Source organism: Mesobacillus sp. MER 48 (assembly GCF_023714225.1).
Taxonomy (GTDB): domain Bacteria; phylum Bacillota; class Bacilli; order Bacillales; family Cytobacillaceae; genus Mesobacillus; species Mesobacillus oceanisediminis_A.
In genome coordinates this window covers 1-115,343 of record NZ_JAMAUR010000001.1, presented here as the reverse complement: position 1 = coordinate 115,343, position 115,343 = coordinate 1, and the positions used below count along the sequence as shown (strand labels likewise).

At 42.9% G+C, this 115,343-nt stretch carries 115 protein-coding genes and 1 riboswitch (1 of these 116 running past the window's edge); of the genes, 33 read left to right on the top strand and 82 right to left on the bottom strand.

Annotated features, from left to right (window positions below):
* On the bottom strand, nucleotides 1–753 hold the 5' portion of the coding sequence (locus M3593_RS00565) for a nucleoside hydrolase (RefSeq protein WP_251540174.1). Its footprint begins 207 nt before the window's first position; the window shows 753 of its 960 coding nt (coding positions 1–753); it begins with the start codon at nucleotides 751–753; its stop codon lies off the left edge, out of view.
* 221 nt (nucleotides 754–974) lie between these two features.
* Between M3593_RS00565 and M3593_RS00560 the strand changes: the two genes are divergently transcribed.
* Nucleotides 975–2,201 carry an MFS transporter gene (locus M3593_RS00560; protein WP_251540172.1) on the top strand — a complete coding sequence of 409 codons (1,227 nt, stop codon included), beginning with the start codon at nucleotides 975–977 and terminating at the stop codon, nucleotides 2,199–2,201.
* A gap of 67 nt (nucleotides 2,202–2,268) precedes the next feature.
* On the opposite strand, the gene M3593_RS00555 is transcribed toward M3593_RS00560, so the two are convergent.
* Nucleotides 2,269–2,832, bottom strand: a complete 564-nt coding sequence (locus tag M3593_RS00555; protein ID WP_144481102.1) for a class I SAM-dependent methyltransferase — start codon at nucleotides 2,830–2,832, stop codon at nucleotides 2,269–2,271.
* A 213-nt stretch (nucleotides 2,833–3,045) separates the two neighbouring features.
* Here M3593_RS00555 and M3593_RS00550 point away from each other — a divergent pair, with 213 nt between their 5' ends.
* The gene (locus M3593_RS00550) at nucleotides 3,046–4,287 is read left to right on the top strand and encodes a dicarboxylate/amino acid:cation symporter (protein ID WP_251540169.1); all 1,242 of its coding nucleotides are present in this window, start codon (nucleotides 3,046–3,048) and stop codon (nucleotides 4,285–4,287) included.
* 84 nt (nucleotides 4,288–4,371) lie between these two features.
* Here the strand turns inward: M3593_RS00550 and M3593_RS00545 are convergent, their stop codons facing one another.
* Nucleotides 4,372–4,563: a YbxH family protein gene (locus tag M3593_RS00545; protein WP_144481098.1), complete on the bottom strand. Its 192-nt coding sequence runs from the start codon at nucleotides 4,561–4,563 to the stop codon at nucleotides 4,372–4,374.
* 239 nt (nucleotides 4,564–4,802) lie between these two features.
* Between M3593_RS00545 and M3593_RS00540 the strand changes: the two genes are divergently transcribed.
* The gene (locus tag M3593_RS00540) at nucleotides 4,803–5,447 is read left to right on the top strand and encodes an SDR family oxidoreductase (RefSeq protein ID WP_251540167.1); all 645 of its coding nucleotides are present in this window, start codon (nucleotides 4,803–4,805) and stop codon (nucleotides 5,445–5,447) included.
* A 111-nt stretch (nucleotides 5,448–5,558) separates the two neighbouring features.
* Here the strand turns inward: M3593_RS00540 and M3593_RS00535 are convergent, their stop codons facing one another.
* On the bottom strand, nucleotides 5,559–6,608 hold the full coding sequence (locus M3593_RS00535) for a mechanosensitive ion channel family protein (protein WP_251540166.1): 1,050 nt from the start codon (nucleotides 6,606–6,608) through the stop codon (nucleotides 5,559–5,561).
* 181 nt (nucleotides 6,609–6,789) lie between these two features.
* On the opposite strand from M3593_RS00535, the gene M3593_RS00530 reads away from it, so the two are divergent.
* Nucleotides 6,790–7,116, top strand: a complete 327-nt coding sequence (locus M3593_RS00530) for an Mpo1-like protein (protein WP_251541213.1) — start codon at nucleotides 6,790–6,792, stop codon at nucleotides 7,114–7,116.
* Between the two features lie 48 nt (nucleotides 7,117–7,164).
* On the opposite strand, the gene M3593_RS00525 is transcribed toward M3593_RS00530, so the two are convergent.
* The 4 genes from M3593_RS00525 to M3593_RS00510 form a co-directional block, all read right to left on the bottom strand.
* Complete coding sequence (locus M3593_RS00525; RefSeq protein ID WP_144481093.1) at nucleotides 7,165–7,881, bottom strand: YebC/PmpR family DNA-binding transcriptional regulator; 717 nt, start codon at nucleotides 7,879–7,881, stop codon at nucleotides 7,165–7,167.
* A 242-nt stretch (nucleotides 7,882–8,123) separates the two neighbouring features.
* Nucleotides 8,124–9,119 (bottom strand): LLM class flavin-dependent oxidoreductase, encoded by a 996-nt coding sequence (locus M3593_RS00520; RefSeq protein ID WP_251540165.1) that lies wholly within the window; start codon nucleotides 9,117–9,119, stop codon nucleotides 8,124–8,126.
* Nucleotides 9,120–9,122: 3 nt separating this feature from the next.
* A complete protein-coding gene (locus M3593_RS00515) occupies nucleotides 9,123–9,404 on the bottom strand; it encodes a DUF3219 family protein (protein WP_251540163.1) in 282 nt (93 codons plus the stop codon).
* A 79-nt stretch (nucleotides 9,405–9,483) separates the two neighbouring features.
* Nucleotides 9,484–10,275: an alpha/beta fold hydrolase gene (locus M3593_RS00510; RefSeq protein ID WP_251540162.1), complete on the bottom strand. Its 792-nt coding sequence runs from the start codon at nucleotides 10,273–10,275 to the stop codon at nucleotides 9,484–9,486.
* A 161-nt stretch (nucleotides 10,276–10,436) separates the two neighbouring features.
* On the opposite strand from M3593_RS00510, the gene M3593_RS00505 reads away from it, so the two are divergent.
* Nucleotides 10,437–11,582 (top strand): glycosyl hydrolase family 18 protein, encoded by a 1,146-nt coding sequence (locus M3593_RS00505; protein ID WP_251540160.1) that lies wholly within the window; start codon nucleotides 10,437–10,439, stop codon nucleotides 11,580–11,582.
* Nucleotides 11,583–11,681: 99 nt separating this feature from the next.
* Nucleotides 11,682–13,742: a metallophosphoesterase family protein gene (locus tag M3593_RS00500; RefSeq protein WP_251540158.1), complete on the top strand. Its 2,061-nt coding sequence runs from the start codon at nucleotides 11,682–11,684 to the stop codon at nucleotides 13,740–13,742.
* A gap of 19 nt (nucleotides 13,743–13,761) precedes the next feature.
* On the opposite strand, the gene M3593_RS00495 is transcribed toward M3593_RS00500, so the two are convergent.
* From M3593_RS00495 to M3593_RS00475, 5 genes are all read right to left on the bottom strand, one after another.
* The gene (locus tag M3593_RS00495; protein ID WP_144481082.1) at nucleotides 13,762–14,031 is read right to left on the bottom strand and encodes a hypothetical protein; all 270 of its coding nucleotides are present in this window, start codon (nucleotides 14,029–14,031) and stop codon (nucleotides 13,762–13,764) included.
* Nucleotides 14,032–14,162: 131 nt separating this feature from the next.
* On the bottom strand, nucleotides 14,163–14,432 hold the full coding sequence (locus M3593_RS00490; RefSeq protein ID WP_144481080.1) for a DUF1292 domain-containing protein: 270 nt from the start codon (nucleotides 14,430–14,432) through the stop codon (nucleotides 14,163–14,165).
* Between the two features lie 71 nt (nucleotides 14,433–14,503).
* The gene (locus tag M3593_RS00485; protein ID WP_251540156.1) at nucleotides 14,504–15,418 is read right to left on the bottom strand and encodes a CBASS cGAMP-activated phospholipase; all 915 of its coding nucleotides are present in this window, start codon (nucleotides 15,416–15,418) and stop codon (nucleotides 14,504–14,506) included.
* Nucleotides 15,419–15,540: 122 nt separating this feature from the next.
* Nucleotides 15,541–17,001: an alanine/glycine:cation symporter family protein gene (locus M3593_RS00480; protein WP_251540154.1), complete on the bottom strand. Its 1,461-nt coding sequence runs from the start codon at nucleotides 16,999–17,001 to the stop codon at nucleotides 15,541–15,543.
* Nucleotides 17,002–18,002: 1,001 nt separating this feature from the next.
* A complete protein-coding gene (locus M3593_RS00475) occupies nucleotides 18,003–18,869 on the bottom strand; it encodes a dimethylarginine dimethylaminohydrolase family protein (RefSeq protein WP_144481075.1) in 867 nt (288 codons plus the stop codon).
* Between the two features lie 168 nt (nucleotides 18,870–19,037).
* Here M3593_RS00475 and M3593_RS00470 point away from each other — a divergent pair, with 168 nt between their 5' ends.
* From M3593_RS00470 to M3593_RS00450, 5 genes are all read left to right on the top strand, one after another.
* Nucleotides 19,038–19,181 (top strand): hypothetical protein, encoded by a 144-nt coding sequence (locus M3593_RS00470; RefSeq protein ID WP_251540152.1) that lies wholly within the window; start codon nucleotides 19,038–19,040, stop codon nucleotides 19,179–19,181.
* A gap of 12 nt (nucleotides 19,182–19,193) precedes the next feature.
* On the top strand, nucleotides 19,194–19,340 hold the full coding sequence (locus tag M3593_RS00465; protein WP_251540150.1) for a Fur-regulated basic protein FbpA: 147 nt from the start codon (nucleotides 19,194–19,196) through the stop codon (nucleotides 19,338–19,340).
* Nucleotides 19,341–19,418: 78 nt separating this feature from the next.
* A complete protein-coding gene (locus M3593_RS00460) occupies nucleotides 19,419–19,742 on the top strand; it encodes a MerR family transcriptional regulator (protein ID WP_251541211.1) in 324 nt (107 codons plus the stop codon).
* Nucleotides 19,743–19,872: 130 nt separating this feature from the next.
* The gene (locus tag M3593_RS00455; protein ID WP_251540148.1) at nucleotides 19,873–21,192 is read left to right on the top strand and encodes an ammonium transporter; all 1,320 of its coding nucleotides are present in this window, start codon (nucleotides 19,873–19,875) and stop codon (nucleotides 21,190–21,192) included.
* Between the two features lie 139 nt (nucleotides 21,193–21,331).
* Nucleotides 21,332–22,354, top strand: a complete 1,023-nt coding sequence (locus M3593_RS00450) for an LLM class flavin-dependent oxidoreductase (protein ID WP_251540147.1) — start codon at nucleotides 21,332–21,334, stop codon at nucleotides 22,352–22,354.
* 47 nt (nucleotides 22,355–22,401) lie between these two features.
* Here M3593_RS00450 and coaW read toward each other — a convergent pair whose 3' ends face one another.
* From coaW to M3593_RS00355, 19 genes are all read right to left on the bottom strand, one after another.
* Complete coding sequence (coaW, locus tag M3593_RS00445; protein ID WP_251540145.1) at nucleotides 22,402–23,205, bottom strand: type II pantothenate kinase; 804 nt, start codon at nucleotides 23,203–23,205, stop codon at nucleotides 22,402–22,404.
* A gap of 240 nt (nucleotides 23,206–23,445) precedes the next feature.
* Complete coding sequence (locus M3593_RS00440; RefSeq protein ID WP_251540143.1) at nucleotides 23,446–24,645, bottom strand: ABC transporter substrate-binding protein; 1,200 nt, start codon at nucleotides 24,643–24,645, stop codon at nucleotides 23,446–23,448.
* Between the two features lie 90 nt (nucleotides 24,646–24,735).
* Nucleotides 24,736–25,443: an ABC transporter ATP-binding protein gene (locus M3593_RS00435; protein ID WP_251540141.1), complete on the bottom strand. Its 708-nt coding sequence runs from the start codon at nucleotides 25,441–25,443 to the stop codon at nucleotides 24,736–24,738.
* On the bottom strand, nucleotides 25,436–26,200 hold the full coding sequence (locus M3593_RS00430) for an ABC transporter ATP-binding protein (RefSeq protein ID WP_251540139.1): 765 nt from the start codon (nucleotides 26,198–26,200) through the stop codon (nucleotides 25,436–25,438). The genes M3593_RS00435 and M3593_RS00430 overlap by 8 nt, the downstream gene beginning before the upstream one ends.
* A gap of 2 nt (nucleotides 26,201–26,202) precedes the next feature.
* On the bottom strand, nucleotides 26,203–27,228 hold the full coding sequence (locus M3593_RS00425) for a branched-chain amino acid ABC transporter permease (protein WP_251540137.1): 1,026 nt from the start codon (nucleotides 27,226–27,228) through the stop codon (nucleotides 26,203–26,205).
* Entirely contained in the window at nucleotides 27,228–28,091 is an 864-nt protein-coding gene (locus tag M3593_RS00420) for a branched-chain amino acid ABC transporter permease (RefSeq protein WP_251540135.1), read from the bottom strand. Before M3593_RS00420 ends, M3593_RS00425 begins: the two co-directional genes overlap by 1 nt.
* Before the next feature lie 44 nt (nucleotides 28,092–28,135).
* Nucleotides 28,136–29,812 (bottom strand): long-chain fatty acid--CoA ligase, encoded by a 1,677-nt coding sequence (locus tag M3593_RS00415; protein ID WP_251540134.1) that lies wholly within the window; start codon nucleotides 29,810–29,812, stop codon nucleotides 28,136–28,138.
* A gap of 23 nt (nucleotides 29,813–29,835) precedes the next feature.
* Entirely contained in the window at nucleotides 29,836–31,554 is a 1,719-nt protein-coding gene (locus M3593_RS00410; protein ID WP_251540132.1) for an alpha/beta hydrolase fold domain-containing protein, read from the bottom strand.
* A gap of 5 nt (nucleotides 31,555–31,559) precedes the next feature.
* Entirely contained in the window at nucleotides 31,560–32,618 is a 1,059-nt protein-coding gene (locus M3593_RS00405; protein WP_251540130.1) for a phosphotransferase family protein, read from the bottom strand.
* Between the two features lie 25 nt (nucleotides 32,619–32,643).
* Nucleotides 32,644–33,813 carry a thiolase family protein gene (locus tag M3593_RS00400; protein WP_251540128.1) on the bottom strand — a complete coding sequence of 390 codons (1,170 nt, stop codon included), beginning with the start codon at nucleotides 33,811–33,813 and terminating at the stop codon, nucleotides 32,644–32,646.
* A gap of 15 nt (nucleotides 33,814–33,828) precedes the next feature.
* Nucleotides 33,829–34,602 carry an SDR family oxidoreductase gene (locus M3593_RS00395; RefSeq protein WP_251540127.1) on the bottom strand — a complete coding sequence of 258 codons (774 nt, stop codon included), beginning with the start codon at nucleotides 34,600–34,602 and terminating at the stop codon, nucleotides 33,829–33,831.
* A 12-nt stretch (nucleotides 34,603–34,614) separates the two neighbouring features.
* Nucleotides 34,615–35,820: an acyl-CoA dehydrogenase gene (locus M3593_RS00390; RefSeq protein WP_251540125.1), complete on the bottom strand. Its 1,206-nt coding sequence runs from the start codon at nucleotides 35,818–35,820 to the stop codon at nucleotides 34,615–34,617.
* A gap of 57 nt (nucleotides 35,821–35,877) precedes the next feature.
* Entirely contained in the window at nucleotides 35,878–37,023 is a 1,146-nt protein-coding gene (locus M3593_RS00385) for an acyl-CoA dehydrogenase family protein (RefSeq protein WP_251540123.1), read from the bottom strand.
* 245 nt (nucleotides 37,024–37,268) lie between these two features.
* Entirely contained in the window at nucleotides 37,269–37,676 is a 408-nt protein-coding gene (locus tag M3593_RS00380) for a MaoC/PaaZ C-terminal domain-containing protein (RefSeq protein WP_144481043.1), read from the bottom strand.
* Nucleotides 37,673–38,122 (bottom strand): MaoC family dehydratase N-terminal domain-containing protein, encoded by a 450-nt coding sequence (locus M3593_RS00375; RefSeq protein WP_251540121.1) that lies wholly within the window; start codon nucleotides 38,120–38,122, stop codon nucleotides 37,673–37,675. Before M3593_RS00375 ends, M3593_RS00380 begins: the two co-directional genes overlap by 4 nt.
* Before the next feature lie 17 nt (nucleotides 38,123–38,139).
* Complete coding sequence (locus M3593_RS00370; protein WP_285847866.1) at nucleotides 38,140–38,901, bottom strand: beta-ketoacyl-ACP reductase; 762 nt, start codon at nucleotides 38,899–38,901, stop codon at nucleotides 38,140–38,142.
* 49 nt (nucleotides 38,902–38,950) lie between these two features.
* Entirely contained in the window at nucleotides 38,951–40,126 is a 1,176-nt protein-coding gene (locus M3593_RS00365; RefSeq protein WP_251540120.1) for an acyl-CoA dehydrogenase family protein, read from the bottom strand.
* A 173-nt stretch (nucleotides 40,127–40,299) separates the two neighbouring features.
* The gene (locus M3593_RS00360) at nucleotides 40,300–40,611 is read right to left on the bottom strand and encodes a DUF3892 domain-containing protein (protein ID WP_251540118.1); all 312 of its coding nucleotides are present in this window, start codon (nucleotides 40,609–40,611) and stop codon (nucleotides 40,300–40,302) included.
* Between the two features lie 81 nt (nucleotides 40,612–40,692).
* Entirely contained in the window at nucleotides 40,693–41,586 is an 894-nt protein-coding gene (locus M3593_RS00355) for a superoxide dismutase (RefSeq protein WP_251540110.1), read from the bottom strand.
* A gap of 151 nt (nucleotides 41,587–41,737) precedes the next feature.
* Here M3593_RS00355 and M3593_RS00350 point away from each other — a divergent pair, with 151 nt between their 5' ends.
* A complete protein-coding gene (locus M3593_RS00350) occupies nucleotides 41,738–42,787 on the top strand; it encodes a M42 family metallopeptidase (protein ID WP_251540108.1) in 1,050 nt (349 codons plus the stop codon).
* Between the two features lie 266 nt (nucleotides 42,788–43,053).
* Here the strand turns inward: M3593_RS00350 and M3593_RS00345 are convergent, their stop codons facing one another.
* The 19 genes from M3593_RS00345 to M3593_RS00255 form a co-directional block, all read right to left on the bottom strand.
* Nucleotides 43,054–44,268: an acyl-CoA dehydrogenase family protein gene (locus tag M3593_RS00345; RefSeq protein ID WP_251541207.1), complete on the bottom strand. Its 1,215-nt coding sequence runs from the start codon at nucleotides 44,266–44,268 to the stop codon at nucleotides 43,054–43,056.
* A 195-nt stretch (nucleotides 44,269–44,463) separates the two neighbouring features.
* Entirely contained in the window at nucleotides 44,464–45,678 is a 1,215-nt protein-coding gene (locus M3593_RS00340) for an iron-containing alcohol dehydrogenase (protein WP_251540106.1), read from the bottom strand.
* A gap of 24 nt (nucleotides 45,679–45,702) precedes the next feature.
* A complete protein-coding gene (locus M3593_RS00335) occupies nucleotides 45,703–47,232 on the bottom strand; it encodes an aldehyde dehydrogenase family protein (protein ID WP_251540104.1) in 1,530 nt (509 codons plus the stop codon).
* 374 nt (nucleotides 47,233–47,606) lie between these two features.
* Nucleotides 47,607–48,500: a R2-like ligand-binding oxidase gene (locus M3593_RS00330; RefSeq protein WP_251540101.1), complete on the bottom strand. Its 894-nt coding sequence runs from the start codon at nucleotides 48,498–48,500 to the stop codon at nucleotides 47,607–47,609.
* 25 nt (nucleotides 48,501–48,525) lie between these two features.
* Nucleotides 48,526–50,043: a class I adenylate-forming enzyme family protein gene (locus tag M3593_RS00325; protein WP_251540100.1), complete on the bottom strand. Its 1,518-nt coding sequence runs from the start codon at nucleotides 50,041–50,043 to the stop codon at nucleotides 48,526–48,528.
* Between the two features lie 42 nt (nucleotides 50,044–50,085).
* The gene (locus tag M3593_RS00320) at nucleotides 50,086–50,982 is read right to left on the bottom strand and encodes an MBL fold metallo-hydrolase (protein ID WP_353056074.1); all 897 of its coding nucleotides are present in this window, start codon (nucleotides 50,980–50,982) and stop codon (nucleotides 50,086–50,088) included.
* 88 nt (nucleotides 50,983–51,070) lie between these two features.
* On the bottom strand, nucleotides 51,071–52,063 hold the full coding sequence (locus tag M3593_RS00315; RefSeq protein ID WP_251541203.1) for a phosphotriesterase family protein: 993 nt from the start codon (nucleotides 52,061–52,063) through the stop codon (nucleotides 51,071–51,073).
* Between the two features lie 22 nt (nucleotides 52,064–52,085).
* A complete protein-coding gene (locus tag M3593_RS00310; protein WP_251541201.1) occupies nucleotides 52,086–53,060 on the bottom strand; it encodes a quinone oxidoreductase family protein in 975 nt (324 codons plus the stop codon).
* An 11-nt stretch (nucleotides 53,061–53,071) separates the two neighbouring features.
* Nucleotides 53,072–53,860 (bottom strand): enoyl-CoA hydratase/isomerase family protein, encoded by a 789-nt coding sequence (locus tag M3593_RS00305; protein WP_144481018.1) that lies wholly within the window; start codon nucleotides 53,858–53,860, stop codon nucleotides 53,072–53,074.
* Between the two features lie 23 nt (nucleotides 53,861–53,883).
* Entirely contained in the window at nucleotides 53,884–54,663 is a 780-nt protein-coding gene (locus M3593_RS00300; protein ID WP_144481016.1) for an SDR family NAD(P)-dependent oxidoreductase, read from the bottom strand.
* A gap of 46 nt (nucleotides 54,664–54,709) precedes the next feature.
* Nucleotides 54,710–55,111: an acyl-CoA thioesterase gene (locus tag M3593_RS00295; protein WP_144481014.1), complete on the bottom strand. Its 402-nt coding sequence runs from the start codon at nucleotides 55,109–55,111 to the stop codon at nucleotides 54,710–54,712.
* Between the two features lie 88 nt (nucleotides 55,112–55,199).
* Entirely contained in the window at nucleotides 55,200–55,763 is a 564-nt protein-coding gene (locus tag M3593_RS00290) for a TetR/AcrR family transcriptional regulator (RefSeq protein WP_251540097.1), read from the bottom strand.
* An 84-nt stretch (nucleotides 55,764–55,847) separates the two neighbouring features.
* Nucleotides 55,848–57,461 carry a long-chain-fatty-acid--CoA ligase gene (locus tag M3593_RS00285; RefSeq protein WP_251540095.1) on the bottom strand — a complete coding sequence of 538 codons (1,614 nt, stop codon included), beginning with the start codon at nucleotides 57,459–57,461 and terminating at the stop codon, nucleotides 55,848–55,850.
* A 28-nt stretch (nucleotides 57,462–57,489) separates the two neighbouring features.
* Entirely contained in the window at nucleotides 57,490–58,242 is a 753-nt protein-coding gene (locus M3593_RS00280; protein WP_251540093.1) for an SDR family NAD(P)-dependent oxidoreductase, read from the bottom strand.
* A 148-nt stretch (nucleotides 58,243–58,390) separates the two neighbouring features.
* The gene (locus tag M3593_RS00275) at nucleotides 58,391–59,170 is read right to left on the bottom strand and encodes a class I SAM-dependent methyltransferase (RefSeq protein ID WP_251540091.1); all 780 of its coding nucleotides are present in this window, start codon (nucleotides 59,168–59,170) and stop codon (nucleotides 58,391–58,393) included.
* 19 nt (nucleotides 59,171–59,189) lie between these two features.
* Nucleotides 59,190–59,684, bottom strand: a complete 495-nt coding sequence (locus M3593_RS00270) for an NUDIX hydrolase (protein WP_251540089.1) — start codon at nucleotides 59,682–59,684, stop codon at nucleotides 59,190–59,192.
* A 129-nt stretch (nucleotides 59,685–59,813) separates the two neighbouring features.
* Nucleotides 59,814–60,875: a DUF3900 domain-containing protein gene (locus tag M3593_RS00265; protein WP_251540087.1), complete on the bottom strand. Its 1,062-nt coding sequence runs from the start codon at nucleotides 60,873–60,875 to the stop codon at nucleotides 59,814–59,816.
* A gap of 126 nt (nucleotides 60,876–61,001) precedes the next feature.
* Entirely contained in the window at nucleotides 61,002–64,139 is a 3,138-nt protein-coding gene (locus tag M3593_RS00260; RefSeq protein ID WP_251540085.1) for an AAA family ATPase, read from the bottom strand.
* Entirely contained in the window at nucleotides 64,136–65,281 is a 1,146-nt protein-coding gene (locus M3593_RS00255) for an exonuclease SbcCD subunit D (protein WP_144480997.1), read from the bottom strand. Before M3593_RS00255 ends, M3593_RS00260 begins: the two co-directional genes overlap by 4 nt.
* Nucleotides 65,282–65,535: 254 nt before the next feature.
* On the opposite strand from M3593_RS00255, the gene M3593_RS23930 reads away from it, so the two are divergent.
* Nucleotides 65,536–66,378: an STAS domain-containing protein gene (locus M3593_RS23930; protein ID WP_285847862.1), complete on the top strand. Its 843-nt coding sequence runs from the start codon at nucleotides 65,536–65,538 to the stop codon at nucleotides 66,376–66,378.
* 79 nt (nucleotides 66,379–66,457) lie between these two features.
* Here M3593_RS23930 and M3593_RS00245 read toward each other — a convergent pair whose 3' ends face one another.
* Nucleotides 66,458–67,711: an ATP-binding protein gene (locus M3593_RS00245; protein WP_251540083.1), complete on the bottom strand. Its 1,254-nt coding sequence runs from the start codon at nucleotides 67,709–67,711 to the stop codon at nucleotides 66,458–66,460.
* A 130-nt stretch (nucleotides 67,712–67,841) separates the two neighbouring features.
* Between M3593_RS00245 and M3593_RS00240 the strand changes: the two genes are divergently transcribed.
* Nucleotides 67,842–68,003, top strand: coding sequence for a hypothetical protein (locus M3593_RS00240; RefSeq protein ID WP_186326881.1), 162 nt, complete (start codon nucleotides 67,842–67,844; stop codon nucleotides 68,001–68,003).
* A gap of 207 nt (nucleotides 68,004–68,210) precedes the next feature.
* Here M3593_RS00240 and M3593_RS00235 read toward each other — a convergent pair whose 3' ends face one another.
* The 5 genes from M3593_RS00235 to M3593_RS00215 all read right to left on the bottom strand — a co-directional run bounded on the left by M3593_RS00235 (nucleotide 68,211) and on the right by M3593_RS00215 (nucleotide 73,190).
* Nucleotides 68,211–69,284 carry a thermonuclease family protein gene (locus tag M3593_RS00235; RefSeq protein ID WP_251540081.1) on the bottom strand — a complete coding sequence of 358 codons (1,074 nt, stop codon included), beginning with the start codon at nucleotides 69,282–69,284 and terminating at the stop codon, nucleotides 68,211–68,213.
* A gap of 91 nt (nucleotides 69,285–69,375) precedes the next feature.
* Nucleotides 69,376–70,053 (bottom strand): hypothetical protein, encoded by a 678-nt coding sequence (locus tag M3593_RS00230; RefSeq protein WP_251540079.1) that lies wholly within the window; start codon nucleotides 70,051–70,053, stop codon nucleotides 69,376–69,378.
* 97 nt (nucleotides 70,054–70,150) lie between these two features.
* Complete coding sequence (locus M3593_RS00225; RefSeq protein ID WP_251540077.1) at nucleotides 70,151–71,116, bottom strand: ArsA family ATPase; 966 nt, start codon at nucleotides 71,114–71,116, stop codon at nucleotides 70,151–70,153.
* An 11-nt stretch (nucleotides 71,117–71,127) separates the two neighbouring features.
* Nucleotides 71,128–71,391 (bottom strand): cory-CC-star protein, encoded by a 264-nt coding sequence (locus tag M3593_RS00220; RefSeq protein ID WP_251540069.1) that lies wholly within the window; start codon nucleotides 71,389–71,391, stop codon nucleotides 71,128–71,130.
* A 56-nt stretch (nucleotides 71,392–71,447) separates the two neighbouring features.
* The gene (locus tag M3593_RS00215; RefSeq protein WP_251540067.1) at nucleotides 71,448–73,190 is read right to left on the bottom strand and encodes a carbon starvation CstA family protein; all 1,743 of its coding nucleotides are present in this window, start codon (nucleotides 73,188–73,190) and stop codon (nucleotides 71,448–71,450) included.
* Nucleotides 73,191–73,698: 508 nt separating this feature from the next.
* On the opposite strand from M3593_RS00215, the gene M3593_RS00210 reads away from it, so the two are divergent.
* The 6 genes from M3593_RS00210 to M3593_RS00185 all read left to right on the top strand — a co-directional run bounded on the left by M3593_RS00210 (nucleotide 73,699) and on the right by M3593_RS00185 (nucleotide 83,932).
* Entirely contained in the window at nucleotides 73,699–75,330 is a 1,632-nt protein-coding gene (locus M3593_RS00210) for a M4 family metallopeptidase (RefSeq protein ID WP_251540065.1), read from the top strand.
* 396 nt (nucleotides 75,331–75,726) lie between these two features.
* Nucleotides 75,727–75,836, top strand: a riboswitch (SAM riboswitch).
* A gap of 155 nt (nucleotides 75,837–75,991) precedes the next feature.
* The gene (locus M3593_RS00205) at nucleotides 75,992–77,107 is read left to right on the top strand and encodes a methionine biosynthesis PLP-dependent protein (protein WP_144480983.1); all 1,116 of its coding nucleotides are present in this window, start codon (nucleotides 75,992–75,994) and stop codon (nucleotides 77,105–77,107) included.
* Nucleotides 77,104–78,288, top strand: a complete 1,185-nt coding sequence (gene metC / locus M3593_RS00200) for a cystathionine beta-lyase (protein ID WP_251540063.1) — start codon at nucleotides 77,104–77,106, stop codon at nucleotides 78,286–78,288. Before M3593_RS00205 ends, metC begins: the two co-directional genes overlap by 4 nt.
* Entirely contained in the window at nucleotides 78,285–80,147 is a 1,863-nt protein-coding gene (locus M3593_RS00195; RefSeq protein ID WP_251540062.1) for a bifunctional homocysteine S-methyltransferase/methylenetetrahydrofolate reductase, read from the top strand. Before metC ends, M3593_RS00195 begins: the two co-directional genes overlap by 4 nt.
* The gene (metH, locus tag M3593_RS00190) at nucleotides 80,128–83,580 is read left to right on the top strand and encodes a methionine synthase (protein ID WP_251540060.1); all 3,453 of its coding nucleotides are present in this window, start codon (nucleotides 80,128–80,130) and stop codon (nucleotides 83,578–83,580) included. The genes M3593_RS00195 and metH overlap by 20 nt, the downstream gene beginning before the upstream one ends.
* Nucleotides 83,581–83,713: 133 nt before the next feature.
* A complete protein-coding gene (locus M3593_RS00185; protein ID WP_144480975.1) occupies nucleotides 83,714–83,932 on the top strand; it encodes a hypothetical protein in 219 nt (72 codons plus the stop codon).
* Nucleotides 83,933–83,970: 38 nt separating this feature from the next.
* Here M3593_RS00185 and M3593_RS00180 read toward each other — a convergent pair whose 3' ends face one another.
* The 3 genes from M3593_RS00180 to M3593_RS00170 form a co-directional block, all read right to left on the bottom strand.
* Nucleotides 83,971–84,321 carry a hypothetical protein gene (locus M3593_RS00180; RefSeq protein WP_144480973.1) on the bottom strand — a complete coding sequence of 117 codons (351 nt, stop codon included), beginning with the start codon at nucleotides 84,319–84,321 and terminating at the stop codon, nucleotides 83,971–83,973.
* Between the two features lie 41 nt (nucleotides 84,322–84,362).
* Entirely contained in the window at nucleotides 84,363–84,512 is a 150-nt protein-coding gene (locus M3593_RS00175) for a hypothetical protein (protein WP_186326880.1), read from the bottom strand.
* A gap of 108 nt (nucleotides 84,513–84,620) precedes the next feature.
* The gene (locus M3593_RS00170; RefSeq protein ID WP_251540058.1) at nucleotides 84,621–85,643 is read right to left on the bottom strand and encodes a VanW family protein; all 1,023 of its coding nucleotides are present in this window, start codon (nucleotides 85,641–85,643) and stop codon (nucleotides 84,621–84,623) included.
* Between the two features lie 170 nt (nucleotides 85,644–85,813).
* On the opposite strand from M3593_RS00170, the gene M3593_RS00165 reads away from it, so the two are divergent.
* Nucleotides 85,814–86,242, top strand: coding sequence for a DUF4395 domain-containing protein (locus tag M3593_RS00165; RefSeq protein WP_251540056.1), 429 nt, complete (start codon nucleotides 85,814–85,816; stop codon nucleotides 86,240–86,242).
* A 26-nt stretch (nucleotides 86,243–86,268) separates the two neighbouring features.
* On the opposite strand, the gene M3593_RS00160 is transcribed toward M3593_RS00165, so the two are convergent.
* Nucleotides 86,269–86,790: a DUF1572 family protein gene (locus tag M3593_RS00160; protein WP_251540054.1), complete on the bottom strand. Its 522-nt coding sequence runs from the start codon at nucleotides 86,788–86,790 to the stop codon at nucleotides 86,269–86,271.
* 101 nt (nucleotides 86,791–86,891) lie between these two features.
* Nucleotides 86,892–88,259 carry an MATE family efflux transporter gene (locus M3593_RS00155; protein WP_251540053.1) on the bottom strand — a complete coding sequence of 456 codons (1,368 nt, stop codon included), beginning with the start codon at nucleotides 88,257–88,259 and terminating at the stop codon, nucleotides 86,892–86,894.
* A gap of 235 nt (nucleotides 88,260–88,494) precedes the next feature.
* Here M3593_RS00155 and M3593_RS00150 point away from each other — a divergent pair, with 235 nt between their 5' ends.
* Entirely contained in the window at nucleotides 88,495–89,331 is an 837-nt protein-coding gene (locus M3593_RS00150; protein WP_251540044.1) for a GDSL-type esterase/lipase family protein, read from the top strand.
* Between the two features lie 24 nt (nucleotides 89,332–89,355).
* On the opposite strand, the gene M3593_RS00145 is transcribed toward M3593_RS00150, so the two are convergent.
* From M3593_RS00145 to M3593_RS00135, 3 genes are all read right to left on the bottom strand, one after another.
* Complete coding sequence (locus M3593_RS00145; RefSeq protein ID WP_186326879.1) at nucleotides 89,356–89,514, bottom strand: hypothetical protein; 159 nt, start codon at nucleotides 89,512–89,514, stop codon at nucleotides 89,356–89,358.
* Between the two features lie 235 nt (nucleotides 89,515–89,749).
* Nucleotides 89,750–90,088, bottom strand: coding sequence for a nuclear transport factor 2 family protein (locus tag M3593_RS00140; protein WP_251540042.1), 339 nt, complete (start codon nucleotides 90,086–90,088; stop codon nucleotides 89,750–89,752).
* A 72-nt stretch (nucleotides 90,089–90,160) separates the two neighbouring features.
* The gene (locus tag M3593_RS00135; protein WP_251540040.1) at nucleotides 90,161–91,699 is read right to left on the bottom strand and encodes a DHA2 family efflux MFS transporter permease subunit; all 1,539 of its coding nucleotides are present in this window, start codon (nucleotides 91,697–91,699) and stop codon (nucleotides 90,161–90,163) included.
* Nucleotides 91,700–91,884: 185 nt separating this feature from the next.
* On the opposite strand from M3593_RS00135, the gene M3593_RS00130 reads away from it, so the two are divergent.
* A complete protein-coding gene (locus tag M3593_RS00130; RefSeq protein ID WP_144480958.1) occupies nucleotides 91,885–92,751 on the top strand; it encodes a TetR/AcrR family transcriptional regulator in 867 nt (288 codons plus the stop codon).
* A gap of 468 nt (nucleotides 92,752–93,219) precedes the next feature.
* Here the strand turns inward: M3593_RS00130 and M3593_RS00125 are convergent, their stop codons facing one another.
* Complete coding sequence (locus M3593_RS00125; protein ID WP_144480955.1) at nucleotides 93,220–93,933, bottom strand: DUF2161 domain-containing phosphodiesterase; 714 nt, start codon at nucleotides 93,931–93,933, stop codon at nucleotides 93,220–93,222.
* A 120-nt stretch (nucleotides 93,934–94,053) separates the two neighbouring features.
* Here M3593_RS00125 and M3593_RS00120 point away from each other — a divergent pair, with 120 nt between their 5' ends.
* Complete coding sequence (locus M3593_RS00120) at nucleotides 94,054–94,356, top strand: S1-like domain-containing RNA-binding protein (protein WP_251540038.1); 303 nt, start codon at nucleotides 94,054–94,056, stop codon at nucleotides 94,354–94,356.
* Nucleotides 94,357–94,394: 38 nt separating this feature from the next.
* Here M3593_RS00120 and M3593_RS00115 read toward each other — a convergent pair whose 3' ends face one another.
* Nucleotides 94,395–94,844 (bottom strand): SRPBCC family protein, encoded by a 450-nt coding sequence (locus tag M3593_RS00115; RefSeq protein ID WP_144480951.1) that lies wholly within the window; start codon nucleotides 94,842–94,844, stop codon nucleotides 94,395–94,397.
* A 135-nt stretch (nucleotides 94,845–94,979) separates the two neighbouring features.
* Entirely contained in the window at nucleotides 94,980–95,963 is a 984-nt protein-coding gene (locus tag M3593_RS00110) for an alpha/beta hydrolase (protein WP_186326878.1), read from the bottom strand.
* 147 nt (nucleotides 95,964–96,110) lie between these two features.
* Here M3593_RS00110 and M3593_RS00105 point away from each other — a divergent pair, with 147 nt between their 5' ends.
* Nucleotides 96,111–96,419, top strand: a complete 309-nt coding sequence (locus M3593_RS00105; protein WP_144480948.1) for a hypothetical protein — start codon at nucleotides 96,111–96,113, stop codon at nucleotides 96,417–96,419.
* Between the two features lie 31 nt (nucleotides 96,420–96,450).
* On the opposite strand, the gene M3593_RS00100 is transcribed toward M3593_RS00105, so the two are convergent.
* Complete coding sequence (locus M3593_RS00100; RefSeq protein ID WP_251540036.1) at nucleotides 96,451–97,218, bottom strand: NAD-dependent protein deacylase; 768 nt, start codon at nucleotides 97,216–97,218, stop codon at nucleotides 96,451–96,453.
* Between the two features lie 181 nt (nucleotides 97,219–97,399).
* Between M3593_RS00100 and M3593_RS00095 the strand changes: the two genes are divergently transcribed.
* Both M3593_RS00095 and bioB read left to right on the top strand, forming a co-directional pair.
* Nucleotides 97,400–97,990, top strand: coding sequence for a biotin transporter BioY (locus M3593_RS00095; protein WP_144480944.1), 591 nt, complete (start codon nucleotides 97,400–97,402; stop codon nucleotides 97,988–97,990).
* Between the two features lie 23 nt (nucleotides 97,991–98,013).
* The gene (bioB, locus tag M3593_RS00090; RefSeq protein ID WP_144480942.1) at nucleotides 98,014–99,012 is read left to right on the top strand and encodes a biotin synthase BioB; all 999 of its coding nucleotides are present in this window, start codon (nucleotides 98,014–98,016) and stop codon (nucleotides 99,010–99,012) included.
* 87 nt (nucleotides 99,013–99,099) lie between these two features.
* On the opposite strand, the gene M3593_RS23925 is transcribed toward bioB, so the two are convergent.
* Both M3593_RS23925 and M3593_RS00085 read right to left on the bottom strand, forming a co-directional pair.
* The gene (locus M3593_RS23925) at nucleotides 99,100–99,222 is read right to left on the bottom strand and encodes a hypothetical protein (protein ID WP_260983676.1); all 123 of its coding nucleotides are present in this window, start codon (nucleotides 99,220–99,222) and stop codon (nucleotides 99,100–99,102) included.
* Between the two features lie 23 nt (nucleotides 99,223–99,245).
* Nucleotides 99,246–99,428 (bottom strand): hypothetical protein, encoded by a 183-nt coding sequence (locus M3593_RS00085; protein ID WP_251540034.1) that lies wholly within the window; start codon nucleotides 99,426–99,428, stop codon nucleotides 99,246–99,248.
* A 336-nt stretch (nucleotides 99,429–99,764) separates the two neighbouring features.
* On the opposite strand from M3593_RS00085, the gene M3593_RS00080 reads away from it, so the two are divergent.
* The gene (locus tag M3593_RS00080; RefSeq protein WP_044392209.1) at nucleotides 99,765–99,965 is read left to right on the top strand and encodes a cold-shock protein; all 201 of its coding nucleotides are present in this window, start codon (nucleotides 99,765–99,767) and stop codon (nucleotides 99,963–99,965) included.
* A gap of 238 nt (nucleotides 99,966–100,203) precedes the next feature.
* Here M3593_RS00080 and M3593_RS00075 read toward each other — a convergent pair whose 3' ends face one another.
* From M3593_RS00075 to M3593_RS00060, 4 genes are all read right to left on the bottom strand, one after another.
* Nucleotides 100,204–101,607: a M28 family peptidase gene (locus tag M3593_RS00075; protein WP_144480938.1), complete on the bottom strand. Its 1,404-nt coding sequence runs from the start codon at nucleotides 101,605–101,607 to the stop codon at nucleotides 100,204–100,206.
* A 177-nt stretch (nucleotides 101,608–101,784) separates the two neighbouring features.
* Nucleotides 101,785–104,388 carry a bifunctional acetaldehyde-CoA/alcohol dehydrogenase gene (gene adhE / locus M3593_RS00070; RefSeq protein WP_285847860.1) on the bottom strand — a complete coding sequence of 868 codons (2,604 nt, stop codon included), beginning with the start codon at nucleotides 104,386–104,388 and terminating at the stop codon, nucleotides 101,785–101,787.
* 127 nt (nucleotides 104,389–104,515) lie between these two features.
* Nucleotides 104,516–104,743 (bottom strand): hypothetical protein, encoded by a 228-nt coding sequence (locus M3593_RS00065; RefSeq protein WP_251540032.1) that lies wholly within the window; start codon nucleotides 104,741–104,743, stop codon nucleotides 104,516–104,518.
* A gap of 186 nt (nucleotides 104,744–104,929) precedes the next feature.
* On the bottom strand, nucleotides 104,930–105,823 hold the full coding sequence (locus M3593_RS00060; protein WP_251540030.1) for an oxidoreductase: 894 nt from the start codon (nucleotides 105,821–105,823) through the stop codon (nucleotides 104,930–104,932).
* Nucleotides 105,824–105,956: 133 nt separating this feature from the next.
* Here M3593_RS00060 and M3593_RS00055 point away from each other — a divergent pair, with 133 nt between their 5' ends.
* The 5 genes from M3593_RS00055 to qoxD all read left to right on the top strand — a co-directional run bounded on the left by M3593_RS00055 (nucleotide 105,957) and on the right by qoxD (nucleotide 110,296).
* Complete coding sequence (locus M3593_RS00055; protein ID WP_251541290.1) at nucleotides 105,957–106,121, top strand: hypothetical protein; 165 nt, start codon at nucleotides 105,957–105,959, stop codon at nucleotides 106,119–106,121.
* A 305-nt stretch (nucleotides 106,122–106,426) separates the two neighbouring features.
* The gene (gene qoxA / locus M3593_RS00050) at nucleotides 106,427–107,431 is read left to right on the top strand and encodes a cytochrome aa3 quinol oxidase subunit II (protein WP_251540028.1); all 1,005 of its coding nucleotides are present in this window, start codon (nucleotides 106,427–106,429) and stop codon (nucleotides 107,429–107,431) included.
* Complete coding sequence (qoxB, locus tag M3593_RS00045) at nucleotides 107,421–109,400, top strand: cytochrome aa3 quinol oxidase subunit I (RefSeq protein WP_251540026.1); 1,980 nt, start codon at nucleotides 107,421–107,423, stop codon at nucleotides 109,398–109,400. The genes qoxA and qoxB overlap by 11 nt, the downstream gene beginning before the upstream one ends.
* Nucleotides 109,390–109,995 (top strand): cytochrome aa3 quinol oxidase subunit III, encoded by a 606-nt coding sequence (qoxC, locus tag M3593_RS00040; RefSeq protein WP_251540025.1) that lies wholly within the window; start codon nucleotides 109,390–109,392, stop codon nucleotides 109,993–109,995. The genes qoxB and qoxC overlap by 11 nt, the downstream gene beginning before the upstream one ends.
* A 1-nt stretch (nucleotide 109,996) precedes the next feature.
* On the top strand, nucleotides 109,997–110,296 hold the full coding sequence (qoxD, locus tag M3593_RS00035) for a cytochrome aa3 quinol oxidase subunit IV (RefSeq protein ID WP_251540023.1): 300 nt from the start codon (nucleotides 109,997–109,999) through the stop codon (nucleotides 110,294–110,296).
* Nucleotides 110,297–110,598: 302 nt separating this feature from the next.
* Here qoxD and M3593_RS00030 read toward each other — a convergent pair whose 3' ends face one another.
* The 7 genes from M3593_RS00030 to M3593_RS00005 form a co-directional block, all read right to left on the bottom strand.
* Nucleotides 110,599–111,513 carry a DUF4367 domain-containing protein gene (locus M3593_RS00030; RefSeq protein WP_251540022.1) on the bottom strand — a complete coding sequence of 305 codons (915 nt, stop codon included), beginning with the start codon at nucleotides 111,511–111,513 and terminating at the stop codon, nucleotides 110,599–110,601.
* Entirely contained in the window at nucleotides 111,473–112,003 is a 531-nt protein-coding gene (locus M3593_RS00025; RefSeq protein WP_251540020.1) for a sigma-70 family RNA polymerase sigma factor, read from the bottom strand. Before M3593_RS00025 ends, M3593_RS00030 begins: the two co-directional genes overlap by 41 nt.
* Nucleotides 112,004–112,291: 288 nt before the next feature.
* Nucleotides 112,292–113,137, bottom strand: a complete 846-nt coding sequence (locus tag M3593_RS00020; RefSeq protein WP_251540017.1) for a permease prefix domain 1-containing protein — start codon at nucleotides 113,135–113,137, stop codon at nucleotides 112,292–112,294.
* Nucleotides 113,124–113,474 (bottom strand): PadR family transcriptional regulator, encoded by a 351-nt coding sequence (locus M3593_RS00015; RefSeq protein WP_251540015.1) that lies wholly within the window; start codon nucleotides 113,472–113,474, stop codon nucleotides 113,124–113,126. Before M3593_RS00015 ends, M3593_RS00020 begins: the two co-directional genes overlap by 14 nt.
* Before the next feature lie 169 nt (nucleotides 113,475–113,643).
* Nucleotides 113,644–113,766, bottom strand: a complete 123-nt coding sequence (locus M3593_RS23920; RefSeq protein ID WP_260983539.1) for a hypothetical protein — start codon at nucleotides 113,764–113,766, stop codon at nucleotides 113,644–113,646.
* Nucleotides 113,767–114,064: 298 nt separating this feature from the next.
* Nucleotides 114,065–114,382, bottom strand: a complete 318-nt coding sequence (locus M3593_RS00010; RefSeq protein ID WP_251540013.1) for a hypothetical protein — start codon at nucleotides 114,380–114,382, stop codon at nucleotides 114,065–114,067.
* 165 nt (nucleotides 114,383–114,547) lie between these two features.
* Entirely contained in the window at nucleotides 114,548–115,144 is a 597-nt protein-coding gene (locus tag M3593_RS00005) for a protein kinase (protein ID WP_251540011.1), read from the bottom strand.
* Nucleotides 115,145–115,343: the final 199 nt, after the last annotated feature.

The window sequence follows — 115,343 nt, the reverse complement described above, 5'->3', positions numbered from 1 at the left end:
CACGAGAGCACTTAAAGTGATCACATCATGCAGTGGTGCTCCCAGTATGCCAGGTACGTTCTCTTTATATGCTTCAAAGTAATAATCGTATACAGGTTTGATGAGCTTTTTGAAAGGGGAATGGCTGTTTTCAGCAAGGTAGTCGATTACTGCAGGCGGGATAATTGCTTTGTTGGTAATGTTCAAAGGATGCAGGAATACATTTCTTGCCTTTTCCAGCACCTGATTGGCCGCAATCGGGTCTGCATAAAAATTTGCCTCGGCTTCTGCTGTGACATTTCCGGGAACAAGGAATGCTCCCCCCATGATGTAAAAAGCATTTACGGTTTTGAAAGCATCCTTTCCATATAGGATGAATGGGATAGCCAGTTCCGTTTGCCTTCCGACACCGACAATCACTAAATTATCTGGGTATTCATTCACAATATCCAGGATTTTATCAATATCAAATACCTCTACCTCTCCCAAATCCTCTGGCGGCCTGATTGGGCCAAGACCTTCTGGGCCATGGATTTCTGGATAAAAGGTTGCCAGTTCACCGGATAATGGTCCTGAAGCGCCTGCGATGATTGGTATTTCCTCTCTTCCGCCAAGCTGCAATAAATAGGCAGTATTATTAATTGCCTGTTCCTTTGTGATGTTTCCATAACCGGTTACAACACCTACGACATTGAGCTGAGGATGCAGCAACGCATACATCAGTGCCAAAGAATCATCCACCCCGGAATCCGTGAACAAAAGGATATTAAACATGGCTCACCTCCCTCTTTCTCATTGACCATATTTTATTATATTCTATCCCTTCATTGTTTCATTCTCTTTTTGAATTATGCTTATATTTCTTTATGTAAAGAGGTTTTGTTCTTTATTGAGAAGGTATGCTGAATGTACTGTTTTTACTTGCTTCTATTGCCTAATGAGAAGCAAAATCGTACAATCCATCTCGTGTGAATTTTTTGAGAGGGGAAAAAAGATTGAAATTTAATGGAAATGAGAAGTGGAGCATCTATAACGGACTTGCTTCCACCGCAGCTACTAATATGGTCAACGGGTATATTCCTTTATTCGCCATCAGTGTTCTTGGAGCCACAAACCAGCAGATAGGTCTGATTGTCTCCCTTCCTTCAATTATAGGAATGCTTGCATTGATTCCGGGGGCCATTTGGCTGAACCGCGTACAAAGCAAAAAGAACTTTGCGGTCATTTCAACGTTCGTTACCCGCCTACTATTCAGCTTGATTCTTTTCGTTCCATTTCTCGGGAATCCGTATGCAGCATGGGCGCTGGTGATCCTTATCGCTTTGCTTAACTTCCCTGGTGCGTTATCTGGACTGTCATGGCAATCCATGATCGGTGACCTGGTACCCGAAAAGCGGAGAGGAGAATTTTTCAGCTCACGAAATAGATATAACACGATTGCCGCAATGGCTGTAACATTCGGTACCGGAGTTTTCTTGCAACAGTTTGATAAAGATAATGCTTTTCCTTACCAACTTTTATTTATTGCTGCCTTTCTGTTTGCGGCAGCAGAAGTTTTTTTTCTTATTAAACACAAAGAACCTGAAAGAATAAAAAATGAAGAGAGACTAGAAGAAAAAAGAAAGAAGCTGTCACTTGACCTATATAAGCACAAACCGTTTTTAGCGTTCATCATATCTGCTTTGTTGTTCAATTTTACTGCCCAGATGGCATGGTCTCTCTTCAGTATCTATCAAATTAAAGAGGCAAACGCGACGGCACTATGGTTAAGCCTTTTTTCCGTTACTAACCAGCTGGCACAAATCATCAGTATAAAATGGTGGGCAAATGCCGCAGACCGGCGTGGAAACAGCTTCGTATTATTCATCGCCGCAGCAGGTATGGCAACAGCACCTGCTTTAACTATACTTTCAAGTAATCTTGTTTATTTAACTTTGATCAACCTGTGGATTGGCTTGTTTGTATCTGGAACCAACCTGCTGTTATTCAACCAGCTCCTTAAGGCATCACCGGAAAAAGGCCGCACGAATTATATTGCCAATTATAACTTCCTGCTTTCAATCGTCGGATTCATTGCCCCGCAGGTGGGAGTCATGTTTCTTAATGGACTTGGCATGGCTGCGGCCATGAATCTCATCTCGCTATTCAGGATGGCTGCCGCGTTCTCTTTCTTGTTTGTTGCCTTAAAACTGGAACGGAGAATCATAGCAGAATCTATTTAACTTTATATCCTTGAAAAAGCAGAAACAGGTATTTAACTGATTTCTGCTTTTTGATTTTTAGCCATTGTTATATTGCTGGTTTCTGGCAAAAAATTGTCTGACGTCCTTCATGCTCGTTTTCCTCAAAATAAAGAACTCTCCAGTCACTGAATTCTCTCAGCAATTCATTTGATTCCAGTTTGTATCGATTCGCAATATTCGGGTTTCCTGAAGAGCCATTTTGAAAAAAGGTTTCTATGAACAAATAACCATCTGCTTGGATCAATTCCTTCATCAGTGGAAACAAAGAACGGTCCAAATAATAGGTCAACACCACAATATTATATTTCATTCCCGATAAAACCGATTTTTCTTTCGTGAGATCGGCAGTTTTAACCGTAATATGCAGCTTTTTGCCAGCTGCCCGCTCTTGAACAAAGTCAACAGCAACGTCCGAGATATCAAATGCTGTCACTTCATAACCCATTTCTGCAAGGAAAATGCTGTTGCCTCCAAGGCCACAAGCAATGTCGAGCGCTTCCCCTTCGCTTAAATACCCTGACATCATTAGTAATCTGTTATTTGGTTCAGGTGGTGCATTATCAGTCAATCGATTCGTGTATTTTGAATTCCATTTTTCTTGTGAATCCATTAGTTATCCCTGCGTTCAAAAATTCGAGTTAACTCGAATTATACTATATAAAATCTTCTGCTGTTTTCACATTCCATTAATAAAATAGTCTTATAATATAGCGGAAAATATACAAAGATTAGGCATACTTTGAATATAACTAAATATTTATAATTATCAGTTATTTTAGTAAGCGCTTTCATTTTTTATTACATTTTATTAGGAGGAGATGGAATGTCACTCACTCGTAAAATCCTTTATGGTATGGGGCTTGGTATCATTGTTGGCCTCATTTTTAACCTTGCCTTGCCAGGTGTCTTCGAAAGCGTAAATAGTTATTTATTTGTGCCTCTGGGAAAGATTTTTGTCAATTTAATTAAGATGCTTGTTGTTCCGATTGTCATTGTTTCACTAATACTAGGGACAGCGGGAATCAGTGATCCAAAAAAGCTTGGCAGAATCGGCGGCAAAACGATTGCTTTCTTTTTAATCACTACTGGAATTGCTTTGGTTTTGGCGATTGGCATGTCTCTGCTTGTGCAACCTGGTTCAGGCAGCTTCCAATTGGATGGCGCCAACTTTGAAGCTGCTCAGGCTCCACCGGTGATTGAAACTTTGTTAAATATTATCCCGGCCAATCCTCTTGGTGCAATGGTAGAAGGCTCTATGCTTCAGGTTATTGCTTTCTCGATTATCATTGGTTTTGGAATATCAAGAGTTGGCGAAAAAGCTGCCGGGTTGACCAAGCTTGTTGAACAGGCAAACGAGGTCATGATGTATTTGGTTCAGGCAGTCATGAAATTTGCGCCATATGGAGCTTTTGGTTTGATTGCTACAGCAATCGGCAGCCAGGGACTGGATGCCATTGCAGCCATGGGTAAATACATGTTTGTGGTACTGTTTGTATTGTTGCTTCACATGGTCATCGTCTATGGATCGGCTGTATCTATGCTTGGAAAATTGAATCCTCTTAAATTCTTTAAAGAGTTCTCCCCTGCTATGATTGTTGCCTTCAGCACTTCAAGCAGTGCGGCTACCCTGCCGATTTCGATGAAAACCTTGCAAAACAACCTAAAGGTTTCTAAAAGTGTCAGTGGGTTCGTTCAGCCGCTAGGTGCGACCATCAATATGGATGGAACTGCCATCATGCAAGGGGTTGCGACCATCTTTATTGCCCAGGTCTATGGTGCGGAATTAGGATTTGGCCAGCTATTGACGGTCATTTTGACTGCAACACTGGCAAGCATTGGGACAGCTGGAGTCCCTGGAGTAGGATTGATCATGCTGTCTATGGTATTAACATCAGTCGGTTTGCCGGTTGAAGCCATCGCTTTAGTCCTTGGGGTGGACCGTCTCCTTGATATGTGCAGGACAGCAGTTAATATTACCGGGGATGCTGCCTGTGCTGTGTATGTCGCACGCTCTGAAGGGGAAACCTTAGGAGAGGTTGAAATCGAGGAAAATGTAACAGCATAATTTATGAACTTTAATGAAACAGCTGCTCTTTAATTCCGGGCAGCTGTTTTTATATTGAATATCTTCCATACCTTGATGTTTCCCTCATAGTTCATGTTTTTCACAATAATCATCAACTAACTTCTCAATCTTATCTGGTTCCGGTTTTTCACCTTCAAAAGAAAATGTAATTTCCTCGATAAACGCCCCTTTATAATAAACATGAATAGCTCCATCCTGGCTGATCACACTATATTCAGGTTCGAATACATAGCCGCTTCGTTCTATTGCACCCATCTTATCTCCCTCCTGCTTCGTTTCCTTCTTTGTATTCCCCATTGAATAGTGATAATACCCCTTATTTAACCTTTATCATCAAAAAGTGCCCATTCCTTTTACATTCCTGATTAAAGGGTAGATTATATACATGTGGACTAATACAGTCCGTAATGTCATCAATAAAGCATAGTACGCCGACGCTTTTACCAGGCAAAAGTTTTATTAAAACGAATTCTGCTATTCAAGGAGGTAACTTGATGAAAGTACTTGTCGTAGGTGCAAATGGACAGATTGGCAAACAGCTTGTCGGTCTGCTTAATGAAAGTAAAGAATATGAAGTTAGAGCAATGCTTAGAAAACCAGAACAAACTAAGGAGTTTGAACAAAAAGGTGTAGAAACAGCAATCGCCAGTCTGGAAGGTACTGTTGAGGATATCGCGTCTGCATTAAAAGGATGTGATGCGGTCGTGTTCGCAGCAGGATCGGGAGGCCATACAGGATTGGATAAAACCCTTTTAGTTGACCTGGATGGTGCCGTTAAGACGGTAGAAGCTGCAGAACAGGCCGGAATCGAAAGGTTTATCATGGTCAGTGCCCTGCAAGCCCACAAACGGGAAAACTGGTCTGAAGCCATCAAACCTTATTATGTTGCAAAACACTATGCAGACCGGGCATTGCTGCAGAGCAGCTTGAATTATACCATCATCAGGCCGGGCGGATTGCTGAATGAAGCAGGAACTGGAAAAATAAAGGTTGCTGAGAACCTGGAAAGAGGTACAATCCCTAGAACTGATGTAGCAAGAACCATCCTGTCATGCTTGAATGAGGAAAACACATTCAGAAAATCCTTCGATTTAATATCAGGTGATACAGATGTTGCAGAAGCACTAAAAACTCTATAAACAGAAAATGAAAAAGAGTTTACCAGCCTGGTAAACTCTTTTTTGCGGACAATATTTTATTCTCCTTACATCATTTGTTATTTGCGTCTGAGGTCTCTTTTAATTTAAAGATCAGTTACTTTCAATTACCTGAAACGTCATACTCGGCAGCTGGATCTCATTTTCCATGAAAATTGCTGCGATCATATGCCTTAATTTACTTTCGATTTGTTCTTTAATCTCAAAATTCACAACCGGAATTTCAATCAGAAATTCCAGAGCCTTACTGCGAAAATCAATAAAACGAATATCAGGTTCAGGCTGATCCAGAATCCCCTTCTCCCCATCCTTGATTTCCCTTACGGCCTCTTCGAGAAGAGCCTGTACTTTATGGGTATCTGTCCCATACGCCACGCTGACCTGAACCTGGGCCATCATCCTGGCACTTGTGCGGTTCTTGATGATTTGTTCGATGAAATACTGATTGGGCACAATCAATGTGCCTTCCTTGGCTGTACGGATTACTGTTGACCTTAAGCGGATTTTTTCAACACGCCCTATTTTATCATTGATTTGAATGACTTCCCCCACTTCAATTGGTCTTTCAAAAAGAATAATAATACCTGATACAAAGTTGCCGGCAACATTCCTCATCCCAAACCCAATCCCTATGCCAAGAACACCAAATACAGCACCGATGGCAGTCAGGTTGATGCCCACACTTGTAAGACTTATAGCCAGTGCTGCAAACATGACGATATAATAGATGATTTGATTAAATGTATAGCCAAGGCCCCTGTCCACTCCGTAATAGTCATAAACGGATGACAGAATATATTTATTGAATAACTTAACGAGTCGGTGCGCAAGCGACACAATCAAGAAGGCGATGACAATCAGCAGGATTGTGACATCGATTTTACCATTAGTGTATAGCGTATAAAAAAGCCAATCAGTTTTAGGTATGGTCAGCAATAACAAAATAATGATGCCATAAAAGGTGATCCAGTCTGCCATGGAATCGATGATCGGCAATGCTTGTTGAAAAAAGCGTGATTTTTTTGCCGCAGAAAACTGGACTGCTTTTTTGATAACCCAATTGAATATAATGATGATCACCAGAATAACGGCAAGTCTGATGATTTCTTCACGTGAGATGTCCCTGATAAAAGTATCTATCATGTATACCACCTGTCATTTCAATATATCTGTCTATTCCTGAAAATCAGGGGGATTAAACTTACAGGGATTTAAGTGTTGACTATCAATTACATACTCAATCATAGAAATCAGGACAATAAATTTAGAGGAATTTTCATTCGGAAATAGAAATATATTAGTAATTATTTTTTGGAGGTTTATGATGGAGTTTAAAAATTATGAAGAGTTCTGGCCATTTTACTTATCACAGCACAGTAAAGCTTCAACAAGAACATGGCACTTTGTTGGAACTACTTTCGTTTTTGTTTTTGTCTTAGCAGCTCTTTTTACCAGGAATTTGTGGCTGATTTTGCTGGCGCCTGTAACTGCCTATGCTTTCGCGTGGTTCAGCCATTTTTTTATTGAAGGGAACAAGCCAGCTACTTTTGGCCACCCTGTCTGGTCTTTGCGTGCTGATTTTCGCATGTACCGGTTAACTTTATTTGGGAAACTGGCTGAGGAACTTGTTAAACATAAGAAGGCAGGATGAACTTTACACAAAAACAACCCATTCCATCAGCGGAATGGGTTGTTTATATTAATCAAGATCTACGTTATGATAAACCTGCTGAACATCCTCTAAATCTTCCAAAGCATCAACAAGCTTCTCGAACTGGGCTAGTGAGTCCGAATCAAGGGTGACATCATTTTGTGGAAGCATCGTCAATTCGGCAACAGTGAAATCTGTAATGCCGGCATTCCTGAAAGCTTCCTGGATAGCATGGAATTGTTCAGGCTCGCCATAGATAATGACTGAATCTTCTTCCTCAAGGATATCACGTGCATCCACATCAGCTTCCATTAAAATTTCCAATGCTTCATCGGCTGACTTTCCTTCAAAACCGATTACCGCTGTTTTATCGAACATGTAGGAAACCGATCCGGCTACTCCCATATTGCCGCCGTTCTTGCCAAAAGCAGCGCGTACATTGGAAGCAGTACGGTTTACGTTGTTTGTGAGTGCATCAACAATGATCATTGAGCCGTTAGGACCAAAGCCTTCATAACGAAGCTCATCATAGCTTTCTTCTCCTCCGCCCTTGGCTTTATCAATTGCACGGTCAATAATGACTCTTGGTACATTATATGTTTTCGCTCTCTCAAGAACGAATTTCAGAGCCTGGTTCGATTCTGGATTCGGCTCACCTTGCCTGGCTGCAACATATATTTCCAATGCAAATTTAGAATAAACCCTGCTGGTATTAGCATCCTTGGACGCTTTCTTTTCTTTGATGTTGTTCCATTTACGACCCATAATCCCACTCTCTTTCAAGTTATATCAGTTAACTGCATGCTAAAGGTACTAGATTACAAGCCATGCAGCGTTTCACAAATAATATTATACCTTAAAAAGGGAATTTGTTAATAGGGAACTATCTCTCTGCTTCACGAGGAATTTTAGTGTAGATGATCTCGCGAGCCCCGTTCACCCAAGATGAATCAGTTCATTACACTTTTATCCAGTTGATTGCAGGAGAAAAACTCTATAAAAGTTAATTACTCTAATAACTCTTCTGCAATTAATTGATAAGAATTCAGACGATCCTGTGGAGAATATGTAATGGTGATAATCATGATTTCATCTGTTTTCGTTTGTTTCTGCAAGTCAAGCAGTCGATTTTTTACATCTGCAGGATTTCCAATGATCATCTTTTCTCGCATCGCTCTTAGCTCTTCCTTTTCTGTGGCTGAGAGAATAAAATCTTTTGCCTCAGCAATTGATGGCACCCCAGTTAATCCCTCCCCATTTTTCCTCTGGACACTCCAGCACAGGGAACTTAAAGCAATCTCTTCCGCTTGTTCGTTCGTCTCAGCACAGATCGCCGAAACAGCTAAGATTGTCTTTGGTGATTGTATGCTTCCTGGCTGAAAAGAATCTTTGTAAAGATTGACAATTTCCACGGCATCCTTGTCGCTCATAAACATCCCAAATACATATGCCATTCCATGCTCTGCAGCCAGCAGTGCACTTTTCTTGCTTGTCCCCAAAAGCCATGGTTCCGGAGAGATTTCAGGAAGAGGCGCAGCCTTGATTTTAGCGAGTTCGCTTCCACCAGGGTGATCATTATGGATAAAATGAAGTAAATCCTTCAATGTTTCAGGCATATTCCATACATTCTGGAGGAAATGATCAGATAATGCATTTGTTACTTCCGCAGAGCCGCCTGGTGCACGGCCAATCCCGATATCCACCCGGTCTGGGAATAGGGTTGCCAGCATATTGTAGATTTCCGCCACTTTATACGGTTTATAATGTGGCAGCAGAACAGCGCCGGACCCAATACGGATCCTGCTTGTGCTGGCACCTATATAAGGGAGCATTACTTCAGGAGCCGGACAGGCCAACCCCGTCATATCATGATGCTCAGCAATCCAGTAGCGAGTATATCCATACCTCTCTGCTGTCTGTGCAAGCAGGACGGATTGCTCCAATGCTTCTCTGGCTGTCTGGTTACTTGAGACTGGTGCCTGGTCAAGAATGCTTAATTTCATGGTTTAGTTTTTCACCTCCATCAATGCTAATTTAAATTGACCCACCTGCCCGCTTGCGTACAGATTTGTAACCGAAGTAGAGTACTCCACAACTTTTCCGCGAAAGGAAGGGTAACCTGAAATATTTATATCAAATTCGCCCTTATATAATAAGGTAGTCACATCATGGTACCTTTCACTAGTCACCGGAAATTCTACTGAGACTATGCGAAGTCCGTGCTCACGTGAATGTTCAAATTTACGGATCTCGATTGGAAAGCCATCTAAGACGATTTCTTTTACCAATACCAACACTCCCTGCTATTCAACTCTTATGTGTTTACAAAAGATAAAGCCTGTCCTAAACGGGCAGGCTGATAGGCATTTATAGTTTGGCAAGGAATACGTTCATTGCCCTCACCAGATCCTGGGGCTGTTCATACATGCTCATATGTCCGCTGTTTCTGATAATGTTTTTTTGGATATTTTGTCTATCAACCGTAAATGTTTTCTCTGGTGGAACGATTTGGTCGAGTTCACCAGCAACCAACAGCACCGGAAGCCCGGTCTCTTCCAGCACATAATTCCGGTCCGGTCTATTTTTCATCGCAGTCAGTGCACTCACAAGCCCCTTTACAGAAGTCTTAAGGCCGATATTGACTGTCTCTGCAATTTCATCCATATTCAAATCAAGGTTATCAGGCGAAAAGAGCTTTTTGGATAGTCCATCGATAAATGAACCCGGACCCTCCTCCAGTATTTTTTTCGAATTTGTGTCCCTGCCTTTTTTAGCTTCGTCAGTGTCAGGATTTCCTGTGGAATGGATCAGTGAAAAACCGTTTAAGTATTGAGGATAAAGCTCGGCAAAAGCAAGAGTAATATATCCGCCAAGTGAATGTCCAAACATTGTTACTTTCTTAAGCCCTAAATGATCAAGAAAGTCTTTTATCACATCTGCCATATCCTCAATGGAATAACTTTCCTTCCCCATGCCGGATCCTCCATGTCCAGGGAGGTCCAAAGCAATCAACCTGTTCTCTTTGGCCAAATCAGGAAGGACTTTGTCCCAATACTCTTTCCCGCCGGCAAAACCATGAATAAGGACAATCGGTTTTCCATTTCCCTCATCATAAAAACTGATTTCTGTGTCTGCTGCCTTTATTTTTTGTGTATTCATTCCAATCTCTCCTATCTTTTATACTAATTAGTTTATTCCCTGAAACACATTTACTAATCTATACGTTTGATATTTATGTATTTAGCCTGATATTACCACAGCATCAATGACGCTTTCTCTGTTACAATTTTAAAGTTGACAAAACCCAGGAGGATTCCTAAATGAGAAAACGTTCCCTGTCCATATTGATTATCATGATAACCTTCATAGGAGGGTTTTTATCAGGCGCAATATTTGCCAATAAACAACAAAACAACGAGAAAGCGTCCAGTTCTCCTGTCACATTGTCGTCCAAAACAGCCGCTGTGAAAAAAACACCTGAGAAAAGACAGGACGCAAAGGTATTGATCGGATATGTTCAGGACTTCCGTAATCCTGCTGAAATCGATTACCAAAGCCTGACCCATGTCATATTTTCGTTTGCTCACCCAACTGCTGATGGCAGGATTTTATTAAATGGAGATCAGGCAATCAAAAATTTGAGGGCAATCGTGGACAATGCAAGTAAGCACGAGACAAAAGTCATCCTGGCCATTGGTGGCTGGTACCATATCAATGGCGGAGAATCTTACGATTATTTTAAGGCGGCCATTTCAACTCCTGCTTCAAGAGAAAAACTAATACATGAGCTTGTTAGTATTGCAGAAAGAGAGAATCTCGATGGAATTGACATCGACTTTGAGCATCCCAGATCAGCAAATGATGCCCAATATCTTGCTGAGTTCTCTAAAGATTTGAGTGCACAGCTAAAACCGATGGGCAAAGAACTTTCAATCGCTGTAAACGCCAAAGTGCACAGCGTTACAGGGACTGAAATTCACTCTGTTGTCTTTGAGCCCGAGATGTTCGGATACTTTGACCATGTCAATTTGATGGCATATGATGGTCAGTGGGATGGAGAGTACAACGCAGCGAATCTATCACCTTTCACCTATTCCGCAAATATAGTAAACTATTGGACCGCTTTATTTGATTCACATGGCTTTTCCAGAGAGAAACTTGTCCTTGGAGTCCCTCTTTATGCACAGCCTGAAGACCCTTCGGCAAAGCAAATCTCATATGAAGCACTAATTGATCATGCCCTTGAGAATGCGGGCAAGGATCAGGTCAATTTAAATGGAACCACATACCATTATAATGGGCATTCCACTTTGAAAAAGAAGACAGAACTCGCGCTTTCTGAGCAGTTGGGCGGTATGATGCTCTGGGAAGCAGGACTTGATGCCCCCGGAAATCAAAGTGCAGCCAAACTGATTGCTAATGAATTATTGGAGCATCAAGACGCTCGTTATTATACAAGAAAGTGAAAAAGCCTTAAAAGGGCTTTTTTTGCTTTAGGCTGTTGGACACCGTTCTGAACCTGCTTGAATAAGGTAGCAGTAAAGAACTGAACGGTGGTGCAAGCGATGAAGTTACCATTTATTTTGTCTGGCCCAATCCTAAGGAGGGTTGAACCAACATCCCTTTACATTTGGATTGCTTTGAGCCGCCAAATCAAGATGGACGCTCAATTATTTCAAATCAATCAGGATACCTATATCCCTTTGGATATCAATACCGAGACAAAAACTTTCAAAGCTGGCGAGCAGTTATATATTTACCTGATTAAGATTTCACCGAGAAGGACTCCTTTCCCTTCCTGCACTCTCCTTGGCTATAACTTATTTTTTAAAAAAGACGCGATGGTCCGTGATCTGGGAAACTATGGCCTTCTTACCAAGGAACATAGCCGATCAATTGTATACGGGAATCTGAAGTATCCAGCATTTTATATCGATCATGAAAGCCTGCCGACAAATTTGCTTTATGGCTCCTGCCGAAAGCCCCATGGCGTTGGCGAAGATGCTTTGATTTCAGCAGACTTCCTTGTGGAGGAAAAACATCTGGATCATTCACAACGGCCCAATGGATTATTTTTCATGGGTGACCAGATTTATGCCGATGATGTTGCGGACCCGCTATTCCCGATTCTATCGGTACTTTCATCCGAATTAGTCGGTCATCGTGATTTTAGTAAATTATCCGATTTGATTCCTCATGTTTTGCATTCCCGGCTTTCTAAGGTAAATGCACGGCAATTCCTGATTGAACATCTGTCAAACTTTTCAACCGGAAAAGGTGATAACCATTTAATCACATTCGGAGAATATGCAGCAATGTATTTAATCAGCTGGAGCCCGGAAATCTGGGAATTCATCCAGGAAAACGATCTAATCCAATCCTTCAGGCAAATTATTGATAATAAAAAGCTTTACTTGAAATTCGAGGGTGAACCGAAAAAGCGGGAAAAGGAGCTTTCCAGGCTGGAAGCCAGATATGAGGAACAAATGGAACAGATCAGGGAATTCATTGTATCTATATCAGCGACCAGAAGATTGATGGCGAACATACCAACCTACATGATCTTTGATGACCATGATGTAACGGATGATTGGAATATATCCGAAAAGTGGACGGCGACGGCCAGGAATTCACCGCTGGGCAAATATATCATTGGCAACGGATTGGCGGCTTATTGGCTGTTCCAGGGCTGGGGCAACGACCCTAAAAGCTTTGACACAACTTTCCGTAATAAAATCGAAAAGTATCTCGGGTCTGGAAACATGGAATCACAGGATTATAAAGTAGGACTGGATTTTTTATGGGACTATCACTCCTGGCACTTCATTGCTCCAACTGTTCCTAAAACTGTTTTCCTTGATACGCGTACACAGCGTGGTTTCGATCCAAGACCCAGAGCGGTTAAGCTTGGAAGTTTGATGGAGGAGACAACCAGGACACCTTTGCTGATTTCTGAAAAAGGCTGGCAAAGCACGACCGAAAAACTCCTTATTAGCGGGTGGAATAAGCGTACTCCTTTGAATATTGTCTCCCCAACTCCTGTTTATGGAATGGGACTGATTGAATCCTTCCTCCATAAATATGTATATCCTTTCAAAGTTTTAGGATTCCCAGTACAGACGTCATTTGATTTTGATGGATGGAAGTATAACGGCAAAGGATTTCATTCATTCCTTTCACAAGTTTCCAGCTGGAACCCAAGTTGCGTCATTTTACTGTCTGGGGATGTCCACTTCTCTTCATCGGTAAAATCAGAAGTCAAGCTTAACGATGGTAAAATACATTCTTTCTATCAGTTTACGAGCAGCCCCGTCCATAATGAAAGTTTTACTGGGATATGGGGTATTTTAATGAAGTCGGTACTGTGGCTCAACGCTCAAAAACGAAAGGAACAATCGCTGTACCGCAGCTGCAGCGAGACCTACAGCATGAGCCTTACCAAAGATAAAACAGAAATCCCGAAGCAAAATCTATGGGAAGAAACGATTAACTACTACTCATTCCAAGACGGCAGCATTGCCGAAACAAAAAACTCAATCGGCTATCTTCATTTTGATAAAGCGTTACCTGAGAATACCTTGCTTATGGCTGCGGAACCGATATCGAATGATGAAAATTTATTGTAAAACCGATTGTATTAGCGTGCTATGAACCTATTTCTTCAAACTCTTTTATCTTCTCTAGCCGCTCTACCAGCACCATGCATTTTTTATCCCCAATTTCATATATATACATTTTGTGGCCGTGCTCTTTTAGGAGCTTCTTGAATTGAATTTCGCCCGATAAATCATATCCCTTGGCCAAATCAGTGATCTTTTTGAGGATTTGCTCTCTGCTTGGTTCATTTGTAGATGCTATTTTGATAGGAATCGGTATTCCCTTGATTTTAAAGGTTACGAGGATGACGCTATCCAATTGTATCAACTCCTTTAAAAATCAATTCGACAGACGCGAATGATTTCCTTCTATTTACAACTTTTTTACGAACGTACTTCCTATGTATATATACCAAAAAAGGAGAGGAGCTTAACCTCCCCTCCTCCCCGTTATTCTTCTTCATTCATCATTTCATCAAAAGCTGCAGAAACCTTTTCGAATTCCTCATCAGATTCGATGGCAGCAAAATCTCCATCTTCGTCGAGCTTAAGAAAAAAGATATCAATGTCTTCGTCAGATTCCGTTTGCAGGTCGTCAACAAAGCTTACAGCTGCATAATCAGATCCGTCTATGTTCAACGTACCGATTACTTCGACCTCCTGCTCGATATCGCTTTCGTCGCTAATTGTAAAAACTTCACCAACTTCAATTTTTTCCATTATGGTTCCTCCTCTAAATTGTAAAAATAGTATACCCAATGAAGGGTGGCTCATTCTGTAAAACAAATGGTCTAATTCTCAGAAAGAAAGGCTGTGATTTGCCCTTTGTTTGACTCAAATACCTGCTTTCCCAGTTCCTTTAACTTCTCGGTATAAGTAAAATCATCAAAAGGCACTTCCTCCGACAACTCTGTATTTAAGCGGAGATAATGGTCACGCAGCAAAAGCCTGCAGTGATAGGAAACGGATTCAGAGGATAAGTCCATTGCCAGATCCAAGAGCTTAGGTGTTACCTTAAAGGATGGAAACTGGAATGGCAGCCACTGACGGATTCCCCAGTATTTATTCTCCTCCATCGTAAAGTCGATGTTCTGCTGGCCTGTCCCGATCGAGAGGATATGTATTTCCTCCAGATCGATTTTAAAATGATGTAATGCCTCAGTCACACAAACCAATGATGGATTATTTGCCCACAATCCCCCATCAATCGATAAGTATTGATTGTTTACATTGTTTGGAGGAAAATAGATAGGCGCCGAACAAGATGAAAGAACAGCATCCCATAGCTTGATTGAAAGTTCATTTTCCGATGAATAACCAAAGTCTGTTCGATGGACATAGGGTTTTCCATGGGTGATATCAACAGCAGGAATCAACAAAGGCTTTTGGATTTCTCCAAGGGTAAGGTCTTTGAAGGCATGCTTCAACAGCCTCCTTAAATAACGGTCACTGTATACACTTTTAAAAAGGCCTACCTTTGATTTTTTGACGAAAATCTTTTCCCCATAAATCTCGTACCTTTCCATCAACTCTCCCATTGATGTATTCAAAGCAACTGAAGCGGCAATGATGGCCCCTGTGCTGGTGCCCGAGATCACATCAAACAGCTGGCCAACAGGCTTGCCGAATTCTTCTTCAATAGCCTTCAGGATGGCAATCGGGAATACACCTCTAATACCGCCACCGTCAATGCATAACAATTTCATGATAGTCACCCGCTACATCCTTGATACTATCATCCTTCCCATTCCACCAAAACAATATGAATAAACCGGATAGACTGAAAGAAGAGCTGCCATTGATCAGGCAGCTCTTCACAAAATCAGTCTTATGATACTTTTTCTTTTTCATGGTTGAAGGAATATTCTTCTTCCCAATACTCTGCATTCTTGATACCGAGCTTTTTGGAATTGAAGACCGGATCAAGCCCTTGCTTTTTCTGTTCCTCATAGTCCTTCAAAGCAATCAGTGCCGGCTTCGCAAGCAGGACGATGGCAATCAGGTTGAGCCATACCATCAATCCGAGACCAGCATCTCCAAGCGCCCATGCAAGTGACGCTTCTTTAACGGCACCGTAGAAAGTTGCTCCAAGGATGACGACTTTAAGGACAAACATCGGAACCTTGCCATTTCTTCCTCTGAGAAGATAAGCGATGTTTGTTTCAGCCATATAATAATAGGCCATGATTGTTGTGAAAGCGAAGAAGAATAGCGCTACAGCAACAAATTCTGCACCGAATCCAGGTAGAACAGCATCAACAGCAGCCTGTGTATATCCTGGCCCTGCCTCTACACCTTTCAAGTTTTCGACGATGAATGAACCGTCAGCGCCAACAGTGTTGAACATTCCTGTGAACAGGATCATAAAGGCTGTAGCTGAACAAACAAATAAGGTATCGATGTAAACTGAAAATGCCTGGACAAGACCCTGTTTTGCCGGGTGGGAAACCTCAGCTGCAGCAGCTGCGTGAGGACCTGTACCCTGTCCAGCTTCATTGGAATAAATACCCCGTTTTACACCCCAGGCAATCGCGCTGCCCAAAATACCGCCAAAAATGGAGTCAGCACCGAAAGCACTCTTGAAAATCAAAGCGAAAACAGCAGGAACTTCAGTTATATTCATTCCAATAATGACAAGAGCTACAAGAATGTACCCGATCGCCATAAATGGAACAGTATATTGGGCCACCGTAGCGATCCTTTTAACGCCGCCAAAAATGATAAAACCCAAAAGAGCGATGATAACTAAACCAGAAACTGATTTGCTGACACCAAAAGCATTCTCAAGTCCAAGAGCAATCGAGTTTGACTGAATTCCTGGCATTAAAAGAGCCATTGCAAGCAAGGCCGCAACAGAAAACACAATCGCAAACCATTTGATGCCAAGACCTTTCTCGATGTAATAAGCAGGACCGCCTCGATAAAGACCATCTTGCTTAACCTTATAAATCTGGGCTAATGTAGATTCAACAAAAGCGCTGCTCGCCCCGATAAACGCAATTGTCCACATCCAGAAAACCGCACCAGGTCCACCCATTGCAATTGCAGTAGCAGTACCAGCGATGTTACCAGTTCCTACACGGCCGGATAAAGCGATAGATAAGGCCTGAAAAGATGAAACGCCCGCATCGGAACTTCTCCCTTTGAACATAAGTGTAACCATGTCCTTCAAGAGTCTTACTTGTAAAAAACGTGTCAGGATGGAGAACACCAGGCCAATTCCCAAAATGATATAAATGACCGGGTTGCTCCACAAAATCCCATTGAGCCAAGAAACAAAAGCTTCCAAATGAATCCCCCTTTACTTGTTTGATTTCTTTCTATTTTGAATTATAAGATAATTGGCCACAAAGGACAATCAAAAACTGATGTTTAACAGCAAACTATTTTTTGGTCTGTTATAAATACAGTATTTGACAGCGTTTGCAGTAGTTATCACAAAAACAAAAATATGGAGCAAGTTGGGTTGGACAGTTGTTCGATTTAGTCAACTTTTTATCTGCGGGTATAATAGTTATCTTAAGTTACCTTTAGTTCGGACAACTTTTCATCTTCGTGCATGAAAGCTGGCCGAAGTAGCCCCGAGTTCGGACAGCTTTTCCCCGGCGACGACGAAAGCTGTCCGAAGTAGTTCCCGGTTCGGACAGCTTTTGGTTTGCGAGCACCAAAGTTGTCCGAAGTAGCCCCGGGTTCCGCCAGCTTTTCACCTGGGAGCACCAAAGCTGTCCGAAGTAGCCCCGAGTTCGGCCAGCTTTTTACCCTGTGACAACGAAAGCTGTCCGAAGTAGCTCCGAGTTCGGCCAGCTTTTCACCTGCGACCACAAAAGTTGTCCGAAGTAGTCCGGAGTTTGGACAGCTTTTCACCTGTGACCACGAAAGCTGTTCAAAGTAGCCTCGGGTTCGGCCAGCTTTTCCCCTGCGACGACGAAAGCTGTCCGAAGTAGCTTCAGGTTCGGACAGCTTTTCACCTGCGACCACAAAAGTTGTCCGAAGTAGCCCGGAGTTTGGACAGCTTTTCACCTGTGACCACGAAAGCTGTCCAAAGTAGCCTCGAGTTCGGCTAGCTTTTCCCCTGCGACGACGAAAGCTGTCCGAAGTAGCTTCAGGTTCGGACAGCTTTTCACCTGCGACCACAAAAGTTGTCCGAAGTAGTCTGAGTTCGAACAACTTTCGCATGCAATCCCCAAAGCTGTCCGAAGTTACCTTTTTTAAATGAAAAAAGCAAATGACGATTGTCACTTGCTTCAGAGTGATATTCTCATAACATAACAATAACTTAGAGGATTAACACTAATGTACATTCCTCTCACGTAAAATGGGCAATGAGCAGCAGCGAAATGAGCCTCCGGATTTAATAATCTCAGTAATATCGACTTCGATTATTTCGAATCCTTTACCCCTGAGTTGCTCATTCACGCCTTTATTCACAGGCAGACTGAGGATCCGTTTGTTTCCAATGCTCAGGACATTGGTCCCAAGTGTAAATTGTTCCTCTTCGCTGACATCAATCAGGTCATAACGGGAGCTGAATAGTTCAATGTCTTCGTCTGTCAATGCTGGGCGATAAATCAATGCTACTTCAGGTGAGACGACGTTGAAAACACAATCAAGATGAAGGTACTCAGCTTTGAAGGAAATAGCTCGCACGTTTAAGTTCGGGAGCAATCCCTTAAGGTGATCCGCCGCCTGCTGGTTGGTCCGATTGCTCAAGCCCACATATACGGTGTCCTGGTCAATGACTACATCGCCACCTTCGATCTGATCACCCAGGAGATTATAATAGGAGATCTCTTCATCCTCTAGCCACTGTTTCAAGACATCCTCCTCACCCTTTCGGACGTCGCTGGCCATATCTGCTACAAAAATAGTTTCACCAAGTGTAAATCCGATGTCCCTTGTGAAGACTTGCTCCGGGAATTTTTTATGGTACGGGAGCAGGATGACCTCTACGCCGTAATTCTTTAATGTATTCACAAATTCATGATGCTGCTCCAAGGCAACTTCGATATGTATGCCTTCATCCTTAAAATGTTTTTGGGTTTCATTTATGACATCGCGGATGGTCATATATTGTGGCTGGCAAAGAATGACTTTCTTAAGTACATCATATTCATTAATGATATACCCTCTATTATTTGGCTGCGTATTCTGTTCCATCACTACTCCTCCTTATGGACAAATCATCATTATAGGTTTTCCGGTTCGCACGCAATTCATTACTTATGCCGTTAAAATCCCTGTCAGATATCCTTCCGAACTTAATGACTGCACAAAAGTTATTCGTTAAGATGAATCAAATTAATTAAAAGAAATGAGGAGATTTCTATGGACGGACAGAAGGAAATGGGTTTGGCGCAATTGATTGTCATGGTTGATCTTTTTCGCGATGAACTGTATGAGCAGCTTTTAGAAAAAGAAGGCATGCGTGATTTAGAAATCCTGCGTGAAGTTCAAAATGACTATTTTTAAGGGGGCTTCTCTGTGTCATTACATTTACGGACAGCTGTTGATAAACTCAAAGACCATTATATCCAGCATTTGATTAAAACAGGGCTTTCGAAAGAAACAGAAAACGAATTAAGGAAATTAACCCTGACAGAATTGAAAAACTTAACAACTGGGCGTTAGTTCTTTCAGTTTTTATTTACAAAATGTCACATCATGTGAGAAAATATAACATAAAAATAATGAAGTGTGGTGATCCTCCTGGCTGCCGATTCCTCCTATAAAGATAAAAAAGTCATTACAATCGGGATTGTTAGTGAACTAACTGGACTTTCAAAACGTCAAATACGTTATTATGAAGAAAGAAAATTAGTTTTTCCTGATCGAACTCCAGGCGGGAGCAGAAGATATTCATTTTCAGATGTAGAATTATTAGTAGAGATAGCCAATAAAATTGAAGACGGCGTACAGACCTATGAAATCAGGCAGGAAATGGTGAAGCAAAAGAAACGAAATGAAGCAGAAGAACATAAGAAAATGATCCAGGGACAAATAAATGCCCGATTTGGTATACGAAAAAAATGAGTGACCTTCGTAAAAGAAGGTTTTTTCTTTTGTCTTAAAAATCGTGTGAGGTTACCTGACATAATTGTGGTTTCATTCTAAATTAAATGACAAAATACATAAAACATCAATAATTAAGGGAGTTGAGCAAATGGATACTGTTTTTTTATTGAATAGTTTATGGGTCATGATTTCGGCAGTATTGGTTATTTTGATGATTGGGGGTTTCATTTTACTTGAAACAGGTTCAACAAGGATGAAAAATGCTGGACATATCGCCGGTAAAACGATTCTAACATTCGGTATTTCCTCCATTGTTTTCTGGGCTGTGGGATATGGATTGATCTTCGGTGAAGGTAATTCGATTTTAGGATTCTCGGATTTCTTTTATTCAGGCTATGATGTTGAAGGGCTTGGCCTTTCAGGATCCGTCTTCTTCCTTTTTCAACTGGCTTTCGCAGGAATTTCGATCACGATTGCTTTTGGGGGGTTTGCTGAAAGGGCGAAATTATCTGTATATGTTGTTTTCGCACTTTTATTCTCCGTACTGGTTTATCCGTTTATTGCTCACTGGATTTGGGGCGGCGGCTGGCTTGCAGAGCATGGGAAACAGGATTTTGCCGGTTCGACTGTCGTTCACCTTACAGGTGCTATGGCCGCACTGGCAGCTACACTCCTGTTGAAACCTCGTTTAGGCAAATATAATCAAGATGGCTCGGCCAATAAAATTGAAGGCCATAACCTCGTATTCACCGCCTTGAGTGTACTCTTCCTTTGGGTGGGCTGGTTTGGTTTCAATGCAGGCAGCACGGTTTCGGTAGATGGTGCATTTTTCGGATTCGTGGCACTGAACACAAATCTTGCAGCCGCGGCTGGTACCATTGCTGCACTTGCTATTTCGTGGATCGTAATGGGAAAGGCTGATATCCCAATGATGCTGAATGGAACACTTGCCGGCCTTGTCGCAATCACCGCTTCCTGTGCCTTTGTTGATACCTGGGCAGCAGTTGTGATTGGATTGGTTGCCGGAATTCTCGTCTTCTACAGCATCAGGTTTTTTGAAAGCAAAAAGATCGATGACCCTATATTTGCTTTATCAGTTCACGGGGCTGCAGGAGTTTGGGGTACCTTATCGACTGGGTTCTTCGCAACTCCAGAATTGGCGACCATCGGAAAACCCGGTTTATTTTATGGCGGAGGGTTTGACCAGCTGGGTGTGCAGGCTCTGGGAGTTTTGGTTTCAGGTGCTTTTGCTTTCATTGTTTCCTATCTCATTTTATTGGGAATGAAAACAGCGATGAATGGCTTGCGAGTTACAGAAGAGGAAGAAAATATTGGGCTGGACATCAGTGAACATGGTAATTACGGATACCCGGAGTTTGTCAATATCGAAGCAAGCATTAGAGAATCCAGCAGCGCTCACAGGAGTGAAAATCCTTCCCTTGTAACGCAGCGGCCTTCCATTAATTAACTGCCAGGCTAACTGTCGATTCAAACCATTTTATTTTGATTACCGAAAGATAATTGTTACTATTGAATTGTATAATCGCTGGGGATGGTTAAAAGCTATTCCTGGCTGTTAATATCATTCAATAAAGGAAGATGCAATTATGACGGACGGCAAACGTTTAAACGATATTAAATTTTCTGTGCTTGATCTTGCTCCAATCATTCAAGGAGGCACAGCTTCAGATTCACTTCAAAATACGCTTGATCTTGCCAGGCATGCGGAACAGTGGGGATATCGCCGCTACTGGCTGGCAGAACATCATAATATGCCTGGAATTGCCAGTTCTGCGACTTCGGTGGTCATCGGACATGTGGCAGCAGGAACATCCACGATCAGGGTTGGCTCCGGCGGTATCATGCTGCCAAACCATGCTCCGCTAGTAATTGCTGAACAATTCGGGACCCTTGAATCTCTCTTCCCGGGCCGGATTGACCTCGGACTCGGACGCGCGCCTGGAACCGACCAGGTGACAGCCTATGCTTTAAGGCGCGAACGACGCAGTGATGGCCAGGACTTTCCTGAGCAATTGGATGAACTTCGAGCATACTTCAACCCGGAACTTGATTCACAATTTCGAAGTGTCCGTGCCATTCCAGGTGAGGGATTGAACATTCCAATCTGGCTGTTGGGATCAAGTGGCTATAGCGCGCAGCTTGCAGGACAACTCGGCTTGCCTTTTTCATTCGCAAGCCACTTCTCTCCCGAAAATACTTTAGGAGCTCTCAAGCTATACCGGAGGAATTTTCAGCCATCTGAAGTATTAGACCAGCCATACGCAATGGTTGGCGTAAATGTGATTGCGGCCGAAACGGATGAGGAAGCAGAGTTTTTGGCCACATCCATGCAGCAGCAATTCCTGAATCTTTTCAGGAATAACCCTAGTCCCCTGCTGCCGCCTGTAAAAGATTTTAATAACCAGGTAAGCGAATATGAAAAAATGCTGCTGGACAGCCGGATCGGTTCCTCGATTGTTGGCGGCCCGCAGACGATTAAAACAAAGCTTCAGGAATTCCTTGATGATACACAGGCAGATGAAATGATCATCAACGCACAAATTTTTGATCACAAAGCCAGATTGAAATCCTTTGAAATTGTCTCTGAAGTATTTAAAGGAAACAGATAAAATTCAACAAAAGAGGAGGAGCCAAAGTGGCTTCTCCTCTTTTGTCACTATGTGAGCATTGCCCCGATCGCCCCGCTGAACTCACCATGTTCCAGAAAAACCGGATCAATTCCAGACATTTTACAATACGTCTCCAGATTTTCCCGGAGGAGTTGATTTCCTGCAAGAGTACTTCCGATAAAGACAGCCTGCTTTATGTTGTGAAGACTAGCAGCCTGGACAGTGAGAAGAATTAACGTTTCAGCGATCATATTGTTAAGGGAAGCCATTTTGTCGGCTGGAGAGCTTGAAGATATCTCTTGTGACTTTGCGAAATTGCTCGCTGTTAATTCACCATGAATCGGGGGTTTTTCCGGATAATAGATATCCTTCACGAGCAGGTCAACATTCCCCTTGTCCCCCTCAGCAGCCAAACTTACCAGTTCGGAAAAGTCATCAGCTTCAGTGAAAATTTTTCCCAGTCCCATAAAAGTACCGCCGCCTATTCCACTGCCGAGAAGCCGTTCATACTGTTCCCCTTTGATTGTAAACCAGGAAGTGCCTGTCCCTATGTTGACAAGTATGTAAGGTTCGCTAGCAGTAATCGCTTCCTTCATTTTCAAATGCTTGCAGCCTTCGCATACAGCAGAAAATTCATCGACCACCTTTGCCTCGGGAAAATATTTGGCTTGAATGGTTCCTGCCTTTCCGCCTGTCAGATAAATTGGCTTATTTGAGGCAGTGATTTTCAGCCACTGCAATGCCTCATCCAGTTCTGAATTGGGCTGTTTTCGGAAATGCATTCTCCCATTTTCTTCAAATGCAATTTTGATTAGTGATCCTCCTGCATCAATTCCAATCCTATTATTCATGCTAACCGCTCCTTTCAGGAACCGTACTGGCGATTTCTTATTTCTTATTGTATGTCTTCGGAAAACATGAAAGCAACGAAAAAGCGGCAGTTCATCTGAACTGCCGCTTCGATCTTTATTTGCCTCGCTTCAATAATTTTCAATTATACTTTTTAGAAACAAAAACTGCCTCACAACAAACCTTTGTTTTTACTCTAACCCGGCTACTCAAAAAAAGTATCTGCTTTTTCTTAAAGCAAATTAATCTGCTTTGATTGGAACGATTTTTCCATCCTCAATTGCCGCAACAATCAATTCACCTTCAAATCCGCCATTTGGGTCGATTTTTGGAATGACATAAACTTTTTTGTCCTCTGGCAGATTATCCAGCCCATCCTGCATATGGGCCATGATTTTTTCGGGGTCATCCACAGACCCTGCTGCTTTTATGGCTTCAGCGAAAACATGCATGGCAATGTAATTCAAGCCAGCTTCAGAGCCGGGATCCTCTTTGTATTTTGCATTGTAGTTCTTTACAAACTCGGGAATGCCGGGACTTTCGGAATTGACTAGCGGCATGACACCGATTGCGCCGTTCAGGACGTCATACGTACCTGTCACCTTCTTCATTTCATCGAACTTTGCCTGGTCCATCACGATAAAACCACCCTTGAAGCCAAGTTCCCTGGCCTGCTTGGCGACTTTTGCAGTTGGTTCAGACGGTCCGCCGATAAAAAGTACATCTGGTTTTTCCTTTAGTGCATTTGTGATGATGGTAAAGAAATCTGTATCCTTGGCAAAGTCGATTGATGAATTGTACACCACTTCACCACCAGATTTTTCCCAGTGAGGCTGCAGCTTTTCAGCCCAATCCTTTCCATACTGAGATGAAGTTGGCAGGAATGCGATTTTTTTGCCGAACTTCTCCATCGTATAATTCGTGAATGGCTCAAGATAGCCATCATAACGAGGAGGGATCCTCACCGTTAATTTATTCCCGACTTCCGTTACCTTTGGTTCACTTGTGTATGCGCCAATAATGAATTTATCCTGCTGGTTGAACACCTGCAAAGCAGCCACGCCGCCGCTGTGCGGGGTAAAAATGATGGGTGTCTTATTTTCCTGCATGAGTCTTTTAGCATTCGCACCGGCTTCATTAGGCAAATACTTGTCGTCCAGGGAGACAACATTGAATTTATACTTCTTGCCATTCACTTCAATTCCGCCGGCATTGTTGATTTCCTCAGTTGCCATCTGGACACCGTTCAATGTCCTTTCTCCATAAAACGCGGCAGGTCCGCTCAGCGGTCCAGTATATCCAATATTGATTGTCCCTTCACCAGATGCTGCTTCAGAACCCTTTCCTCCTGTATCTGTTTTTTCTGAGCTGTTGCAAGCGGCTAGACTGAAAATTAAGGCAAACATCACACTTAAGACCAACACCAATTTGGACTTCTTCATTGGTTTTCCCCCTTGAGTTTGAATTTTCAATATTCAGAAATTTATATTTGTACTGCTAGCCAACCACCTCCCCAAAAGAAAGAAGCAGTTCTAGGCACCGATATATGCCTTTTTTATTTCATCATTAGCAAACAATTCATCAGAAGTCCCTTCCAGTACTACAGATCCGTTTTCGAATACATAGCCTTTATCTGCAATTTTCAAGGCAGCATTCGCATTTTGTTCGGCCAGAAGGATTGTCGTTCCCTCCCGATTGATGGTCTGGATCACGTCAAACATTTGCTCAACAATAAGTGGTGCAAGTCCGATAGACGGCTCATCAAGAAGCAGCAATTTTGGCTTTGCCATCAACGCCCTCCCAATTGCAAGCATCTGCTGCTGCCCCCCGCTGAGTGAACCTGCCATATCATGCTGTTTTTCTTCCAGGATCGGAAACAGTTCAAACACATGATTCATCGATTCCTTTATTCCTTTTTTATGCTTTCTATGGACATAAGCGCCCATTCTCAAATTCTCCTGAATGGTCATTGATGGAAACAGCTTTCGGCCTTCCGCGCATTGGGCAATTCCTGATTGGACGATTCTATCCGGTGTGGTTTTGTTCAGGGATTTTCCCTCAAACAGAATGTCTCCTGAAGAAACTTTATTCAATCCGCTGATTGTCTTGAAAATTGTACTTTTCCCGGCACCATTGGCACCCAGAAGGACAACGATTTCCCCTTTAGAGACATCGAGGTTCACCTTGTCTACCGCTGTGTAGCTCCCATAATTCACTTTAACATCTCGCAGTTTAAGCACTGGCGCTCCCTCCCAGGTAGGCCTTGATTACAGTAGGATTATTCCTGATTTCTTCTGCATTTCCCTCGGCGATTTTTTCTCCGTAATTGAGGACCATTATTTTATCTGCAAGCTTCATGATCATTTGCATTTTGTGCTCAATCAAACAGACAGTAATCCCTTTATCAGCCATTTTTTTCATCAAAAGAGCCAATCCCTCTGTCTCATCAGGATTCACACCAGCTGCAGGCTCATCAAGGAACACAATTTCAGGATCTGTTGCTAATGCCAGCGCAAATGCCGTCCGTTTCTTTTCTTCCTGCGTGAGGCTTCCAACAAGTTTGTCAGCCACTTTTTCCAATCCTGCAAATTCGATTACTTCAAACGCCTTTTCGCGGCATTTCTCTTCTTCCCGCTTTAATCTTTTCGATCTGAACACTGCATCGAGCAAATTGGAGTTTGTCCTCAATCGATGTCCTACGATCACATTGTCAAGGACAGTGGATTGTTCAAACAGATTGGTAGTTTGAAAGGTACGTGCTATACCCAGTTCTGCAATTTTATTTGATGGCAGATTTGTAATATCCCTGCCTTTAAAAATAATATGGCCTGATGTAGGAGGGTGAAAGCCGCTGATGAGATTGAAAAAAGTGGACTTGCCAGCTCCATTCGGACCTATGATCGCATTGATTTTTCCTTTTTCAATCGAAAAATCAACATCGTTAACAGCTGTCAAACCGCCAAATTTCTTCGTTAAATTCTTCGTTTCCAGGAACATCCTTACCCCTCCTTCACCTGTTTGTCTGTACTGATCGTATTTTGTGAATATCCCTCTTTTATCTCAGCTTTATGCAGCTTCTTTTCGGCGCGCTTTAAGCTCCAGCCGCCAATTGCCCCTGCGATTCCCCGAGGGTAAAATATGACCAGGAGTGTCAGCACAGGTCCGAAAATGAGCATCCGGTAATCCTGAAGGAACTGCAGCTGCTGGGAAATCCATACAACCAAAACGGTGCCGACAATAGGTCCGGATAACGTGCCGATCCCGCCAATCAGGAGGTATGTCAGCAAATCAAATGTGATAACGATATTTCCGATATCTGGCCCGATGAAACGGATGAATGACGCATATAGAGCTCCTGACAGTCCGGCGAAAAAAGTGGAAAGCACGAAAACTTCCAATTTATTTTTCATTGTTGAGATTCCGATAGTCTGCGCAAGGTCTTCACTATTGCGAATCGCAATATACGTCCTTCCGGTCAGGGAATGCACGATTCGATAAACAAACAGGATCACGAGAAGCAATATGGCCAAAACAAGATAATATTGTGACAGGGATGACTCGAATGAGATCGGTCCAATATTTGCCGGCGCGGGGATACCGATCAAACCGCGGACGCCTTCTGTCAAACTGTCCCATTTATCAATGACAAGGTAGATGATATACCCGACACATAGGGTATAGATGGCGAAGAAATGTTCCTTGGTCCTTAGGGCAATGACACCGACTAAAAATCCAATAATTGAGGTGATAAGAAGCGACAGAACAAAAGCAAGCCAGAAATTTATCTGGGCCTTTACCGTCAGGAGGCCCAATGAATACGCACCGATCGCAAAGAACCCAGCATGCGCCAGCGAGAGATAGCCTGTATAGCCCGCCAATAGGTTAAGCCCATAGACACCGATCATCCAGATGAACGACAGAGTCATTACATGGATGAAATAATCATTTTGGGTAACGAATGGAAAGGCAATCGCAAATAACAAAAGTGCAAGTATAATAGTACGTTTATTGATTACCTTCGCCATCAATGTCCCCCCTTGGCAAACAGGCCGGTTGGTTTTACTGTTAAAATGATGACCAGCAGGATGAACGCTATGATGTCTTTGTAATCATTAGAAATGTACGTGGCGCCGAGACTTTCACTGAAACCTAAAATATAGCCTCCAATAATCGCTCCGGGAATGCTGCCCATCCCTCCCAGAATGATGATGACAAAAGCCTTTAAGATTACCAGCTGGCCCATTCCAGGAAAAACGAGATTTATAGGCGCTGCAAGAGAGCTGGCTATTGCTGCAAGCCCTCCGGATATCAGGAATGTTAGCATTGCCACGCGGTTAGTATTGATTCCTACAAGATTCGCTCCATCCCGTTCCTGGGACATCGCAATGATCGTCGCACCCGTGAACGTCTTTTTCAGGAACAGGTAAAGCATTACCATCACTCCAATTGCTGCAATGATGATCAGCAGTCTTTGCATCGTGAAGGTCAGGCCGAACACCTGGACGACCTGGCCGTAAGGTGTCGGCATCATTTGGTAATCCGCGCCCCAGATGAATTGCGCGAAGGCTTCCAAAAATAACAGAATTCCAATTGCTGCGATTTTGTCATGAATCGGCGGGGCATGTCTTAAGGGATGGAAGACCAGTCGCTCCATCAGAACGCCGATTAATCCTACCGCGATGACAGAAACAAGAATGGCCAGCCAGTAATGAAGGCCGTATTGCACCATCATCATCAAGGTGATATATCCACCCATCATGTATAAAGCGCCATGGGCAAAGTTCGGGATATGAAGGATACCGTAAACAAGAGTGAGTCCAAGAGCGACAAGAGCATAAACACTGCCAATGGTAAGGCCATTGAACAGCTGCTGAACCAAAATCTCCATCAAGATCCTCCTTATAATTTAATAGCTGACGTGACGGAGCCTTTTTACCTCACCTGATTTTCAGCTTTTTCCCTCTCTTCCTCCTGAAGCTTCCGCCACAGGATCTTGCCGCTGCTGGTCATTGGGAATTGCGTCCTGAATTCTACCTCGCGAGGGTATTTATAAGCCGCCATATGCTGTTTGGACCATTCAATGATTTCTTCTTCGCTGATTTTGCCTTCATATCCATCATTTAAAATGACAAATGCTTTTACCGATTCGCCCCTTCTTGGGTCAGGTATTCCTACTACAACTGCTTGCTGGATGGCCGGATGCTTGTAAAGGTAAGATTCAACCTCTGTAGGCCAAACCTTATATCCAGATGCGTTGATCATCCTTTTAACACGGTCGACCATGAAATAGTAGCCTTCTTCATCATACCGGCCAATATCGCCTGTCCGGAAAAACTTCTTGCCATCAATCTCAATGAAGGAATTCCTGTTTTCGTCCTCCCTGTTGTAGTAGCCGACCATCACCTGTAGGCCATTTACGACAATTTCTCCTGCTTCACCAGGACCAAGTTCTTTTCCCGTAGCCGGTTCAATAACCCTCGCGTCTACGTCGAAGGATGGAATCCCAAGGCACTGCATTTTAGGACGATCTGGCGGATTGAAGTGTGTTTGGGCGATTGTTTCGGAAAGTCCATATCCTTCTACAAATCGCAGGCCAGTAAGTTTGTAAAGCTTTTCCCCCACTGCTTCTGGAAGAGCTGCACCCCCGCCTGATATCGATGTCAACGTGGCAATATCTTTTGGGTCCAGTTTTGGATTTGCCAGGAAATCGACAATCATCGTAGCGATCGCTACCCAGTTCGTGCATCCCTGGGATTTAATCAGTTCCACGGCTGCCTCCCGGTTCCATCTCGTCATCAGGACCATCGTGCTTCCGGAAAAAATCGGCATATGCATGCTGTGTACCATCCCGGTCACATGGAATAATGGCAGTGTCATAAGGTGAACGGCACTTGTTGTGGAGCTGGACCAGTGATAGGCACCGATGGTATTCGCCTGGACGGTCCGATTGGTATGCATGCAGCCTTTTGGAAGCCCGGTTGTCCCGGATGTATACGGAAGCACTACAATATCATCCGCTTTTGACGTATGGGTCCCTGGCTCATATTGTGCTGCAATGGCTTCTTTCCAATGGAAGTGCACTGGCTGTTCGTAAACTACCCTGGCTGCCTCGACCTCTGGAGGCACGACACCGTTAAAATCCCCTCCTTTGTAATCAGAATAGGCAGCAACCACGACATTCTGTAATGGGGTAGAACCAATCAGCGGCTCAACTTTGTCATAAAGCTCCTGCCCAACCAACGCCGAAGTAATCTCACAATCTTTAATGTAAAAGCTCAATTCATCTGCAGTCAGCATTGGATTGATGGGCACGACGACTGCATCAGCTCGTGAAATTGCATAGAATCCAATGACGAACTGGGGAGAATTTTGCATGAATAATAAAACTCTGTCTCCCTTTGCAACCCCAAGTTTCTGCTGGAGGAATCCAGCAAGCGAATTAACTTCTTCGTTAAGCTCACTGTATGAGATGGCGTTTCCATAGTAATAGATTGCGCTTTGGTCCGGATATCTCTCCGCACTGACTTTAAGATTTTCATAGAGTGAGGTTTCGGGCAATGTCAGTGATTTAGAGATTTTCGGCCAGTGATCAAAGTGTAGATTAGGCATCGTCTAGTCCTCCTCAAAGATTATTATTCAACCGGTTTAAGAGCACTTCTTTTTTTAATGGCTTCCGCAGCAGCCTTGATTGCTTCCTTTCCATCGGGCAAATATTCAGTCATCCCAAGGAAACCATGGAGCATCCCCGGAGCGCAGACATACTCGGTTTCTACGCCTGCATTCTTTAATTTCGCAGCAAAATGCTCTCCGCCATCACATAGTGGATCAAGCTCCGCAGTCAGGATATAAGCCGGCGGCAGCAGCGGGGTAATCTCATCTGGGATCAACAACGGCGCGGCCAGTGGATTTTGCGTATCTTCAGGTGAGTTTAAGTATTGTTCGCGGAACCAGGTCATTGTAGACTTGGTCAAATAATAGCCTTCACCGTATTTTTCATAGGATGGAGTATATTCAAAGCCTGTAGACGGGTAAAACAACATTTGATAAGCAGTCGACGGTGTCTGTCTCTGGACAGCAAGGTAACTTACCACTGCTGCCAGGTTTCCTCCCGCGCTATCTCCTGCGACAGCGATAAAGTTTTCATCGATGTTCATTTCATCAGCGTTTTCAAACACCCATTTGGCAGCTAGATATGAATCCTCGACTGCAACCGGGAACTTGCTTTCAGGTGCAAGACTATAATCCACGGAAACTACGATACATCCAGCTTCATTGGATAAAGTGTGGCAAAGGGCATCATGTGTTTCGATATTGCCGATCACCCAGCCGCCTCCATGGTAGTAGACAATCGCGGGAAGCTTGGTTCCATCTGTTCCGTCTGGTGAATAAAGTCTTATCTTAATCTCATCCTTGTATCCCTGGATTTTGAAATCCTTTGTGTTTGCAAGTTTCTCAGCCTTGCTCATAAGTTTTGCAGACTGTTCAAACCCCTTTCTTGCTTCTGCAAGCGGAAGCTGCTCCAAGGGCGGCACTGGATTTTGAGCATAGGCTTCAAGCAACGCTTTTACTTCCGGCTTCAATGACATACTTTCCTCTCCTTTTTTGTAAACGCTATCATTTGCCGCGTCAATAATCCTCTTTCTGTCTATCAGTATTGGAACCGTGGCAAAAACATTTTGCTGTGAAACAAATTCAATTTCCTGGTCAAAGCCATGTTTACTTAGCATCCGGCCGACTCTGGAGTCTTTTAGAATATCATCACTGTTTTGATTGTGGGCATGGTAGAAACAGCGCGCGGCATAAGCAGAATCCGTCAGGAAAAATTCCTTGTCATATTCCTTTATAAGGCAGTCAATGAAGCATCCGGCTCCATGGAAATCCTCTACATTGAACTCGTTCGAAGAACCAGAACAGACGACGACAATCGTCTCTCCCTGGTAATCTTTTAAAATATGATTGGCTACTGCCTTGCAGTTCATCAGCGACACTGCATAAACAGCCTTTGCTTCTGATGAATTTTTAAGCGCAACGGTTCCATTGGTGGTCGACAGGATGACGGACTTACCCTCGATTTTTTCTCTCAATTCCAGAGGATTTGGTGACAGAAACCCATCGATTGTTTTCCCCTGATACTCGCCGACGAGTAAGAAACGTTCTTTTTCCCTGTCTTCAGCTTCTTTTTCCGCTTCCTTTCCATCAAGGACCGGAATCACTTCTTTGGCACCGAACTCCAGAGCAGAGGTGATCGTGGAAGTTGCCAGAAGAACATCAAAGACGACAGCGATTTTGTTATCGGCCATTTTTTGCGTGTCGATGTCTTCTTTTTTTAGCAAAAGGTGAATCTTCATCATGTCCTTCACCCTTTCTTTGTTGCGGTATATAACGCATATTGAATCAGGCTGCTGACAAATGTATCAAGATGCGCAAACCGGCTATCCTTTGTCTGGCCCTTTTTCCACCTGTAATAAATTTGCTGGCAGATCACCGCAAGCTTGAAATAAGCAAATGTTTGGTAAAAATTCATGTTCGCAAGGTCCGTGCCGCTTTTCCTCGCATACCGCTCCATGAAGTCATTACGGGTCATAAACCCGGGTATCACTGTGACCGGAGGTTTTCCCATCCCTCTTTTTAACAAATCGGAATCGTCCGGTTGAATCCAGTAGCTCATCGCCACACTCAGATCGGCCAACGGGTCACCTACCGTCGTCATCTCCCAGTCGAAAAGACCGACCATCTTCGTTAAATCCTCATTGAACATGGAATTATTCAGTTTATAATCGTAATGAATGATCGCTGGCGTTTTGGATTCCGAAACATTCTTCAGCATCCATTGCTTTAAGTGCTCCACGCCCTCGACAATATCTGTTTCCGCCCGCTCATAACGGCGAATCCAACCGATGACCTGCCGTTCCATGAAGCCTTCAGGTTTTGTCATTTCGGTAAGCCTGGTCTTCGTATAATCGATGCTGTGCAGCTCAACAAGGTGGTCGACCATCGTTTCCGAAAGGGATCTGCACATTTCATCAGTCGGCATGATGCCTTCAGGAAAGTCCGTATCAAGGACTATGCCGCGCTTTCTTTCCATCACGAAAAACGGACTGCCGATGACATTTTCATCAGCAAATAAATAGGGCCTAGGAGCAGCCGCAAAGTGAGGGCTGATCTCTTTAAGGATCTTGTACTCCCTTTCCATATCATGCGCTTTTGGCGCAACAGGACCGAGAGGCGGACGCCTTAAAACCGCCTCCCATTCTCCGATTTTCAGCTGGTAGGTGAGATTTGATTTACCGAAACTGAACTGGTCGATTGTTAGAATGCCTTCTGGAAGATCAGGCAATTGCTCCCTCAGGTACTTTTCGATAACACTTGTATCTAGCTCTTCTCCTTGCCTGATCGGTATCGTATCAGAAGCCATAAGTGCCATTCCTCCTTTTGAAAATTTATTCACGTTCAATAATAGCCGCGATTCCCTGGCCACCGCCGATGCAGGCCGTAATCATTGCGTAACGCCCGCCTCTTCTTTCAAGCTCATAGACGGCTTTTGTCATCAGGATCGCTCCAGTAGCACCCAGTGGATGGCCATGGGCAATCGCACCGCCATTCACGTTGACCTTTTCCATATCCATATTGAGCTCCCGGTCGCAGGCAATCACCTGGGCTGCGAAAGCTTCGTTAATTTCAATCAGATCCATGTCGTCAAGATTAAGACCTGATCTTTCAAGAACTTTTCTAACGGCTGGTACAGGACCGATGCCCATGATGTTCGGGTCGACCCCTGCTATTGCCTGTTCCCTGATCACGGCCATCGGTTTCACACCTAATTCCTGAGCTTTCTCTCTTGACATTATGACTAGTGCGGCTGCAGCATCATTCAAGCCGGAACTGCTGCCGGCTGTAACCGTTCCTCCCTGTAAAAAGGCTGGCGGCAACTTGGAAAGTGCTTCAATTGTCGTTTGCGGCCTTGGGTGTTCATCCTTTTTAAAAACGATTGGCTCCCCTTTTCGGACCGGAATCGTGATTGGAACAATTTGCTTGTCAAAACGTCCATCAGCCATCGCGGCAGCCATTTTATGCTGGCTTGCCAGGGCGAATTCATCCTGTTCTTCTCTTGAGATCGAGTACTTTTCTGCAAGGTTTTCTGCTGTGATGCCCATTGGCGGATTGCCGATTTCCTCCGGTGACAGCCGGGACTTCCGGAAGCTTGGGGGAACGGGGCTGTATGGTTTGTCGGGTTTATCCATCAAGTATGGTGCACGGCTCATGCTTTCAATCCCGCCTGCAATATAGATATCCCCATCACCTGCCCTGATCGCCTGGGCCGCGAGAGTAACTGCGTTGATTCCCGATCCGCACTGCCGGTCAATCGTCAGGCCGGGCAATTCGAGTGATAGTCCTGTTTGCAGGGCGGTCAGCCGGGCAATATTGCCTCCACCGCTGATGACATTCCCCATGATTATATCTTCGATCATTTCAGGCTGGACACTCGCCCTCCTGATAGCTTCCTTTATGACTTCTGCTCCAAAGACATGGGCAGGTACCGTGGCAAGCGCTCCGCCCTGCCTGCCGATGGCTGACCTGACGGCCGAAACGATTACAGCTTCTCTTTTCAAAGCAGTATCCCCCTTCTAAAGAACATGTGTCCCGCCATCCACTACGACTATGTCTCCCGTGATGTGGTCTGAAGCCGGTGCCGCCAGGAATACAGCGACTCCCTTAAGGTCAGTATCAGAGCCGAATTTCCTTAGTGGCGTTCCTTCGAGAATCGCCTGGCCGCCTTTTTCCAGCAGCCCTTTTGACATCTTTGTCGGAAAAAATCCAGGTGCTATTGCATTGACGTAGATGCCACGCGGTCCCCATTTTACTGCCAGGTCTTTTGTAAAAGTAATGACGGCTCCCTTGCTGGCGTTATAGCCGATCGCATCCATCACCTTTGGGTTTGAACCTTTTAATCCCGCCACTGATGCAATATTGATGATTTTGCCTGAACCTTGCTCTAGCATGACTTTACCTGCTGTCTGTGACATTAGGAATGTTCCAGTCACATTGACATTCATTACCTTTTGCCAGGCCTCCAGCGGCATCTCTTCCGCCGGCGCCCCCCATGATGCTCCGCTGTTATTGACGAGAATATCGATCCGGCCGAATTTCTCAACAGTTTGGTCTACGACATTTTTCACGTCTTCCGGGTTCGTGATGTCACATTTCAAAGCAAGAGATTCAACACCGATTTCCTTTAGTTTTTGGCTTACTTCCTCACATGCTTCGACTCGTCGCGAACAGACGACAACATTGGCTCCTGCTTCAGCAAAACCCACAGCGATCTGTTCGCCGAGACCGCGTCCGCCCCCAGTGACAATGGCGACTTTTCCTTTTAGTGAAAATAATTCTGATACATGCATTGCTGCTCCCCCTTACATATATTTTTTCAGTTCGTACCTTGCGATTGCGCGTTTGTGCACTTCATCCGGCCCATCCGCCAGCCTCAATGTCCTGATATTCGCCCAGGAAGCAGCTAGTGTGGTATCATCACTTACCCCGGCTGCGCCAAAAGCCTGAATCGCCCTGTCGATGATTTTCAACGCCATATTTGGCGCAACGACCTTGATCATCGCAATTTCTGCTTTCGCTTCTTTGTTTCCGACCGTATCCATCATGTAGGCAGCTTTCAATGTCAGGAGTCTGGACTGCTCAATATCGATTCGTGCTTCCGCGATCCATTCCTGGATGACCCCCTGCTCGGCAAGTTTTTTTCCAAAAGCGGTTCTCTCCAGGACCCGTTTGCTCATTTCTTCAAGCGCTCTTTCAGCCGCTCCAATTGTCCTCATGCAGTGGTGGATCCTGCCAGGACCAAGACGCCCCTGGGCAATCGCAAAGCCTTTCCCTTCATCCCAAAGCATATTGGAAGCAGGCACTCTGACATTCTTGTATTCTATTTCGGCATGGCCATGCGGAGCATGATCATAACCAAAGACTGGCAGAATTCTCTTAATTGTCACTCCCGGACTATCCAGCGGAACGAGAATCATAGATTGCTGCTCATGCTTTGGAGCATTTGGGTCATTTTTGCCCATTACGATCGCAATCTTGCAGCGCGGATCGCCGGCACCAGATGACCACCATTTTGTCCCGTTAATGACATACTCGTCACCATCGCGAAGGATGCTTGCCTGGATATTCGTTGCATCAGATGAAGCGACATCCGGCTCCGTCATGGAGAAGCAGGAACGAATCTCGCCGTCCAAAAGCGGTTTCAGCCATTGTTCTTTATGCTCTTCAGTTCCGTAACGGACCAGCACTTCCATATTCCCCGTATCCGGTGCAGCACAATTGAATACCTCTGGCGCGATGCTGGACCTTCCCATGATTTCGCAGAGGGGAGCGTATTCGAGATTTGTCAGTCCTTCACCATATTCGCTCTCTGGCAAAAACAGATTCCAAAGACCTTTTTCTTTTGCCTTTGCCTTCAGTTCTTCCATGATCGGAGGAACTCTTGAAAAAGGGTCATTCTTGTCAATTTGTTCTTTATACACCTGTTCATTCGGGTAGATGTATTCATCCATGAACTCCGTCAGCCTGGCCTGGTATCCCTTGACCTTTTCTGTATAATCAAAATTCATTTAGTCCACCTCTTTCTTTTTGTCTCTTGCATACTAACTAGTAGGTATGTTCCTTGTTTAATATTCTTTTTCAAGCTGTGCTGCTATGATGTTTTTCTGGATTTCGGATGTTCCCTCATAAATCCTTGTAATCCTGGCATCGCGGAAAAACCTTTCGACAGGATAGTCCGAAATATAGCCTAGCCCTCCGTGGACTTGAACAGCTTTATCAGCCACCCGGTTATACACTTCCGAACCATATAGCTTCAGCATGGCCGCTTCCTTGATGACCTTCTTGCCCGAATCCACCATCCAGGCGACTCGGTATGTAAGTGATCGAAGCGCTTCGATTTCAACCGCCATTTCCGCCAGCATATGGCTTACTGCCTGTTGCTTGATGATCGGTTTGCCGAACTGGATCCTTTCCTTTGCATAGGCAACCGACATGTCGAGAAGCTTCTGGCAGGACCCGAGATTGCGCGATGCAAGGCCCGCCCTTCCGTTTGCAAGTATTTTCAAGGCATTCACATAACCCTGTCCTTCTTCTCCAAGCATATTTTCAACAGGGACCTCGCAATCCTCGAAAACCAATTCAGCTGAATGAGAACCTTTGAGTCCCATCTTTTTTTCGACTTTGCCAAGCTTGAACCCCGGGAAGTCCTTCTCAACAATGAAGGAAGTGATGCCTTTCGCCCCTTTTTCAGGGTCTGTTACCGCCATCACTGTAAAAACACTTGCCTCTACAGCATTTGTAATATAATGCTTCAAACCGTTAAGCACGTATTTATCACCTTTTCTTACCGCAGTCGTCTTAAGGTTCGCCGCATTGGAACCAGCATCAGGCTCGGTGAGGGCGAAAGCGCCGATCTTTTCACCCCTTGCCATCGCCGGCAAGTATTTGTGTTTTTGCTGCTCATTACCCATTTCGACGATGCCAACCGTGCCTATGCCGGTATGGGCGCCTATTAAAGTGGTGTACCCGTTGTGTGTCTGGCCAATTTCCTCATAAAGTGCACATTTTTGAACCATGCCGATACCGAGTCCATGGTATTCTTCTGGGATGCTGAGTCCAAAAAGTCCCATTTCCTTGGAAAGCTGGATGATCCGCTCTGGGATTTTGTCATCTTCTTCAATTTGCATCGCAACAGGCTCGACTTCACCCTGGATGAAATCGCGGACATTGCGTTTTAATGCTAATAAATCCTCATCAAAGTCAAAATTCACCTGTATTTGTCACCTCATTTCTGGTAAAAACAAAAGTTTTTATCAAAAGTAGATCTTGCTGAATCAATTGGCAGCAGATATTCCGGAATTTTTGATTTTATTCCTTAAAATTGATCATTTATTCCTGACTTTTTCTTTTTATTCCTTAAAAATGAACTTATTTTCCTTAAAATCGATTTATATTCCTAAATGCTGCACCACCTATAGCAATAAACCCAGCAATGCTATGCCGGGTTTAATTTGTATTAAGACGCATACAGATGGTACGAAACATCTCCCTTAATGACCTCATTGCCATTTTGGTTGATTGCACGGACGAGGAATCGGAGATTGTTTTCATTTTCCTCTGCCAGTTCTGCCTGGAGAGTGACAACGTCATTCAGGAACACCATTCCTTTGAAGCGGATTGTATAGTCCTGAATGAAACCTTCCTCGTAAAAATCAGTAAACAGTTTGGCCAGATTGCCCATCGTCCACATTCCGTGTGCGATAATCCCCGGCAGTCCTGCCTTCTTTGCTTCTTCGTCGATTGTATGAATCGGATTATAATCTCCGGACGCGCCAGCGTATTTAATCAAAGTGATTCGATCCACTGGATCCAGCAGGATTTCCTTTAGAGATTCACCAATCTTCAATTCTGCTAATCTACTCATCCAATCAGCACCTTCCTTACTGCTTCAGTAATAATGACTGTTTGTGTAGAGGTGAAAACAACCTGCCCCATCTCGTCCTCACCAAAGCTTTCTAATACAAGGAAGCCCATTTCTCCCTGGGTGCCTTTTTTTTCAAAGTAATTTTTCACTACCGAGTAGCAGGTGATTTCTTCGCCTACCAATAAGGGACGCTCATAATGGTAGGTTTGTTCACCATGGATCAGGCCTTTATTTGGAAGGTTCAATCCGTCGATTGTTCCATAGTCAAATACCCTCGGAAACGTTGGCGGCGCGATGTTTTTGCTGTATCTGGAGTTTTTGCCCGTTTCCTCATCCACGAAAATGGGATGAGGATCCCCGATTGCTTCCGCGAACTTTTTGACAGCGCCGCGCTCGACCATGTTTTTCACTTTATTCGATTGCTTGCCAATATGCTCTTTGAACATTGATCCTTCACCTCGCGTTAATTTTTAGGTCCGCCTGCTACATAGATGACCTGCCCATTTACAAAGGATGATTTTTCATCTGCAAAGAATGCGACAGCATTGGCAATATCCTCTGGTTTTCCGCTTCTGCCAACCGGAATGCCCGCCACACTGTGTTTAATCAAATCTTCAAAAGAGATGCCAATTCGGGCCGCAGTTTCTTTTGTCATTTCTGTTTCGATGAACCCTGGTGCGACCGAGTTCGCTGTTATACCGTAACGCCCCAGCTCAATGGCCAGGGTTTTGGTGAACCCTTGAAGACCTGCCTTGGCTGCTGCATAATTTGCCTGTCCTCTGTTTCCAAGTGCGGAAGTGGAGGAAATATTGATGATTCTGCCATATTTCTGTTCGACCATGTACTTCTGAGCAGCTCTGGCTGCATTAAAGGATCCCTTCAAATGGACATCCATGACCGTTTGCCAGTCAGAATCAGTCATTTTGAAAAGAAGGTTGTCACGAATGACACCAGCATTGTTTACCAGGATATCAACAGAACCAAAAGTATCGTTAACCTCCTTAAATGCTTGTTCAACTTGTTCTGAGTCAGTAACATTCGCTACCTTTGAGTAGACTTCATATCCCTTTTCATTAAGTTCATTCGTTGTATCTGCAAGAGCTTCCTCATTCAAATCAATAAAAGCAACTTTAGCTCCTTCTTGCGCGAAAAGCTGGACGATTCCTTTTCCGATTCCCCGGCTTCCTCCTGTTACAAAAGCCACTCGGCCATCAAATCTTCCCATAATAATTCCTCCCTATCGAGTCAACTGTTAACGCTTACAAATTCACTTATTAAACAAACTGCCCAATTTTTACATGTCCTTTTAACAGGTCCCTGGCGATGATCATGCGCTGGATTTCATCTGTTCCATCGTAAATTCTCCAAAGCCTGGCTTCACGGTACCAGCGCTCGATTGGCAATTCCCTTGTGTATCCCATACCGCCATGTATTTGCATGACGCGGTCCACTACCCTGTTCCCCATATTCGAGCCATACAATTTAGCCATCGAGGCCATATGCCTGTTATCTTCACCTGCATCCAGCGTATAGGCGGCGTTCAATACCAGCCACCTTGCTGCTTCGATTTCAACCGCCGAATCAGCAATCATCCACTGGATGGCTTGTCTTTCAGCAATCGGTTTGCCAAAGGTGATGCGTTCTTTTGAATAGTCAATCGCCATTTGCAGTAGACGTTCTGCAGATCCGATTGCCCTTGCACCAACAACCCACCTTGCAAAGCCAATCCATTCAAGTCCTAATTTGTAACCGCCATCTACTTCACCAAGAATGTTTTCTTCTGGAACGCGGACATTATCAAACACAAGACCGGCAGGACCCCACTCACCCATCGTATGTATATACTCCGACTTCCAGCCCATATCCCGGTCGACGATAAAGCAGGTCACTCCATCACGGCCGGTTGCCCGATGCTTCTCCTTATCGGTAATGGCAATGACCATGACAAAGTCCGCTTCATTTCCACCCGTTATAAACGTCTTTTCGCCATTCAAAACCCACTCATTGCCATCTTTGACTGCGGTCATTTTAATATTTCTTGTATCCGATCCCGCGCCTGGCTCTGTCATTGCGAAGCAGGACTTTTTCTCGCCGTTGATGGTTGGGATCAAATATTTCTGCTTCTGTTCTTCGTTTCCGTAGTAAAGAATATTGTCTGCTGACCCACCGAATTGGAAAGGAACGAAGGTCTTGGAAATTTCCATCAATACGATGGCCATCATCATTTGACCAAGATCGGCACCGCCATATTGTTCAGGTGTATTGATTCCCCAGAAGCCTGCTTCCTTTGCCTTTAATTGCAGCTCCTGTAATTTACCTGGCGGAAGGCTTGGGCGTCCTTCTCTTTCATTCCTGAGAACCTCATTTTCCAGAGGCACCAGCTCTTTTTCAACGAACCTGCGGATGGTCTTCTGGACCATTTTTTGTTCTTCTGTAAGGCGTAAATGCATTCAAGTCACTCCCCTAACTTTTTCTTATAAATCTGCATCTCTATTAAAATTGTATGTTACAATCCTTTTTCACATACCTACCGGTTGGTATGTTAGTGTTAATTTTAGATTGAAATTTCTGAAAAATCAAGTTTTATATTAATGAAAACAAAAATAGCAGGGAAGATTCCCTGCTAAAAATCAGGCAGCTGATCAAGATTGTTTTCTTTGATTCCATCCGGCTCACTTCTGAGAATATCCCGTCCGTATTTATGGAATACATCCACATGGGCCAGTCTGCCAGCCTTTGCTTCATTAAGGGCAGTGACATAATCCAACTCCCTGCCATTATCTGTCTTAAATGCGATCAGATCCCCGTCGTCATTTTTCCGGACAGCCACAATTTGCTCTTTCCCGGGCTGGTCTGTGTTTGCTTCAATTTCAGCCTGTGCACTGCTTTGCTCCTTGTATTCCTTGTAGATCTGGTTGAAATCTTTATTATCCAAAATACCACCTCCCGAACATATGTTTAGTCTTTGCCAAAGAGAAGCATTTATACAAAAAAAGAGTGACGATCCGTCACTCTTCTAAAATGGCTGCCAAGCTAATGTCCTGGCTTTATTGAACCGCTGCTCGACTTCCTTCCAGTTGACGACATTCCACCAGTTTTCAACATATTTAGCTCGTTCATTTTTATATTGCAGATAGTAGGCGTGTTCCCAAACATCCAGAACGAGAAGTGGAACAACATCCCACTGTGTCAGGTTTTGATGCTTTTCAGCCTGGAGAATTTCGAGACGGTGGGAACGCGGAGACCAGACAAGGATGGCCCACCCTACAGCTTCGACACTTTTAGCGGCTTCTGTAAAATGTTTTTTAAAGCCTTCAAAGCTGCCGAATGTATCATTGATTGCTTTGCTAAGCTGTCCTTTTGGAGCTCCCCCGCCATTCGGGACCATAATGTTCCAAAAAATCGTATGGAGGTAATGTCCTGATCCGTGGAAAGCTGCTTCCCTTTCCCAGTGTTTGATCAAAGAGAAATCACCGGTTTGCCTGGCTTTCTGCATTTCTTTTTCAGCTTTGTTCAAACCATCAACATAGGTTTGGTGATGCTTTAAGTGGTGAAGTCTCATGATTTCTCTATCGATCACAGGCTCGAGCGCATTATAGGCATAAGGCATTGGCGGCAATTTGTGGCCTCCTATTGGCACAGGCTGTAGTCTCTGCGCTTGCTGGCGCCCAGTCTCTGGGTCATTCACATAATCTGTAAGTTCGTCAAATAATTTTCTCGCTTCTGCATATACCTGTTCCTCATCCAAGTTGCTTTCTGCTTTCTTTTTTAAGGTGAAGAAGTTTTCTTCCCATTTCTCTAATGAGTCTTGATCTCCCGATTCTCTAAGCTGAGCCCTCACGGAATCCCATTTCTCTTCCATTTCCCTCCACCATTCCTGCAATGAATACCTAAACCAATACCCGTTCATCTAATCGCCTCCCCAAAACTACATCCATAATCAAAATATGAGCAGACTGGTTTAGGGATTACAGGAATTAAAGATAAATGGTACTTTGCTTCGGGAAAAAAGCTTATAATATTAATTATGTGAGAATTTATTTTAGGGAGGAATTTCATTTATGGCATACCCAAATACGGATGAGACGGTGAATCTGTTAAAGGAACTGGTCAGCATCCCGAGTCCTTCAGGAAATACCAATGAAGTGATTACATATGTAGAGAATTATTTAAAGGAATTGCAGGTAGAAACAAAAAGAAACCGCAAGGGCGGGTTGATTGCTAGCTTGCCAGGTAAAGATGAGCAAAATCATAGGATGCTGACTGCCCACGTCGATACTCTTGGAGCCATCGTAAAAGAAATTAAGCCAAGCGGACGCCTTAAGCTTGATTTAATCGGCGGCTTTAAGTACAACTCCATCGAGGGCGAATATTGCGAGATTGAAACTTCAAGAGGCAAAAAGTTCACGGGAACAATTTTGATGCACCAAACCTCCGTACATGTCTATAAGGATGCCGGGAAAGCTGAGCGCAATCAGGATAATATGGAAGTGCGCGTCGATGAAAAAGTACATAACGCTGATGATGTGAGAGCACTTGGCATCGAGGTTGGAGATTTTGTTTCTTTTGATCCTCGTGTACAGCTAACACCGTCCGGATATATTAAATCGCGTCATCTGGATGATAAAGCAAGCGTAGCGATCCTGCTTCAGCTAATCAAACAAATGAAAAGCGAAAATATCGAATTGCCATATACGACTCATTTCCTGATTTCAAATAATGAAGAAATCGGTTATGGAGGCAACTCGAACATCACTTCGGAAACAGTTGAGTACCTGGCGGTGGATATGGGGGCAATGGGCGATGGCCAATCTACCGATGAATACACGGTTTCCATTTGTGTGAAGGATGCGAGCGGCCCTTATCATTATGAACTTAGAAAAAGGCTGACACAACTGGCTATTGACAATGGAATCGGCTACAAACTCGATATCTATCCGTTTTACGGATCGGACGCTTCAGCCGCGATCCGTTCTGGACATGATATCATCCACGGTTTGATTGGGCCCGGAATCGATTCCTCACATGCATTTGAAAGAACACATAAAGATTCTATTGAAAATACAGCTAAGCTGCTTTATCACTATGTGCAATCTGAAATGGTCTTATAATTGTAAGGCTCTTTTCTCAAACTTTGTTGCTATTGACTACTAAATTGGATTGAATGACCTAGTTTTCTTTATAAAATTCAAGCTTATTATGAGAAAAGAGCTTGCCCACTTAAAAACGAACTGCAAAATTGCTTATAGCCCGTTAAAATCGGCTTTAAGATTTTAACAACAATCTTTACGAAAACAGCCAATTGTAAAAAGGAGATGCGCTTCAGTATTGAAGCACATCTCCCTTTTTTTTCTTAGCTTGGTGGTGTCACTTTATTTTATTTCATGATTTCTTCTGATACCGACTCAAAAGGCCATGCCGGGAGCATATTCGAAAGTGGTTTATCAACTCGATAGCCTAGCGCATATTCCGCTTGCATAACCGTATGGATTTCCCGTGTTCCTTCATAGATCACCGGCGCTTTTGCGTTCCGCAAATATCGTTCGACAGGATATTCGTTTGAGAAACCGTAGGCCCCATGGATTTGTACGGCATCATTTGCTGCTTCATAAGCATAGTCGCATGCCTGCCATTTGGCCAGTGAGGTTTCACGGGTATTCCGTTTGCCCTGATTTTTAAGCCAGCCTGCCCGGTACACGAGCAAGCGTGATTGTATCAGCCCCGCTTCCATCTTCGCGATCATCTGCTGGACGAGCTGATGCCTGCCAATTTCCTTGCCGAATGTACTTCTTTCATGACAATACTTCAAGCTTGCTTCAAGACTTGCCATAATCGTTCCGCACGCACCTGCGGCCACGGTGAAACGGCCATTATCCAGGGCGGACATCGCGATTTTAAAGCCGTCACCTTCTTTGCCCAGAAGGTTTTGTTTAGGAACCTTTACATTGTCAAAAAAGATTTCGCCGGTATTCCCGGCCCTGATTCCAAGCTTCCCTTTTATAGCCTTGGAGGAGAAGCCCTCCCAGTTTCTCTCCACGATGAAGGCCGATATGCCATGGTGTTTTTTGCTTTTATCCGTATACCCAAATACGAGGAAATGGTCAGCAACATCACATAATGAAATCCAGGTTTTTGACCCATTCAGAATATAGTGATCCCCCGCGTCAGCGGCTGTTGTCTGCATTGCCGCAACGTCCGAACCTGCATTCGGCTCGGTCAATCCAAAAGCCCCTACCTTTTCCCCTTTTGACTGAGGAACTAAATACTTCTGTTTTTGCTCTTCATTTCCCCATTGCAGGAGAGTCATACTGTTTAGGCCAGTGTGAACGGAGACTGCGGTCCTGAAGGCAGTATCCCCGCGCTCAAGTTCTTCACACACAATTGCCAGTGAATTATAATCCATCCCGCTGCCGCCATATTGTTCCGGTATGCAGACTCCCATGAGGCCAAGATCCGCAAGCCTTGTCAGAATATTACTCTCAAAGTGCTGCTTTTCATCCCATTCTTTAATATAAGGCATGATTTCCCTGTCAACAAAATTCCTGACCGTTTTCCTTAACAGCTCTTGTTCATCTGTAAAATCGAAATTCATCATTGATGATCACTCCTTAAGTAAAGCGTAAGCGCCTTGGTCAGCCCCGACAGATGTTGGAGGGCCGATTGGTGAAGTCGTTCTTTGAGTTTATTGGACGGACCGAAACGACTCGTGGGGCTGGGCACTGAAGCTAGAAAGTTATATTTTTACAAAAAGGGGAAACCAATGATGGATCCCCCTTTCTGAGTATTTTTACTTTACGCCAATCGGCACAACCTGCTGGCCGACAGCGTGAATCAGTTCCTTCGGCATCGGGAAAGAAACTGCTGCAGGGTCTTTCGCTACAGCTCCAGCAATCTTCTCCAGGTCTTCCTCCGTTAAACGGTACTGTGCAAAATCTGACGGCAAGCCAGTTTTGTGCTGAAGGACTCGAATCTTTTCAACCACTTTTGCCAGTACGGTCTCATTGTCATCGTCTTCATTGAATGAAACACGCAAGGCAGATGCCAGTTCTTTTACCTTCGGAAGGTACAGGCTTGGTACATATTCCATGACTACAGGAAGGAAAACAGCATTCGCCAGTCCATGCGGAATCCTGAAGAGTGCGCCATAGGCATGAGCAAAGTTATGGACCGGGATCGCATTCAATGCAAAGCTGAACGCGGTAATTCCCATTAGGCTCGCCTGCAGCATTTCCATTCTTGCATTAAGGTTTGAGCCTTCAGAGATGGCAACAGGCAGGTTCTTTTCGATCAGCCTGATTGCGTGCAATGCATGGGCATCAGTAAGTGCATTTGCGTTTGGCGATGCGAAGGCTTCAATTGCATGTGTCAGTGCATCGAAGCCTGTGAATGCGGTGATTGCCGGCGGCAGCCCCACTGTAAGGTCAGGGTCCAGTACGGCAATATCCGCGCTGAGGAAAGGATTGATAATATTCCCTTTCATTTGGATATCTTCATTGTATATGACCGCAATCGGCGAGACTTCCGAACCGGTACCAGCAGTAGTTGGTACTGCAATATGCGGGATCGGAATATGGGTTGCTTTCGGGAATTGCTCATATAAAAAGCCTCCGCGTATGGCTTCCTTGATGTCGGTCAATCCTTTATGCATGGCGTATTTTACGCCTTTGACCGTGTCAAGTACACTTCCGCCGCCAACAGCAAGCAAGCCATCCGCACCAACTTCCCTTGCATATCGTAGGGCCTCATTCACTGAACTGCTTTCTGCGTCCTGAGCAATATCCACATAAATACCAGCTAATTCAGGACCCGTGCCTTTGGACGTCAATTCAAAAATCTGGGCAACTTTTTCGACTACTCCTGCTTTTTCTAGGCCCCTGTCACTAAAAAGAACCACCCTTTTAGAGCCCAATCCCTTGAACAAATCAGGCACCATTGCCCTTGAATTTGAGCCGCTGTATATTGCTGAGCGGAGTGAGAATTGAGATAATGTTGTACTTTGCATCCTTTTCACCTCATTATTATTTTTTTATTCAGCACTGTCGGAAAGCAGCAAACCATACCAGGAACGCTTATGAACTTCCGGTACCATCGAAGTATGGACATGCTTCACCTGGGTGTAGGCATCAAGTGAATGCTTTCCCATCTCGCGGCCGATTCCGCTCTGTTTGTAGCCGCCAAATGGTGCATCATTGCGCAGCATATGCCAGTCGTTGATCCAGACAACTCCAGCCTGCAGCTTGCGAGCAACGGCATACGCTTTATTGACATCCTGGGTCCAAACTCCGGCAGCAAGCCCATATATGGAGTCATTCGCCATCCTGATGGCATCATCCAAATCGGTGTATCGAATAACGGACAGTACTGGTCCGAAGATTTCCTCCCGGGCGATTTTCATATCATTTGTGACATTCGTGAAAATCGTCGGTTCGATGAAGTGGCCATTTTCGCAGCCGGCTACCTTAAGTTCCTTACCGCCGCAGACGAGCGTTGCACCCTCGGCTTTGCCCGCTTCGATATAAGATAAGATGGTTTCTTTTTGCCTCTGTGAAATGATTGGACCAACATCAGTAGCTTGATCGAGCGGATTTCCAAGCTTGATTTTGCCAGCCAGCTTTACGAGATTTTCCACAATAACATCATGTAAATGGTCAGGCACAAATAACCTTGTCCCTGATTCACATAGCTGCCCGGAATGCAGGAACACCCCAAATAAACTTCCAGGTAAGGCGGTGCTTAAGTCGGCATCTTCAAGGATGATGTTTGGAGATTTTCCGCCTAGCTCGAGTGTTATATTTTTTACTGTGCCTGCGGCTAACTGCATTACCTTGCGTCCGACTTCAGTCGACCCTGTAAAAGCAACCTTATCGACCTTTGGATGGCTTGCCAGCTTTTCACCAACATCGGCACCTGGTCCGGTCACAACATTTATGACTCCAGGGGGCACGACCTTGGAAATGATTTCAGCAAGTTTCAGGGTCGATAACGGAGTATAGCTTGCAGGCTTGACCACAATTGTATTGCCCATCGCCAAAGCCGGTGCGATTTTCCAGGTCACAATCATCATCGGGAGATTCCACGGAGTGATTGCCGCGCAAACCCCAATTGGCTCGCGCCAGATAAAATTGTGAGCCGGTCCGGGGAACGGCGGACTTGGAAGCGTTTCTGAAAATGGATACTCTTCCACAAACTTTGCCAATGTTTGGAACAAGTCAACCATTTGCAGGATGTCGTTCGCCCCAATCCTCCTAACGGTACCTCCAGAACTGATGGCTTCAAGGTAAGCAAGTTCTTCAGCATGTGCAGCAATCTGATAAGAAATGGCATACAACACCTTCGATCGTTCCTTTGGCTTCATATCCTTCCAGTCGGTTTCATCGAATGCTATCCTTGCCGCCTCTACTGCTTTATCCACATCCTCTGCATTCCCTTTTGCCACGTGTGCCACCAATTCCCCGGTAGCTGGATTAAAGACATCAAAGGTTTCCTGAGTGCTTGCAGCCTCCCACTTTCCATTAATGAATAACGGAAACCTTTTTACATCGACATTTACAGTCATTCTGCGCCCTCCTTATTGGGTTTTGTATAAATTTATTAAAAAACTAGTTACTGAATAGCAAAATCATTGAAGAAGTCACTATTTTTGGTTAGCCAATAGGGCTTATTGGAGTGTTGGTTTACCAGTAACAGGATTATCAAGTCACCAATAGGGTTTATTGGAACCTTGATTTACCAGTAACTGGATTAGGAGGTCGCCAATAGGGCTAATTGGAATCCTGGTTTACCATTAACTGGATTATCAGGTCACCAATAGGGCTTATTGAAGTGTTGGTTTACCAGTAACTGGATTATTAGGTTGCCAATAGGGCTTAATGGAACACCTTTATTCCCAAAAATGAATTATCAGGTCACCTAGGAGATTCTAGCAGTTCCTTACAAAACTCCCATCTCACTCTCCGACACTCTATAAATTTCTTCGATCCGCTTGCCTCTTGCTCTCGAGAGGATTTCCATCCGGACAGATAGCTGTTTTAAAGTGAAGTTCATTGTATCTTCAATCTGGTTGCCAAAAGTGCTGACATCATTGTCACGGAAGCCCTCCTGGTTCAAGCGGATGGCCAGCGGAGTCAGCTCTTGCATTTTGCCTTCAACATATTCGTACAAATGTGGATGCTCGCAGATCAATCTTTGCAGCAGGAACGTTCCGTAGCCGATATGTCTGGACTCGTCCCTTTTTAAATTGCCGATTCCCTTAAGAAGTCCTGGCATCAGGCCGAGGGTTTCGAGATTTTGATAGAAGGAATAATAGCCGGTTTCGGCAAGTACCCCTTCAACGAACATGTTATAGACGGTGGCGGCTTCGGCGATGGCTTCCGGTGATTGGTCAGTCAAAAGGCGATCCATCGTAGTTGGCAATATTTCATAGAAAATCGTTTTGTAAGTCTCTGTGTGGTGTCCTGAGAGGTCACCTGTTTCTCCCAGAGCGTTCAGAACAAGCCTGAAGAACTCGGTATGCTTGGCTTCTTCAAACAGGAAGGTTGTGAGGAACATCTCTTCCTCAAGCCTGCCTTCCTTTGCGATAGCCATGATCAGCGGCAGGAGGTCGAGTGTGACTGCTTCCTCACCGGCCTGGAATTGCGAGATCAGGCGGAGAATATCATTTTGCTGTTCGGCGGTCAGCTGCCTCCAGTCCTCCTGGTCCTGGGTAAAATCAATATCTGCAGGATTCCAGATGCCGAATTTCTTCGCTTTTTGATAGAGTCGGAACGGGAATGAATCTACCTGCAGCCCTCGCTTGCTTGTCGTTAAAATCGTTCTCTGCTCCATTTGTATTCCTCCTTGATTACCAGTTTTAATGTGTGTGAATATTTGCAGCGGTTTCTCTTAGTCTAGTTTTAAGAATTTTACCGACACCATTCCGTGGCAATGATTCCATGAAGACAATCCTTTTTGGTGTCTTATTCCTTGCAAGGTGATCCTGGCAGTATTGAATCAGTTCCTCTTCTGACGGATCGGTTTCGGGATTTCTCACTACACAAGCAACAATCTCCTCGCCCATCCTTTCATCAGGAACACCTATGACAGCGGCTTCCGAGACAGACTCATGTGCATTCAGCAGTTCCTCGATGTCACGGGGATAGATATTGAAACCGCCCCTGATCACCAGATCTTTTTTTCGGTCGACGATAAAAAGATATCCATCTTCATCAACTTTCGCCATGTCGCCAGTATGCAGCCATCCATCCCTGATGACTCGGTTTGTTTCTTCTTTGTTCTGATAATAACCGGGTGTTACGTTGTCACCGGAAACAAGCAGTTCGCCGACATCCCCGGTCGGCACCTCCCTGCCCTCGTCATCAATGATTTTTATCTGGACCTCGGGAATCGGGATTCCGACTGAGCCAGGCTTAATGTCGATTTTTTTATTATGTGCGGTAACGATGGGGGCAGCTTCAGATAATCCATAGCCCTCCAACACCTTCGCATCAAATCTTTGGCGGAAACCATTCAACAGTGCTATTGGCAGTGGGGCCGAGCCGGAACCAATCCATTCCAAAGAAGAAGTATCATATTGATCAGCCTTCGGACTTCCAACCATAGCGTGAATCATGGCAGGCACTGCTGAGAAGGACCTTACTTTGTATGTCTCTATGGCTTTGAAAATTTCCTGCGGATCAAATCTTGAGAAGACAACAATAGAACTCCCTGTTAAATAGCACGTATTAGAGATGGTCAGGCCATATACGTGCGCTAACGGGAGGACGCCGATTGTAACGCCTCTGTCGGTTTCGTTATGGGCTGCAGAGTTAACGGCATTGGTGTAGAGATTTTTGTGGGTCAACAGAACGCCTTTTGGACTTCCGGTCGTTCCAGAGGTGTATAAAATGACAGCGGTATCGTTCTGATGGACATTTTCTTCGTTGGCAAATGAGTCCACAGACATAAGGTCATATAGATTGACCATCTCATCGCTGCCTGGAAGATCGGCAACAACAAGGAGCGGCTTCACTTCGAGCTCCGCAATGGCCTTCTTCATATTTTCTGCTGTATAAGCAGAGGCAATCACAACTTTCGCCTGGCAGTTTTTAATAATATACTGGATTTCTTTTGGATGAAGGGTGAACATGATTGGAACGATCACGGCGCCGCTTCTGGTAATTCCCTGATAGGAAAAAATTACTTCAGGGTTGTTTGGCATACAGACAACAACCCTGTCACCATTTTCGACGCCAAGTTTCCTGAGACCATTTGCGATTTGGTCAGCATATTTTTTTGTTTCAACATTGGAAAACTCCTGATCCTGATAAAAAATAAATGGATATTCACCATATTCACTAATATTGTTTTCAAGCAGATCTGCAAGTTTCATATAACCCTCCCCTTTTCAAAAAGAAAGATAGGCCAAGCGACTTCACAGCAATCGATAATAAAAAATGGAGTTTCGTTTCTCTTTCATCACCTCATCTCGTGCTTCCATCAAATCGAGATGCCCCTGAATTTGCGAGAGTCCGAGAAAAACAATCGGCCCTTTAAGATGCGGGTATATTTCCTGGCAAATCTCGTAAACATTCTTATCCCGCTCCTTCAACAGCCGATGGATCTGCTGGCAGCGGGCATCTTGTTGGTCTAACCTTTTTCCAATCAGTTCAATATGCCCCGTGAAAGGCTTTCCATGTCCCGAGTAACACTTTCCGAGTTGCAGATCTCTGGACCGACGCAGTGATTCCCTATACTGGATCAATGGAGAAGGCCGTTCTTTCTTCCCGGGTGGAGGAGGCTCAATAAAAGCATTAACGGCAAGCTCAGGGATAATATGGTCACCGACAAAGGTAATTCCTTTTTGTTCATTTACCAGCAGGATATCCGTCTGGCTATGGCCGGGAACATGCAGGACCTTGTAAGGTTTTCCTCCTATGTAGACTTCTTCTCCTTCGCTAATATAATGGACATCACGCCAGATTTCTTCTTTGTATTTACGGGTATGCTGATGAACGGAAGGATTTGCTCCGCACTGTCTGATGAAGTCATTAAAAAAATCGTTCAATCTATTAAACTCTGTTTCGCCTCCGGTGATCACCGGTTCGGCCAGCTCATGTACGTACACCGGGAGTCCGGCTTCCTCTTGAATCAAACTGACACCGCCAGAATGGTCCGTGTGCATATGCGTAACAATCATATGATCAAAATCACTAAATGCCAGTTTATGTTCTTTTAAGAGAGCTTTGAGCTGGTAAAAGGATTTCTTACCTGGGTTGCCTGTGTCGATAAGTGTTGCTGTTTCGCCCAGAACCGCGTATACGACGACGATTCCTTCAGAAAAAGGCGAATCCAGAGTCAGTGGTATGATTTTTTGGATAGGTCATCGCCCCTTTCTTATAGAATCAAGGTTTAGCATTCTAGGAAATTACATTTACGGATGATCCCGTGAATAAACCAATTGCATTTCCGCCAAGCATCTTATCGATTTGTGCCTCAGTCACTCCGTTTTCCCTCAGCTGCGGCAGGATATTGGTGAAAATATGGCCTGGCTGCCAGTTCTCCATGATTTTTGCTGCCTGTTCAGGCATAACAGGAGGACGCCCGAGCCAGATATTCACAGTATCATGGGCGAGTAAAATCTGGTCCTCAAATCCGGCATTAAGCAAAGCAAGAAGAGTCTGTACCCGTTGCTGATCGAACGGTGCTCCCACCATCCCCTGGAGGCCAAAGCGGTCAAAGCCGATTCTTACACCCTGGTCAAGCACTTGCTTGTGATATTCAGGGTCGGTATTCCCGCACATATGGCCAATAATTATTTTTCCTGGATCCGCACCATTTTCCATCAAAAGCCGAACCTGTTCTGGACCCATTGTACCTTCCTGTGTATGCGTCAATATCACAGCTCCTGTTTCCTGCTGGATGCGAGCTCCTGCACGGAAGAACATTTTTTCGTATTCGGTGATTTCATCTTTGCTTGATGCCAATTTGATGACTCCTGGCTTGATTCCTGTACCGGCAATGCCTTCGGACAGCTCCTTTTTGAACATTTCATAGATCTCTTCTTCAGCTGTACCCATTGCCTGCCTGAATTTGAAATAGGGGGTTGCCCCTTCGCCTTCATAATAATAGCCTGTTGCACAGATGATCTGAAGTCCGGTCGCCTCAGAAATTTTCTTTAAAAATTCCGGGTTTCTGCCACACTCATTTGGGGTCGGATCCACGACAGTCCGGACACCGAAGCTCTGCATATGCCTGGCAATGTTGATTGCCTCTTCCAACGCTGCTTCCTCATTGAAAGCACCTAGCGTCACATCTCCCTGGAAGCCTGGATAGCCAAAGATAAAGTGTTCATGAATCAAAGTCTTTCCCAATTGCTCTGCATTAATTGGACCGGTTACCGTATTGATCATAGCCAAACTGCTGCACCCCTTTTTAAGGTTTTAAAATCAGCTTTCCTTTTGTTTGCCGGGACTGTAAAAGGCGGTGGACTTCTGCTGCCTGTTCGAGCGGGTAAACACCACCGATTGTCAGCTTAAGCTGCCCCTCCGATATAAACCTGAGCATTTCTGCCATGCTTGATTGAATCAATGCCGGCTTCCTCATAATTTGAGGAAGGAAAAAACCAATGACAGATTGGTTTCTGGCCATCAAAGATGATGGATAAAACCTGCTCTGCTCTCCGCTGGCTACACCATAGATGACAAGCCGGCCAAATGTAGCAAGACATTTTAGCGTCTTGTTGAAGATCTCGCCGCCAGCCATTTCAAGGGCAACGTCCACCCCTTTGCCGCCGGTTGCTTCCAGGACCTTTTCTTCCCATCCCTGTTCGGTATAATTTATTAAAACATCCGCACCCAGTTCAGCTGCGAGCGCCAGTTTCTCCTGATTGCTAGCGGTTGCTATTACTTTGCCAGCCCCTAATAGCTTGGCGAGTTGGACAGCAAGAGTGCCAACCCCGCCGGCCGCAGCATGGACTAAAACGGTTTCTTCTTTTTCCAGCCGCCCCATCGTTTTGAGAATGTGATAGGCACTCAATCCCTGCAGCGGCAATGCGGCTGCCTGTTCAAAGTCCATATTATCCTGCAAGGGGATCAGGCCTCGGCAATCGGCCAACGCGTACTCAGCGTAGCCTCCGGATTCGATCAGCGTCACAACGCGGTCACCCGGTTTTACATTCGTTACTGAATCCCCAGCTTCAATTACTACACCAGCAATTTCTGCTCCAGGGAGAAATGGCAGTTTCGTAGGTACTACATACTGGCCTTCTCTTCTTGCAGTGTCAGCATAGTTAACGCCAATCGCATGGATTTCGATTAAGACTTGTTGCCCTTTTGGAATTGGCCGATCCAGTTCGACTGTCTGCAGTACTTCTGGTCCGCCGTATTCTGTAAATTGAATTGCTTTCATCATGATCCTCCTCAGTTGCCTGTAAATTTAGGTTTCCTTTTTTCCTTAAAAGCTGCGATACCCTCCTGATGGTCCTCTGTTGAAACCATCATCGTCTGTGTTATCCGTTCCTGCTCAAGGATTTCCTCTAATGATGCGGTCATTGAATGGTCCACCAGCTTCTTGATCATGCCATACGTCCTTGTTGGCCCATTGGCAAGCTTGCCGGCCAGTTTTAACGTTTCTTCTTGGAGATTTTCCAATGGCACAAGGTAGTTGATGACTCCCAACTGGTATAAGCGTTCTGCTGGTACAGGCTCTGCGGTGAACATAAATTGTTTTGCCAGGTGCGGTCCAACCAGCCGCGGGACAAAATAGGATCCGCCTCCATCAGAAACCAGGCCTACCTGGGAAAAACTCAGGGCAAATTTGCTGTCGTTCGCTGCAATGATCAAATCGCATGCCAATGCCAGGTTGAAGCCAGCGCCGGCAGCAAAACCATGTACCTCAGCGATGATTGGCTTCTCAGTATCCTTAATGGTGAGAATGCATTCATTCAATTTGCCGATATGGTCATAAACGCCGACGGCATTTGCCTGTCCCATTGTCTTCACATCTCCTCCGGCACTGAAGGATCGGCCAGAGCCTGACAGCACGATTACTTTGACATTGGGATCCTCCTGGGCCTTCCGGATTTCATCTGTCAGTCCGAAAATCATTTCTGGGCTGAAAGCATTCAGGCTCTCTGGCCTGTTAAGTGTCAATGAAAGAACTGCACCGCTTCTGTTAACCATTAAATGGTCACTTGTTTTTACATTCATCAATCGTCACCCTTTCATATTTTCTATTTGATTAACCATCCGCCATCGACAAGGACATCTGAACCCGTCATATAGGATGCTTCCTGTGAGGCAAGAAAAGCGATGACACTTGCAATTTCTTCAGGCCTGCCTGCTCGTTTCATCGCAGTATTTTTCCTGATCGCCTTCACGAATTGTTCATTCTTCATGCCTTCCTCCGTTAAAGGGGTTTCGACAAAACCAGGGGATACAGAATTGACCCTGATTCCAAACGGAGATAATTCCAGAGCCAATGCTCTAGTGAAATTGATGACACCGGCTTTTGCGGCACTATAATGAGGAATATGGGCGCCTGCCTGATGTCCCGATAACGAAGCGACATTTACTATGGAACGGCTTTGCAACTTTCCTTCCTCCAGACTTGCCTTTTTTGCCATGAAACTGCCCAATACTTTTGAAACAAGGAATACACTTCTAAGATTCGTATTTTGGACAAAGTCCCAGTCGCTTGTCGATGTGTCCATGATTTTTGAATGTACAGAGCCGCCCGCATTATTTATGAGGACATGCAAGTCTCCAAATTGTTCTTGAACATAGTCAGCTAATTCACTGATGTCTTCCTCATCGGTCACATCTGCAGGGAAAATTTCTGCTCTAGGGAGTTTATGGGCAATGTTTATTTCATGAGCTGCTGCTTCAAGCTTTGATTTTGTCCTACCTACCAAAATCACTTTTGCCCCCTCTGCAGCCAATCTAGAAGCAGCTGCCTTTCCTATTCCGCTGCCGGCTCCTGTAATAAGTGCTACCGTTTCTGAGAACCTCAAACCTTGCACCCCCCGTAATGAATTAAAATACAAAATATTCAGTTTTTTAAACGGATAAAAAATAGCTCTTTAATCCTTCTTTGAGCAATTCCGGCAAAACTTCACTTCTCTGATTTTTAAAATCATAATGCACAATGATGGCATTTCCCTTTGCGATCAGCTCATTCGTCTGCGAGCAAACGATGTCATGCTCAAGCTGGAAGCTTTTTGTCCCGATTCTTGACACATATGTCTTCACAGTCAAAAGCTGGTCAAAATATCCCTGGCTGATAAAATCGCATTTAGTTGATGCTAGTATGAACTTCCAATCATCCAATTCCATGTTGTAGCCCAATGATTCGAAAAAGCGGATTCTTGCCTCTTCAAGATAGACAAAATAGCTCGTATTATTAATATGTCCCAAGGCATCCGTCTCGCCAAAACGAGCCTGGACCTGAACTTCCTGCATCCTTTTCTCCTCACTTTCCCCCTACTGACCGGTTGGTATGTAAAGGATATGGGAAGAGGCTTATAAAAGCCCCTTCCTATTTTATTCTTCAGTTGATCTCGATCCCCTTTAAGATCATTTCGACAAATATCTCCGCTACTTCCCTGTCAGATACCTTTCCATCTGGATTAAACCACTGATAACTCCAGTTAGCAGCACCAAGAATACCAAAGGTAACAATGACTGGATTTAAATCCTTACGGAGTTCACCGTTTTCGATTCCTTCCCGGATCAGCCGTTCCACGTTCAGCCTGAATTCATCCCGTTTGGCGATTATCTGTGCCAGTCTGGCATCACTTAAATGCCGCATCTCCCTGAAGAAGATTTTTGCTGATGCCCCTTTTGATTTAATGCTGCTGATCAGCATATAGACGATATCGAACAATTTTTGTTTGCTTGTCGATTGATCAGCCAATATCTGTTCCTGTCTGCCGAGCAATTCGTCTATATATCTCAGGTGGATATCCATCAGAAGTTCTTCTTTGCTGGAAAAATAATAATAGAAAGACCCTTTTGTAACTCCAATTGAATCCACGATATCCTGGATGGATGTTTCACTGAAGCCTTTTTTTTCGAATAATTTTATGCTGTACTCGGTTATTTTCTCTTTCACTTTGCTGTCCTCGCATTCCTACTAGTCTGCATAAAAAAATTATACCATATTTTACCCCCTGTCCCTTCTAGATCAATGGAGTTATTAACTTTTTAATAATTCCTCTCTCAGAGCCCTGCGCAATATCTTGCCAACACTTGTTTTTGGCAGCTGATCACGGAATTCAACCACGTTAGGCACCTTATAGGCCGCCATATTCTTTCGGCAAAACTCCTTGATTCCAGCTTCATCCGCTTCCTTACCTTCCTTCAGGACGATGACGGCTTTCACGGCTTCACCCCGATATTCATCAGGAATTCCGATGACTACTGCCTCCTGTACGGCAGGGTGCTCATAGAGTACTTCCTCTATATCACGGGGATAGATATTATAGCCGCTCGCGATAATCATGTCTTTTTTTCGGTCGACAATATACAGGTAGCCATCTTCATCAACTCTTGCGATATCTCCTGTATATAACCAGCCATTTCGCAAGGTGGTTGCTGTTTCCTCGGGCATATTCCAATAACCCTTCATAATCTGTGGACCTTTTATGATTACTTCCCCTAGTTCCCCCACTGGTACTTCTTCTGTCCCGGAAGCCAGGTCCACGACCTTGTACTCAGTTGATGGCATGCCGATTCCGACACTTCCTGGCTTTCTCTCGGCAAAACTTGGATTGCAATGTGTTGTCGGCGATGCTTCGGAAAGGCCGTAGCCCTCCAGAATTTTCGAACCCGTTTTCCTTTCGAATTCCCGAAGAAGCTCAACAGGCATGGGCGCACTGCCGCTGTTGCATAATTCAATGCTGCCGATTCCGTACTCCTCGGCTTTTGGATGGTTTGTGATCGCAACATACATTGTCGGGACGCCCGGGAACATCGTCGGCTGCTCATTTTTAATTGTATTAAGTACCTCTTCCAGGTCAAAACGAGGCAGCAAAATGATCTCTGCTCCCGTATAGATTGACAGATTCATACAAGCGGTCATGCCAAAAACATGAAATAACGGAATGACTGTCAAGGAACGCTCTTTTCCAAATTTTATATCATGCTTAAAAAACTCATGTGACTGCAGTACATTTGCAAGAAGATTATGGTGGGTCAGCATAGCACCTTTGGATCTTCCTGTCGTTCCGCCTGTATATTGCAATACTGCCACATCCTCGGCAGGATCCACATCCACGACTGAGATCCTGCCGCTGCTTTCTGATAGAAAAGGCTCAAATCTTGTGTCAGGACTAAAATTATGCTCAGAAGGCTGGAGGCTGGCTACTATAATATTCTTTAATTTGGTAGATGCCTGAACACTTTTGACTTTTTGATAAAGAGCATCAAAAACAACAATTGTTTCTGCGCCAGAATCATTCAAGATATATTCCAGCTCACGTTCCACAGACATAGGGTTAACCTGGGTGACGACTGCCCCGGCAGTCAGGGTGCCATAATAAGAAATAACATATTGAGGACAATTTGGAAGCATGATCGCCACCCTGTCACCTGATTCAACACCTCTATTTTGAAGTGCTGATGCGAAATGTGTTGCACTTTGTAATAATTGTTCATAGCTGATCTTCCTGCCATAAAACGAAAGTGCATTGTTTTGAGGATACTTTCCTGCAGATTCACGAAGCATTTGCGGCAAAGATTTTTCAGGCAGAGTGATAGTGGCTGCAATGGAGTCAGGGTACTTGGAAAGCCAGACGTTTTTCTCGCTCATTTCTATTCCTCCATTCATAAATTTTATGCTAAAATGTCAGCCCACCGCCGTCGACTGACAACGTCGCACCAGTTATAAAAGATGCTTCATCAGAGGCAAGGAACAAAACCGCGTTCGCAACCTCTTCAGGTGTCCCGATTCTTCCCAGTGCATTTGCCCTTGAAATGATCGGCCATTTCCTAACATCATTCTTCCAGCCTTCGATGATTTGTGTATCGATGACTCCTGGTGCAATGGCATTCACACGAATGTTGTCACTGCCGTATTCCAGTGCTGCATTTTTAGTCAGCAGAACTACCCCTGCTTTCGATGCATTATAGGCAGCGAGATATTTCTGGCCTTTGAGCCCAAGCAGGCTTGATGTATTGATGATTGCACCGCCGCCAGCCTTTTTCAGATGAGGAACAGCATGTTTAATTCCGAGAAAAACCCCTTTAAGATTAATATCGATGATCCGATCCCATTCTTCTTCATCGAGATCGACACTTTTAACATCAGGATGTCCGATGCCGGCATTATTAAAGAGGATATCCAGCTGTCCGAAAGAATCCACAGCGGCGGATATAAGACTTTGCATCTGGTTGGAATCGCTTACATTGGTTTCGTGAAAAAAAGCGGTTCCTCCCTGCTGCTCAATCAGCTTTGCAGTTTCCCTCCCGCCTTCTGCATTTAAGTCTGCGATGGCAACCTTCGCTCCTTCTCTTACAAAGGCCATAGCGGCTGCTCGGCCAATTCCGCTGGCACCACCAGTAATGATGGCTGTTTTGTTGGCTAATCTCATTGACTTCCCCCTTATCATAATCTACTAACCGGTCGGTATGTAATTTCAACTTTATTATAACGTTTATATTGAAATATTCAACTATTAGTCTAAATATTCTAAAAATAAAATGCCGCCTTAGAAAAGATCTAAGGCGGCATCATTAAAACTATACGTTTAGTTTGACTGCTCTGGTAGCGACAAAGCACTTAATAAACTCATCCAGCGGCCTTCTGCTCCCGAAATCGTCCTCGTATAGACCGGTAATCATCATTCCGGCATCAATTTGGCCTTGTATTTGGTCCTCTAATGTATGCCAGAATTCCACTGTTTCATTTAATCTGATATATTCTTCTTTTTGCTGAATGGTCAAATTATCAAGTGTCGAACCTGGTATTTTGTTTTTAACTACCAGGTTTCCTTTTCTGTCTTCATCATCATCAAAGATGAATAACAGCGGATTTGTGAAACCAGAAATTAACGTCCCTTTGTCTTTCAGTACTCTTGAAGCTTCGTTCCAGACTGGTCTTACATCTTCTACGAAAACATTTGCCACAGGATGGACGATGAGGTCAAACTCCTCATTACTGAATGCTGAAAGATCAGTCATACTGCATTGCAGTGTCTTCAGGTTAAGCCCATCTCTTTTTGCAACGAATTCATCCTGTTCCAGCTGCTTTGCAGAAATGTCGACAACAATTACATCAGCTCCAGCTGCTGCCAAAACTGGCCCCTGCTGTCCGCCGCCTGAAGCAAGACAAAGTACCTTCAATCCTGCCAGAGAATCTGGAAACCAGCTTCGCGGTACGGGCTTTCCGGTAGTTACGGTGATTTGCCAATCGCCTGCCCGGCTCTTTTCAATCACCTCTTTTGAGACCGCTTTAGTATAAACAGCTCCTTCTTCAACCTTCTTGTCCCAGGCCCGGCTGTTTTGCTTAATTGCATCCATACATTTCACCCTTACTATCTTAGTTTCGTTTTTTCGTGGCACAGCCTAAAATATGTTCATACAAATCATGCCAGTCGTGATAAAATTCCTGCACCCTATTTTGGTCAATAAAAACCCTTTCAGTTGATTCAAATCCTGCCTCAAAATCATGGATTTCGGTAATGTTCATTGAGTAAAAAACCTGGAAACCAATCTTTGGATATGGACTATTTTCATTCCAATGAAGATTTTCACTATGATCTACAATCACATGTCCCAGGAGGCTGCAGTCTCCTTCCACATAGGCCTCTTCCATCGTCTCACGTCTGAAACACTCCTCAGGAGACTCATCAGGCTCAATATGTCCGCCTGTCATATCCCAGCCACAGTGGTTCAGCTTTACCAACAGCAGGTTTTTTCCAAGAAAGCAAAAACCGTGGACACTGGTGATCAAATTGACCGGCGGCAGCTGGTTAGTTTCTTTCCAGGTCAATTTTACTCTCGACTCTCCCCAATTCACATATGTAGAGACCAATCTGTGCCACCTCATACTAACTTATTCTATCATTCTACTTACCAAGTATACCCATAAAATGGAATGGTTGACAATATAAAAAGAAGGGCATCGAATCATCGATACCCACAATATTCTATGAACTTGTCTCTAGCCTTTTTGTCTTATTTTTTCAACTACTGTGCCGATTTCATCAGGTTTCGCAAATTCGACTGGCGAAAAACCTTTTTCAAAGGTAACTGTATCTGCTTCAATTATTAAGACATATTTTCCATTTAATTTTGCCAGGTGAATGCTGTCACCATAGTCTGCAAGCAATCCTTTTACTGAAACATGATCAAGCTTCATTTTTAACTCGAGCTCGGGTGTATGCTCGATTAGTTGCGCCGCAGCCTCGATGACTTGTTCTGGTTCAAACCGCTCCTGCAGCTCCCGTTTTTCGCTGGCCGCCCAGATTTCCATGGCGTTTTCGAGCTGCTCACGCTCTTCACTTTCCGGTTCGAATGTATCTTCCATGTGGCCGCGGACCATCTCGATGACTTGAGTTTTCACGATTTCGGGCATCGACTGGCCATATTCAACATATTTCAGAAAATCCTCAAAATAACGTGCATGAGAAGACTGGTTGATTTTAAGTTCATTATCCTGGATCATCCCTTCTTCAGGCATGAAAGGATACTGGATTGACTTCATATTCTTCGTCGTAATGGCCATTTCTACCTGACGGATCAATGTGGATTCATCAGAAATGGAAGCTACTTTTGGTTCGAAGTCACATTTCAGGATGAAAACAAACGCATCATCAAAATATTTGCGTAGCTTCGCCCTTGCTACAATGAATGCACCTCCGCGGACAGCACTTGTATCCACATAGGCAATAGCGAACTTCTCACTCTCCTGCTGGAAATCATCCTTTGATTCCGCAAACCGTGCCCGGTGAAAAAGATTATAGTTTGGGTTTGAGGTAAGGTCATGCCCTTCCTCAACAATGAAGTAGCCGATCTTTGTTGGAACTTCATCCGTTTTGGGATGTCTTTCGACCTTTCGTTTTACGATTTTTGTGAACTCACCATCCAGGAAATCTTTTAAAGGACTATTTTCATACTCTTCCTCGTTCAATGTCTGGAAATGCTTGTACCTTTTATCTGCCTGATCGCCTTTGCCTTCTACCTGCACAACGTAGAATGAAAGGTATTGAACTTCAAATTCCATGATCTATCTCCCTGCTGACTATATTTGATGATTGCTCAATAAAAGCTGATTTAGCTTTGCTGAGTTTTATAGACTTTTCTTTAAGCGTGAAAATACAGCACCTATTTCAAGATGCTGTATTCTTCGTTAATTCATTAACATAAACTGAGTTTTGCTTCCTGTTTGTGTAGAGATAACCTCAAGCCTTGCATCAATTCGTTCCTTTAGTTCTGGAACGTGAGATATGATGCCGACAAGGCGTCCGCTGCTCTGGATATCGATCAATGCTTCAATTGCCTGATCAAGCGATTCTGGATCAAGCGTTCCGAATCCTTCATCAATGAACATGGTCTCAAGCGAAACTCCGCCGGCGTAGTTCTGTACCACATCCGCAAGGCCTAGGGCCAGTGAAAGGGCCGCCTTGAAGCTCTCACCCCCAGAAAGGGTCTTGACATGCCTTTCCTGCCCTGTGTAAGCATCAAGTACCAGCAGTTCCAGACCACTTTGAACATTGCCTTTTGAACGGTCCGTTTTCCTCAATAATCTGTATCGGCCGCTTGTCATCTTATGCAGCCTGACATTGGCCTCCCGAAGAATATCATCGAGGAAAGCAGCAAGGACGAAGCGTTCAAATGTAACTCTATAAGTGTTCTGTCCTTTGGAGATTTCGAATAGATGACCGACTAATTTGTACTTTTCCTCAAGCTGCTTCATTTGTTCATTCAATGTGATAACCTGTATAAAAATAGACTGATTATCACGTTTTTTTAGATTGAGATCCTGGAATGCCTCATCAGCTTCTTTAATCTTTTGATTCAGTTCTGCGAAACCAGTTTGAAGTGTTTCCAGATCAGGCTTTTTAACATCCTTCAACATTTCCGAGAGTTCTGTAAAACGGTCCCTGACAGATCTCAATTCTTCGCGATAATTTCTTACTTCTGTTTCAAGTCGCAGGATTGCCTGCTCAGGGACCTTCGCCTGGTGATATGCCTGGTAATTTTCAAATCCCTGGGCTGTCATGTTGTTTTTAAACGTTTCCCGTTCTTCGGCCAACTTCGCTTCGATTTCATTCAAACGCTTCTCAGCCTCTTCAAGACGGGCTTTCTCAGTCCCTAGCAATTCCCTGGCATCCTGGAAGTTCTTTCGGGCCTGTTCCATTTCCTGGTCAAGCTGTTTCTGCTGCAGTTCTGCAGATTGAAGCTTTGCTTCGAATGCTTGCAGTGAACGGAGTTGTTCCGGTATTTTGTCTGTCATTCTCTCCAGCGTGGTCTTCTTTTCGGTATACTGGATGATCAGTTTTTGGAATCCTTCTTCAAGCTCTTTTAATTGCTGTTGCAATTTTTCCCTGCCTTCATCATATCTCTTGATTTCTGCTCTGATTTTTTCAAGTTCTTTTTGCTTTATAGCGAGTCGATTCTGCTCTTTTTTAAGCTTTTCAATATCAGCCTCTGTCATGAGGATGACATCCGATGTCTGATCAATTTCAAAGCCAGGACGGAAACCAATGATTTCAGCCATTAATTCGTCGCTATTTGCGTTTAATGACCTTAAAGTTGTTTCTGCTTCAATAAAGGCTTTTTCAAAAGTACTCTTTTCTTTCTCGAGAACGGAAACCTTCTCCCGTGCGGCTTTTAAATCCTCTTCGTTTGGGATGAAGCCTTCGCTTGCTCTTGCAGGAACCGGATGATGTTCGGATCCGCAGACCGGGCAGGCACTGCCTTCCTGCAGTTTCCCGGCCAAAACGGCCGCCTGGGAATGCAGCCACTTTTGCTCCAGCTCTTCTGCTGCGGCTTTTCCATCATTGTGATGAGCAACAGCCTGGTTAAGTTGTCCTCTGTTTTTTTCATAATTTGTTTGTGCCATTTGAGTTTTCTGAGTCTGGTTTTTAAATTTAATTAGCTTGTCCAACTCGCGCAGCAGCTTTTCTAATTGCCGGTCATTCTCAAGAAAAGTAAATTGAGCCTTTTCCGCCTCTTCTTTCTCCATTTGCAGAACCTTTAGACGCTCTTCTGCTGTCTTCAGGGAATGTTCACCCTTTTCACGTTCCTGCTTTTTGGAATCAAGGGATGCTTTCATTTCCTTGACCCTGGAATCGGTACTATCAAATGCCAGGACTTCTTCTCTCATATTCTTAAGCAGGTTCACTTGTTCTGCTGCAGCTGTTCTCTCAGGTTCACGTTCAATTTGTCTTTGGTTTTCCTGTTCAGCCTCTTTCAGTTTCCTTGATAACTGTCCAATTCGCTGGGTTATCTGTGAGACCTGGTTCGTCATTGAATCAAAATCTGCCTTCAGCCTGTGGCAAAGCTGTTCCTGGGCATCGAGCAGGGCAGCTTTTTTGGCAAGTACAGTCTGCGTTTCTTTTTCTGCAAACAAGGATTGCTGGGATTCCAGTTTTTCCTTCGCTGTTTTCAAGGTATCAAGGGATTGAATCTGTTTCAAAGTGGCTTCGGCCTCGAACAAGCGCTGCTGCATTTGATCGCGGTCTTTTTGAAGCTTTTCACGGTCCTTAGCAAGTTCCCGAAGCTTGCTCTCCATAGCATCGATTTCGTTTTTCAAAAGCGGAAGAATAAGGGTGTCATTCACACTACCAGCATCAATCAGTTCTTTGAGCTCATCGTTTTCAACTGCTTTAATGCTTCGCAGCTGAGCGTTCCTTTTTTCTACCTGGTCCTCTACCGTCTTTTTTAAGAGTGTTGCTTCTTCTCTTAATTTTTCTTCCACTCTTTTATAAATTTCAGTATGGAATAACCTTTGCAGGATGACTTCTTTTTCTTTGCTGTCAGAAGTCAGCAGCTTCCGGAATTCTCCCTGCGGAATCATTAGGATTTGGCGGAATTGGTTGCTGTCAATGATCATAATTTCCTTTATTTTTTCATCTGCTTCACGAACATTGGAAGCCAGCAGCTGGATATCACCATTTCCGTCGATCAGATAAAGCTCTGCCTTTGCTCCGACGGTGGTTGTTCCTTCCCCAGATTTCTTTTTCCTCTCCTGTTGCGGGGACCGCGTGATCCGGTATGTCTTTTGGCGCAAGGAAAAATCGAGGGAGACTTCAGTGAGGACATCATCATCAGCGAACTGGCTGCGCAAGTCAGGGCCATTCCTGTCTTCCCCGCTTGCCTTTCCATAAATCGCATAACTGATACCATCGAATATCGTTGTCTTCCCGGCACCAGTTTTACCGGAAATGACAAACATTGTCCTGTTTGCGAGCTCTTTAAAATCAATCGTTTCCGTACCGGCATATGGGCCAAAAGCCTGCATCGTCAGTTTAAGAGGTTTCATTTCTGTCCCTCCTCTTTTAACACTTTACCAATCACGTCAGTCATGATACCGCGCTTCTCCTCAGTGAATTCACTAGTCGTCATTTCCTTGTAGAACTGTTCAAAAAGCTCAAGCTCGGATTTTTTTTCTTCCCTGATGGAGGTGAAGCGCTGCCTGTGCTTCTGGTCGATGGATTCGATTTTTCGTTCAAGATGCAGGACATTAGGAAAGACCTGGCGCAGCTTGCCCATTGGGTCAATCATCGCTCCGTCATCCAGCAAAGTCACTTTCAAATAATCCATTGTGTTTTCTTTTTCATAAAAAGAAGGGTCCAAAAGCTGTTCAAGATGTCCTTCCAATTCACGCATATCCTGCTTGGGTTTGAGGCTCTTATATCTCATTTCGAAGCTTCCATTATCATTCACTTCGACAATTGAGACAGACTTTCGCTGTTTCGCCTCTGAAAACGAATATTTTAAGAGTGATCCGGAGTATTTGACCTTGTCATGTTTTATCGCATCAGGACTGTGTAGGTGCCCCAGTGCCGTGTACGAGAATGGATCAAATAAATCCTGTGTCACACAGCCAGAACCACCTACTGAAAGCGCGCGTTCAGAGTCACAGGAATCCCCTCCAAGAACGAAAGCATGTCCGACAAAAACATTCGGTTCGTTCGGATTCAGGTTTTCTTCTATTTTACCGATAAGTGCTTTCATAGCATCCTGATGGGAATGGATCGAAGTATCGCCAAGCAGGTGGCGCACTACACCGGGTTCAGCGTACGGAATCAGATGAAAATTGACCCCGTTGATATGTACAGGGTTAAAATCATTGGTCAATTTGCCAGTAAGGTAAAAATGATTATGACGGTACCATGAGCTGCCGAATGACAGTCGTTCTGCACTGTCGTGGTTCCCTGCTATCGCTACTACTGGCGTATTCAACTCGACATTGATCCTGAAAAGAATTTCATCGAGCAGCTCAACTGCATCAGTCGGCGGAACAGATCTGTCATATAGATCCCCAGCGATCACAACTGCGTCAGGCTGTTCCTCAGCAACAAGATCAACAAATTGATTCAATACCTCCCGCTGGTCTTCTGTCATATAGATGCCATGGACAAGCTTTCCAAGATGCCAATCACCTGTATGAATAAATTTCATGTTCATCCTCCCCCGATTAAAATTTCCATATCTCTCTCTCTTTTTCTACTGTGTAATTTGAATGCTATTATTATATCAAACACAAAAATTTAATGGGCATTCAAATTAAGGAAATGGAAGCGAACTAATGTTCTTGTTTGATTTTACCAGAAGATCATGTCATCTTCCACCGTAACAGAAAACATAGAAATTTGACTTTTAGGCAGCAGTCTTGAAGAATAGAGTTATCAATAACCAATAAAGCAGGGATTGAAATGGATCAAAAAACAGAAGCGTTATACCAGTTTTTGGTGGACAATGCGACAGACTTTACGCAGGATTGGCTAAAACGCCAGCGGATCATAACAGGCTCTGATTACTCAGCTGATGCTCCTCCTGAAATCATGAACAGGGTTAAGGAACAAAATTCGAATTATGTACGCCTGGTGGCTAAGTCGCTTTACCAGACTGAGGAAGAGATGAAGGAGACCATTTCGGCTTGGACGAGCCAGACTGCTTCAGACCGGATCAAGTCCAAAACAGATTTGACGGAAGTTGCCTGGAATTCAGGTGTATTCCGCCGCGTCTATTGGGAGTATGTGCAAAAGTTTGTCAGCGAAACGGATCTGGAAGTTACATTGGATGATGTTTTTACCTGGGAAAAAAAGCTGAATTATACGCTTGATTATGTATTTGAAACCTTTATTATCGTTTTCATGGAAATTCTCATGAACCGGCTTGCCTCCCAGGCAACTCTGATAAAGGAGTTGAGTGCACCTGTCATTACGCTTACAAAAGAAGTTGGCCTTCTGCCGTTAATCGGCGAAATTGACACAACCAGAGCAAAAGGTTTAATGGAATCCACGCTTTCCCAGAGTGTTGATGCCAAAATTAAATCACTGATCCTCGACCTTTCAGGGGTCGTGATGGTCGATACTATGGTCGCCCATGAGATCTTTAAATTAATGGACGCCTTGAAATTGATTGGCGTGCGAACAATTGTAACAGGCATCCGGCCGGAAGTTGCTCAAACGGCGGTGCAGCTCGGAATTAACTTTTCTGATATTACAACGGAAGGAAATCTTCAGAATGTCATCAGAAAAATAATCCAACGTTAAAAACCTGCCAGTTTTGGCAGGCTTTTTTCTTCAGGAGGAGAAACTCCGTCGACATAGGCTGTATTGAGACAATTTAACTTTAATCTGGCTTATCATCGAAATGATTAAAACGGATATGGAAAGTCGCCCCTTTGCCGACCTGGCTTTTAATTTCGACTTTCCCCTTCATTGCCCGAATGATGCTGAATGTCACCATCATTCCCAGACCTGTTCCTTGCTGCCCTTTTGTTGTATAGTATGGCTCACCAAGGCGGGTGATTTGTTCGTTGGTCATTCCGATTCCCGTATCCCTGACAAGAATATGGACAACACTTCCAGTACGGAAGGTCTGCACGGTCAATTCTCCTCCATCCGGCATCGCCTCAAGGGCATTTTTAATCAGATTGATGAAAGCCTGTTGAAACTTTGATCGGTCCCCCGAAATGGTTAAACGTGAAGTGTATTTTTTTCTGACTTCCACTCCGTTCAGATTAGCAAGCGGCTTCAACACGTTAAGTACTTGATTCAATTCTTTTTCTATGTCGATTTCTTCGACCTTTTCAAACGCTGGCCTGGCAAAAGTAAGATAATCATTGATGACTTCTTCTGCGCGATTCAGTTCCTCGACTGCAATATGGATGAATTCTTTTTTCTTTTCATCAGGATAATCCTGTTCGCTGAGAAGCTGCAGGAATCCCTTTACTGTTGTAAGAGGGTTTCGGATTTCGTGGGAGATTGCTGCACTAAGATGGCTGACAGCCTCAATTTTATCAGCCTTCGCAAGCCGCTGGCGAATTAACAATGTTTGCTTGATGGTCTCAATTGAATAACTGACCAGGCCAGATGTAAGCGCCGGGATCAAAATAAAGCTGAGCCAAGCTTCAGGGTGCCTGATAGGTTGATTGACCACCGTCACCATTTGCATCAAAACGAACGAAGTCATGACAGTCAAAATGATTGATACACCGACCCGCTGATTGATGGTAAGCCTGTTAAACCACGAATGCATCCATTTTAAAATGAAAGCAAGAGTGGTAAACACCAAGACCGATATCCAAAACCCATCATTAATCCCTAAAAACCCTCTCATCAATATAGTTAGACCTGCAAACAGAAAGCTATGGCCGGCATAAAGACTACCTAAGATCATGGGCACCTGGCGAAGGTCAAAGCTGATACCATCCTGGACCTGCACTGAAAAAATATAACATGTAAAAATAGCAATAACGAAATAGACTAATTCAAGATTTTTTCGACTTTCTTCTTTCACTTGCCTTTCCATGATTAACTGCGTAAAAAAAAGAAGGACAAGAAGAAGTGAAAGATTCATTAATAAATGCTTGGTAATTTCCACTGCAACACCACCATAAATAGTCATTAAAATAGTATTATAAACCAGTGACCAGCGCAAACTTTATCCATTTTAGCCTATCCATTCCATAATATTTACCTTATATTAGAAATTATAGAAGGGGGAGGTACCGATGTCTTGGATAATAATTGTGTTACTGCTGCTGATTTTGATTGATATCGTAAGATTACATAGAAAAATAGATAAGCTCACTCATTTTTTGAAACCAGAAACACCGCCAACCAATGAGGACATTGAGAATATGCTACTTTCGCAGGATGATAATAATCAATAATGTGTTTAAGAGAGGGAGGTTCTTTTTAAAAGTTTATTAAACTGTCCGTCAACATTATGATGACGGACAGTTTTGCGAGTATCTCGGAGTTTTTTGTCCATCATGCTCCCGATGACGGACAGTTTTGTGAGTATCCTAGAGTTTTTTGTCCATCATGCCCTCAATGACGGACAGTTTTGCGAGAATCCCGGAGATATTTGTCCGTCATCACCGTCTGCGCTTATTACTTTTTAAAAGAGGGAGTAATTCCACAAGCAATAAAAGTAATGTTATGTAGCACAATAATGCGTAAAGAATTCCGAGCAATAGGTTAAGCCACCATTTTTCACCCCACATTCGGTGGGCGATCAGTGTTGGCTTTCCTAGGGATTTCTTGAATGGGACTGTCAGGTAAAATAACAGTGCGAACAAAAGGCCGCTTAAAAATCCACAATTTAGCTCGTCAGCATCTTTTGTCCCTTCACTATTTTCGCTTTCCTGCCCTTTGGGTGACTCGTCTGCAGAATCTTTTGGGCGGGATGTGTTTCCTTCCCCGGCATACATTCCTTTACCCTTTTCTTTTGCAAACTCCATCGCTGACCAAATCCGGTTTTCGTATTTATAGCTGCCATAATCGTAAAAGTCTTCTACAAGACCTGCCTTCGTGATTGCTTCCTGATGAAGTTTGTCATCTACCCAAACCCAGGCCAGAAGTCGATCATATTTATCGAACAGGCTGGAGCCATCAGTTTCAAGTGTGATTTTCCCCTTTTTTAAAAAGGAACAGGTATACTGAGCAGCCTCAGGTCCAAACGGCTCCTTTGTCTTTGTGCTTTCAGGAGTGTCTATGTATAGAAAACGAGTTTTATAGTCTTTTCCGTTGATCGTAAAGACAGCCGTATCCCCGTCAGTACAATCTTTTAATTCTGCTTCATACGTTTTGCCAATTTGAAATTTGCCAGTCGCAAGTGCTGCTTTAGGAACCGAGTTTTCAGTTGGTTTTGAAACAGCTCCTCCTTCTCCCTGAAAAGTATATCCCTGCAGATCGATTTTTCCTTCACTCAACCCATCGGCACAACCGGAATTATTGTTATACACCTGTATCAGACGGATCAGTTCATCTATATTTGCTGCACTTTTTGCCAATGAATTTGGTTCATGAAGGAAATAGGTGCAATCCGCATTACGGAAATGACCACCAAGTTCATCTCGTGAACCATTATGGGCTGAAACTAGATTTGGCAAAATAAAATAAGCCATAAGGATGGCGAGTAACATTTTTGTCGTTTTTTTATGATTCACTGCTGCTCCCCCTTTAATCCCTCCTACTATATCAAAATAGTTCCTGATGTTGAATATAAAAAAAACAGCCACACCCGGAAGCTGTCTCAAGTCAAGTCAATTTCTTTTCGATTTGTTCTCTAGTCATCTCTATTTTTCCCGGTAATACAAACAGGTATTGAATCAAATTTTCCAGTAGATCCATTACTAATTCTGCCATTTCATCATCCATCTCTGCTTCAAGCTCGAGCATCCGATTAAGTCCTTTATCTGATGCCATCAAAGGACTTAATGACGTTACAGACTTTACTAAATTGATATGTTCCGGCAGTATTTCGAATTGCTTGTCAAGGGGCTGGCCTTTCGCTTTTTCTGCCAAAAAGTTTTTTAATACATTTTCCAGGACCCTTTTAGCCAATACAGCGGTCGCCGCATTTTCTTTCGAAAGATAGACGCTGACGGCGGACTTATAAGCCCGGATTAACTCTTCCGGCATCCCCGGGATATGTTCGATTTGGCTTAACGCGTCAGTCGAACGTTGTGGGTCATATATGTACACATCAAGATGCGTGTCGTTTCCCTTTGTAATGATGATAAACGGAACACTATTTTTACACGAAGGACAGGCACTTTCAGTCATCAATCCATGTTTGCTGCTTTGATAAGTCGACTTGAGGATAAATTCAACCTTCTCTTTGCAAACCGGGCAAACATTTTTAATGCTTTTGGGGACTTTCAAATGCCCGAATTGGCTATATGATGTAATCGAACCGGGAAAAATCCGTCTCACTCTGCGAGCCCCTTTCTCTATAGCAATAGTTTTAGTTCTTTTTTGCTTCAATAATTATCCATGTAGTTATATAACCCTAAATATGGAAGGGAAAACGCTAATGATTATGATGGATATATAAAGTTTCAATCTGCTTTCCTAAAAGAGCTGAAATATGTTCCAGGATGTCCAAAGATGAAATATCGTGTTCAAGGAGCGGAAGGAAAATCTGTCTCTTATGTTCAAATTTCTCTTTTATTTCATCCAGATACAATTTTTCGTTTGTCCTTCTTTGTTCCATGAACCTGCCATCTGCTTCCCTGGGAATGACTTTATTGACCACGATCGTATTCACATGGATTCCATGCTGATGCAATGTTTCGATGGCCTTTCCGGTTTCAAGAATTGGCAGACGTTCAGCGTTCAAAACAAATATATACTCTGTTTGTGTTTCATCAAGAAGGATTTCCCTGACACGCTTGAAGCGATTTTTTCGTTCATTCAACTTTTCATATAATGGATCCTCTCTGATTTCCCCATCATTCATCCACTGTGCATAATTCTCATTCGCTTTTTTACGCCGTTCCAACAGCCCGTCCATCCAGACACCCATCAATTCAGGGAGGGTCAGGAGCCTGATAGTATGACCTGTTGGCGCTGTATCGAACACGATAGCATCATAGTTTGCAATTTCCTCAAGAATCAGCGAAGTGATCTTATCAAATAATGCTGCTTCTTCTGCTCCCGGAGAAGCGGCTGCCATATCGATCTGTCTGTTCACTTCATCCAGCATGGTCGCTTTGACCATACCTTTCAGATTCCCTTTTACTCCATTTATATAATTTCTTGACTCCTGTTCCGAGTCAATCTCCAGTACATCAAGATTTTTCGTTGCTTTTTCAATTTTACCGCCACTGAAGTTTTTGTGGAATAAATCCCCGGTATTATGGGCGGGATCAGTTGAAACAAGAAGGACCTTTTTTCCTTTTTGGCCGAGAAAAAGCGCCATTGCCGCTGAAGTTGTGCTTTTGCCAACCCCGCCTTTTCCGCCGATGAAATAAATTTTCTTTTCCAGCATATTCATAAAAACTCCTCCTAACAACAACGTATTCCATCCAGAGGGGACTTCTCCATCCCTGCCCTCAGATGCCAATCATGGAATCTCTCAATGATGACGGGGTAGAGTTCAAGGGTATAGTAAAAAGCAGGATTTGGGAGTCCCAACAATTCTGAAAAGCAAAGCAGCATAAATAAATCCTCCTCGTCCCTTAATTCCCTTGCAATCTCCGTTCTGTGCGGCAGCTTGAGGATCTCATCATACAGAGCTAGTGCACGTTTGAATTGTTCCATAACCCCCATTAAATCTCCTCCTTGCAAAAATAACAATAGAGACCGGTTACCCGGCCTCCTTATGCTTACATTTCCTTTGTCAATGGCGGTGGATTATTTCTGCTAAAGGCTGTAATAGCTTCAAGGATAATCCAGAAAACAAAGATTAAAATCAAGCCGCCAATTCCGAAAAGCAGCATATTCAACTCACTGCTTCCATATCCAGACCACTGAAATACTACCTGCTGAATCATAGCCCAAAGGGTCATGAAGAAGACGAATACCATTGGAATGAAGGTGACAAGATAGTTTCGTCCCTGCCGCTTCAGCCAGATGGAAACAAGCAGCAGGCTGACTCCAGCTAGAAGCTGATTACTTGTTCCGAACAGTGGCCACAATAAATATCCACCTGAACCGAACCCGTTTGGCCCTTTTGGCAGTAATACTAGCGCCGCACTGGAAACAACTGCAACGGTAGTGGCAACATGAGGATTTGTCAGAGCCTGAACATTGTATTCACTTCCAATTTCAGCAATGATGTACCGCATCAATCTTACTGAAGTATCAAGTGTGGTTGCAGCAAAACTTACCACAATAATGGATACTATTGTCCTTGCGATATCCGCAGGAATCCAGATTCCAGTCGCAAGCTGGGCAGCACCATTGATGAAATTGCCAAGACCTCCAGAGCTTGCAGCAGCAAAACTTGAATATGCAGCACTGAAGTCAGCTTTAGTTGCAAAGACGGTGACAACTGAAATAATGGCGATCAAGGCAAGGATACCTTCACCTACTGCCCCTGCATAGCCAACAAAGCGGGCGTCAGTTTCTTTTTCCAGTTGCTTTGATGATGTCCCTGAAGAAACAAGTCCATGGAATCCAGAAATGGCTCCGCAAGCAATCGTAATGAACAATAATGGAAACCAGGACACATCCGTTGCCGCTGCATTCATTGCTGGAGCAGTAACATCAGGCTGAAGAAAAACAAGGCCTGCATATAAGATGAATAAGCCTACAACCAACTGATGTGAATTGATATAATCACGAGGCTGCAGAAGCTTCCAGACCGGCAGAGTTGAAGCAATGTAAACATAAACCATCAGGACAATTATCCATACAAAGAATGCCATTGATACGCCGCTTAAACCGAACATTACGGTATTGTCGGCACCGCCGAAGTATTTCACTAGATCGATTTGCAATGCTGGAACACGACTGGCAAGAACGGCTGCTCCATACATGACGGCAAGTGCAACCAAGGAAGGCAGAAGCATCCCTTTTTTCTTTTTATAAACAGCATAGCCAATCCAGATTGCAAGCGGGATTTGCAGGAATATTGACAGGACGCTTGCGGGAAAGCTGACAAATAAGTTGGCTATTACCCATGCAAAAACGGCGTTGACCATCAAAACAAGAATTAAAATAATAAATAAGAACATGATTTTTGCACGTTTGCCAATCAGTTTGTTTGTGATTGTACCTACTGATTGCCCCTTATTCCTGACAGATAGGACCAGAGTTCCAAAGTCGTGCACACCTGCTGCAAAGACGGTACCTAAGGTTACCCACAAGAATGCAGGCAGCCAACCCCAATATACGGCGATTGCCGGCCCTACAATTGGTGCGGCTCCGGCCACAGAAGTGAAATGGTGACCCCACAAAATCATTTTCTTTGTCGGCACAAAATCGACTCCGTCAGAATATTGGTGTGCCGGTGTGACGTAGTTTGGATCAAGGCGGTAAATCTTTTCAGCTACCCACTTAGAATAGAAGCGATAGCCAATCGCAAACACAATCATTCCGATTACAGCTAACCATAAAGAATTCATTCATGTAACCCTCCCTTTTTGTGAGTTGGTACTACAACTTAATAATAAAAATATATTAGTTGATTAGTCAATAAATTCTGACTTCTTTTTCCGGAAAAATCCTCTGTTATATTCTAACGTTGTTTTTCTCCTGTTGATTATAGTGGAAAGCTTAAAGATTCCTCCGAAAATATAAACTCTTTTTTATCCTGCATGGGCAGGTTCGAGGATGCAAATTCAATGTTCTTCGAGCTTAGCTGGTCAGAGGAAACCTGGCAGGAGTAAACCCTCTTAGAAAGCTCAGGGCACGACCCCGAAAATTGGAACGCCTTGAACGAAAATCTCCTGTCTTGCCATTTTTTAAAATAGGAAGTTTCCTGTCAAAGCTTCAACACCTCCCCTAAAATTTTCCCAACATAATGGTTCGACATTTTTAGACTTAATTATTGTAATCTTCAGATAACTAGAGTATAACTATGATAATCTACTAATTTCTAGTAGCTAGAATTTGATTTTAGGAGGAGTTTATTTGAAGAAGAAAGTCGTTTCATTAAGTTTAACAGCAAGCTTGGCCTTGAGCGGATTGGTTGCAGCTTCGGGCTTTGCAGCACCTTCGGAAGATTCAGCATCCAAGAAGTTCACAAAGAGCCATGGAACACAAGAGTTTGTTGCAGGCAAACTTACAAACCCATCCGATAAAGCAGCTAAGGATGTTGTTCTTGGCTATTTGAAAGCTTCTAAAGGTAAATATAGTCTTAGTGCCAATGATAGTTTCATAGTCAAATCACAGGAAGCAGATCAGCTTGGCGGAGATGTAGTCCGCCTGCAGCAAGTATACAATGGTGTACCTGTTTGGGGAGCTAACCAGGCAGCGAGAGTGGATGAAGCTGGAGTCCTTCAAGTCTTCAGTGGTACTGTCAGCAAAGGATTGGGCGAAAAACTGGTAAAGGCTTCAAATAAGAAGTCACAGAGAGACGCCATCGCAACAGCCGAAAAAGATCTTGGCTTCAAACCAGATTACGAAGCAGCTCCATCTGCTGAATTGGTTGTTTATCCTGCAGAGGATCAGGCTGTGTATGCCTATCATGTAACATTGAACTTCCTCAGTCCGGAACCAGGCAATTACCAGTACTTTATCAATGCAGTAACAGGCGAAATTATCAATAAGTACAATGCGATTCATACTGCCGGCAAAACCAATCCATCTTTAACTGGTACAAATACCGTTGGATCTGGTGTCGGAGTACTGGGTGACCAGAAATCATTGAACACTCTACTTTCAAATGGTTCTTATTACCTGCAGGACAATACTCGTGGAAACGGCGTTTTCACATACGATGCTAAAAACCGTCAACTAACTCCTGGTACCCTTTGGGCCGATGCGGACAATAATTTGAATGCATCATATGATCGTGCAGCAGTGGATGCTCACTATTATGCAGGTCTGACATATGATTACTATAAAAACAAGTTTGGCCGGAATTCGTATGACAACAAAGGAGCAGCACTGAAATCCACAGTTCACTATGGCAGAAGTTACAACAATGCTTTCTGGAACGGACAGCAAATGGTTTACGGGGACGGTGATGGCACAACCTTCATCCCTCTTTCCGGAGGTCTTGATGTTGTGGCGCATGAATTGACTCACGCTGTGACAGATTTCAGTTCTGATCTGGTTTACCAGTACGAATCAGGCGCACTGAACGAAGCGATTTCCGATATCTTCGGCACACTCGCTGAATTCCATGACAACAGAAATCCTGATTTCGAAATCGGCGAGGACATCTACACACCTAACACGGCTGGTGACGCGCTGCGCTCAATGAGCGACCCAACTAAATACGGCGACCCTGATCACTATTCCAAGCGTTATACTGGAACTTCTGATAATGGCGGAGTCCACACAAACAGCGGAATTATCAACAAAGCAGCCTACCTTCTTAGCCAGGGCGGCACACATTACGGTGTGACGGTTTCAGGAGTCGGTACTGAAAAAATGGGTGCAATCTTCTATCGTGCAAACACAGTTTATTACACATCTTCAACAAACTTCAGCCAGGCACGTGCAGGAGCTGTACAAGCTGCTAAAGACCTTTATGGGTCAACTTCTCCAGAGGTCGATGCAGTCAATAAAGCTTTTGAAGCAGTAGGAATAAATTAATAGCTTGATATTCAGTCAGACTGGCTCTTGTTTTAAGAGAGCCAGTCTTTGTTATGTATCTCTTTTGAAATGCAGTTACTTTCCGATTGAGGTCAAAGCCGCATTGGTGCCCTCTTTTAAAGATATCCTGAACTTTTGGTCACCCATAACCACTTGTGGTGCTCATTTTTATAGAATTGCTGAATTTTAGGTTACCAATCCTCCCTGTTATCCCTCATAATCCTCCAATTAAGACAAAATCCTTTTTGTGATACAAGTCATAATCGATAAACGCTTTTGATGGTCATCATACCGCCGTGATTTTCCCCCAATTACTTCACCGCTTTAAATAAATGATTGACAATCTTCTATAACAGCGTTAATATTTAGAGAAATTTAATAATTCAATTTTATTTAATCTTATCGAGAGAAGCTGAGGGTCCTGGCCCTATGAAGCTTCAGCAACCTTCAACATTGTTGAAAAGGTGCTAATTCCAGCAAGTTTTTAAAAACTTGGCAGATAAGAAGTTGGCTAATATTTTAAAAGTCTTCTTCTTTAGAAGGCTTTTTTGTTTTTAATTTTTATTTTCGCAATTACGCTGGTAGTTTACTAGTTTAAATGCGAGGATTTAAAACAAACATTGCCTCCTGCCTCCTGCCGAAAAATTAAGGAGTGAGTATATTGGTGAAAATTGATACGAAGTTAGCACAGCTTGGCAATCGAAGTGAATCTGCAACTGGTGCAGTCAATCCTCCTATTTATTTAACAACAGCGTACCGTCACGAAGGGATCGGCCAGTCCAGCGGTTATGATTATGTTCGCACCGGCAACCCGACTCGCGAAATTTTGGAAAAGGCGATTGCCGATCTTGAAGAAGGTGACCGAGGATATGCCTGCAGCTCGGGAATGGCGGCAATTTGGACGATTCTTACGTTATTCCAGTCTGGAGATGAATGGATTGTCTCAAAAGATTTGTACGGAGGTACTTACAGACTACTTGAGCAGGGGTTCAAAAAGTGGGGATTACATAGTACGTATGCGGACATGTCGAATTTAAATGAAATCAAACAAGCCATCAACCAAAATACGAAGGCGCTGTTTGTGGAAACGCCGACAAATCCGTTGATGGAACTGGCTGATATCCAGGCCATTGCGGAGATTGCCAAAGAGAACGGGATACTGCTGATCGTGGATAATACCTTCTACACTCCCCTTCTCCAAAAGCCTTTGACTTCAGGCGCAGATATTGTGATCCACAGTGCCACGAAATATCTTGGCGGCCATAATGATGTGCTTGCAGGTTTGATTGTTGCGAGGGGTGAAAAAATTTGTGATTCCCTCTCCCTGCACCATAATGGGGGCGGAGCGGTGTTGAGCCCTTTCGATTCCTGGCTACTTCTGCGCGGCATGAAGACATTGTCATTAAGGATGGAGCGGCATGAGCGGAATGCCAGAGCACTGGTTGAATTCTTGGAGAATCATGATTCTGTAAAGGATGTCCTTTATCCAGGCAGAGGCGGAATGATTTCATTCCGAGTACAGTCTCCTGCCATCGTCAATCCATTTTTGAAAAATCTATCCACAATCACTTTTGCTGAGAGTCTTGGAGGCGTTGAAAGTTTCATTACCTACCCGGCTACTCAGACACATGCGGATATACCTGCAGAAGTCCGTGAAAAAACAGGTGTTTGTGATAGGCTCCTGCGATTCTCTGTTGGAATTGAGAATCACGAAGATTTAATTGATGATCTGGAAGCGGCTTTTAAAAAGGCATATGAGGAGGCTAAAGTTAAATGAGCCAACCATATACCTTCGAAACCCAGCTGCTGCATAATAAATATAAGGTGGATCCTGCAACTGGCGGAGTGAGTGTTCCAATCCAGCATGCTTCTACCTACCATCAGCCTTCGATTGATCACTTTGGAAAATATGATTACAGCCGCAGCCTCAACCCTACCAGAGAAGCACTCGAGGATATAATCGCTGAATTGGAGGGCGGTGTAAGGGGATTTGCCTTTTCATCAGGAATGGCTGCGATTTCAACTGCATTTATGCTGCTTTCGCAGGGAGAACATGTGGTCATCACCGAGGATGTTTATGGTGGTACATACAGAATGGTAACACAGGTTCTGAATCGTTTTGGAATTGAACATACGTTTGTGGACATGACAGACCTGGATGCCGTGGAACAGGCTGTCCGCCCTAACACTGCATTGCTGTATGCAGAAACACCTTCCAACCCGTTGTTAAAAATAACGGATATTCGTGCACTTAGCTCAATTGCCAAAAAGCACGGAGCATATACTTTTGTGGACAATACCTTCATGACTCCCTACCTGCAGCGGCCATTGGATTTAGGAGCCGATATCGTGCTTCATAGCGCCACAAAGTTTCTGTCCGGCCACAGTGATACCGTTGCTGGCCTGGCTGTTGTAAAGGATGAGCAATTGGCAAACAGGCTATATTCACTTCAGAACTCCTTCGGCGCGGTCCTCGGAGTCCAGGATGCCTGGCTGGTGATGAGAGGAATTAAGACATTATCTGTAAGAATGAACCAATCCCAGGACAGTGCTAGAAAGATTGCACAATTTCTAAAAGGTCAGCCTTTGATCAAAAATGTATTTTATCCTGGACTGGCAAGTCATTCACAGTCGGATCTTCAATCCCAGCAGGCGGGTGGTCCAGGAGCTGTCCTTTCATTTGAGTTTGGAAATGAAGGCCTCCTTCCTGGATTTATTGATTCCGTTAAGTTACCGGTTTTTGCAGTCAGCCTTGGGGCTGTAGAGTCTATCCTCTCTTATCCTGCAAAAATGTCACACGCAGCGATGCCGCCGGAGGAACGCAAGCTAAGAGGAATAGGTGATGGTCTTCTCAGGCTTTCAGTGGGGCTTGAAAACGCTGATGACTTGATTTCTGATTTCCAACAGGCTTTGTACGGATTAGAAACGGCAGCTGCATATAGGGAGGGATTATCATGAGTTTCCTGAAACGTATGGAAAATGAAATTTTGATAGCGGATGGTGCAATCGGTACCCTACTCCATTCCTACGGAGCAGGTACCTGTTTCGAAGAGTTGAATCTCTCTCAGCCAGAAGCGATTGTAAAAATCCATAAAGCCTATATGAACGCTGGAGCCGACCTGATCCAGACAAATACTTATGCTGCCAATTATATAAAACTCGAAAGATATGGACTTGAAGACCAGGTGAAGGAAATCAACAGCGCTGCCGTCCGGCTCGCGCGTCAGGCTGCTGGAAGCGAAGCTTATGTCCTTGGCACGATGGGAGGCAATCGCGGAATCAGGCCCTCGGCCATCCCCATCGAAGAGATCAGGAGAAGCTTCAGGGAGCAGCTCTATTGCCTGCTTCTTGAAGGCGTGGACGGACTGTTGCTTGAAACTTTTTATGATATGGAAGAAATCGAGACAGTACTTGAAATTGCCAGAAAGGAAACAGATTTGCCGATCATTGCCCAGGTATCTCTCCAGGAAATAGGCATCATGCAAGACCAGACCCCTCTTCAGGAAGTTTTCGATAGACTGGAAGAGCTAGGCGCAGATATTGTCGGGCTTAATTGCAGATTAGGTCCCCACCATATGATTTCAAGCCTTGAACAAATCGAGCTTCCGTCAAAAGCGTTCCTATCTGCGTATCCAAATGCTGGTTTGCCAGCTTACACAGATGGGAAATTCCATTATGAGGGAGATCCGGAATACTTCAGGAAGTCCGCCCGAAGCTTCCGTGATCAGGGCGTCAGGTTAATTGGAGGATGTTGCGGAACCACCCCTCAACATATTGAAGCATTAGCTGATGAGTTAAAAGGATTGCAGCCAGTAACGGATAAGAAAATAGCAGCAAAAAAAGCCAGGGTTTTGGTTGCTCCAGTAGATGTTAAAAGGCCAGAAGCTCCACTTCATGATTTAGTAAAAGAACGTCCTTCTGTGATTGTCGAGCTGGACTCTCCGCGGAAACTTGATACGACCCGCTTTTTTGAAGGTGCGAAAGCTTTAAAAGAAACAGGAATCGATGCCCTGACACTGGCGGATAATTCACTTGCATCACCAAGAATTTCAAATGCAGCTATCGGTCATCTGGTAAAAGAAAAGATAGGAATGCGGCCGCTCGTGCACCTGACTTGCCGTGATCGAAACATTATAGGGCTGCAGTCGCACTTAATGGGGCTGCATACCCTTGGCCTTCATGATGTCTTGGCGGTTACCGGAGACCCCGCCCGTGTGGGTGATTTTCCGGGAGCCTCTTCTGTTTTTGATGTTTCTTCCTTTGAATTAATAGAGATGATCAAACAGTTCAATTCAGGACTCTCCTACTCTGGTAAAGATTTAGGCCAAAAAGGCGCCTTTTCCATCGGTGCTGCCTTCAATCCAAATGTGCGTTCCATTGATAAGGCTGTCTTGAGGATGGAAAAGAAAATCAGAGCCGGTGCCGATTATTTTATTACCCAGCCGGTCTACTCAGAAAAAATGCTTTTGGCAGTCCATGAAGCCACAAAGCATTTGGATACACCAGTCTATATTGGACTGATGCCGCTTACGAGCAGCAGGAATGCAGAATTTCTCCATAATGAGGTTCCTGGCATCAAGATTTCACAGGAAATACTCGAAACGATGGCGAAATTCAATAATGAACCCCTTCAATCCAAGAAAGAAGGCATTGCTATCACGAAGGGTTTGATTGAGGCTGCAGCTGAACTATTCAACGGAATCTATTTAATCACCCCTTTCATGAACTATGAAATGACTGTCGAATTATCTGGATATGCCAATGACTACAGCAGCCTTCTAAAGAGGAGGAAACAAAATGTCAACCTTGTTAATTGAGCAGATGAAGCAAAAAATCCTCATCATGGATGGTGCAATGGGAACAATGCTCCAGCAGGCTGATCTTTCCGCAGATGATTTTGGCGGTGAAGAATTCGAAGGCTGTAATGAAATCCTGAATCTTACTGCACCCGAAGTGATTGAACATATACATCGTGAATATTTCGCTGCCGGCGCAGATATCGTAGAAACCAATACATTCGGTGCCACCAGTCTGGTCCTTGACGAATACGGTTTAGGCCATAAAGCTTATGAAATCAACAAGAAAGCAGCACTGATTGCCAGGGCCGCCGCAGATGAGGCATCTAAACCTTCCCAGCCCCGATTTGTGGCTGGTTCGATGGGACCGACAACGAAAACATTGAGTGTTACCGGCGGTTCTACTTTCGAAGAAATGTCGAAAGCATACGAAGAACAGGCTCTCGGGCTGATCGATGGCAAGGTGGACATGCTGCTTCTTGAGACCAGCCAGGATTTGCTTAACGTCAAAGCAGCCTATAGCGGAATCAAGCAGGCTTTCGAACAGAGCGGCAAAGAACTTCCAATCATGATTTCTGCCACTATCGAACCGATGGGAACTACACTTGCCGGCCAATCGATTGAAGCATTCTATATTTCGGTTCAGCACATGAATCCAATTGCCATAGGGCTGAACTGTGCAACAGGCCCTGAATTCATGCAAGAGCACCTTCGCTCTCTGTCCTCCCTCTCCCAGTCAGCAGTCAGCTGTTATCCCAATGCAGGACTGCCGGATGAAGAAGGTCAATATCATGAAACACCTGATACCCTTGCACAGAAACTATCCGACTTTGCCACACAAGGCTGGCTGAATATTGTCGGTGGCTGCTGCGGTACCACTCCGGCCCATATAAAGGCGATCTCGGAAAAAATGAAAGAACGTGAGCCAAGGCAGACAGAAGTAAACCAGCTTCACATGGTATCTGGAATCGAACCGTTCATCTATGATGATCCAACATTAAGACCAATCATGGTTGGTGAACGGACAAATGTTATCGGTTCGCGGAAATTCAAGCGCTTGATTTCTGAGGGCAAAATAGAAGAAGCAGCCGAAATTGCAAGAGCGCAGGTTAAAAATGGAGCACATGTCATCGATATTTGCCTGGCGGATCCTGACAGAGATGAACTTCAGGATATGGAACAGTTCATTAAGGAAGTTGTCAAAAAGGTGAAGGTTCCGCTGGTAATCGATTCGACTGATGATGCAGTCATTGAAAAGGCTCTAAGCTATTCTCAGGGTAAGGCAATCATCAACTCAATCAATCTGGAAGATGGCGAGGATCGCTTTGAATCAGTTGCCCGACTGATCCATAAATATGGTGCAGCGGTGGTGGTCGGCACAATTGAAGAAGAAGGCATGGGTGTTTCCGCTGAGAAGAAATTGGCGATTGCCAAACGTTCATATGACCTGCTTGTCAATAAATATAAGATTCCTGCTCAGGATCTGATTTTTGATCCGCTTGTCTTCCCAGTCGGTACCGGGGATGAACAATATATCGGTTCAGCCAAAGCGACTGTTGACGGCATCAGGATGATCAAGGAGACATTCCCGGAAACCCAAACAATCCTCGGCATCAGCAATGTTTCATTTGGGCTTCCACCAGTGGGCCGTGAAGTCTTGAACTCTGTCTTTCTTTATCACTGCACCCAGGCTGGCCTGGACTATGCAATTGTGAATACAGAAAAGCTTGAGCGTTTTGCTTCAATTAGTCCAGAGGAAGTAAAAATGGCTGAAGATTTATTGTTCCATACTACAGATCAAACACTTGCTGACTTTACTGATTTTTACAGGGATAAAAAGAAGGAAGCCAAAAGCACCCTGCCTGATATGACACTTGAAGAAAGGCTGGCCTACTATGTGGTCGAAGGCACGAAAGAAGGTCTTCTGCCTGACCTGGATATTGCACTTGAAACCTACCCTGCCCCACTGGATATCATCAACGGCCCTTTGATGGATGGGATGAAAGAAGTTGGCAGGCTGTTCAATGATAATCAGTTGATCGTGGCTGAGGTTCTCCAAAGCGCAGAGGTCATGAAAGCAGCTGTGTCTCATCTGGAGCCGCATATGGAAAAAAATGATACCACCGCTGCTAAGGGTAAAGTGCTTCTTGCTACTGTAAAAGGCGATGTCCATGATATTGGAAAAAACCTTGTCGATATCATCCTCAGCAACAATGGCTATGATGTCGTCGATCTTGGGATCAAGGTTGCCCCGAATGCCCTCATTGAGGCAATAAGAAAAGAAAAACCAGATATCGTGGGTCTTTCAGGTCTGCTTGTGAAATCCGCACAGCAGATGGTGCTGACTGCACAGGATATGAAGCAAGCAGGCATCGATCTCCCGATAATGGTAGGTGGTGCCGCCCTTTCAAGGAAGTTTACTGATACAAAAATCGCGCAGCAATATGACGGACTTGTATTATATGCAAAAGATGCGATGAACGGCCTGTCTCTCGCCAATCGACTACGGGAACCAAACGGCTATGAACAGTTTTTGCAAGAACAAAAAGAAAAGCAGGAAGCTGCATTAAACAAGCAAGAAATTATAATACCTGGCCGGAAATCTGCTACCGCTGTCCTTGAACGTCCAAAAGTGATTGAAAAGGCACCGGTATTTATACCGCAGGATTTAAATAGGCATCTCGTTAAATCCTACTCCCTTGCACATATCGAGCCCTATATCAATCAACAGATGCTGTTGGGACATCACCTGGGTTTGAAAGGGAAAGTGGAAAAATTGCTCGCTGAATCAAATGAAAAGGCAGTCATGCTGCAAGGGGTTGTCCAATCGTTGTTAACAGAGGCAAAAACAAATGGTTGGATTAAACCGGCAGCAGTCTATCAGTTCTTCCCTGCCCAGTCCGAAGGGGATAAACTCTATATTTTCGACCCTCAGCAGCAGGACCAAATTATTGAAACCTTCGAGTTCCCGCGACAAGAAGTATCTCCAGGACTTTGCCTGGCGGATTTCGTTCGGCCTATAACAGATGATGAAAAAGATTATGTCGGAATGTTTGCAGTAACGGCAGGTGCGGGAATACGACAGGCAGCAGAACATCTGAAAAATAAGGGGAACTTCCTGGAAAACCATGCCCTCCAAGCATTGGCTCTTGAGACCGCAGAAGGCTTTGCCGAGCTTCTCCACCGACAAATCCGCGATCGTTGGGGATTCCCCGACACACCGGATATGACTATGAAAGACCGATTTGCCGCCAAATATCAGGGACAGCGTTTTTCTTTCGGCTACCCTGCCTGTCCAGATTTGGAAGACCAAAAGAAACTTTTCAACCTGCTCAAGCCAGAGGAAATCGGCATAGAATTAACCGAAGGCTGTATGATGGAACCTGAAGCATCAGTCACAGCAATTGTATTTTCACATCCAGAAGCAAGGTACTTCAATGTTTTGAAGAATTAGCAGAAGTTGCAAGAGGGGTAACCTCCCTCTTGCTTTTTTATTTAATTCACCAGCAATCTGTTAAGACAAAAATGGATAATTCATCTGTTTTTAGCAAATATTATATCCATAAAGAAATCCTGGAGGGTTTTTTATGGAATATAAAAATAATATGGAGTTTGAAATCAGGCATGGGTTTATGCCGAATATGTATAACTCTGACAGATTAAAGGTTTTAGAGGTTTCTGAGAGCAGTGTGATCATCCAAATGAACAATGCTGAAAATCGAAGCGTCTTTCCTGTTGACCATCTGGATTATTGGATCAAGCGGGGACTGTTGGTGAATGTGAACGAAAAGAAACGTACCTCATGAAAACTCCAAATGAATTAATGGGAAAACAGCGGATGTTCTCATCCGCTGTTTTCTTTTTCAATGCTATTCATAAAGATAAAACCTGCTGCAATCATCGCTAATTTAAATGTTGTATTGGTGTCTGCCAAAAAATTCGGAATTGGATAAGAGAAAGGAATGAACCAGAAGAAAGAAATATAGATCAACGGGAAAGAGATGAAGAAGATTTTAAGCCAATTGATTTTCCACTTGCCATTTTCGCTAAATTTCTTCAGCAGTTCCGGAATTCCAAGATAAACACCTAATGGAAAATAAAATAATACAGAAAGGAAGCTCCATGGATAGAGGCTATATGTTTCCATTCCCATATTCTTAAAAAATAGCTGGAACTTCCCTATCATTACCTGCAAAATCACAAAACCTGACGTGTATAAAATGTATTTAATTATTTTTATTTATTTTCCCTCCTTAATGCACTTACCCAGTCAAACTTTTTACTCTGCGGATAAAGCTGATAAGTTTCTTTGAAGTGAGCTTTCCTTTTTAGTTCTTCCTGTTTTGAATTCCAAATATATTCTAATGCAAGATAATTCATTTCCATTTGAATCGCCTCCCTGTTCTTAATTCAAGAATAATGGAAGGCGATGATGGAAACATTCACCATTAGGTTGATTCGTTCTACGTCTTATGACGGATTATTTTTAAGCCCTTAGATTCCCTTTTTCATTTGGGTTTGATAGTCTTTTGAAGTTCTCACTTCCACAGTGAGGCTGCCCTTGCTGACAATTGCTTTTAGCAATAATGGCACACCTGTTGTGTTTTCGAACCTGAAATCCTTGCCTCCGTATGAAACGGTGGCGTCCCTTCCCTTAGGCACATAACCGACCGAAAGCGAATGATGATGTTTTTCCACATATCCAACCCCAAGAACATCGACCGCATTGAATAGGGTAGAAGAAGTCTGGCAGATTCCTCCCCCAATGCCCATGACCAGCTTTTTGTTAACAATCTCCTCGGCAGGCTGGTAACCATGGGCCTCATCACTTGGACCGACCGTTGTGTTGAATGAAAAGACATCCCCCACTCCCAGAATGACATTGTTAATGGCATCTGCTGACAACTCAATATTCTTTGTCCTGCCGGCAACCCCTGCATTAAAATAGGTTGTATACTTACCTACAACCACCTCATCAAGTCTGGCTGCATCACTTATTTCGTAGCTGCTCGCAGTCACATAGAGAGGCAGCTCTACAGTCCCTCCTTCTTTAGAGGCCTCGATGATGCTATTTACAAGTTCCTCTTCCTCCAAAATAATTAGTGGGCTTCCCTTGATCACCTGACCGTCTGGGCCGAGCTTATCCGGAATCATACGTCTGTCAAAGCCAGCTGTCGTTTCTGTACCGCGTGCCAGTTCACGTGCCCACTTCTCAAGCTCATTCCTGTATTTCGCATCATCTGTACCAAAACCCAACTCAATTGGTGTCAGTGATTTGACAACCTCCTGTGTTGTTGGCTCAATGACTTCCACTACAATTGGCTCAACCACTTCTGGTTCCTGTTCTTTTGGTTCCTGTTCTTTTGGTTCCTGTTCTTCTTTGACTTTTTGATCCTCAGCTGGTTCGACTACCTTCTTTTCCGTTTCATCCTTCACCGAAGTTTGTTGAGCACAGCCAGAAACACCAATGCACCCTGCCAGAATCAAAACCCATACACCTTTAAAAAATCGACCCATGCTTTCCCCCGTCTTTTTTATATAAATTTATGCAGCATTCCATTATATTCAGGGATACTTTTCCATATTTCAATGTCAGCGATGTTTTCATGAATTTTTTCTTTACACTTAACATTTCAGATAAAAAAAGGTAAAATACTTATAAACCAATAAGAAAGGTCGGATTAATTTTGTCTGGTCAATTACGCTCAATTCCTCAGCTGTTAGTCAGGACAAATCAGTGGTTCATTGTCATAAGTGTAATTAGTGCCTGGTTAACAGGTTTTGAATGGATATTAGGTTTACCATTAGCTGCAGGATTATCAGGAATATTCTTCGGTTATAACCCGATAATGAAAGCTGCGAGACATTTCTTGAAGAAAGATCTTTCCGCATATATCCCTGAAGACTGGGAGCAGCAGCAGTTTAATCAAAAAATAGCTGTCATCTGTTTAGCAGGAGGACTTGTTTCTTTCGCGAATGGATATACAGCGATTGGTTACTTTTTCACCATCATGGTTGCAATAGCGGCTTTTATAGCGATTCTTGGATTCTGCATCGGCTGTTTCATTCGTTTCCAGTGGACCAAATACAAAGCAAAACATGCATCAACTTCTTGAGAGAGACCTTCACTGGTCTCTCTTTTTTATTTATCCTCCAGCTTCATGGATTCGTTGTATTGCCGTGACTTTCCTCTTGGGATGCTGAGTGTTTCCCATTCCTCATTTTTAAGCATCTTCGCTAGATAGACAATCTGTCCAGAATGACTTGCCTGATGGGCAATTTGGCGTTGTATGGCTTGCATGGCATTATGTGGTTCACTTCTTATATATACCGTTCGAGCAAGATCGCCTTCTGTTAATTTTTCAAGTGTTTCAAAAAGGACAGACCAGCCCTCATTCCAGAAATTGAGTAAATCTTCTTTCGAGTGAAAAGCGCCTTCAAATTCTCCATCCCGGTCACGGTCGGGTTTTTCGCCGTCGGCTGTCAGGAAATCACTGAACCTTGATTTCAGGTTACCGCTCATATGTTTGGAGATGATCGCGATGCTGTTTGATTCTTTGTTTGGAGAATAATGAAGCTGATCCAGACTTAATTGAGACATCGCTCTTTCGGCTTGATTCTTAATACTTTGGAAATTTTCAAATGCAATTTTTAAATATGCCATTTAATACACCTCCCCTTTTTAAATATTCCTCACAAGCACCATTAATTCCTTCGGATAATTCCAAATAAAGGAATAAAAAAGAGATTCCAAAAGGAACCTCTTTAAACAGCCTCGGCCATATTCGTATTGAATCTTCTTTTTTGGATGAAGATTAATCTTAGTGACAAAGAGATTCCGGCTGCCAGCAATCCTGTGGTAAGGCCGACCCAATATCCTGAAGCTCCAAGTCCGGTATTTTGGGTGAGCAGGTAACCTACCGGCAGACAAATGAGCCAGTATGCAATCAGCGTGATGACGAATGATATATTCACATCTTTATATCCGCGAAGTGCCGCTAGTGCAGTAGCCTGAATGGCGTCGGAGATCATGAAGAATAACGCATAAATCAAAAATTGGCCGGTTAACGCAATAACGGCGGGCTCATTTGAGTAAAAACCTGCCACCTTATAACGGAATAACACGACAAGCAATCCCGCGCCTATTGCGATGAGTGCTGCCAAATAAATCCCCAGCCAGCTGTATATTTTGGCATCCTTATAGCGGCGGGCTCCCACTTCAAATCCAACCAATACAGTTAATGCCATCGAAATACTCATCGGGATCATATAAAGAAATGAGACTATATTCAATGCGGATTGATAGGCGGCAATCGTTGTGATATTGAACTTACTGATCAAAATCGTCACGACAGCAAACATGCTTGTTTCAAAAAAGATCGACAAGCCCATCGGAACACCGATTTTCAAGATTTCTTTAACTTTCTCTCCCGAAAATTCCTTGAAGTATTCCAGCCCTACAAAATCGGAAAATGGCTGTTGCCTGATTATGACTACAGCTGTCATTGCTGCAATTATGTAATAGGTAATTGACGTAGCATAACCAGCACCTGCACCTCCGAGTTCCGGGAAGCCCCAATAACCAAAAATCAGGACATAATTTAGGAAGAAGTTGACTGGCAGTGACATGAGCAGAATATACATGACCACTCTTGTTTTACCCAGAGCATAAATAAATGACCTCAAAACATTAAAAATAAACAAGGGAATGATTCCATAGCCTAATCCAGCAAGGTATTGAAATGCCGTTTCATGTACACTTTCAGGAAGGTTCATTGCATTTAAAATTGGATTTAGCAGAAAAATCCCCATAATAATGACAATTACGGCAATGATTAAAGCTAAATAAATCCCGTGGGTAAGAATGGAAGATACCTCTTTTCCCTTCTTTTCACCAAAGCGCTGGGCAGCAATTGGTGACACCGCGAGGAGAATTCCGCTAAGCCCAGTGAATACAGGGCTCCAGATTGAAGATCCAATCGCTACACCAGCAAGGTCTGAGGAATTATATTTTCCCGACATGATGGTATTAAAAAACACCATGGAAAACATCCCTAATTGCGTGATCAAGATTGGTATCAGTAAGACAAAAATCTGCTTTATTTTTTCTTTTGTCGAAAAAGTCTGGTACATCTGTGGACTCCTTGAATATAGTAGTAATATAAGTCTCTTTTCCTATAACGACTGCAAAAGCGATAGTAAAACTTAAAGTCAAAGCAGTCTTGTCTAGTATATCAAAATCTAATTAGTACGATAGGATTTTTTTCGGATAACTAAATATTATTATTTTTTAAAAAATGGAAATACCCCCCTAATTATTTTCTTCCAAATCCTTGATACAATAGACATATATCGAGGAGTGAACATCATGAAAATCATAAAGTACTTTATGCTCTTAGTTCTCATTTCTGCCTTGTCTCTTTCCGCATGGATTTACTATCCACAATACCAGCTAAATAAGATGAAACAGGAAAGTGCCCCTGTAACTGAAAAAACCAATAAGCTTACTTATATAGATTATTACCGTACATCCCCTGACAGTACAGTCAACCACCTTGCGCTCGGGGACTCAATAATCCGCGGGTATCGAATTTCTGAAGAAGAAAATTTCATCAGTCAATTCTCAAGCAAGCTTGGTGCTGAAACTGGCAAACAAGTCATTTCTCAGAATGAAGGAATCATAGGAATAACCAGCGAACGATTGAACGTGCTGGTACAGGATGGAATATATGATGAGGAAATCAAAGGTGCCGATTTAATTACCCTAAATGTAGGCGGTAATGACATCCTTAAACTCGTCAAGAAAAGTGACATCTACAGCGCACTTAAGTCTTTCGATAGCCTTCAAGGAGGATTTTCAAAAAATCTTTCTGAAATCACCACTAGGATCAAAGAACTGAATCCAGCGGCGACTATAGTTTTTCTTGAACTATATAATCCAATGCCAACTGATCATCAATTTTACTCATTAGCGGATAAACTGCTTCCAAAATGGAATTTAATGATTTACGAAACAGCAAAAGAAACACCATATTCCATAGTGGTTCAGACAACGAATGTCATCAACAGTGAAAATTTGCAATATCTGTCTACTGATGGAGTCCATCCCAATCCATTAGGAAATACCGCCATCTCAAACCAGATGCTGGAGCAATTCCAACAACAGCATAAAGCGGATGCCGTACTGGCAAACCGCGAAAAATAAGCTGGGCTATGCGCCTGGCTTTCTTTATTTTTGAGAGTCTTCCTGAAAATGTTCATTCAACAGAAGACTTTCTGAAGTAGCAAAATTGACAGATTGCAGACTCGTTTCTTTATCAAGACCGAATAATCGGGCGATTCCATTTTCATCATCGGGATCTTCCCAATCTTTCTTCATGTTCACCATATTCAAACACCTCCTTTTACATACTTTGTTCTATATACTTTGATCGGTATATTTCGTCGTAATGTATTGTCAAACCGTGAAAAGCTAAATTTAGGGCTGTAACTGTTAGACTCCCTCGCAGAATAAAAATTATAATGGGAGACAAATTCCGAAAATGGTTTGCATTAACAGATTTAAAAATAAGCCAGACCCATAGTACTGCATGGTCTGGCTCGTTTCTTAAGATAGATATAGATTATAAAAACCAAACCTTTGCTATCTTACCTTCAGTCACTTCATAAATAGCAACAGCTTTTTTGGGTGCGCTATTCTCTCTGCCAGTTACCAGTTCATGATCGATTACCTTATTACCATGGACAATCCTTGCCAATAATTCTGCATGGTTGTTTGGATGCTGCTCAAATAACTTTTTGTAGCGAGTCCTCATTTCTTCGATTCCCTTTGTGGTAATATCATTTGACGGAAACTCCATTATTACCACATCATCACTGTATACGGACAAAAACTCATCTAAATTTTGTTTATTATAGGCATCCAGTTGTTGCTGAGCAAGCTTTTCGGGCGTCTTTTGCATACTAGCCATCCTTTCCCCGGAATAATTTACATCATTATACTAAAAATCCCCCTGGAATTCAGGGGGACATTCTTAATTATTGGCCAATTTATGAGAGTGATTCTTTGCAGCTGCCTTTTTGCCAATTGTATCTTCTGCCTGAGTCGCGCGTTTGATAAAGAAAGCAAGCACCAACGCAAGGGCTGAGAGGAATACTGTCACATAAAAGGCATCATTGATTCCGTGCAGCATTGCCTGCATGGCAATTTGCTGTTCCATTTCAGCTTTGGCAGCCGGAGTTACGGCTTTGCCTGCTGCTGCAGCTTGTTTAAAAGCATTGGCTGCCAGCTCCGTACCGTAACTTTTTGCACGCGTAGACATTACAGTAACCAACAACGCCGTACCAATAGCACCTGAAACCTGCTGCATTGTATTATTCATAGCTGTACCATGCGGATAATATTTTGCAGGTAATTGGTTTAACCCGTTTGTAGAAACTGGCATATTGACCATGGACATCCCGAACATACGAACAGTGTAAAGGATGATCAACTGGGTATAAGTTGTTTCCAATGATAGCTTGCTGAAATAATAACTCGTTACAAGCGTAATCGTCAGGCCTATAATAGCCAAAGCACGTCCGCCGAATTTATCAAATAATCGGCCTGTAATAGGTGACATGATTGCCATTATTATTGCACCTGGCAAAAGCATCAATCCTGCATCCATTGGAGAAATTCCCCTAATGGTCTGCACGTAAATCGGCAGCAAAAGCATACCTGAGAACATTGCCATGGTTACAATCATCGAAATAGCTGATGATAAGGCGAACATAGGGTATTTATAGATCCTGAAGTTAAGCATTGGATTATCCTGTCTCAATTGACGAAGAATAAATGTAACCAATGACACAGTACCGATTGTTAAAGTTAAGTAAACATTTGGGCTATCCCAGCCCTTTGAACCTGCTGAGCTAAATCCATACAGGAGCCCGCCAAAACCGATACTGGATAGTGTCAGAGAAATAACATCAAGATGCATATGCACTTTTTCTTTTTTATCTTTAAGCAAAAAGAAGCCTAGTAATAAAACAATAGCTGCGATTGGTGTTACAAAGTGGAACAGCATTCTCCAGTCGTAATGCTCAATTAGCCAGCCGGAAAGTGTTGGACCAATTGCAGGTGCGAACATCAATACCAGGCCAAAGACCCCCATTGCCGTTCCCCGTTTTTCAATCGGGAAACTGACGAGCATGACATTCATCAATAATGGCATCATGATGGCGGTACCTGACGCCTGGATCATCCTGCCGGTTAATAATAATGGGAAAACATGAGCAGCACCAGCCAAAATTGTACCTGCAGTGAATAATCCCATTGCGGTTAAGAATAATCGCCTTACTGAGTACTTCTGAATCAAATAGGCACTAAGCGGAATCATGACTCCGCTGACAAGCATGAAGCCGGTTGTCAGCCACTGTACTGTCGTGGCCTCCACCTTCAAGTCTGCCATGATGGATGGCAAGGCTATATTAAGCAATGTATTATTTAAGAATGCGATAAAAGCCCCGACAATCAATACCGCGAGAATACCGTACGGCGGTTTTTCGGGCGCTTGAAAGTTTTTATTCATTGTGAATTTCCCCCTCTATTGTTCACAAATTTGTCAACAATGTGTTTGCATAGACACTAGCATATACCATCGGTCCATTTTTTGCAATAGTTTTAAACCATTGTTGTTAAAGGGTTTGTAATGTCCGAAAATTTAATGTAGTATATTTTTTATACAATCGGTTCAAAAAGGGTTAAGGTGATGAAATGAACGACAGAAAACGGAATGTTATCGAAAAAGCGCACGAGCTTTTTATAGAAAAAGGATTCCACTCTACCTCTATTCAGGATATCCTTGATTACAGCGGAATATCTAAAGGAACCTTTTATAATTATTTCTTATCAAAAAATGAGCTGCTCATGGAAATCTTCAGGGCAGCTTTCAGGAAAATGGAAATGGCCCGAGACGCCTTATTGCTTGGCCAGGATCCAGGTGACCCAGAAGTATTCATGAGGCAAATCGAACTCCAGATGACAGCAAACAGGGAAAATAAAATCATCCCGCTTTTTGAAGAAGTCTATTTTTCCGGGGATAAAGAACTGAAGCAATTCATTGAAATAGGCCAAATGAAAACATTGAGATGGTATTCTGACCGGCTTGCAGATATTACCGATGATCTTTGCAGGCCATATCTTCTGGATGCTGCCATCATGCTTAATGGGATTCTCATTCAAAATGTCCGGTTTTATCGTAAAGCCAACGGTGATTCGGCAAGTATGCTTCCAATTGTTCGCTTTAGTGTAAACCGAATTCTAAACTTGATTGAGGAAGTGACGCTGTCTCAGGAACAATTACTTTCTCCAGAATTCCTTGATGCATGGCTCCCTGTTTCAAATAGAGAAGCTCTAGACTGGAGGTCTAAAATCCATTCTGGTATTTCCCGGTTGAAAAAGCTTGATTGCGAAAATAAAGATCATCTCCAAAAGCTCAATTTCATTGAAGAAGAACTTCGCTCCAAGGCACCGAGAAAATTCCTGGTTGATAGTATCCTATTCTCAATGTCATCTGATTTTAATCGTGAAATACAGGAATTACAGGCTTTGATAGACGAACATTTTCTTGAAAAAGCATAAATAAACTAAAAAAGCACGGGCAGAAATCAACATTGATTTTCTGTCTGTGCTTTTTTAAAATTAATTTTTTCATTATTTATCCCGTTTTGTGATTCCGGTAACATATCCTTCTTTTATGTGCCCCGTTTTTGCGATTTTACTTCAGTTCGGGCATATATTCTTTTTTTACGTGCCCCGTTTTGGCAATTCACTTTCAGTTCGAGCACATATCCTTCCTTTATTTGCCTCGTTTTTGCGATTCCCCGTCAGTTCGGGAATATATCCCTCTTTTATGTGCCCCGTTTTGCGATTTTACTTCAGTTCGGGCACATATTCTTTTTTTACGTGCTCCGTTTTGGCAATTCCCCTTCAGTTCGAGCACATATCCTTTCTTTATGTGCCCCGTTTTTGCGTTTTCCCGTCAGTTCGGGAACATATCCTTTCTGTATGTGCCCGGTTTTTGCGATTCTCTCTCAGTCCGGGCACATATCATTGACTAGGCTCTTCCAGATTCCCTGAATAATACGCTACGAGTTCAGGGAAATCCTTTAGGTCTGCCTGTCCCTGGTCTGAAAGTGCATATACGCCTCTCTCGACTCTTTCAAACCATTTATAGTAGTTTTTCTGGAGGATTGATGGGGTCTTTTCGCCGGTCCCGAGCGCCACGAGTGCTTTAGGTGACATCTGCCCAAGTTTCTCAAGATAACAGGCTATTTGGATACAATTTTCTTTATATGCGGTCATGATCTTGCTTTTATTACTTCCGCCGACATTGTAGTCAGCGCTTCTTCCCTCAATTTCTTTGATCAAAGCCGCTTTTTTTCGCCGGTTCTTGCTCGACTTGCGATTGAATGGTTCTGGGTGAACCTTAAATTCAATGGTTTTTCGATTTCCGGCAAACGTTACGACAATCAGGCCGATTTCCAGCCTTTTTACCAGGTGGATGACATCATTCCAGCGTCTCCTTGATATCCGCTTCGGTTTTGGGATTGCTATATACACCATATCAGTAAGGCGCAGTCTTCTCGTTGCCTGAAGGAGCAGTTCAATATTAAATGTCAGCTTTAACTCTACGATGATAAGTTCATCATCCTTTAATGCTGTTAAATCACAATCATGGACCTCTCCATTGACTCGGTACCCCTGTTTTAAAAAATGCTTCCTGATCGGTTCGTATAGATCGGATTCTAATAATTTAGTCATGCTCAAACCTCTGTTCATCCTGCAGTTTTCCTATAATTATAGCAAACTTTAAAAGGATGAGGTCATATAGACAAGCATCGGACATATACTGTTTGGTGATGAAGCGTTGGAGGAAAAAATATGAGAGCTCTTGTCTTATTTTTATTAACACTCTTTCTAGGTCTGATGATTTTCCTGAAGATCGAAATGAGCGATGCCAGGAAAAGCTCGAACGAAGTTAAATATGATTATTTTACAGAAGAGTATAAAATCAGCAAGGTAGATTCATCAGGCTATTTCGTGGAAGGCAACGGTAAAACCATTTATTTTAAAAAGGAAAAAGTGCAGACTGGGGTAAATATTGAAACCGGCGATAAGGTTACGGTCTACTTCGATAAAAGCGGGCGAATTGATGGTCCTGTTAAAATTGAAAAAGCTGAATAGGGGTCTGCACAATGCAAGGCCCCCTGTTTAAATCCCTGTCAAATTGCTTTTCTTCCCTCGAGTTCCTCAGCGATTGCGGTTGTTAATTCCTGGCCGCTTTTTGGCAAGGAAGTTTTCATTACCGCATTCATGACCGGGGCGAGTGCTCCTTCTGCCGTCATCTCCAGATATCCAGTCATCCTCGTCCTGTTCACATCCACCGGATCTGCCTTAAAATAGCCATTCCCAGTCAGGTTTTCATTGATTCCTTTAAGGTCAAAGGTAACCCTGACAGGCTCAATCCATTCTTTAATGGTGACTTGCAAACTGATTTTTTTCTTCAAGACACCAACTGTCTCCTTAAACGTCCATTTTGATTGTTTTTCATTCAATTTTTCATGACTGATATAGCCTGGCAATAACGGGGCCCAGTTATCCATATCCTTGACGAAATCCCAAACCTTTTCTATTGGTACATCAATTAATATTTCATGTTTCCCTTGAGGCATTGCTCCCTCTCCTTTTCGGTGAAAAATTTGCTCCTCTACCAGATATATGTCCTCTGCTGTATTTTATACTTTGTTCCTCATTGAGACTAAATCAAACATAAAATGAAAAACACACCACTAATGTGTGTGTTCACGTCAATAATCCTGTATCGATTTGTTTTCTATTGCTGAAGACCAGAATGATTTCAATTTGTCTTTATATTCCTTTTCTGCAATAGTGTATGCCTCAGTGTGACCTGCTCCAGGAACAATCCATAGCTCCTTGGGGCTGTTTGCTTTATCATAGATTCTCTTCCCCATATCTGTTGGAACCAGTTGATCCTGATCCCCATGAATAATCAATAGAGGGAGCTTATTTTTTTTAACACTGTCAATGGCTGAAGCTTCAGGAAATGAATAGCCTGCCCTGATTTTCGTCACTGCGCTTGTAACCTGCATGACCGGGAAAGAGGGCAGATTGTAGAGGTATTTCAACTGGTGGCTCAGCTCTTCTTGAACTGTTGTATAGCCACTGTCAGCGATGATCCCTTTAACCTGCTCAGGAAGCTTTTCTCCGCTGGTCATCAGTACCGTTGCAGCGCCCATGGAGAAACCGTGGAGGAAGATGGTGTCCTCTCCTTTTTGATCAACTAAATATTGTGACCATTTGACCAAATCTTTACGGTCATGCCAGCCATACCCAATATACTCACCTTCACTCAACCCGTGGCCACGCGCATCCGGTTTAAGGACATCATAACCCTGATCGTAATAAAATTTTGTTATGCCAGGCATTTGTTCGCTGTTGCCTTTATAACCGTGAGCAAGAATGACAGCTTTTGATCCTGGATGTTTATTTTTCAGATATCTGGCTTTCAGTTTAAGACCATCTTCAGATTCTATTTCAACAATTTCAAACTTCTGCTTTTCGGTCCATTCCGTAAGCTCTTCAAGTTTACTCTGTTGCTCTTCATCGCTTGAAAGAGTCGCGGCTGTTACACTCTCGCCCCCTCCATGGAGATCCACAGCATCATGGCTGCGGTTAATCGCCACATCATAAAAATAATTTCCCGCAGCAATCAATACGATGACTATGGTTAAAATCACCCCAATGACTGTCCAAATGATTTTCTTCTTCAACTCTTCGTCCCCTTTATTCAAGCTTATCTTATAAAATAGTTTACCAGATTGGAAGAACAAAAAGACCATTCTGGTAAAAAATACAAAAAGTTAAAACGAGTATTATATTGGGTATATGTAAGTAAAACCGTTAGGAGGCTGATCGATATGGAAATCGAGAAAAAGCATATCCTTAAATCATATAAAAATGAAAAAGAAATGATAGATTCAATCGAAGGCATCAAGGAGAAAAACCAAAACCTGGTCAATAGTTCTATTTCAGGCTATAACTTCGATAAGAAAAAGACGAAGGAATACCCTGTTAATGCTTTCAGTCCTGGAGAACTGGATGTGGGAGAATCAGCATTTAAGGATTACGAGGATGATCCATCCGAAAATCCGGGAATTGAAACAGATAAACAGCTGGATATAGACAGACCGCTGCCTGAACGGGAAATGCATAACCGCATAAGATGATTTCTGGTGCACGGATAACCGTGCACCATTTTTAATTTTTTAGGTAATCATCAATTTCACTTAAACATCTTCCAATGGAATGCTGGATGACATAGGTGTCATTGTCATAGTCATATGGTGTGTCACCTTTATTAATGATGATCATGGGAATATTTTTGTTTTTATATTGAGGAAATGCAGAAAACGGCGTTACTCTTAGGCTAGTGCCTAAAATGAGTAAACAATCGGCTTCAGCAATTCTATTTAAGATTTTTTCGAATCCCTCAGGTGTAAACCATTCACCCGCATCTCCAAACAAAACCACATCTTGTTTTATAAGATGGAATAAATCTCGATCGGCCTCACATTCCCTGCAAACAAAAAATTTTTCATCTGTCTGCTTCCTAATTAATAAATCATCTGCACTATACTTTTGACCGCAATTTTGACAAGTTGCTGTTTTCATCGTTCCGTGGAATTCTATAACATTCTTGCTCCCTGCTTTTTGATGCAGTCCATCAATATTTTGAGTGATGATACAATCAATACGCCCTTCCTGCTCCCATTTTGCCAGAATACGATGGCCTTTATTTGGCAAGGCCTTCGGATGGTAAAGATTAGAGAAAGCAAATTCATAAAAGGCCATTGGATGCTCATGAAAATAATCCATTGAAAGGATATATTCCGGAGCATGATTATAGATTCCTGTTCGTGAACGAAAGTCTCTAATACCAGACTCTGTACTTATTCCTGCACCAGTCAACACAACAATATTTTTTGCTTTGGCAACTATTTCGCTGCATGATTGGATTGTTTCCATATTACCATCCCCTGTCATTGCTGGAAGATCATAATGACAATTATAAATTAAATACTTGTAATGGCAAAAGTGTTTTGGTTTCTCTTTTTATATAAATGTTAACTTAAATAATTTTTGGTTGACATAAATAATTCGGAAAGTTTATTCTGAATTTATATTATAGAAAAGGAGAGCTATTAACATGAAGTTTAAAGCGCTTGATCTCACTCTTGCTTCCATGTTCGTCGGTCTTATGGCGATTGGAGCAAATATTACTTCGTTTGTACCTTTTATGGTTGTGGGTGGAGTACCAATCACTCTTCAAACCTTCTTTGCGATTTTGGCAGGGATTATCCTGGGAAGCAGGCTGGGAGCCATATCAATGACTGTCTACGCTCTCGTAGGTTTGGTCGGCGTACCGATCTTTGCTAGATTCGGTGCGGGCTTTTCTACAGTGATTAGTCCAACCTTCGGATTTATTCTTTCATTTATTTTAACAGCCTATGTTGCAGGCAAAATGGTTGAGAAGCATCGGTCACTTTCTGCGTTCATCATGGCCTCACTGGCCGGACTTATTATTAATTATGTTTTCGGTACAAATTGGATGTATTTTGCTTATAAATTCTGGGCTGCTGCTCCAGAAGGATTTACGTATAAAATGGCATGGCTTTGGATGGTTGCTCCTCTTCCGAAAGACATCCTCCTTTCTGTATTTGCTGGTATGATGGGTCACAGACTGGAAAAAACAGTATTGTCAAAGGCGAACTTTAAACATTTAAGAAAAGCGGCTTAAAACAAACATAGGGGGGGTTCTTGATGTCATACTGGAAAAGGTTAGCATTTAGCGTTCTTGAAGGCGACGAACTGACGGATGAAGAAGCACTGAGTATACTGGATTGTCCGGACCAAGAACTGCTGGAATTGCTCCAGGCTGCATACACAATTCGCCACCATCATTTTGGCAATAAAGTTAAGCTTAATATGATTATTAATACAAAGTCAGGCTTATGCCCTGAAAACTGCGGCTACTGTGCGCAATCAAGTATCTCGAGTGCCCCTATCGATAAGTATCGAATGATGGACAAAGAAACCATCCTCCAGGGTGCTGAACAAGCTTACAATCTCAACGCAGGTACTTATTGTATTGTAGCCAGCGGCAGAGGGCCAAGCGAAAAGGAACTTGATACAGTATCTTCGGCTGTTCAGGAAATTAAAGAAAAGTTTGGCCTTAAAGTATGCGCATGCCTTGGAATCCTTAAACCATCTCAGGCAGAAAAGCTCAAAGCTGCTGGTGTGGATCGATATAATCACAATCTTAATACATCTGCAAGCCATCATGAGTCAATCACGACATCACATACATATCAAGATCGAGTTAATACGGTTGAACTGATTAAAAGCAGCGGAATTTCTCCCTGCTCCGGGGTTATTATTGGAATGAGGGAATCAAAGATGGATGTCGTTGACATGGCGAGGAGCCTTAAGGTTCTAGATGCCGATTCCATTCCGGTTAATTTCCTCCATGCAATTGAGGGTACCCCGCTTGAAGGGACCGATGAATTAAATCCCCGGTACTGTCTAAAAGTCCTATGCCTGATGCGATTCATTAATCCATCAAAAGAAATCAGGATTTCAGGAGGCCGGGAGGTTAACCTCAGAAGCTTACAGCCTTTAGGTCTTTATCCTGCCAATTCAATTTTTGTTGGCGATTATCTGACAACAGCAGGCCAAGATACAACTGCTGACCATAAAATGCTTCAAGACCTTGGATTTGAAATTGAATTTTACAAAGAAAAAAATGGAGTTGAAATTTAAGGCATCCAGAAGGGTTGCTTTGAAAACGACTCTCTATTTAATAGAAGAAAAGTTGCCTGGCATCCAAGAGCCCGGCAACTTTTCAATTCATTTCTTCTTACTATTCTGATTGATCGTCCGGTGTTCCGGCCGTTTAGGATAATCAGCCACACCCTCAGAGTGTGCGGTGAAGTCTCCCCTTTTATCCATGTATCGATTCTCTTTTTTCATTCCTGCCTTCATTTCTTTCTTGTTTACATTCCTGGCTGGTGTTCCTTTAATTGTTTGTCGATAGCTTTATTCCTTTCTCCTCCGTCCGAAAGTTCTTCCGAAAACTCGTGCGCCTCCAGCCCTTCTTTTCCTACAAGCTTGGAACTCGCTATTGTTTCTGCAGACAAATTATTATTAGGTGCACCCTGTTCATTCCATTTTCCCAATATCCTCACCCTCCTTTTCCTTTTATTATTTGTTTTTTTTAGATGGACATTCTACTGATTCCGAGTCCTGAAGGAAAAAACAATGGTCAAGAAGTTTTACATCATTCAAAAGGTAGAAAAAACCAGGTTATCTGTATGATATTTAAAAGGAACACTTGCTCAAGATAGGACAATAGGACGAAATCTCTTGTTTGTGTTTGCTATTGATTCCAGTATCTGATATGATGAAATAGAATTATTTTTGTTCGGTGTAAAGGATAGAAATTATTTCGTCTTAATGATCACTTTGGGCAAGGATAGTAACATTTGTGCGAATTGCACTAGGAGGTAACAGTAATGGAACAAGGTACAGTAAAATGGTTTAACGCAGAAAAAGGTTTTGGATTCATCGAGCGCGAAGGTGGAGACGACGTATTCGTACACTTCTCTGCTATCCAATCTGAAGGCTTCAAATCATTAGACGAAGGTCAAAAAGTATCTTTCGACGTTGAGCAAGGCGCTCGCGGACCACAAGCTGCTAACGTAACAAAACTATAATATTAGTCTTGTTGAAAAAAGAAGGTTCCTTAGGGACCTTCTTTTTATTTTGCCCAGATACCCTCTTCCATTCGATATCCTAGTTTGCTCATAAAGAATCATGGTATATGAAAAAATTTACGGCTTCATAGGTTGAATGATTTCATATCATAACCTTGTAAGACACCATAAATAGCTTTCTGGGTAAAATTAAATCAGGTTAACCCATACCAAGGGTTAACCTGAAGTTTAAATACAATTATTTAATATCCTGCTCATAATATAAGTGTGGTACTTTTCGCTCTACTCCCCTATTGGCTTTTGGCCCCTGATTCTCTGGACGTACAATATCATAGACGGCAGTGCCCACAATCTCAGCTACATCCTGCAATTTTTCCTTGCTGATTTTATCAATTGTATCTTCAGGTGTATGATACCATGGTTCAAGCGGTCTGTGGATGAAGGATCCGGAGGCGATTCCACCCTCATAAAATGAAACATGGTCGCTGCTGCCTCCTGTCTGGATTGGTGTCGGTTCACCATTTAGACGGGCACTTGATGCCTGAGCTGTTTGTGAAACGATGTTTTGGCTGCCATCGACTGTATTGATGACCAAATCGCCGGCATCTCTGCTGCCAACCATATCCATATTGAAATATCCGACAAACCTTTCTTTTTCCTCTTTAGGCAGTTGGCTGACATAGTAACGGGAACCAATCAAACCTAGTTCTTCTGCTCCGAACGTAATGAACCGCATTTCCATATTTGTCGGCAGATCCTTCATGACGCGCGCCAATTCAAGAGTCATTGCAGTGCCCGATGCATCATCATTCGCACCGGGTGCACCAGGGACTGAGTCATGGTGAGCTCCCAAAGCAAGGATTCCGTCTGTTGATTTATTTTTATTTGTAGGTGCTTTCTTGGCGACTACATTGTATGACGTCCTTATGCCGCCTTCTGCACCCTCAATTTGAATCGCTCCGTTCAAGATTTCACCATTCATAAGCTTGTCAAATAATGCTTGTCCGGCTTCCTGAGAAATGGCTACAGCTGGAACATAGTTTTCATTTGGAGTCCCGAATGTTCCGTTCAGCTCTCCGGGTGCATTGTTATAGATAATGACACCTGAAGCACCATGCGCTGCAGCATTTAGAACTTTATCTGCAAATGAAATAGCTCCACGCTGAATCAAAGCGATTTTACCTGTTAAATCTTTTCCTTCAAAATCCGCTGCTTGTCCTAAACCGGCATATACCAATTCACCAGAGACATTCCCGTCCATTCCGTATGTAAATGATTTCGGTTTGATTTCATCTGCAAAACCATCAATCGATAGCTTTACAGTATGTGGAGCGGTATATCCATAGAAAGTAAACTCCTGAAGTTCTGTTTCATAACCATATGATTCAAATTGCTCTTTAACATATTGAATCGCTTTATGTTCAGCTTCAGTACCGGCAACACGAGGGGTCTTTGAAAGATAATCAATATTGTTGTAAATATTCTCAACATTGATTTTGTCGAGCACCTTGTTGTCAAATACATTGAATGGCTGCACTTGCTGCGCAGTTTTTGCGGGTTCCGCATATATGGCTTGGGCGCCAAAGGTACTTACAGCTAGACCAGCAACTAAAGCAATTGATAGATAGGGCTTTTTCTTCATACATTACCTCCTGGATTGGAAAATTGTAAACCAGGATAAATAATATAATATTTTGAAAATAAAAACTAGTTAAATTATTACTATATTTACTGGGAATTTAGAACCAATCGTGAATGGCGGAGGGTGTTATATGAAAAAAAGGAGTGGAATCAGGTGATTCCACTCCTTTTTATACTATTAAACTCCTTTATAGGCTGAACGATAGATTTCTGCAAGATCAGATACTAACGGAAGCTTAGGGTTGGCCGTTGTACACTGGTCCTCAAATGCGCGGTCTGCAAGCTGGTCGACCTTCGCCTCGAATTCGGCCTTGTCTACTCCGTTTGCTTCTAAGCTCATCGGGATCTCCATTTCGTTTGCCAGCCTGATGATTGCCTGGACAAGGCTTTCGACACCTTCTTCGGAAGTACGTGCAGGCAAGCCGAGAATACGGGCGATTTCAGCATAACGCTGGTCTGCGACAAAGCTTTCATATTTTGGAAAAGCAGTGAACTTTTTCGGTTTAGTTGCGTTATAACGGATGACATGCGGCATCAGGATTGTATTTGAACGGCCGTGCGCAATATGGAATTCAGCTCCAAGCTTGTGTGCAAGGCTATGGTTGATTCCGAGGAATGCGTTGGCAAACGCCATACCTGCAATCGTTGAAGCATTGTGCACTTTCTCGCGGGCCACTTCATCCTGTCCGTTTCGGTACGCTCTAGGGAGATATTCAAATATAAGTTGAATGGCCTTAATGGCAAGTCCGTCGGTATAGTCATTGGCCATGCAGCTTACATATGCTTCTATTGCGTGTGTCAGAACGTCCATTCCAGTATCGGCAGTAATATGCTTTGGCACTGTCATGACAAATTGCGGGTCGACGATCGCCACATCAGGTGTCAACTCATAATCAGCGAGCGGATATTTGATGTTCGCCTTTTTATCAGTGATAACCGAGAAAGAGGTCACTTCAGACCCTGTTCCCGAGGTTGTCGGAATGGCAACAAATTGCGCTTTGCGGCCAAGCTGTGGGTATTTGACAATTCGCTTGCGAATATCAAGGAATTTCTGCTTCAACCCATGGAAGTCCGCCTCTGGATATTCATAAAACAGCCACATCCCCTTCGCTGCGTCCATGGCCGACCCTCCGCCTAGAGCAATGATGACATCCGGCTGGAAGCTCGCCATCATTTCGGCACCTTTCATCACGGTTTCAATTGACGGATCTGGTTCAACTTCTGAGAATATTTCACAGTGGACATAATCCGGACGCTTTCTTAAGTGATAGAGAACTTTATCTACATAGCCAAGCTTTACCATTCCTGGATCTGTAACAATGAAGGCCTTCGATATTTTAGGCATTTTTGCCAGGTATTGTGTAGAGTTCTTCTCAAAATAGATTTTAGAAGGCACTTTAAACCACTGCATATTCACATTCCTTCTCGCTACTTTTTTCACATTGATTAGGTTGACTGCACCGACATTTGTGGAAACCGAGTTGCCTCCATATGTTCCGCAGCCAAGGGTCAGGGATGGAAGATAGGCATTATAGATATCGCCGATTGCGCCCTGTGATGATGGTGCATTGACAATAATACGCCCTGCCTTCATTCGCAGACCAAATGACTTTATAATCTCATCACTTGTCGAGTGGATTACAGCGGAATGGCCCAGGCCGCCGAACTCCAGCATTTCTTCCGCACGCTTCAGCCCTTCTTCCGTTCCGTTCACTTTATAGCAAGCCAATACCGGGCTCAATTTTTCACGTGACAAAGGATATTGCGGCCCCACACCCTTAAGCTCGGCTACAAGGATTTTTGTCTCTTCCGGCACTGCTACGCCTGCCATTTCAGCAATTCTGTGTGCTGGCATTCCCACTATATCAGCATTCACTGCACAGGAATGTTCATTGATGACAAGCTTTTCTACTTTTATCCTTTCTTCCTCATTTAAAAAGTAGCAGCTGTTCGCAACCATTTCAGATTTGACCTCGTGATAGATTTCCTTATCTATGATAACTGCCTGCTCAGAAGCACAAATCATCCCATTGTCGAATGTTTTGGATAAAATCAGATCATTGACAGCCCTCTTCACATTTGCTGTCCGTTCAATATAACAAGGGACATTGCCCGGACCAACGCCCAATGCGGGCTTGCCTGAACTGTATGCTGATTTCACCATTCCTGCACCGCCGGTAGCCAAAATCATCGAAATCTTAGGATGGTTCATCAAAGCCTGAGTGGCTTCAAGCGAAGGCTTTTCGATCCATTGCACACAGTCTTCAGGAGCTCCTGCCTTAATGGCTGCATCCCGGAGAATTTTTGCCGCTTCACTGCTGCATTTTTGAGCAGATGGATGGAAGGCGAAAATGATTGGGTTACGTGTCTTGATGGAAATCAGGGCCTTGAACATCGTTGTCGAGGTTGGGTTGGTAACAGGAGTCACTCCGGCAATCACACCAACTGGCTCAGCAATGGTAATCATGCCTTCATGGTCATTTTCATCAATGATGCCAGCTGTTTTATCATACTTGATATTGTGGTAAACATATTCAGTAGCAAACATGTTCTTGATAATCTTGTCTTCATAAACTCCGCGTTTTGTTTCTTCAACTGCCATCTTTGCGAGAGGCATATGTTGATCTAGTCCTGCCAGCGCCATTTCCTTCACAATCTGGTTTACTGCTTCCTGATCAAGCTCACGCATTTTTGTTAAGGCGTTCAATCCCTTCACGACTAAACCATCAATCATTTCAGCAACGGAAGGTTGCGATTTAACCACTTTTTCAACTGTGCCCATTTTTCTGGACCTCCTTAAGAAATTGGGAGGATTGTTCAATTTGCTATCCATGAGTACATATTTTTTGTTTAAGGGTAAATAAAAAGCTTCTGTTTGTGAAGTATTTTACAAATGTTTGTAAAAAAAATCACTCGCAAACTGGATTCCTGGGGATTTTTTCAAAGCTGATGTCTGTTAGAAATTTCGTACTTCTTTTGACAATAACCACAAAATTGATTGTCCAGATATAGGCTGGAATTCTCTCATCATCCTTAAACATCATTGCTTCGAATTCATCACCGATCAGCTCCTCAAGCATTGCCTGTGAATAGGTCTCAGTATCGGTGGAGAATGGTTTGAATTCGCAGTACATCATTTCAATCACTCCTTTTCTTCTTTCTATTTAAAGATTAGCACAATAAAACAATAATAGTTTGTGAAATATTGAACAATATATGAACTATAAAATACCAATTAGAATAACGACAATCTCAGTGAATATGTTAGCGCTTACACGATTAATATTATATTAATATAATAAAAGACTCTGTTATCAGAGCCTTTAAAAGGTATATCTAACATTTGTTAATTCTTCAGAAACTGTCCACAATTTTTCCATGGTCTCCTTGTTGTACACACCGGCTGCTGGAATTTCAATTGCTGGATTCCCCTTGCGATTCCCTCTTCCATTTGGGCCGATATATTCACCGCCCTGCAGGCTTTCTTCAGTAGCAGCATAAATGGTTGGGTCAGCTCCCTTTTCAGCAGGCTGGGAAAAGAATTTGACCATCCCTTTCATGAATGCAGGAGTTTCGCCTTTACCTAAATGGAATAAATTCGTATTTGAAATTCCCGGATGGCATGCAATACTGATGCTCTCCATTCCATGCTGTTTGAAACGGTTATCCAGCTCTTTGGCGAATAAAAGGTTGGCCAGCTTACTTTGTCCATAAAACTTCATAGCTTTATAACCTTTTGAGCCATCTAAATTGTCAAAATCTATTTTGGCTCCTCTATGGGCGATACTGCTTAAAGTCACCACTCTGGATTCGGAGGTTGTTTTTAAAATCGGCAAAAGGAGTCCCGTTAACGCAAAATGACCAAGGTGATTGCTGCCAAACTGAAGTTCAAAACCATCCTTAGTCTTTCCATAAGGCGGAATCATGACTCCGGCATTATTGATTAAAAGATCCAGAGAATCGAATTCTTTCATAAAGACTTCGGTGAAATCGCGGACACTTTGCAAGTCTGCCAGATCAAGCTTCATAAGTTTTATTTTTGCCTGGGGATTTCGCTGAAGGATGCCTTCTGCTGCTCCCTTGCCCTTTTCCATGTTCCTAACAGCCAGGATGACAAATGCTCCTTTTGAAGAAAGGTCCTTTGCAGCCTCATAGCCAATTCCACTGTTTGCACCAGTGATGATGGCCTTTTTTCCTGTTAAATTCTCTAATAACATTTTGACACCTCTACTCCGATTAATACCAGATCACATTCCACTTTCATCGTACCATAGTTGGGCTTATTAACCATTGAAAAATAACCACTTTTAATTCATACTAAACACATAGGGATTATAGGAGGTGCAAACTATGAATTTTTTTAAAGAGAAATGCCCACGCTGCGACGCAACCCTCAAAGTGAAAAAACAACTTGAGAGCAAAACAATTATTGTAAAAGTTTGTCCATCTGCCCATTACGAAAAAGAATTCCATCCAGCATTGGAGACCTATATCGAAACATACAGGATATCTTAAAATAGAAACAAAAGAAGTACCTTTACAGGGCCTGCAATATGGCCCTGTTTTTTTTTCGTCAATATCTGCCGTTCGAAATTCACGAAGATGACATTTTTTGTTTTCATAATTTGTTCACATTTGTCTTTAAATCCGTAACAATTTCCATGTTAGAATGATTACAAATAAAGCAGTGTGATATTTATCACACCTTTTTTGCCACAACTTACCGTTCATTTTCGGCTTACTTTTGACAACATTGTGAACAAATGAACATAAGTTTGTGATAAAATGAACAAGGTTGAAATTTGAAAGGAGCTGCAGTGATGAAGAAATCAAAACTTTTTTTGGTCTCCCTCACCTCGATCATGGCTATGCTGTTGCTTAGCGGCTGTGAAAACAATATGGTGGTATTTAACCCTGAGGGACCAATCGCCAGGCAAATTCTTGAGCTAATCAACTTTTCGATTGCTTTGATGCTGCTTGTTACAGTGGTTGTATTCGGGCTTTTCGCTTTCATTGTCTGGAAGTACCGTGAGCGAAAAAACAATATGGATTATGAGCCGCCTGAAGAACACGGCAGCACAGTATTGGAAATTATTTGGACTGTGATTCCAATTTTGATTATCGTTGCTTTGACCATCCCAACTGTCAAAACAATTTATGCTATAGATGAAATACCTAAAGGCTACGAAGATAAAGAACCGCTTGTCATTAATGTAACGTCCGCTGACTGGAAATGGATCTTCAGCTACCCAGAACAAGGAATCGAGACAGTCAACTATGTGAACATCCCTGAAGACCGTCCGATCGACTTTAAGCTGACTTCAGCCGGAACGATGCAGAGCTTCTGGATACCTGCGCTTGGCGGGCAAAAGTATTCCATGGCCCATGCCGAGACCCAGTTATACCTAGTCGCTGACAATCCTGGCTCATATGTAGGCCGAAATACTAACTTCAATGGCCAGGGCTATGCAGGAATGGAATTCGAAGTACTTTCCCAGACGCAGGAAGATTTCGACCAATGGATTAAGGACGTAAAGGAAACGGCACCAAAAATGACTCTTGAAGAGTATGAAAAAATGCTTGAGCCATCACACTTTGGCCGGAAGACGTTCTCAAATACGCATCTTGAATGGGTCGATCATTCAGATCCTCACTCAAAGAATTACACCAACCCTGAAATGTATGACAGAGGACATGGCTGGCCAGGAAAGATTTTTGAGGACGAGAATAATTACAAAAATAAAGACGGAAACGACTCTGAAACTATGAATCATAAAGAATCAGAAACTGAGGATTCTCACGGAGGTGAGCACAGTGGGCATTAAATGGGATGAATTTTTCGTAACCGGCGATCCACTGATTTTTGCATCACAGATAGGTATTGCTCTGACGCTAGTTGGTGCCATAGCAGGAATCACTTACTTTAAAAAATGGAATTACCTTTGGACTGAATGGCTGACAACCGTTGATCACAAGAAAATTGGGATCATGTATATCCTGCTTGGTGTCGTGATGTTTTTCCGCGGTGGTATTGACGGATTGATGATGAAAGGCCAGACGGCAGTTCCTGAAAATGAATTCCTGAATGCACAGCATTATAATGAAGTCTTTACAACTCACGGTGTCATCATGATCCTGTTTGTGGCGATGCCGCTGCTGATCGGTCTCATGAACTTTGCGGTTCCATTGCAGATTGGCGCTCGCGATGTTGCTTTCCCACAGCTGAACGCACTTAGCTTCTGGCTGACTGTGAGCGGTGCTGCGCTCTTTAACATTTCATTCATTATCGGTGGTTCACCAGATGCAGGCTGGACTTCTTACTTCCCTCTTGCCGGGAAAGAATTCAGTCCGGGCATAGGGAATAACTTCTATGCTGTGGCCCTGCAAATTGCTGGTGCCGGTACTTTGATGACTGGTATTAACTTTGTTGTCACAGTGTTAAAAATGAGAACCAAAGGCATGACCTTGATGAAAATGCCGATGTTCACCTGGACATCATTCATTACATCAATCATCATTGTGGCGAGCTTCCCTATTTTTACGGTAGCACTTGCATTGATGACATTTGACCGCACATTCGGGACTCACTTCTTCACGATTTCCGGAGGCGGTATGGACATGCTCTGGGCAAACCTGTTCTGGTTATGGGGACACCCTGAAGTTTATATTGTCGTTCTGCCAGCCTTCGGAATGCTGTCAGATATTATCTCAACGTTCGCCCGCAAAACGCTTTACGGTTATAAATCAATGGTTATCTCCATTGTAATGATATCTGTCTTGAGTATGCTTGTTTGGGTTCACCACTTCTTCACTATGGGCAATAATGCCGCAGTGAACTCGTTCTTCTCGATCACAACAATGGCGATAGCCATTCCGACCGGAGTGAAGGTGTTCAACTGGCTGTTCACAATGAGAAAAGGGCGAATCAAGTTTACAACATCCATGCTCTGGGCACTTGCATTCGTTCCTAACTTTGTCATCGGCGGTGTGACTGGCGTCATGCTTGCTATGGCTGCAGCCGATTACCAGTATCACAACACATTGTTCCTGGTGGCGCACTTCCACTATGTATTGATTCCTGGGGTAGTGTTCCCGATCTTTGCCGGCCTTTATTACTGGTGGCCAAAGATGTTCGGCTATATGCTGAATGAAAAAATCGGAAAATGGCATTTCTGGCTGTTCGTAGTAGGTTTCAACGTAACATTCATGCCAATGTTCTTCTTAGGACTTGATGGTGCGGTCCGCCGTGCATACACATACTCAGCTGAAACTGGCTTTGGTCCATTGATGATGCTTTCTGCAGCAGGTTCAGTCATTCTTGCAGCAGGCTTTGCGGCCCTTGTCTACAATATTTACTGGAGTGCTCGCCATGCTGACCGCAACATCGGCAATGACCCTTGGGATGCAAGAACTCTTGAATGGGCTACTGCTACACCTGTACAGCATTACAATTTTGCTTCCCTTCCGGAAGTAACAAAGCTTGATGCTTTCTGGCACATGAAAAAGAACAATGAAATTCAGCCTCTCAGTGAAGATGAGATTGAAGAAATTCACTTGCCTAGCAATACATGGATTCCGATCTATATGGGTGTAGTATTCGGTATCTCAGGATTCCTGCTTGTTTTTGAATGGACAATTGCTGCCGGGGTTGCCGCACTTGGAATATTTGCCGGTTTGGCTTTCCGTTCATTTGATTATGATGAAGGATTCCATGTTCACAAGGATGAAATCTCTGAAACGGAACGCAAATGGAGAAAAGGCGCGAACAAAGGAGTGAAGAACCATGTCAGCTAAAGTCAACGCCGCTTTGCCGCTTGAATACCAGACAGAACAAAACAGGATGAACATCCTTGGCTTCTGGATCTTCCTTGGAGCAGAAATAGTACTTTTCGCTACCCTTTTCGGTGTATATGGTGTCCTCGGTGACCGCCATGCGGGAGGTCCAACACAGAGCGATATTTTTATCGTAAAAGACGTTTTGATTCAAACCTTCCTTCTATTGACGAGCAGTTTTACAATGGGCATTTCGATTTTCGAGATGCGCCGCAGCAATATGAAAGGAATGCTGATGTGGCTTGTATTTACTTTATTGCTCGGCGGTGGTTTCCTATTCATGGAGATCCGCGAATTCATGCACTATGTACATGAAGGTGCAACGATGCAAACAAGCGCATTCCTTTCCAGTTTCTTCGTCCTGCTTGGAACGCATGGATTACACGTCACCATCGGAATCGGCTGGGCTATCCTGTTGATCATCCAGATGCTGCAGAGAGGGCTAACTCCAGTGACAGCCCGCAAGACGTTCATCTTTGGACTATACTGGCACTTCCTTGACGTCGTTTGGATTTTCATCTTCACTTTCGTATATCTAAGAGGGTTGGTGATGTAATATGAATAATCATTCTAAAGGCTTCCCAATCAGCCATGTCATCGGATTCTTCATGTCACTTGTATTGACGTTCGGCGCAGCATGGATTGCCCTTCAAAGCTCCCTATCCATGAAGGCAGTCATGTGGATCATCGGCACACTGGCAATTGTCCAGGCTGGTATCCAGCTGTATATGTTCATGCACATCAACGAAGGCGATGATAAAGTTACAAACAATATCAATATTATTTATTCAGCTTTCATTGCAGTCGTCATTGTGGCAGGCTCCATCTGGGTCATGACATCTGGACACTCGCATTAATGAGCAGAAATTTGGCCATTTATTTAAGTAAACAGATCCTTTTTAGGGTGCAAATCTTCTAAATGACAATGAAAATGGCGTGTAAACTGACATCGGTTTTGACACGCCATTTTTTTATTTATTGTTTTTTCGGATCCTAGATATAATGGCTCTTATTCAACATAAGCACCCTTATGTTTAAGTACATTTGTTCACAAACTAAGCCTTTATTGTCTCAGTTACTTTAAAAAGTAAAAGCGATTGCTTTAATTTGCAATCGCTATACTTTTTAATACGAGTTTATATTTCCACTTTATGAAAAGCTATTTACTTTCTATCATTGATAAAAGTATTTTTTCCATTTCTTCTTTTGATAGTAGATTATTGGCCGCCAAAATCAATTTGTATCCTTCTTCAGGGACAGTCACCCTCATACCACCCCATCCATCTTTAGGGGGAAAATATTCAAACTCAAATTCATTTAAATAATATGATTCGGGAGAGGTGTTAAAATAACCAGCCTCAGGCTCTTCTATAGAAGCTATTTGATTTTTATTATGCTGTTCTAACAGAAAAAATGATTCTCCATTTTTATACTGGAATGAAGTATTTGGTTCTTCGCTGCTCTTTTTTTGATCGAAGCCTTCATACACTTTGTTATATCCTTCAGGTATATATGTTGGTTTAATGAAAGGGAAACTTGCCATCTGTTGGGCTTGTATTGGAATAAATTTGTCTTCATAAGTTTGCATTGATGCTTGAATTTGGTCCAATCTCTTTTCTTCTTCATCACTAGGGTATTCTCTATTTTCTTTTTCTACCTTACTAAATATCTCGGTCTGTTCTTTAAATAATTGACTATAATGGTTGAACTCTTCTTTTGTTAAATTCTCTTTTGCTATTGTTAAAGATTGCTCAAAAAAATCAAACTCTTCTTTATTCTCATCAGGATAAGCTTGCATTAAATTTTCTCTTGAACCAAATAATTGGTTGATTAATGTTTCAGCAGCATCCGCAATATATGTACCACCAAAAGTAAAAACTGTACCAATAATCATTACTGAAGCAGCTGAAGCAAGAATCCAATTAGGGAATCTTTTCTTTCTCTTTACTTCCATAATTGTAAGTTGGTTATGAGTATTTCTCTCTAATTTTTCAAATGTATCTTTTTTAAATTTTTTAATATCTACTTGATGTTTAAAGTAGGTTTTTGCTGATTTTAATTCTCTTTCCTCCATATCCATCCTCCTCAATTTTCCTACTTAATAATTGGCGACCACGAGCAAGCCTGGATTTTACTGTCCCAATATTAAGGTTTAAAACTTCTGATATTTGTTGAATGGAAAGTTCTTCAAAATAAAAGAGTGTAATAGGTAAACTATAATGTTTAGGGAGATTATAGACAGCATTATGAATTTCTTCTTCCTGAACACTTCGGATATATGATTCTTCACTGCTTTCTTGCTTCTTTTCAGGTAAAAAGTCTGATATGATTTCTCGCCAGGACTTTCTAAATGAACTTTTACATTCATTAATAACAATTCTTGCAAGCCAAGGAAATGGCTCTTCTTTATTCTTTAATTGGTCCATTGAATTAAATGCCTTTATGAATGCCTCTTGTACTTGGTCTTCCGCTGTTAGCCAATCTTTCACGTAAGTATAAGCAAGTCTAACTAGACGTTGCGTGTAATTATCAATCCATACTTCTAGAACTTCCTTCTTATTCAAGAATGCACCTCCCAGTTCAATTTGTTGTTTTTTTATTTTTCAAAAGTAAGATGCATTTAAAAGAAAAAGGTTCCACTTTTTTCAATAAAAAAGACTGGAATTTTTTTCTCCATATATTAAGACTTTTAATGGTACTTTATTCTATCAGTCCATTATCACCTAAATGCATAGCTTGTTGAACCATACTTCCACAAAAAAAGCGTTAATCCTCACTGGATCAACGCAACCGTTGGTAAAAGAGGCCGTAATTTTGTGCCCCATTTTAAAGGAAGGATGTTTTTAAAAACCTTAAAGTTCAAAAATCCCGTTGAAGTATTTTGTATGGTATTTCTTAAGAATAGCCCAAATAGTTATCAGTATTGCAAAGAAAGAGAAGAAGAGAATAGCATACGGAAAAACTTCCATATAATTACCCAATATTAAAGAGTTATTTTTTTCGATAATATTCCGAGATTTAAAATCATACTCATATTGGACAATCCAATTCCCCTGTGACATAGCTACCGTACCCAAATCATATTGACTGGTTTTGATACTGTCCTTTTCAGTGATTTCACCACTTTCATCTACCACAATAGATGCATCACTATAATTAATAGGATAAATAGTTGCTGGTTCTTTTTTGATGGACGGATTTTCAGCCAAAAATTCGGCTAAGACCGGCGTGTCACTTATATTAAAAACAGCAATTTTATTAATTGTTCCTTTTCTAGCCGTTTGAATACTTACTATTTCGTTTGCAGCCTCCATAGTGTTCTTTGAATCTTTAAGTGTAACAAATACTTGATTCATTACCTCGCTTTTTTGATCCCTGAAGTTTTTCACCTCATTTAAGCTAGAAATAAGAAATGACAGTGCAACAATCATAGAAACAAGAGCGGTAATTAAAATGTAACGTGTAAAGCGTTTATGTACATTATAAAAATCTGATAATCCCTTAATTAACTGTTTCCTCTCCCCGAAATTTTCAATTGCTATTTTTATCGCTTCTTTTTCGGATTTTCCTTCTAGCTTCAATTCGAATACTGCTTCAAGCAAGTGAGATTTCATTTCTTGCTTTAAATCTAAAATCTCCTCTGAACTAGCATCCACGTTTTTGAACACTCCATCAATATATGCATCAATTTGTTTCAATGTAATCCCCCCCATTTAGAAAAGAGTCCATAATGCTCTTTATAAACTGCCATTCCAACTTTTTTTCCTTCAGACCATCCTTCCCTGATTCAGTGAGTTTATAATATTTCCTTCTCCCACCTGGTCCTTGTTCATCTCCCCAATAGGATTCAACCCATTTATTTTTCTCTAATCTTTTTAAAGAAAGATACATTGTCCCTTCTTTTAATTCAAAGCTGTTTCCACTCTTTTCACGAACAAGTTTTGCTAACTCATATCCATATAAATCTCTACTATTTAGTAAGGACAGCAGTAATGTATCAATATGACCTTTAAGAACTTCCTTATTAACCTCCAAATTTTACACCCCCTAAACCAATATAAAAAACAATACTATATAAAGCAAGGTATTACTTCAAAAAAATAACATTTTTTCTTAAACTAAACTGCATCTTATGTTAAATAAGGAATTGCATTATTCTTCAAGAACAATGCATCCTTGCTATTAATACTTACCTTTTTCAATGTTACTTCCTATCCTTTTCATCTTGTTGGTCGATGTTCTCGCCCCATTTAAATCCAGACTTCCCCATATAATAAAGTATCCCTATAGAAGATAAAACAGCTAATATTGCTATAACAAGCTCCATTTATTACCCTCCTATTTATTCAAGACACCTGTATCTTTACTTAAATAAGAAATTCAACAAAAAATGCGTTAATCCTTTATCGATCATCGCATTCAAACACACCCATTTGTCCATCTAGAATGATTTATTAACTTTCTCTTTTTTAGATTTTTTGCCCCATAAAGCCGAAGCTATTGCACCGAAGAAATTACTTAGAGCTTCTATCATAAATGTTTTCACCTTTTTATTGATGTAGCCACAATTCCTCTTCAAGATTACTGCTCCTTTTGTTCAAATTGTAAGGATATTAGAATCAAAATTAAAAATAATCTCTGTAAACAAGAATCATTGTTATTAAAGAAAGAATGGTATAGGCAATTGCAGTATATAACGCAAAGTTTGGTCTGATTTTAAATTTTTCAGGTGCCATTTTATACATAGTTTGAGCTTGGATCAACATATTGCTATTTTGAGTAGTAAGGCCACCTCTGGAAGTGAAAAATCCAATTATTATTGAAGTTATAAGTCCCACAAAAAAAGAGTAATCTATAAAGGCTGCATTTAAAAAATGGGATACTACATAGTTTATTCCCAATATCAAAACCAAAGTTATAACAATATTAAGAATCTTCTCCACAAATACTCCCCCTTTTCTTAATTATTACGTAAAATTTTGGGGAAAGTTTCATTTATGTGTGTAAAACCTGGCTGGTTTACTTTTTTAACTATCCTGCACCGTTCGTATAAGGAATTCAATAAATAGGAAGGTATTCCTTCCTGGACCACTGCATTCTAATTTTCTTTACTCTTTACCACATTCATAACAGCGATTGTCCCTGTCATCTTCTCCATACATCCGTAGCTCCTTTTCCAGTCCACAAACGTTGCAAAAATCAAAGTGAATTTGGGGAAGAACACCTTCTTCAGCTAAAGGAACCCACTCCTGTTCATATAAACTTTTTGTCATTCCATAATCCGTAAAAACAATTTTTCCATCACTATTCAAGCCATAGTTGCTACTGTCTTTTAAATCAAAACAGTCGAAGTCTTGATCTAATATATGTAAAACACGTTCATAAAAATTTGGCAGTAAAAATGTATGTTCTTGTACATTTATCTCGTAGGTTTGATTATCCTCAAGATCTAAAGGTCGATAGTATTTTTGTACAGAAATAGATTCATCAACGTAATATGTTGGAGCGAGTAACATATCAAGACCTTTAGCCACCATTGAAGTATAGATATTTAATTCATTAAGTGATTGTTTATATCCAAGTGTATGCAAATGTACTTTTACAACATAATCGTCAATTCTATAAACTTTCCTTGTGGAACCTATACCTACAAAGTTTTCATTTTTACAATACACTTTCCAATTTTGAATTAAATGTTCAAGCATTACTGTTTTCACCTCATACTTTTATGCAAAGTAATAAATACAAATGTATTTCTTCTTGAACTAAACTGCCTCTTCGTATTATAAGGTCATCCAGAAAAGAAAATATTTCTGGTTGACCTTTTTCTATATGGTCTTATTATAACGGTAGCCGGGGTAAAACGTAACTGCTCGTGGGACCTAGATCCCGTCAGCTAAACAG

What these genes read in the sequence shown, in the direction of transcription:
- M3593_RS00555 (WP_144481102.1), bottom strand. Translation starts at nt 2,832, where the DNA reads ATGGATTCACAAGAAAAATGGAATTCAAAATACACGAATCGATTGACT.
- M3593_RS00550 (WP_251540169.1), top strand. Translation starts at nt 3,046, where the DNA reads ATGTCACTCACTCGTAAAATCCTTTATGGTATGGGGCTTGGTATCATT.
- M3593_RS00545 (WP_144481098.1), bottom strand. Translation starts at nt 4,563, where the DNA reads ATGGGTGCAATAGAACGAAGCGGCTATGTATTCGAACCTGAATATAGT.
- M3593_RS00540 (WP_251540167.1), top strand. Translation starts at nt 4,803, where the DNA reads ATGAAAGTACTTGTCGTAGGTGCAAATGGACAGATTGGCAAACAGCTT.
- M3593_RS00535 (WP_251540166.1), bottom strand. Translation starts at nt 6,608, where the DNA reads ATGATAGATACTTTTATCAGGGACATCTCACGTGAAGAAATCATCAGA.
- M3593_RS00530 (WP_251541213.1), top strand. Translation starts at nt 6,790, where the DNA reads ATGGAGTTTAAAAATTATGAAGAGTTCTGGCCATTTTACTTATCACAG.
- M3593_RS00525 (WP_144481093.1), bottom strand. Translation starts at nt 7,881, where the DNA reads ATGGGTCGTAAATGGAACAACATCAAAGAAAAGAAAGCGTCCAAGGAT.
- M3593_RS00520 (WP_251540165.1), bottom strand. Translation starts at nt 9,119, where the DNA reads ATGAAATTAAGCATTCTTGACCAGGCACCAGTCTCAAGTAACCAGACA.
- M3593_RS00510 (WP_251540162.1), bottom strand. Translation starts at nt 10,275, where the DNA reads ATGAATACACAAAAAATAAAGGCAGCAGACACAGAAATCAGTTTTTAT.
- M3593_RS00505 (WP_251540160.1), top strand. Translation starts at nt 10,437, where the DNA reads ATGAGAAAACGTTCCCTGTCCATATTGATTATCATGATAACCTTCATA.
- M3593_RS00500 (WP_251540158.1), top strand. Translation starts at nt 11,682, where the DNA reads ATGAAGTTACCATTTATTTTGTCTGGCCCAATCCTAAGGAGGGTTGAA.
- M3593_RS00490 (WP_144481080.1), bottom strand. Translation starts at nt 14,432, where the DNA reads ATGGAAAAAATTGAAGTTGGTGAAGTTTTTACAATTAGCGACGAAAGC.
- M3593_RS00485 (WP_251540156.1), bottom strand. Translation starts at nt 15,418, where the DNA reads ATGAAATTGTTATGCATTGACGGTGGCGGTATTAGAGGTGTATTCCCG.
- M3593_RS00475 (WP_144481075.1), bottom strand. Translation starts at nt 18,869, where the DNA reads ATGGAACAGAATACGCAGCCAAATAATAGAGGGTATATCATTAATGAA.
- M3593_RS00470 (WP_251540152.1), top strand. Translation starts at nt 19,038, where the DNA reads ATGGACGGACAGAAGGAAATGGGTTTGGCGCAATTGATTGTCATGGTT.
- M3593_RS00455 (WP_251540148.1), top strand. Translation starts at nt 19,873, where the DNA reads ATGGATACTGTTTTTTTATTGAATAGTTTATGGGTCATGATTTCGGCA.
- M3593_RS00450 (WP_251540147.1), top strand. Translation starts at nt 21,332, where the DNA reads ATGACGGACGGCAAACGTTTAAACGATATTAAATTTTCTGTGCTTGAT.
- coaW (WP_251540145.1), bottom strand. Translation starts at nt 23,205, where the DNA reads ATGAATAATAGGATTGGAATTGATGCAGGAGGATCACTAATCAAAATT.
- M3593_RS00440 (WP_251540143.1), bottom strand. Translation starts at nt 24,645, where the DNA reads ATGAAGAAGTCCAAATTGGTGTTGGTCTTAAGTGTGATGTTTGCCTTA.
- M3593_RS00430 (WP_251540139.1), bottom strand. Translation starts at nt 26,200, where the DNA reads ATGTTCCTGGAAACGAAGAATTTAACGAAGAAATTTGGCGGTTTGACA.
- M3593_RS00425 (WP_251540137.1), bottom strand. Translation starts at nt 27,228, where the DNA reads ATGGCGAAGGTAATCAATAAACGTACTATTATACTTGCACTTTTGTTA.
- M3593_RS00420 (WP_251540135.1), bottom strand. Translation starts at nt 28,091, where the DNA reads ATGGAGATTTTGGTTCAGCAGCTGTTCAATGGCCTTACCATTGGCAGT.
- M3593_RS00415 (WP_251540134.1), bottom strand. Translation starts at nt 29,812, where the DNA reads ATGCCTAATCTACACTTTGATCACTGGCCGAAAATCTCTAAATCACTG.
- M3593_RS00410 (WP_251540132.1), bottom strand. Translation starts at nt 31,554, where the DNA reads ATGATGAAGATTCACCTTTTGCTAAAAAAAGAAGACATCGACACGCAA.
- M3593_RS00405 (WP_251540130.1), bottom strand. Translation starts at nt 32,618, where the DNA reads ATGGCTTCTGATACGATACCGATCAGGCAAGGAGAAGAGCTAGATACA.
- M3593_RS00395 (WP_251540127.1), bottom strand. Translation starts at nt 34,602, where the DNA reads ATGCATGTATCAGAATTATTTTCACTAAAAGGAAAAGTCGCCATTGTC.
- M3593_RS00390 (WP_251540125.1), bottom strand. Translation starts at nt 35,820, where the DNA reads ATGAATTTTGATTATACAGAAAAGGTCAAGGGATACCAGGCCAGGCTG.
- M3593_RS00380 (WP_144481043.1), bottom strand. Translation starts at nt 37,676, where the DNA reads ATGAGTAGATTAGCAGAATTGAAGATTGGTGAATCTCTAAAGGAAATC.
- M3593_RS00375 (WP_251540121.1), bottom strand. Translation starts at nt 38,122, where the DNA reads ATGTTCAAAGAGCATATTGGCAAGCAATCGAATAAAGTGAAAAACATG.
- M3593_RS00370 (WP_285847866.1), bottom strand. Translation starts at nt 38,901, where the DNA reads ATGGGAAGATTTGATGGCCGAGTGGCTTTTGTAACAGGAGGAAGCCGG.
- M3593_RS00365 (WP_251540120.1), bottom strand. Translation starts at nt 40,126, where the DNA reads ATGCATTTACGCCTTACAGAAGAACAAAAAATGGTCCAGAAGACCATC.
- M3593_RS00355 (WP_251540110.1), bottom strand. Translation starts at nt 41,586, where the DNA reads ATGAACGGGTATTGGTTTAGGTATTCATTGCAGGAATGGTGGAGGGAA.
- M3593_RS00350 (WP_251540108.1), top strand. Translation starts at nt 41,738, where the DNA reads ATGGCATACCCAAATACGGATGAGACGGTGAATCTGTTAAAGGAACTG.
- M3593_RS00345 (WP_251541207.1), bottom strand. Translation starts at nt 44,268, where the DNA reads ATGAATTTCGATTTTACAGATGAACAAGAGCTGTTAAGGAAAACGGTC.
- M3593_RS00340 (WP_251540106.1), bottom strand. Translation starts at nt 45,678, where the DNA reads ATGCAAAGTACAACATTATCTCAATTCTCACTCCGCTCAGCAATATAC.
- M3593_RS00335 (WP_251540104.1), bottom strand. Translation starts at nt 47,232, where the DNA reads ATGACTGTAAATGTCGATGTAAAAAGGTTTCCGTTATTCATTAATGGA.
- M3593_RS00330 (WP_251540101.1), bottom strand. Translation starts at nt 48,500, where the DNA reads ATGGAGCAGAGAACGATTTTAACGACAAGCAAGCGAGGGCTGCAGGTA.
- M3593_RS00325 (WP_251540100.1), bottom strand. Translation starts at nt 50,043, where the DNA reads ATGAAACTTGCAGATCTGCTTGAAAACAATATTAGTGAATATGGTGAA.
- M3593_RS00315 (WP_251541203.1), bottom strand. Translation starts at nt 52,063, where the DNA reads ATGATCAATACGGTAACCGGTCCAATTAATGCAGAGCAATTGGGAAAG.
- M3593_RS00310 (WP_251541201.1), bottom strand. Translation starts at nt 53,060, where the DNA reads ATGAAAGCAATTCAATTTACAGAATACGGCGGACCAGAAGTACTGCAG.
- M3593_RS00305 (WP_144481018.1), bottom strand. Translation starts at nt 53,860, where the DNA reads ATGAATGTAAAAACAAGTGACCATTTAATGGTTAACAGAAGCGGTGCA.
- M3593_RS00295 (WP_144481014.1), bottom strand. Translation starts at nt 55,111, where the DNA reads ATGCAGGAAGTTCAGGTCCAGGCTCGTTTTGGCGAGACGGATGCCTTG.
- M3593_RS00285 (WP_251540095.1), bottom strand. Translation starts at nt 57,461, where the DNA reads ATGAGCGAGAAAAACGTCTGGCTTTCCAAGTACCCTGACTCCATTGCA.
- M3593_RS00280 (WP_251540093.1), bottom strand. Translation starts at nt 58,242, where the DNA reads ATGAGATTAGCCAACAAAACAGCCATCATTACTGGTGGTGCCAGCGGA.
- M3593_RS00275 (WP_251540091.1), bottom strand. Translation starts at nt 59,170, where the DNA reads ATGGATGCAATTAAGCAAAACAGCCGGGCCTGGGACAAGAAGGTTGAA.
- M3593_RS00265 (WP_251540087.1), bottom strand. Translation starts at nt 60,875, where the DNA reads ATGGAATTTGAAGTTCAATACCTTTCATTCTACGTTGTGCAGGTAGAA.
- M3593_RS00260 (WP_251540085.1), bottom strand. Translation starts at nt 64,139, where the DNA reads ATGAAACCTCTTAAACTGACGATGCAGGCTTTTGGCCCATATGCCGGT.
- M3593_RS00255 (WP_144480997.1), bottom strand. Translation starts at nt 65,281, where the DNA reads ATGAAATTTATTCATACAGGTGATTGGCATCTTGGAAAGCTTGTCCAT.
- M3593_RS23930 (WP_285847862.1), top strand. Translation starts at nt 65,536, where the DNA reads ATGGATCAAAAAACAGAAGCGTTATACCAGTTTTTGGTGGACAATGCG.
- M3593_RS00240 (WP_186326881.1), top strand. Translation starts at nt 67,842, where the DNA reads ATGTCTTGGATAATAATTGTGTTACTGCTGCTGATTTTGATTGATATC.
- M3593_RS00225 (WP_251540077.1), bottom strand. Translation starts at nt 71,116, where the DNA reads ATGAATATGCTGGAAAAGAAAATTTATTTCATCGGCGGAAAAGGCGGG.
- M3593_RS00220 (WP_251540069.1), bottom strand. Translation starts at nt 71,391, where the DNA reads ATGGGGGTTATGGAACAATTCAAACGTGCACTAGCTCTGTATGATGAG.
- M3593_RS00215 (WP_251540067.1), bottom strand. Translation starts at nt 73,190, where the DNA reads ATGAATTCTTTATGGTTAGCTGTAATCGGAATGATTGTGTTTGCGATT.
- metC (WP_251540063.1), top strand. Translation starts at nt 77,104, where the DNA reads ATGAGCCAACCATATACCTTCGAAACCCAGCTGCTGCATAATAAATAT.
- M3593_RS00195 (WP_251540062.1), top strand. Translation starts at nt 78,285, where the DNA reads ATGAGTTTCCTGAAACGTATGGAAAATGAAATTTTGATAGCGGATGGT.
- metH (WP_251540060.1), top strand. Translation starts at nt 80,128, where the DNA reads ATGTCAACCTTGTTAATTGAGCAGATGAAGCAAAAAATCCTCATCATG.
- M3593_RS00185 (WP_144480975.1), top strand. Translation starts at nt 83,714, where the DNA reads ATGGAATATAAAAATAATATGGAGTTTGAAATCAGGCATGGGTTTATG.
- M3593_RS00175 (WP_186326880.1), bottom strand. Translation starts at nt 84,512, where the DNA reads ATGGAAATGAATTATCTTGCATTAGAATATATTTGGAATTCAAAACAG.
- M3593_RS00170 (WP_251540058.1), bottom strand. Translation starts at nt 85,643, where the DNA reads ATGGGTCGATTTTTTAAAGGTGTATGGGTTTTGATTCTGGCAGGGTGC.
- M3593_RS00160 (WP_251540054.1), bottom strand. Translation starts at nt 86,790, where the DNA reads ATGGCATATTTAAAAATTGCATTTGAAAATTTCCAAAGTATTAAGAAT.
- M3593_RS00155 (WP_251540053.1), bottom strand. Translation starts at nt 88,259, where the DNA reads ATGTACCAGACTTTTTCGACAAAAGAAAAAATAAAGCAGATTTTTGTC.
- M3593_RS00150 (WP_251540044.1), top strand. Translation starts at nt 88,495, where the DNA reads ATGAAAATCATAAAGTACTTTATGCTCTTAGTTCTCATTTCTGCCTTG.
- M3593_RS00145 (WP_186326879.1), bottom strand. Translation starts at nt 89,514, where the DNA reads ATGGTGAACATGAAGAAAGATTGGGAAGATCCCGATGATGAAAATGGA.
- M3593_RS00140 (WP_251540042.1), bottom strand. Translation starts at nt 90,088, where the DNA reads ATGCAAAAGACGCCCGAAAAGCTTGCTCAGCAACAACTGGATGCCTAT.
- M3593_RS00135 (WP_251540040.1), bottom strand. Translation starts at nt 91,699, where the DNA reads ATGAATAAAAACTTTCAAGCGCCCGAAAAACCGCCGTACGGTATTCTC.
- M3593_RS00130 (WP_144480958.1), top strand. Translation starts at nt 91,885, where the DNA reads ATGAACGACAGAAAACGGAATGTTATCGAAAAAGCGCACGAGCTTTTT.
- M3593_RS00125 (WP_144480955.1), bottom strand. Translation starts at nt 93,933, where the DNA reads ATGACTAAATTATTAGAATCCGATCTATACGAACCGATCAGGAAGCAT.
- M3593_RS00120 (WP_251540038.1), top strand. Translation starts at nt 94,054, where the DNA reads ATGAGAGCTCTTGTCTTATTTTTATTAACACTCTTTCTAGGTCTGATG.
- M3593_RS00115 (WP_144480951.1), bottom strand. Translation starts at nt 94,844, where the DNA reads ATGCCTCAAGGGAAACATGAAATATTAATTGATGTACCAATAGAAAAG.
- M3593_RS00105 (WP_144480948.1), top strand. Translation starts at nt 96,111, where the DNA reads ATGGAAATCGAGAAAAAGCATATCCTTAAATCATATAAAAATGAAAAA.
- M3593_RS00100 (WP_251540036.1), bottom strand. Translation starts at nt 97,218, where the DNA reads ATGGAAACAATCCAATCATGCAGCGAAATAGTTGCCAAAGCAAAAAAT.
- M3593_RS00095 (WP_144480944.1), top strand. Translation starts at nt 97,400, where the DNA reads ATGAAGTTTAAAGCGCTTGATCTCACTCTTGCTTCCATGTTCGTCGGT.
- bioB (WP_144480942.1), top strand. Translation starts at nt 98,014, where the DNA reads ATGTCATACTGGAAAAGGTTAGCATTTAGCGTTCTTGAAGGCGACGAA.
- M3593_RS23925 (WP_260983676.1), bottom strand. Translation starts at nt 99,222, where the DNA reads ATGAAAAAAGAGAATCGATACATGGATAAAAGGGGAGACTTCACCGCA.
- M3593_RS00080 (WP_044392209.1), top strand. Translation starts at nt 99,765, where the DNA reads ATGGAACAAGGTACAGTAAAATGGTTTAACGCAGAAAAAGGTTTTGGA.
- M3593_RS00075 (WP_144480938.1), bottom strand. Translation starts at nt 101,607, where the DNA reads ATGAAGAAAAAGCCCTATCTATCAATTGCTTTAGTTGCTGGTCTAGCT.
- adhE (WP_285847860.1), bottom strand. Translation starts at nt 104,388, where the DNA reads ATGGGCACAGTTGAAAAAGTGGTTAAATCGCAACCTTCCGTTGCTGAA.
- M3593_RS00065 (WP_251540032.1), bottom strand. Translation starts at nt 104,743, where the DNA reads ATGATGTACTGCGAATTCAAACCATTCTCCACCGATACTGAGACCTAT.
- M3593_RS00060 (WP_251540030.1), bottom strand. Translation starts at nt 105,823, where the DNA reads ATGTTATTAGAGAATTTAACAGGAAAAAAGGCCATCATCACTGGTGCA.
- M3593_RS00055 (WP_251541290.1), top strand. Translation starts at nt 105,957, where the DNA reads ATGAATTTTTTTAAAGAGAAATGCCCACGCTGCGACGCAACCCTCAAA.
- qoxA (WP_251540028.1), top strand. Translation starts at nt 106,427, where the DNA reads ATGAAGAAATCAAAACTTTTTTTGGTCTCCCTCACCTCGATCATGGCT.
- qoxC (WP_251540025.1), top strand. Translation starts at nt 109,390, where the DNA reads ATGTCAGCTAAAGTCAACGCCGCTTTGCCGCTTGAATACCAGACAGAA.
- qoxD (WP_251540023.1), top strand. Translation starts at nt 109,997, where the DNA reads ATGAATAATCATTCTAAAGGCTTCCCAATCAGCCATGTCATCGGATTC.
- M3593_RS00030 (WP_251540022.1), bottom strand. Translation starts at nt 111,513, where the DNA reads ATGGAGGAAAGAGAATTAAAATCAGCAAAAACCTACTTTAAACATCAA.
- M3593_RS23920 (WP_260983539.1), bottom strand. Translation starts at nt 113,766, where the DNA reads ATGGAGCTTGTTATAGCAATATTAGCTGTTTTATCTTCTATAGGGATA.
- M3593_RS00005 (WP_251540011.1), bottom strand. Translation starts at nt 115,144, where the DNA reads ATGCTTGAACATTTAATTCAAAATTGGAAAGTGTATTGTAAAAATGAA.